This window comes from Paenibacillus sp. NMA1017, assembly GCF_058895805.1.
The window spans coordinates 173,015-263,611 of record NZ_JBZXYR010000007.1 but is presented as its reverse complement, the minus strand read 5'-3'; the positions used below and the strand labels follow the sequence as shown (position 1 = coordinate 263,611).

The window sequence follows — 90,597 nt, the reverse complement described above, 5'->3', positions numbered from 1 at the left end:
GCACGTGGTAAATATAATTTCCAATAATATTCCATCAATATTCGCCTCCTGTGAACTTCATAAAACTCTTTTTTTAAATACTTTATAATGGACATTTAAAATGTGTTTAAAAAAATCATAACGAGTTGGTCACATTCTTATCTATGATCTCTCGCTACAGAACAAGATTAAAATATGTAACTGGTTTCATGTCAATAAATTAATTTCAGTACATTTTTCCAAGTTACCAAGCCACAATTGCAACAATGTTTTTTTATTGCTAGAAATTTTCTTACTTTTATCTCCCAGTAATTATGTTGTTTTTTGAAAATAACTCGTTACACTAATCACTTTTTCTTTATAACGACAATTCTCAATAAAATGTGGGAGCTTGTGCCTAACTTCTTCAAGCGTCTCTCGCATTTTACTTACGACAACTCCTTTAACGCGTTCTTCATAACGTTTCCATATTCTTGATTCTTGGACAGACAAAGGAGGTCTAAGAACAATAATCTTATCAGCAGCTGAAAAGCTCGGCTCCGAGATTCATCACGTTGACTTATCAACGACTCCCCTTTATAATTCTGACATCGAGAGCCAAGGCGATCCCCAGTCGGTTGTCGAAGAAAGCATTCGAAAAGCGGACGGTGTACTGATTGTCACCCTGAATACAACATGGGAATTCTAAGCGTTTTGAAAAACACCTTAGACCAGGCTTCGCGTCCGAGTAAAAACTCAGTGCTGTTTCAAAAACCTTTTGCGATTGCAGGTGCTACTCCGGGCAGTGGAGGGACAGCGCAGTCACAAGACCAGGTGAGACAGACACTGCTTGCCATGAATGCCTATACCAATGCCGGGTCCGAAGGTTCTCATCGGCAGCAATCACGAAAAACCGAATGAAACCACCGGAAAATTGGACGACGAATCAACGCTTCGCCATTTGGAAAGATTTCTGACAGCTTTCGAAGAATGAATCTTGGTCTTTAAACAAACTCATAAGTGAAAGATGTGAAGGAATTATGACTAATCAGAAAGTATACTACGGTAAAGATATCGAGGTAATGTTTAATTCGGAGGTATGCATTCATTCCGGTATTTGCGTAAAAGGCCTCCCTGGTGTTTTTAATTTAAGCAAGCGTCCTTGGGTTAATCCCGATGCTGACACTACGGAGGCAATTGCCCGACATATTGGCACCTGTCCAAGCGGAGCACTGACGTATAGACGTCTGGACGGTGAATATTCAACAAAGAAAGAGGGGTGAACATGCATATTGTAGATCATGATACCGCTAATAAAAGATTTCTTATTCGAGATAACGACGGCATTGCTGCGGTGATGACGTATGTAATCTCAAGTCCGGAGCTTTACATTATTGATCACACTTTGGTCGAAAATGCTTACCGAGGACAAGGGCTTGGCGATAAGCTGGTCAAAGCTATGGTGGAATACGCGCGGGAAAACGGTATTAAGATTTTACCCTTATGCCCGTTTGCCAAGGGACGATTCGAACGTCTCTCCGAATACGCGGATGTTCTCCATAAATAATCACTAATAATATAATTATGACAATAATAAGAGAAGAGCCTGAGGGTACGAGATTTCTTCGTCCCTCTCAGGCTCTTCTCTTATCTGTCAATCGATCCCCGTACTGTCAGAAGAAAATAAAGTCTTAGACTCTCGCTGTTTTCATTGAATCCATATCAATCACGAAATCTGACCTTACCCCCTCCTCATACGTGAGCACAGTCGCTCAAAGTAAAAAAGCCTACAAAAGACTTCTGTAAACAATAATTGAAACAAATTTCAATACGGGGCAGCGCCCGGCGAAGTTGACACCACTTGGTAGACTCGTAATTCCCAAAGAATTCCTTGTACAAATAAACAGGGTTTTTACAACCAAAAGAGATTATGGCCCAAATGCTCTTAGATTTACATGAAAAGCATCCGACTGCTACACAACAGGAATATGCTGATATGTTAGGGATATCAAAGTTGATTAGGAGATGAAAGGTGGTATAAAAAAGGCCTGAGCAGGTAGAGCATGAGCACTCACTACCTATTCAGACCTTTTTAATTAAACTATACAAGCTCTATACTGGATCAGCCTTGAATTGTCATTTGAGTTCTTCTTCTATTTTCAGTCTGGTTTCTCCCAGCAACCCTCCATCTGCTGACGCTTGAAGCAACAACTCACCAGCCACATAACCGGATTGTACAACAACGAGACACCTTCCTCTGTGTGTTCGTCTCTCATTCCCCTTAAAGGATTCATCGCTGGTGAGATCCCCATTGTCTATTCCAAGGATACGACCATCACCCTGTAGTTTAAAGGTTAATTCAAAATCCTGGTCAGGTACAACGATCCCATTTTGGTCTATGACGGTTACTTCCACATGAGATATCTCATGCCCATTAGCAGGTAGAATTACACGATCAGCCTCCAACTTTAGAGCATAAGGAAGCCCGGCAGTAGTCAATACATGCTCACAAACCTTCTCGTTTCCATTGCGACCCACAGCCCGGATTTTGCCCGGTGTATAGGGAAGCTCCCATAGGATTAAATGATTAGGGTAATCCACCAGCTTCCGCTCACCGTATGATTCATCATTCAAGATCAATTCCACGCTCTCACAATTGGTGAAGGTAACCAACCGTATCAATTTTCCACCGTATTCAGGAAATGTCCAATGATCTTCCATGGCCGGAGATTTCCAGTGCATCGTCCATGTCGGATTAAATTCCGATTTCATATGTTCGTTAAATGTGGCTATGTGCACAACAGGCTGATTAGACCATAAACTTTGTTGGAGATAAGATACTGGTTTGCGGAATCCGCAAGTATCAATCAGGCCCGAAGACCACCCTTTGGAGGGATAGCTCGTTTCTCCTAAATAGTCAATTCCACTCCAAACAAATTGACCGATTACATAATCATGATTAGCGACATCAAACCAGGGATTCATAGGCAAATAACCTTTAACCCGGCTATCCTTTCCCCGATAGTAGGGGAACGTTTCGGTTCCAAGGATAAGCGTATCCGGCATGGCCGCTCTATAGTGCTCATACCACTGTTCCTGATAGTTTAACCCCAGAACATCCACTCGTTGTGCCAGCTGTTTGGTATGCTCCACTTTGGCTTCTATCGAACCATCACGCAAGCTGATCGGTGTATTATGCGGCTCAAGCGCATATGTAACCGATCGGGTTGGGTCTTTTTCATGGCAGAAACCCACGAGTTGCTCCAACATTTTGAGCATGGATGGCTGACCTTGATTCTCCACTTCATTCCCAACGCTCCACATGAAAACACTGGGATGGTTCCTGTCTCTGAGCAACATTGCTTCCAGATCTTTTTCCCACCACTCATCATATAAATGCTCATAGAAAAGAGATTTCCATTTGTCAAAAGCTTCATCAACCACCAAGAACCCCATCTGATCACATAAATCTAATAATTCGGGCGCCATCGGGTTATGAGCAAAACGGATTGAGTTACAGCCCATTTCCTTCAGCTTTTGCAGCCTTCTTTTCATGGCTGTATCATGGTAAGCCGCCCCCAGACAGCCTAAATCATGGTGAATGCACACTCCCTTTAGCTTTAAGCTGTCCCCATTCAAAAATAAACCTTTTTGTGTATCCAGCTTCACTTCTCTTATGCCAAAAGGGGTACAATAACGATCCACCTCTGTATTGTCGCAATAGATCGTCGTCTGGGCTTCGTAGAGCACTGGGTTGTCCGGTGACCATAGTTCTGGCTCGAAAACTCGCGTTTTTTGCTCTATTTCCCCCGTTTCACAGCCCGAAAGAGTTACTCGGGCTTCAACTTTTCCTTTGGTCTGTCCCTGTGGGTCCAGCATTTCAGTCATAATAGTACATTCTACGGCATGCGCGTGATGATTAGTGACCTGGATTCTGGCACTTACCTTGGCTTCATCTGGCGAAATTTCAGGTGTGGTAATGTAAGTCCCCCATTCGGCTATATGAATGTAATCCGTACAAATCAGCCAGACATTACGATAAATACCGGCCCCCGAATACCATCTATCAGGTGAAAGAATCGTATTGTCCACTTTGACGGCAATCACGTTATCCTCATCCCACCGAATATATGGAGTCAAATCATATTGAAAGCTAACATATCCATAGGGCCGCTTACCTACAAAATGTCCATTGATCCAAACCTCACTGTTACTGTGAATGCCATCAAATTGTATGTATACGCGCTGTTTTGGAGAGGAGGGCTTTACATTAAAGTGCTTTCTGTACCATCCGACAGACCATCTCGGCAAATAGGCTTGATTGCCACCATACAGCATATGTGGATCAAAGGACTTTTCAATGCTCCAATCATGAGGGACTTGAAGGAGCCGCCATTGCTCATCGTTGTAGTCCATTTTCTCAGCACCTGCGTAATTACCTTCTATAAATTTCCAATCTGTTTTGAACGGCATAATCACTCTGCTTCCCATCATCTTGCCTCCATTTCATAAAGTGGATGAACGGATTTACAACAGTGCGGGATGACCATCACAAAAGACATGTTCTCATTACAATATTTGAAACACCGGGCGATCTTCAATAAAGTGTACGGGGAGCATCGGAAATTGGGCGGAAAGTACATCTGCGAGATACTTCATCCCAGGCGCTTCACTTTCAGCATGTCCCAGCATGATAAGTGCTCTACTTTGTCCTTGATAGACAGCATCTTTAACATATTCTGGTGTTTCCCATTCTGGGCCTTCACCGGCAATGACTAAATCCACATTTTCATTTAGAAATAATGGAATGGCTAGTTCACCACCTCCCCTGTATCCTACTGAGATTCCCACTCGTTCACATGGCATGGAAACCTCGCCAGCCACCCGTACATAACGAATATGTAGTTTGGCTTTGATATATTCAGCGATCTCCTTAACTTCCATAACCGGAATAGTCAAAATGGCGGCCGTCGGCTGCTGTTTCACAATGTAGTTGTGCCAGCCAAGCGCCTGAAGAAGCCCAACCATCACTCCATCCGGTCGATAACGATGTATGGCGTCATGAAACCGATAAATGCCTATACCTGCATCGGCAATGAGGCGAGATTTTTGCAAAAAAACAGGATCATGGAGTAAACATTCATGCATTCTCTGATGACTATAAAAGATGCCTTCATGCGTAATGATAAAATTTGCACCTAGAGAAATAGCTTGTTCTATCACATACTGCGAAGCGGAAAAAGCGGTTACAATTCCTTGTACCTCAGTATCTACAGATCCTGGGTCCAGCAGATCTACGGTGGTGTGGGGTATGCTTATTCCCTTGGTCAGATGATTCACAATCAGACCCATAGTCATGGTCATACACGTTCCCTCCTCATGGATAATGCATATCAATTGTACCATTTTATTTCAGCCATAGGCGCTATTCTTTCTAGCAAAACAGCCAGTTCCAAAGGAGCCAGCTGTTTTACGAATGGTTCTATTATTTATACAGAACTCCTAAAATGGAGTCGATTCGTTCTTTTGCTCCTTGCCAGGATGTCATGACGGGGAACTCATATTGCTCTCTTGCTCTCAGATTCCATGGATGAGGAATACAAAGCACCTTTTTCCCCTCCTCTAACGCAGGCACTAAATTATGAGGACCATCATCAATTAGGAGATCATAGTTAATCAGGTTCTTTCGTTTACATGGGAAAAAGTTTTCAATCGGAATGAATGGCATATGTCTTTGAAGCCAGTTCCATTTCTCTACGACGGTCTTGGGTTCTGCCGCTGTCACAATAATGACATCAAAAGCATTGCAAAGTCTCTCCATTTCCTCTACGACATACTCGTCATACAGTTCAAGTTCCTCAAACAAACCCGGTCGCCCATAAAATACATCATGCGTGCTTTTGGGATGCCGCAGATGATCAGTATTCCAATCTAACATTTCTTCATACCGAAGCGGATGAGTGGGAAATTCACTATTGTTATGGTATATGGCTCGTTTGACGAGATGGCAGATGGTATCGTCCATATCGACTGCAATGATTGGTTTTCTCATCAGCTTGCCCCTATTCACTCTGGTAAAATTTTTCACAAGAATATCATACTATAATTTAATATTGCGGTGAAGCTTGGGTATTGGTGTCCGATAAGATCTCGCCTTTGTTCAAGATCATTAGCCAAGTATAACGTTAGGTTTATCTACATAAAACAGGCATATTAAATCAAAAAAGTTAGGTTATATTCATTTAAACAAACTAAATTTCAAACAAATATAAGCAATAAACACAATGAAATCATAGAAAATCACACTTAAATAATAAATCTATGCATTTATATTTCAAAAAACGAAAAAACAACTAAAAAAATCAATTGAATAACAAAAACACAAATGATAGAATAACAAAAATAACTTTCACTCATTTTGAAAGCGCTTAATTTCGTATTTAGCTTACTGCTATTTACAAACTTACATACCTACTTCATCTCTATATAGCAGGAAGTTGAATAATATATTTAGGGAGGAATTAAAATGAAGGTATTGTTAAGAAAAACATTATTGTCTGGACTCGTCGGTGTGCTTATCATGATTGGTTTGGGGGGATTCTTCTCCAAGGTAGAAGCTGCTTCAGGATTTTATGTAAGCGGTACCAAATTGTATGATTCTACAGGCAAGCCATTCGTTATGAGAGGCGTCAATCATGCTCACACTTGGTACAAAAACGATCTTTATACAGCTATCCCGGCAATTGCCCAGACAGGTGCTAATACCGTCCGAATTGTCCTTTCTGACGGAAACCAATACACCAAGGATGATATTAATTCCGTAAAAAATATTATTTCTCTCGTCTCCAACCATAAAATGATTGCTGTACTTGAAGTTCATGACGCTACGGGCAAAGACGACTACGCGTCTTTGGATGCAGCTGTGAACTACTGGATTAGCATAAAGGATGCTCTGATCGGCAAGGAAGACCGGGTTATCGTAAACATTGCGAACGAATGGTATGGCTCTTGGAATGGAAGCGGTTGGGCTGATGGATACAAGCAAGCGATTCCCAAGCTGAGAAACGCAGGTATCAAAAATACACTCATTGTCGATTGTGCCGGATGGGGGCAATATCCTCAATCTATCAATGACTTTGGTAAATCTGTATTCGCAGCTGATTCTTTGAAAAATACGGTATTCTCCATCCATATGTATGAGTTCGCGGGTAAAGATGCTCAAACCGTTCGAACCAATATCGATAACGTTCTGAATCAAGGACTTCCTCTGATTATTGGTGAATTTGGCGGTTACCACCAGGGAGCAGATGTCGACGAGACAGAAATCATGAGATACGGCCAATCCAAAGGGATAGGATGGTTAGCATGGTCCTGGTATGGTAATAGTTCCAACCTTTCCTACCTCGATCTTGTAACAGGACCTAATGGCAATCTGACGGATTGGGGGAAAACTGTAGTTAACGGAAGCAACGGGATCAAAGAAACATCGAAAAAGGCCGGTATCTACTAAACGTACTATTAAAAAGTAAAAAAGGCTCATGGTTGAACGACCATGAGCTTTTACATTTTTATACTTTGTACTAAAAGTACCCGCTGTGCGTCTCTGAACCTACACTTCCTGGGTTATACAGTGATTCGGATTTCATACACAGGCACGATGCTGACTGCGCCAATATCTACGATACGTTCCTTTGCCGTCTCTTTCCAGCCAGCCATAGTCGTATTGCTGTTGAGAACCTTACCTTTTCGTATTGGGGAGACATATACGTACAACCCTTGCTCGATGAGCTGATGCTCAAATGCTTTCAAGCCTATTTCCCAGGTCGTATGGTTGCAGAAATTATCGTTGATCAGTTCGCCATCCATAAAGGCATAACCGATATCTCCCGTATAATCGATACGCAGCAGAGCTTCCTTGATTCCGTGAAAGGCATCTTTTTCGAAATCAATAGTAAGTTTATCGTTATTTATCCTTTTCAAATTGAAATGGATTTCTTTCTTAGAAGCCTTTAAACGATACGTTTTGAATATATTGTTTTCTGATATTTCAAGCAGCTCTCCACCGGAAATAGATGTGAATGAGGCGTCAAAACCCGGGAATATACTCAGAGTTACCATTTCTTGGCCCGTTGATTCCAGCCTTAGATCGCCCTCAGATACAAGTACATTGGCATTGGTCAAAATGACTCTGTCCCGGCCTTGCATGTTTACCTTCCAAAATGTAAGACTTTGCTCATCAGTCATCGTGTAAATGGTAACTTTTTTGCCACTTTCTGATACCAGATGGATGAGACTATCCTCCTCTTCAGCAACCTTAATGATCGTGTTCCCATCCAATTGCTCTATCGAGCCTTTGTCGATTGTGGCACTGATTATATCTTTTGACTCCATTTCATACCTTCCTTTCATGCCCTCCGGTACAAAGAAAAAATAATATGCTTCGCCGTCCTCTTCTATCCTTGTTATCAGCTGTGCCGTAGCATATTTGAGCTTCATTCCATCTAAATTAAAGTTAAATGGTACTATGGCATAGCTATCACGTCCTAACGTCAGTTCACCTTGACTAGGGATTACAATCGTTTCCTCGGGCAGCTCAATGCTCACATTAAAATCGCACAGATCGTAATTTTCGACATGGTCTTGGAAATTATTTAGAAACAGATAACCCGATCCGTTACTGGATCGCACTGCATATCGTAACGTATCCACATCATAAGGGTCCATCTGGGACGTATCCCCTGGCAGAGTAGTCTTGGTTAGTGAGAATTGCTTTTGGAACGTTGAAAAAAAGTAATGCTGCAGTCTTGTTCTTTGGTATGATTCCCTTACTTGACCGAATTCGCCGATCATGGCGTTGAAATCATAGGATATTTTAGGAGTGGCTAGATCATTGGTGAACGGGTTAACCTTACCTCGTGGATTGGAACCCCCATGATACATGTAGTATCCGATCAGGTTACAGCCTTCTGCAACCTTCATGACAGTCATCGCTGGAACACTGCGGTAGGGAAATGCGAACCGATATTTATAAAACTGAACCATGCCGCCACCCATTTCACAGCAAGCGTATGGATAGTCTTCAGGCGCGTATTGAGGCTCAAAATTGTAGCTCTCTGGAATCTTGTTATTATGTTTGTCTCGGAAAATGTATTCCGGTGTTGCAGGATGCTCGTCCATCCTCTCCAAACGTCCCTCTTCGTAGTAGATCCATGGCCAATAAGCATACCCGCCCCATAACGGCAGCATATCAGGTACAGGAGTTGTTGCTCCTCCCCATCCTGTGCACGTATAGATCGGAGTATCAATCCCCGCCTCCAGAGCTATTTCTTTAAGTTTTAACATATGCGAGTTACCGTCACTTCCGCTGTTTAGCCACATATCATTAATTCCCACAGTCAATGCCCACTGGGCAGATGAATGATTATGCTCGTTTTCGATTTGGGTGCCGATAATCGGCCCCCCTTCCTTATATAACAGCCCTTTAACCTGGGCACCGATTTCGTTATACAATCTTCTCGTATAGAACAGATACCCCTCATCATTAGAACGAACCTCAAAGGGTCGACCAAATAACCAATCCGGCATACCGCCGTTTCGAATTTCCCCATGATCAAAGGGTCCGATCCGAATGATGGAATATACCTGATGTTTGCCGCACAACTCGATGAAACGACGAAGATTCTTGTTTCCACTCCAATTAAAAATACCTTCAACTTCTTCATGTAGGTTCCAAAAAATATAAGTGGCAATGATGTTTACGCCGCCCATTTTTATTTTAATAATTTCGTCTTCCCAATAGCGTTCATCATAACGGGCATAATGGAATTCACCACAAATACCGAAAAAGGGCTCTCCGTCCTTCTCCATAAAATAGTTGGTGAATCCGATTTCCTCTCCTTTTGGATTGGTGCCGCCAAGTTTGATATGTCCTTTAACAATATGCTTTTGATCGTCTTTGACTGTAACTCGATAGTTTCTCATGGAGCACACTCCCCTCACTCGTTAATCTGAATTCAGGATAAATTGATTCCACTTGCGCTGCCAAGCGATATCATTCCAGAATGGATGATGGGGAGCACAGTTAGAGCAGAGGGTCATTCCCCAGAACCCAAGTGCCATTCCCTTTCGCAACACATATTCAGCGATAAATTTGCCGACTGGGCCTTCTTCAAATTGGGCATACAACGGCGTGTAGCCTACATAACCTTCTCCTATGACAATTGGAATGCCGGAATGACGAGTCCATTCATGAATCTCTTCCAATCGGGTGTCAGCCTTCTGCAACATGGCCATTTTATGGTCTCCATACCGATCGTACAAAAATAAATCCCATTGATCGGGATCTACCCAGTCGTGCAAATAAATAAGCCTCATACCGACTGGATTGCCTTCCATCCGCCAATTCTGCCCCGGAGGCAGGGTCCATTTTGCAAATGGAGGAGCGTCTTCTCTTAATAGGGATTGTACGAATGGATTGGGGAACGGCGCCAACTCATCATCAAGCCCTGCCGCTTCCATAAGCTCATTGAGTACCCCTTTAATATAAAGATGAAAATGGGCAACCTGCATATTGCGCGCGACGTAAGCTTTGGGGTAGGCTTCATTTAACGTATAGCTTGCCGTCATCATAATATCAGGATGACATTGGCGAAGATATTCTATCGCTTCTTCTACGTAGGGCTGCATGGCTTCAATAAGCGCGGGTACATTCGTTTCGGCTATGCCTTCAGACGTTCCGACGGCGTTTAACTGCCCAAATTCCACTTCGTTATGCAATTCTGTATAGATAATCTGGTTCCTATAGCCTTCTGCTGTGACGAAACGGATCAACTGATCCATTGATTTTGCAATGGTCATAAATCTCTCCTTAGGAGGAATTGCAGCTAATTCATCTCTAAGCTCAGCATGAGCCAGAAAGCTGGGACTCTGCTGATATTCCCAAGAGGATAACATAATGTAACAGTTATGAGCCTTTGCTTGTTTAAACAGTTCAAGTAAATGAGCATGCCCGTCCAGCACTGCGCCTCCACGACAGTTATACCAACGCGTACGCTGGCCTACTTCCCCAAGGTTAGCAAACTCCAAGGGTCCGGGGCGTTTGCCATCCGCTGTAAACAGCATGAATGGCATAGCACATATTCGGATCGTATTGTATCCTCTTTCGACCGCTTCTTTAAAACGGGCTTCAAGATCGTTGTAGGGCTCTCCTTCCTGTGTCATTGTATACCAAGAGAAGTCCCACATGGTGATTGTCAATTTGCGCGGCAACCTTTTCATGAGATTACTCATTTGATTCTCCCTCCGTTCCAGTCCCAGTCCATATGGTTTAATGCCCCTTGATGGTTAGCTTCCAGCTTAAGCACCAACTCAAAATGCAAGATAGCTTCGTCCTGTCGTCCTAAACCAAGCAAACCAAGTGCTTTCATATAAGTACAATGCACCTGATTACGAATATTCAGGTCATCTTCAAAGATGAGAAAGTCGGGTAACGAGACCGCGAAATAATCCATTTTCACAGGTTCGAACAAGTGTCTCTCGGCGTAATCAATGAGCTTATGGAATCGGCGATTGCCTTCCTTCACATTACCAAGTTTCTGCCAGGCCAATCCTTGGTAAAAGATCATATCCGGCTGTTGATCGTTATAATACATGGCATTAATGGGTTCCCCCAGCCCTTGAGAGGCTGTGGAAAAGGCCTGCCTTGCCTCATCTGTTAATTTCAATAGCTCATACGCGCAGCCCAAATAATAGTAGATATCGTTATCTTGGGAACCCTCTAGCTTGCCTTCGCCAAGATTCTCTGGATACACTAAAGCCTCCCGTAGCCCTTGTACAGCCTGTTCAATCTGTCCAGACCTCAGGTCGGACTTCGCAAGCTCTACCTTGGCATGCCTATACTGTCCAATTACCTTCCCCTCTCCGCCTTCCCAGGGATGAAATATTCGCCCTGTCAGCAAGGACAACGCTATCTTATGCTGCTTCATCATATTGTGAACGGTTACATATTCCAAAAACAGATCATCGCGAAGCTTTATGATTCCTGGATAACTCTCCATTAGATTCAATCTGTCGTTGGGCTTGATGTTCAGCTTCTTATACAGCTGGTCAAGCTCATAAAGAACACGCGCGTCTGAAGTATTGCACGCAAAGGCCTGCTCTAACGACTGGCGAGCCTTCTCTACTCGGCCTTGTTTGTTAAAATATCCAAGAGCAAGATTACGGTGAACAACGGGGTAAGTATCGTCAATGGAACGGGATGTTTCCCAACTGGAAATGGCATCCATATAACGTTTCTTATCATAGAGTAAATTACCTAAGTAATAATGCGCCTTGTCATCCTCCGGTCTTGTTCGAATTGCAAATTGTAACACATCCAACTCCAACAGACTGTTAGGAAAGCAGTAATCGGGTACTGCATCTGCGGCCTGAGCAAGAGCATTGTTCGCCTGCTTATGCTTGCCGATTTTAGCATGGCAGAAGGCCTGAACGTAATACAGCATAGGGTATGTTTTCGCCTGCTCTGGAGCTTCTTCCAGCATACATGCTGCATCCTCATAGAGTCCTGCCGCCGCATAGTCCGATGCTACCGCTATATAATTATGCACATCTCCACGCATCCATTTTTCCAACTCTTCAAAGACCGTTTTAGCGTCATCTCGTAACCCGAGAGCATCTAAAGATAATGTTTGCTCACGGTAAGCTCCAAAATCGGCGATATCGAGCTTCATCGTTTCCTTGGAAAAGGCTATTGCCGCTTCGTAGCTGCCAAGCTTACGAAGAATAGCCGACTTGAGGTTGCGTGCTTTGTAATTGTGAGCATTGCGGATGATTGAGCGCTCCACGAGTTCCAAGGCTTCTTCATAGCTCCCTTTTTCTGTCGCAATCTGTGCCAGTGAAAAATACCCGCTGTCTTGCCATGCCGCACTCCATACTGATTTATAAAAAGCAGCGAACGCCTCATCCATCCGCTCTTGGTGCTTTAGCGACAAACCAAGCTGGTAGTAGGCCTCACCATCATAGGGATTAGAGTTACGCCAGGTTACTCGCGAGATAGCTTTACGAAAGCACTCTTCACTTTCTGAATACAATCCTCTACGAAAAAGCAGTGTACCATATGCCACATTTATGCGGGCGTCATTTTTATCTCTTTTCAGGCCCTCAAGATAATACGCCTCGGGTTCAAAGGTAGCATGACGGTATTGCTCCAAGTGTTGTCCTGCTAAATACAATTCTTCGTTCGTTCTTAATTCCTCCGGTTTCGGCAAGGGGGCGGCAGCAGCCGGCATCTGTTCAACTTCCTTTTTCTTCGGCTGGTAGCTAATCAGCTCCTTTCCGGTCGCGTCTTTGACGGTTAAGCATAGTTCATAATCCTCATCCTCAGCCAAAATAACTGTCTTCTGTATCAAGGCCTTATTAGGTGTCAGATCTAAGGTTTCTTTCATATAAACATTCCGCTGACTGCTTAATTCCACAACAGCCTCAGGAAATGACGAAGTTACATAGACTCCAATCTGTGCTGTCCCTTCGCTGCGATTTAATTCCAAATTAACGGCTGCGTCAATTGAAGCGTTTTTGACCATACCAATATGTTTGTAAGGCATAAAACACTGCGAGAACGATTTTTCTTCATACGGCTGAAGCCAAGTGAAATCTGGTTGGTTATCGGTAAATACCCCCGTCATCAACTCAATGTAGGGACCGTCTTCGTCTGTTAGATTCCGGTCCCATGCCTGACCGAATTCGCCATTTCCCCATGTCCATTGCTTTTTTCCAGGAGAGATGTGATGGTTAGCCACATGCAAAAGCCCGGCTTGTTTCATATGGTCATAGCCACCTATGAAATTGTAATCCGATTTATAGGCCATATATGAAGTGGGAACAGGAATATTTTTGTATCGTGAGATATCAACACCTTCAGAATAATCCATTTTATAATAAGTGCCTGTAGCGATTGGGAAGCGGGATACATCACGCTTTCCATGGTCAAACACAGCTGATACGTCTGGAGGAAAAACAGATTGTGTGTGCTCATGTACCGCTACGGCTGGATTGGCCCACCATAAAAACGTTTGCGGCTCGGCAGTCCGGTTGTATAGCTGGGCCCCAACTTTAAGGTATGCTTTATCCGGTTGAAGTGTAAAACCAGCTGTTACTTTCGTGCCGAACATACGATCAATTTCGCTCACCCATACCGTTGCGCTTCCGTCCTCATGTTCTTCCAACTTGTATTCGACGGGTCCGTAAGTGTTGGGACGGTGATGCTGTGGCCAATTGAATTCAATGCCTCCAGATATCCACGGCCCTAATAAGCCCACAAGCGCTGGTTTGATGACCCTGTTATAATAAACAAAATCGTAACCGTTGGTCTTGTCGACCGCACGATAAATGCGGCCTCCCAGCTCTGGCATGATCTCAATGCGCAAATATTTATTTTCCAGAAAAACCATTTGGTAATTTTCAAGCTTCTTCACATCCTCAATTTTATCAATGACCGGATGCGGGTACACTCGACCGGAACTTCCCTGGTAGACACGTTTATCCAGAAACATTGGATTTTTGTCGGGTTTGCCAATTCCATACGTGGGGATCTGCACAGTTTCCTCCCACACGCGTGCCTTAGCGTCGAAGATGCTCAATTCCATCACTCCCTCATAGTCGCTCTTATATTCAGAGCTTACAAGTAAGCGACATTACAGACAATTGACAATCCACTGTTTATGATGGACTATATACGTATTTCATCATTAGAGCCGCCTAAGGCTAGGAGATGGATAGATTATGAATAAGAAAGCTGATGGCTTTGAGGGTGAAAAGTTGTATGTCCTTCCACCCTATTTGCTGAATAAATTAAATATGAATCCGCTTACAAAAAATCTATATATTACGGATATAGGCTGCTTCAGCCATGCCCGCCATCATTTTCGCGAAAGAACGCACGGCTGTGACTCTCATATATTCATCTACTGTGCCAGCGGAACAGGTTGGATTCGAACAAAGGATGGCCTAATGATTGACATGACGGAGCGAAGCTTTGCGTACATTCCCAGGGACATGCCGCATGCTTATGGGGCTGACGATGGAGATCCTTGGACGATTTACTGGTTTCATCTTAACGGGGACCAAATGGATGATTTTATGACACTATTTGAACCTTTTAAAACGTATGTCTCGATAACCGCCAGTGATGAAGTCAAACTACTGGAGCTATTTCATCAGTGTTACGACCTTTTATTGAACAAATCTTACTCCATTATACATTTAGTTCAAGTGTCGCAAACTATCGGTTATCTGCTAGGTTTTGTTTTATCCGTTGCATTTCGCAAGGAAGATTGTACCTACCAGAGTCATGTGGATAAGGCAACACGCTATATGAGTGAACAATTGGAATCCACCGTTTCGCTTGAGGAGCTTAGTCGGCATGTTCAGGTATCCAAGCAGCATTTAAACTTGATATTCAAGCAATCCACCGGCTACTCTCCTATCGATTACTATTTAAGAATGAAGATACAGAGGGCCAGTCAGCTTTTGGATTTAACGAATGCATCTATTAAAGAAATTAGCATACAACTCGGTTTTAGGGACCCTTACTACTTCTCTAGACTATTCAAAAAAATAATGGGCTGCTCTCCTTTGGAATATCGAAATAATTTGAAGGGTTAATCTATATTCATCAGAAGCGTTCAAATTTGCTTCTATCGGGCTATCGCAAGGTCACAGATCATTTACGAATCGGGGGTGCAAGGTCTATACTTAAGGTTAAAAAAGGAAGTTTTGTATGCTCCTCACGTTGAATCGTAGACTAAATGCAGCTATGCCGCTAATTACACCCATCAGCATTCTAATTGGCGTCCTAATCGGTACGCCGTTGTCACAATATACCGAACTCTCTCCCTGGCTGTTTGCATTCATGACCTTCGCGGGCAGCATCAGTATGGGGTTTAAGGATTTTGTCCATGTGATAAAACATCCTGGTCCGCTGATCGCCTGTCTGTTTATTCTTCACCTGGCCATGCCGCTTCTCGCCATGATGTTGGGGCATCTGGCCTTCAGTGATGATCCTTACACGATTACTGGACTTATTCTTGGTGCAGCTATCCCTACGGGCATTTCCAGCTTCGTGTGGGTCAACATTTATAAAGGCAACACGGCGCTGACATTGGCGATCATTCTAATTGATACGATTTTGGCCCCATTCGCCGTGCCGGGCATCATGTCCCTATTGATCGGAGCGGATGTGCAGCTTGATACCTGGGCGATGATGCAGAGCCTGTTCTGGATGATTGTCGTTCCTTCGCTAATCGGCATGGTGTTGAACGAATGGACCAAAGGGAAGATCAAGCAGGTATGGGGACCTCGGCTGGGCCCGTTCTCCAAGCTGGCTATGGCTCTTGTCGTCATGATTAACGGATCTGTCATCGCGCCTTATCTAGTCGATTTTAATCTCAAGCTCGTCGGAGTATGCCTATCCATAATCGTCCTTGCTTCCACTGGATATGCAATCGGCTATCTGATATCAGGGCTGATGCGGTGGAATAATGCAGATCGTACGGCGCTTGTCTTTAACGGCGGCATGCGCAATATTAGCGCGGGAGCCGTGCTTGCCATCACCTATTTCCCGGCCCCGGTAGCACTGCCTGTTGTACTCGGGATGATTTTCCAGCAATCCACAGCATCTCTGGTCGGGTTTCTGCTGAGTCGTCGCGACCGCGGCAACGCCAAGGAAAAGCGCAATACGGCCTCTGTTTCTTAATCAAAAGAGTAGCGACGGTTCCAGATGATAAAACTCCTCCTTATGAGGAGGAGTTTCGGAAGGGCGTTTCTATACGTACATGGTTGGAAGTTTAATTAAAACATGCATGCACATTCATATAAAAACTCACTTTCCAATCATAATATTTTTATTGAATCGTGTAGGGTAATAAACTAAGCCCCTGCAAAGAGCCCTTCGTGGCACAACGTATACTCCACATATTACCCTAAGGAAACTAAAAACGAGTTATACAGGTTGCAAAGTCTAAAACAGCTCTTGCGTAAGATTTTGAAATTGTGACTTCACTCCATCTTTCTGAAGCTCTGATTGTAAAACCTGATTAAAAGTTTGAAGTGCACGCTGGAATTTATTTTCACCAAATTCCGTAATCCGAGTATAAACACCTCGTCGATCATCCTCGCATGTATATCTTTGTAAAGCCCCGCAGTTTTTGGCTTCCATTCTAACTACGAGTCTCGATGTCGCACTTTGACTTAATCCCACCAATTCTTGAAGTTGCTGCAGTCGTAATTTTTTTTCCTCGGAATTGGATATAAAACCTAAAACATAAAACTCCTTCAAAGATAAATCATAATTTTGTAGCAGAGCTTGTTCTAGCTTATCATTTAAAGTGGAATGGATGTGAGACAAAGACAACCAGACATCCAAAAGTTCATTTTCATGTTGCAAGTTTAGACCACACCATTCTATATTGAAGTATTTCCACTAAGTTTACCCTATTGTAACAAGCTTAAATGGAATGGTCAAAACCCATACAATAATAACAATATGAAAGTGATTTTGTTTACAGAAAGAACCATAACTGTACTCAATGGAAAATGGGTGGGTTCACAATTGAACCCACCCTTTCGGAGAAATTAAGTATTAATATTTTCTATTATTTTCATTATTAGTTTCTCTTTTTCGATTCTGTTCAATGATCATCTTATAGATGAATACCGAAAATCGGACTGTATTCTCTTTATCTGGCATCCTGTTTGATCAGTCCGTTTAAATTATTATAACCCGGCGTTTTCTATGACAATAAATATATAGTATCAAGAAGGCTTTCTACTTTACTGTTTGTGAGATTGGTTGGGTAGGACTGAATACTCGGTCAAAACGGCGCATCAGTCCTTCAAGCGGGCCGCCAGGAAGCCGTGCAATCAGCCAGCCCAGCAGTAGTGCCGCCACTGCAATAATCAGGTCGCCGAACGGAACGCCTTCGAGACTATGCCCGATTCCTGTCAGATCAAGAATCCAGACCACCACAAACTGAATGGCATACATGGTCAGCGCCACGCGTCCGACTGCCGCAAAAGGCATTAATACAGCGGAAAATTTCTTCGCCACGAAGCATGCCAGTCCCAATACAAGAAACGAGATTCCCAGGCCTATAATCGTCTGGAATGTCGAAGCGGTGTGCGGAGCCGACTGCAAAAGCATATGCCACATCGGTGGTTCCGTGTTAAGCGGCCAAATTGCGTATTCATCTGGCTGCATAGGAGCAATTCCCTGTACGCTGATCAGCCATTGTTCAAAACGAAGGCTCCAATCTGGAAGCACAAAAGTGGCCAGCGTTTTGCCTATCACAAGCATAACAATACCGCTGCCTGCGAGTATGAGGGCTGTGCGTATCCTGGTGAGGTCCAAACGGCCAATGGCCATACCGGCGACAAATGCAGGAGTCAAGGCGAGAGCAGACATCGGACCTCCCGCGATATCACTAAGAAGATAAGCCTTCGAGAGAATGCTTGATCCAAGAATCATTAGCGGCGGGGCCGTCACGAGCAAAACTGCTGCTGTTGTAACAATTGTGCGGGTCGAACGGCGAAATAACATGAGTGCCAACACAAACATAGCTGCATAGGCAGGCAAAATGACACCATATGAAGTGTTCAGCATAATAAGCAAATACCCGATAATATCAACAAATACGGCGCGTGCCAGCATTCGCGCACGGAAAGCGGCCGTATCCGCTCCCCGTTCCATCATGCGCTGTGCCATAATGGAATAAGATATACCCCCGCACAATACGAATAATAGTGTTGTGTTTCCGGAAACAATCGCAGAAATGTTTGGGTTCGATCCGAAGTGCTGCAAGTACATTCCCAGCACCGCCAGTCCTCGTGCTGCATCAAGTGCTACAAGACGCCCGGTGCCCCGCTTTCTCCTCGACTCTTCTACAGAGCTTCGAGAAGGAATATCGCTTTGTGTACCGTGGTAGGATGTATTGGATATACCTGCTGTATCTACTGCTTTTTCATCCAATTTATTAGCAACCGTCTTTTCATTCAGCCGATTGCTTTCGGTAGAAACTGGATCCTCAATATCTGTATCCCCTTCATATTCTCTGACAGATCTGCTTGTCAGTTTGATGCTGCTTAGCAACTTGCATTCCTCCCTGAAAATACTGAACTCACATTTTTATCAACCTGGTTATGCAGAGTATTGATGTCACGCTATAGTCCAATATATCCTGCAGATGTCGCTAAAGTTTGATCAAGTTGTAAACAAAATGTCACAGTAGGCGAAACCGTTTTATCGCAAAAACAACCTTATTCGCAGTTGATCACTGGAATAAGGTTGTTTGCAATATCATTAAAAGTCACTCAGTATTTTCCGGCGACGGCATTAAAAATCGAATTGGCCAGTAGTCGGAATTGCTGCTGCGGATGAGCGCCATTGGTTAGATCATTGGAGAAGACTGTAAGATTCTTTTTGTTTTCCTTATAGGTGAAGGCCATGATTTTTCCTCTTGCAGCATCGTGACCTGGCCACCAGCCCGCTTTGAAGAAGTTTTCTTTATTACTAATGGTTGCAAGAATTTTTGCAGCTTTAGGTAGTTTCGTAATGTAAGAACCTGTAACGGTGTAGAAATATTCTTCGTTATCGTAAGGGGCTGTAATCACATGATCCTGTTTGACATTCGCCAGGAAGACCCCTTCGTATCTTTCCCATGTTGGTCCAGCAAACGCAAATTGAGGAATCCAGTTCTTTACGTTATCCATCCCCATATTTCCATAAGCAATGTATGGCTTTCCTTTCTCGACAAGTTTGTCGGAATCGAATGTATTCACGAGCACATCGGCATGCTGCTGATCATCGGTTACTTTAAAGCCGAGATTTTTGAGCACATAAGCCGGTTCGCCGAGAGCGGCTACCGTAGAAGGTTTAAGAACTTTGCCAACGGGTTTGTTATTCCCGAATGCCGTGACATCAAGATAGTATTTCGAGGCCAGCGGGTGCAGATCATCATAGGCGACTGCAAAGTCACCCGCTTCATATCCTGTTCCGCTTTTGGATAGCATCGTAACCACTTTGCCGGATTTAAGCAATTCATTAACCGTTTTGATGGCATCGTTATTGGTGTTTCGGATTAGAACATAGGCAGAATCATTCGGCATTCGTGTGGCCGGAATCGATACGGAAGTCACCGGAGAAGTTTTGCCCGCAAACACTCCGGCTTCTCTAACCACATCACGTTCAAATCCTCGCAGGACAGGAAAATCCTGCACAATCTCGCCAGCTACGAAAGCATAATCTGAGACGTTAATACCGTCATATAAAACCATGTTTGCAATGCCGTGTGTGGCCTGGTGCATATTTATGATAAATGAACCCGCAGGGTAGGTCTTGCCAGCAGTACTTACAGCTTCTGTCGAGCGTTCAACCGTTACTCCATTGCGGATAAGATATTCAATCATCCGATAGGCTTCCAGCGGATTTTTTTGAAGACTCTTATCGATCGGCAAAACGTAATACTCAGGGAAAAAATTTTCATTACCGTGACGGGGGCGGCCAATAACTTGATTTTTTGCATTGACTAGATACCGATCTACGGCATGATCATCGATATTATTCATTCCACGTTCATATACTTTTAGCTGGTTCAAAAATAACTTTTCTTTCTTTTGCATAACAAAATCGGTTGCTGCAGCGATACTATAATACAATGCCTTGGTCGACTCTTCATTCGATTCAGGTGTTTCCAGCGTATGTCCCATTGCACCATGGTGCATGGCGAAGACGGCTGTATAGGCCGGAGACGCATCGTCCCATCCCGAAGCAGTTCCCTTGGAAACATATTTAGGATTTTCGACCGTTTTACGATGTTCTTCATAAGGAATATGGTAGTAATCATACTTCGTGTTTGCTATCCCTGCTTCACCCATCATTTTTGCCTGTTCTACCATATTATCAATAAGCAGATCGTATTCAATATTCGGATCGTGAGGCGGTGTGGTAGGCTCAATCAGAAAATTCTTATCAAAGCCATGCAGATCCAGGAAAGAAATCGGCGACCACTTGGCGATTTGCTCTGTTATACTGCGTGTTTCAGGCTGGGTTTGATATGAATTATCCCGATTCAAGTCAAAATATTCAGCATTCAAACGTTCGGTATGAACCCTTCCATCCGGATTTTCCGTATACAGGAACAGAAAAAATACATGATCAAGTGCATCATCCATATTCAGAGTTACCGTACTCGATTTTCCATTGGACGAGGTCGTTTTGTACGTAACATTTTTATCGAGTGCCATGGTCTTAAAATAATTGATAATTGCATCAAAGCCCGGCGCTTCATTTGGATGAATATTGTTGATCCAGATGGGCACTTGATAATCTCCGAATGCACCGGATTTAATATCGTTCTCCAGCTTTGCAGGATGATTCAGCATATCAGGATGAGTTACATTCTGATATTTGTCAATCGTTGCTTGATCTTTAGCAAGCACAGTCATATAAATATCGCGGCCTTCCACGGATTTGCCGATCGACATCGTTTTAATGTATCTGTTGTTTTTTTGAGCTGCTTGTGCGGTAATCGCATCAATCTCCGGCTTCAGTTCACCATAGGTACGGAAGCTGTCGTACGGAACCAATTTAATGGGGGCCTGGGCAACGGTTTTGCCGTTGACTGCTGCAGCCAGTTCATAGGTTCCCATCAATGATGCGTACAGTGGACGCTGCAGACTCGGTTCGGCAAGATTCTCCGTACCGTAAGTAAGACCGAAATTGATATTGGCAGTGACTTCTCCGTTTTCTGCTTTGACCTGAGTAACGGCGATAAAGGGAGCGCCATTATAATCGCGATTCTTGTACGATTTCCATTCCGATAATGGCTTTCCACCGTATGTCCAGCGTATTTTCTTTATATCGGCACCCTTCGGAAGCTTAAATCTAGCTTTAATGGTTCTTTTCTTCGTCATGGATGCCACATTGTTATCCAATTTCAGTGTCGGGGTATTTTCACCTTGTGTTGAAATTGTTTTTGTTGGTTGACTCTGTTTGTCGTTCAACAACGTGCTTTTTGCAGGTTGTGCAGCATCAGCCATAGCCATGTGCGGAGCAGTGAACTCCAGAAGCATGGTGGCGGATATGATTAACGCCAAGCAGAACCTTACTATCGGTTTTGTACCCATTTTTCCCCCTATAGATAACCGGAAGACCATGTTGTGCTCTTCTTTATTCACAAAGAGCATTTAACAGACTATTGTCCGGCAAATTACGATTTTATATATTGTCCAATCCTATTCAAGATCTGTTTTATGCTTCTGCCCGGAAGGATTGTCTGTAATCGAATGAGAAGCGTCGGAGTTTATGATGCTTTGCACAAATTGCTTCAAATCAGTTCGACTTTTTACATCCAGAACAGCCGCTTTGCCCACATATGTTTCTTTTAATAGCTTCATTGGCGGTATTTGTTCATTTCCCTGTAATGTACTTTGATACCCTACCGAAGCCAAATTCCACATATCAGAGACTGACAAATTGGTATCGATATACGGACTGATTTCCTCTAGAATGGAAGGGAGCTTCATAATTGAAGTCGTTGTTTTTACCTTCTCGGCTAATGCCGTAATAAATTGGCGTTGCCTTTCTGTTCTGGAATAATCGGACATGGCATCATGACGAAAACGAACATATTGAAGCGCCGTTTTGCCGTCGAAATGCTGCTGTCCCTGCTTTAAATTAATATCGTACTCATGCTGATCGGCTTTGCTCTCATAGTACATATCCTTTTCGACATAAAAATCGAGTCCGCCTACAGCATCCACGAGTTTAATAAACCCCTGGAAATCCGTATATACATAAAAATGAACAGGTACCCCCAGCAATTCGCTGACTGCTTTCATCGCCGTATCTGGCCCATGCGTAACAGCGGTATTAATTCGATTTTTACCGTATCCGGGAATATCCGTATACGTGTCACGCAGAATCGAAAACACATGGATATGCTTATCGGCAGGATTCAACGAAACGACCATCATGCTGTCGGATCTGGGTACCTCGCCCTTGTCGCTTCCACGGGCATCCACACCCATCAGCAGAATGTTGACAGGCCCGCTTCCCTCCCACTCTGGAGCTTCCAGAGCTTCAGTATTATCGGTGCTTACTTTAATGAACGGGGAGTTTGCCGGAGCCTTATTAAATCCTTCCAGCCCTTTGTAGATCGAAAAGAAATAATAAAAGATAAAGCTTACAGCGGCGACCACAAGTAACAATGTTACAATCAATATCCTCTTTTTCCTCTGTGTCATATCATTCTTCCTTTCCGGATTATGAACGCGCCTGTCCCTTCTGTATTTAAGATTTTTGCAAGGCTGCTACGAGGAGTGAAGTGTAATACCGGCTACCATCTGGTTTTAAATGGACGCCATCTCTATAAAAGTATTCATCTTTGCCTACACTGGCCGAATACCAGTCCACCACGCTGACGTTGCTAAACTCATCGGCGACCTGTGCAATCGTGTCATTTACCGTGTTTTGCCATCCTTTCGGAACCCGAGTGGTGACCAAGATTACCTGTCTGGCTCCAGAAAGGGATTGCAGTACGTCGTGCAGTTGGTCTTTGCTAAACGGACCGTTGGTGCCGAGTTCGATAATGACCTGGTCTCCCAGTTTGCCTTGGGCGGCTAATTCATTAATGACTTTTACAGCTTGAGACATCTGCCGGCCAACCTTGCCGTCTACCGTCATATTCGGAAGCTGCTCTTTTAAATAAGGCTCAATTCCGACCGTAACCGAATCTCCAATCATCGTGACGCCCTCGCCGTTTAAGGACGCGGAGGGTTGAGCTTGTTCTCCGCTGGTACTGGAAGCCCCAGGCTTTTGTGCAGCAGGCTGCATCGCATCAAGATTGTATAGAGGAGAATCCTTGCCGTGTGGTTCGTTATCATCTGAATTTTGCTTTGCGTGCATATGGAGACCTATGGCTCCTATGACGATAAGGAGAATCATAAAACCCCATAATGCCCTCACTATCCCGACATTTTTTTTGTTCATACCTGGTTCATCCTTTCCTTTAACATGCTAGTAGGTTTTATCCTGTTTGATAGCATCAATCAAAAACGAGGCATAATACTGAGCTCCTTCCGGTTTCAGATGAACACCATCGCCATAAAATAGATCGTTACGGTTTTCGCTGGCCGAATACCAGTCGATAAGCCGGACATTTTGAAATTCACCGGCAATTTCACGCAGATTGTCATTTACAGTATTCTGCCACCCTCTCGGTACTCTGGTCGTTATCAGATAAATTTGCCTGGAATCCTGCAGTGAAGCCAGCAAGGACTTCAGTTGACTCTGGTTAAACACGCCGTTGGTGCCGAGTTCAATAATAATTTTATGGCCAAGCTTGCCCTGTGCCCGCAGGTCATCAAGCACATCCCCGGCCTGCGACATTTGCCGACCCACCTTGCCGTCAATGATAATACCGGGGAGCTGTTTTTCCAGAAACGGGGCAGCATCCAAAATGACGGAATCTCCGATCGCCGTGACCCCCTCTCCTTCTACGGAATGGCCTGTACTTTCAGCAGAAGGATTTCCATCAGAATGGCCGAATTGCAGCTCTTCCGTCTGGACGGGTTCCTGGCTTACAGCTGCTGTCTCATCAGGTACAGGCTCGTGATCTGGTGAATCCGTCCTCCATAATGCCAGAATCAGAACGATGGCGATAACAATTACGACAAGGCCTGACTGGCTGCCAGCGCCTGACCTGCGGAGGGATTTTAGGCCGGTCCAAAAAGTCCCGCGGCGGATGGGCTCTTCGATGCATTTGTAGGAAAGACCCGCCATTATGAAACTGGCCGTGACCTGCAGAGCAATGCGCATATAGCTGGCATCTTCGGTACTTACCGCGGGACTTGATAAAATAATGACCGGATAATGCCATATATACAGACTGTAAGATCGCTTACCGATCCAGCTTAGAGGCCGGCAGCCGAGCAATCGTTCCAATCGATTGGCCGGATGAACCAGTACAGCAATAACAACTGCAGTAATGAGTGATAAATAAAGAAAACCGCCGCGATATAGCGAATCATCAAACTGATCGGTCTGACCAATCAGGATAAACAGCATTACAATGCCCAGCACGCCAGTCATATCCAGCATGATCCGGGCCGAAAAAGATACATTTTCGCTCAGTCTCCAGCTAGGCCAGATCACCGCCAGTGCCGCTCCGATCAAAATAGCAGACGCCCGTGTGTCCGTCCCGTAATACACCCTGCTCGGATCTGTTCCGGGCTCGTATATAACGGCCATTGCTATGGCGGATACGACGGCGCAACCCAGAATGTATAACATCAATCTTCCTCGTCGCGGTGCAAGGCACAGACCGATTAACAGAACAAGCGGCCAGATTACGTAAAACTGTTCCTCAATGGAAAGCGACCAGAGGTGCCCGATTGGAGAAGGCGGGCCAAAGCTCTCAAAATATGAAACATGATGAAAAATGAGATACCAGTTGTTTACGTAAAAAAGCGAGGATACAAAATGGCCTTCTAATGCCTGCAGTCTGGAAAAATCGGTAATTAAAAGCCACAATGCCACTGCAGTCAGCATAAAGATCATTGCCGGCAGTAGTCTGCGCATTCGTCTTATCCAGAACCGCACAATGGAAAAACCGTTGCGTGTCCTCCATTCATAAAGGATCTGATCCGTAATCAGATATCCTGACAGGACGAAGAAAATCTCCACCCCCAGCAGCCCACCCTCTGCCCATCTGAAATGAAGATGATAAGCAATAACAGCAAGCACGGAGATGGCCCTTAGCCCATCCAGACCGGTCATATAACGTTTTATGGGTTGATTCAGATGCAGATTCCGGTTTCCATTCACTATGGTCCATTCCTTGTCCTTATAGGTTAATGATCTTGCTTCATTTACTATAGAAAAAAGATGTCGCGAAAGTTTGATCAACATGTAAACAAATTGTCACAACGGTTGCAAAAAGAAAAACCTTATTCCGGCTGACAACCGAAATAAGGTTTTTGACATATACAAATAGGGCGAGCACCATCGCTATTTCAATTCAATGATCAATGACTCCTCGCTAGGAGAATCTGTTGGTGCAGTCTGCGAGGAATCCAACTGTTTTTGTCCTTGAAGCAGTACACTTTTATTGTTCGGATTCCAGTACATATGCGTCGGCACCATTCCGCGATACACCGGTTCGTTGTACAGTATATTTCTTCCTTGCACCTTGCCTACGTAAGTGACATTTTGATCATACACCGTGTATGCGATATTTTTCCTGTCAGGCGAGAATTCAAAATCAAATACTTTTTCCAGAATGACGGAGAGTTCGCCGTTTCGCTGATCATATTCGTACAATGAACTATCCGTTCCGAGAAACACAAACTGGTCGTTATTCATCCAGGCTACTGAATCTCCGCCAATCTGACGCTCGTATTGAAATTCAATATCCTTCCCGGAAACCTTCCCCATGGTTAGCACCTTTTTCAGACCTTGTTTTGTACGAAATAACTGCAGCAGTACGCTGCGGCCATCATTAGCAATGTTAACACTCAAAAGCGAGTCTTCTTTTATGATGCCTTTTAACTGATATTTTCCAGAAGTTTGAGACCCCATATCGTAGATGTACAGGCTATCAGCTTCATTATCAAGCGGGTTTTCTACCAGGTAGCCGATATACGAACTGTTGGCCGACCAGGAAACATATTGTACATAAGACTCGTTCCTGGTGCTGATCCTGGCTATATCCTTTTCCTTGCCATCCTGCAAGGAAATAAGCTTTAAGGTTGTCTCCGAGGAAGAAGGGGAAACTTCGCAAATATATTTCCCATCGGGAGAAAGTATAGTATTGGAAGTTACCTTGCCGATTCCGGGTATGGCCTTGCTCTGCTCATACGGATAAGTTAAACGTTCCAGCGTGCCTCGCTTCAGTATGGTCATGGCTCCGAACGAAGCGATGACGGCATCTCCAGACGACCAGCCCAGCAGCTGACCCGTATTCGCAAAACGATCCGGAAGCCGATATATTTTTTGGACCTGAAACGGACGAGAGCTTTGATCGGTACTGGAAACTTCATTGCTGTCGGAGAGGACGATGGTCTCTGTTTTTGGTTCGGAACCGCATGCAGGCAGCAGTAATACCACGAGAGATACGACCAGCAGCATTACAAAATATTTATATTTATTGCCATTATTCATTCTCCGTTCCCCACGTTTCCAGAGCTTTAAATTCCACCGTAACAATGGTTTCATTATGCTCGTTTGTAATCAAGATGGAACCCGCAAATTCTTCAACGATGGATTTCACAATGCTGAGTCCCAATCCTACACTGCCTTCTTCCGCGCGGTCGGAATGAGCAGGATAAAATGGCTGTAACAGGCGCGACAGATGTCCTGCCTCAATCGGATCGCTTGGATTGCTAAAGATCAAGCGAATCTTTTCTTCTGCCCGCACCGCTTTTACCGATACTGCCGAAAACGGCAAACTGTATTTTATCGCATTATCAATCAAATTGATGAACAGCTGTCTGATTCTGTCCCCATCGGCCAACATGATCAATTCCTCACTCATCTCATATTCAATGGTCTTTTTATAGCGCTGTGCCCGGATCGTCATCGATTCACATACATCCCGCAGGATCAGCCCGATATCTACCCTCTCAAACTCATTGATCATGATATTTTTGCGTGAAACTTCCAGCAGTTTTAGCACCATCGCATGCAGGCGCCTACTCTCCTCGATAATATGATTCATTCCTTTATCAAAAAAAACACGATCTTTCTCACCGTTCATTCTGATCAGCTCTGCATATCCCAGAATGGAGGTTAACGGCGTTTTCAGTTCGTGAGTAATATTGTCAAAAAAGCGCTTTTCCTGCTGGTGAAGCTCTTTCAAATGGTCCCGGTCCTTCTCAATAATATGAATCTGTCTACTAATTTGATCAATCATATCGTTAAAATTCTCAGCCAATCGGCCAATTTCATCCCTGCGTTTAAAATGAAGGCGGATATCCAAATTCCCGTTTTTTACCTCAGTGGATGCTTGCGTCAGTCTGGTCAGCGGGATGGTAATATGCCTGGAAAGAATATAGGAAAACAGAAAGGCTGCCGCAAAAATCGCCAGGGCAATATAGAGGGTAATCTGCCGAATCTGTCCGGTTTGTTCGTAGAGTGAGCTGAAATCTTTGTAAAAACGCAGGATGCCCACCTTTGAACCGTCTATAACAACCGGATAGGAGAAAAGGACAGTCGTCTTATTACGATCATAAGTAATGCTGTACGCTGTATTGCCACCAATCGCCTGCTGCAGATCGCTTTGCATTTGCTGCTGAAATATGGAGCTGTCTGGGGCATAAAGCAATTTGCCTTCTACCGTATACACGCCAATACTGCTGTCCGTGGTATGGTTCAGATTAGTTGCTATCTCCCTCGCAATTTCTCCAAAATACAGCTCATTGCTGCTGAAATGGTTAATCAGGAAAGCCTGACGCACATACACATTGCTGTTATTTTTCAGCCCGACCAGTTCGGAGGTAACCAGATTCTGATTGCTTGTCCTGATAAATTCCTTGACTGTCTGATTAAGCACGACAAAAGAAAACGAAAAAATCAGAAAAAAACCGATCAGAAATTTGATGCTGATTTTGCGTATCATGCTTATCCACCCATTTTTTTAAATTTGTATCCGATTCCGAAGACGGTAGTAATGCATTCGGTGGCGTCCAGCTTTTTGCGGAGTCTCTGGATATGCGTATCAACCGTACGGGTATCTCCGGCAAAATGATAACCCCATACCAGATCAAGCAGTTCGGAACGTGTAAAGGTTTTGCCCTGATGTTTAACCAGCATCATAAGCAGGTCGAATTCCTTGGGGGTCAATTCAACGGGACGGCCTTCTTTTTGGACAAGCCGTTCTTCTTCGATCACTTCAATATTTTCAAACCGAATGACGGCTTTCGTGACTTCTTCCCTGTCCGGGCTGCTCGCCTGCTCCACTCTACGCAAAATGGTTCGAATGCGCGCAACAACTTCGCGCAGATCAAAAGGCTTGGTAATATAATCATCGGCACCGAATTCAAGGCCTAGAATTTTATCGGTAATATCCGATTTGGCCGTAATCATGCAGATCGGTATGTTATAGTCCATAGTCACCTTTTTGCAAATGTCTAGGCCGCTCTGGTCAGGCAGCATCCAATCCAGCAGCAGCAAATCGGGCTGAAACGACTGCAGCTCCTGCATTCCCGCTGCTCCGCTGGCCGCTGTGCGTGTCTGGAACCCCTCCATAGAAAGCCCGTACGAAAGCAAGTCGGCAATCGGGGCATCATCTTCGATAATAAGAATCTTTGCTTTATTCATCGTAATCCTCATCTCTTTTTTTGGTACGGCAGGTTTATGACATTGTCCATTATATTAATCATTCAGGGGAAAACAAGCAAATGTATATTGTAAATGTTTTTACGTAAAAAACCACACGCAAATGACTGCGCATGGTTTAGCCGGTTTACCCAATGCCTTCGCATATTTTTCTACAAGTTTTTCAATAGACCTCGGTGTTAAACGTCTGCTTTTTCCTTTTCGACCAATTGGGGCTGCCATAAAAAGATAATTTTCTGACTTTTCTGGTACATATCTAATGTCCCTGATATTAAGTAACTCTCCAGATCTAACAAAGCTTGCTGGCTAAAATATACGTACTCGCGTTTTATGTAATGAGTTTCCAGTCCCCAGCACTGAAACCTCCTTATCAAAAGGGATTTCAGCTCTTTTCCCATTCAACGAATTACTGCTGTTACATCAAAATGCTTTGGCTGCCAATATGGCTTGCCGGATTGATTGCTCCTTTATGCTCTGTGCTTGGTCCGGCTGCTCACTGATACCTTCAACAAAAATAGCCTGCACTTTGTCAATCCCCAGCAAATTCATAATAGCTTTTACATAACTGTGGCTGTACTCCACATCTTCAAACTTCCCGTGGGAGAGAACCGTGCCGGAAGCCTGAATGTGCATCACTTTTTTGCCTTGCTGAGTCCCCGCATGATAAATCCACTCCTTTGTTATGATTGAAAATTTTCGCTTTCATGTCCGTGTCTATTTAAAACATACTAATATTTTCCATACCACTCGCTACCTAATTGGGCAAATACATTTTGGGAACTTCTTCTATCCGATATAAGTGCCGGCATATGGAAAACCGGCCGCTTCCGTCCACGCTGCATCTTCAGCTAAATAGGACTGATACTTCTTGCCATTCTCCTCGGAATTTCCCTACATAGATGCTCTTAATGATTTCCAGAATCAGTTCCAAAACGGCTTGAATATTTGCACCGACCTGACAATCAGGATTCGGCTGTTCATGGATATGAAAGAGTTCTCCCTCTTCCACGACTTCCACCGCCTGGTAAATACCCAACAGCGTAACCTCTTTAAGCCCTTTAAGCGCAAAAAAAGCACCGCCTGTACCGGCTCGTACGCCTACCAATCCTGCCTTCTTTGGCAATCCATTCCGACGTGCAGTGTGCATCCTTGGCGGTAGCAAGCAAGGAAAGATTGTGAACTGCAATTGAGAATCTGCTGCTTATTTTTGTTACAATAATAGTTACAATTAAAAACACATGTCAAGAGGAATATCAAAAAATGCATACCCATTTTTCGGTAAATTGGAATCCGTCCTTTACGAAGGAACGGTTTCTTTGTGCAGGATGATCGAGAAAAAAGGGTGAAGTTTGAACATTGCAGTATCGAAAGCAGCTAAACCGAAGCAAACGACCATCGGTATCCCAAGCCTAGGTTTCTAGCGAATATGCAAGAATCTGATCTTTCGTTAGACTTTTGCCCTTGTTCCAAATATCATGCATTTCTTGTTCATTTAAAACATGTTGAAGATCAAGAAGCACTACATTATGCTCCACGGGAAAATTCGGAACGGCAGCACCTCCGAAGCTTTCGCGACATTTCTCAGCAGCACTCAGAAGGATGGCCGCTTCTGGATAAGCCTTCTTTGCCCAAAACGCTATAGCTAACCCTTCTATTCCGCGAGAGAGAATCCATGTCCCTTTGTAAATTTGACTGATCGCAATGCTTTTTTTGAAGCATTCAATGGATTGATCGATCTGCCCAAGTTTCAAGGCAGCATAACCGAGGCTTTCGTACGGACCGGATACTTCCCATTTATCCTGAACCGATTCGAAGAAGTACACGCTCTCTTTTAGAAGCATGGATGCATCATGATACTCCTTTTGTTCCAGTTTTAGCTTTCCGTAAGCATGCAACGAAGCTGCTAAATTCCACATGTCCTTCGTTTTCCTGGCAATATCAACGCTCTCCTTAACGAGAGGCTCGGCATCTTTCAAAAGTAGCTGGTTGATATAAATAAATGCCATGAGACGAAGAGAAGAGGCTAATTGTGCAGAATGATTCAGATCACGGGCGAGCTCAACGCTGCGTGCAGCTGCAACCCTGGCTTCTTCAACGTTTCCTTGGACGAATTGAATGACGCCCCGCCCATGCAATGCTTTGGCAAAATCTCCATCAGGCAGTTCTTCATGAAAGGTACTTTCCAAAAAACGATTAAGCCAAAACACCCCCTCCTTTAATCTGCCTTCATGAAGCCAGAACCAATAAAGGTTCGAAACCATATGAAGGCCAATCGGGTTGGCATGCGCGTTTTGATAAGACCATTGCATAGCTGAGCGCAGATTAGCATATTCCCTCCTCACTTCCTCAAGGCAGACATCACGCTCGCGAGTCCTGAATTTAACCTCCGCGCGAATCAAAATTTGGCTGTAATATTGAGCATGACATTCAAGAAGAACATATCTGTTCGTTTCTTCTCGCATCTTCTCGCCAGCATATTCCCTAATGGCCTCGAGCATGGAATAACGGATGTAGCGGTAATCATCACTGGTTTCGATGGAGACGAGTGACTTGTTGGCCAGTCCGGATAACAAATCAAGCATATCTTCCCGGACAAGTTTATCATCACGGATGGGCAATGCGGGTTCGCAGCTACAGATCCGTTCCACTGCCTCCAACGTAAACCCTCCCGAAAATACACTGAGCCTCCTCAGGAGCAGTCGCTCCTTGCCGGTTAGTAGATCGTAGCTCCAATCGATTGTAGATTTCAGCGTTTTTTGCCGCGGCACAGCATTTCGTTTTCCAGCAGTCAATAATGTCAGCAGATTCGCCAGACGTTCTTCCATCTGTTCCAATGTCAACATGCCCATTCTGGAAGCGGCAAGCTCAATGGCTAACGGAATCCCTTCTAATCTTCTGCAAATGGCACCGACAAGCTTCAAGTTTGGCAGCGTGGGTTGAAGCTCAGGAGCCACCATTCGCGCACATTCCAAAAAAAGTTGCACGGCTTCAAATTCCTGGATTTCTTCTTCGGGGAGCTCGTCCAGTGAATACTCCTCCCTTGGAAAGGATAACGGGGAGAGCCGATAGACGTATTCCCCGGAGATGCTTAAGGATTCCCGGCTCGTGACCAGGATGCTTAGCGCCGGCGCATCCATCAGGAGTGATTCGACTAAAGCCGCGCATGCATCAATGACGTGTTCGCAGTTGTCAAAAATAAACATCATTCTCTTATCGGACACAACATCTAATATGGTTTGGAGATCCGTTCGATTTACTTGATTTTGCAGTCCCATAGTGGATAAAAGAAACTGACTCAAAAAATGATGATCAATCACCGTCCCGAATTCAAACATCCAAATACCGTCTGGGTATTCTTCTGCAAGCGTTGAAGCGACTCGAACAGCAAGAGATGTTTTTCCTATCCCCCCGGGACCAACGATTGAAACCAGAGAATGGGTCTTCAGCCGCTCTTTCAGGTCAGCCATGGATTGGCTTCTTCCTACAAAGAGAGAAGGAGGCTTCCGTAACTGACTTTGCCTTGCAAGTGAAACGGCTTGCGTGGCAACCCGACCTTCCTGCGCGGAACCTTCGAACGAAGCAACGGTTTCAAACCAGGTGACATCAAAATCCGGAAACTCCCGTTTTGTTGCAGAGCGCACTTCCGAAAAGCGTTTTACTGCAAGCCAAAGCTCCTCAGCCTCTTTCCGCTGGGTCCCCTCCAGAAAGAGCCCTTCCTCCAAAAAGACTTGAATCAAACGTTTGAGGCTGCCAACGCTGGGAAGACGATCTCCGCTCTCCCACTGTTGAACGGTTCGTGGATCGACGCCAACTTGCCTTGCCAAATCAACTTGTCGCATTCGTTTGGAAAGGCGATGTCTAGCGGGCCTGGAACGAATTTTTTTTATCCAATCATGGGGCCAATCTTTCGAAGATTTTTCATCTTCCATCTGATCACCTGGTTTCAATAGTTTGGACATCTCTGACACGAACATACACGAACTCATGTACATTCGTGTTCAGGATTTTAACAGATAAAATAAAGCATATCAACAACAAAAGAGGAGGTAGTCTACATGCCTTTAACGCGTATCATCACGTTGGAAGGACGTTCGAGCGAAGCTAAGGCCCATATTAAAGAGGTCGTCTCCCAAACGATCGTCGATAAACTGCACGTGCCTGAAAATGATCGTTTTCTGATTATCGAGGAACACAACCGAGAGAACTTCAGCTTTGATCCAAACTGTCTGGACATTGAAAGAAGCGATGGATTTCTCATCGTTCAAATCATCCTGAATGCCGGCAGATCGTCCGAAGTAAAAAAAGAGTTCTATGCGGAATTAGCTGAACAACTGCATCAGCAGTGCAACATTAGAACGGAAGATGTTTTCATCAATTTAATTGAAGTCACGAAAGACAACTGGTCTTATGGCAATGGCATCGCCCCATTTATTGTTTAAATCGTAATTTTATATAAGAAGGAGAGAAAATATAATTATGTCGACTATTCTTTATATCACTGCGCATCCTGGTAATCCAGAAGCATCTTACAGCCTTTCCGTTGGCGAGCAATTTGTACAAGCTTATCAAGAAAGCCACCCGGAAGATAAGGTTGTGCACGTAGACCTGTATCAACGAAGCATTCCGCATATCGACGCAGATGTGTTGGAGGCATGGAGCAAGCTTCAAACGGGAGCATCGTTTGATCAATTGACTGCCGCGCAGCAAGAAAAAATAACCCAACTGAATCATTTGCTCGAAGAGTTTGTTGCTGCGGACAAGTACGTGTTCGTTACACCCATGTGGAACTTCTCTTACCCTCCGGTATTGAAGGCATACATTGATTCCTTTTGCGTCAGAGCCAAAACATTCAAATACACGGAGAATGGCCCCGTTGGACTGCTGCATAACAAAAAAGCATTCCACATTCAAGCTAGCGGCGGCATCTATTCGGAAGGTCCTGTGGCGGAACGCGAGAATGGAAGCCGTCATTTGAAGACTGTTTTGAATTTTGTCGGCGTAACAGACTTTGATAGCCTGTTTGTGGAAGGTCTGTCCACGGCGGGAGACCGCGTTCCCCAAATCAAAGCCGATGCCATCGAAAAAGCGCGTAACGTTGCTAAGAATTTCTAAGAGTATGATTCGCTAGCGATTTGAGCATGCCTCATTACATTCATATAGAAATAAAACTCTCATAAGACTATGAGAGTTTTATTTCCATCTCCATTGAGGATTTGATGAGCATTAAAAATTGACAACTCATTCGGGATGTCCGAGAGGATGAAAAATATGACAAATACACAGGCAGGGGTCACGCTGACTTGGAGAAGACGTGCTGCAGTGGCCGTTATTTTGGGAGCATTGGCAGCTCTCGCTCCGTTTTCCCTGGACATGTATTTGCCCACGCTACCGACATTGGCCAAGGATTTACAAGCTGCACCTTCCATTGCCCAACTCAGCCTGACCTCCTGTATGCTGGGGCTTTCGTTCGGACAATTGGCAGCGGGGCCTCTCAGCGATATTCATGGTCGTCGAAGGCCGTTACTTGCGGGGTTGATTCTGTACGTCATCGTATCCGCGTGGTGTGCTTTAAGCGGATCGATATGGGCATTTATTGCGCTGCGGTTTGTTCAGGGTCTGGCAGGAAGCTTTGGGATCGTGATTTCCCGGGCGATTGCGAGGGACCTCTTTTCAGGTCCGGAACTAACCCGTTTTTTCTCACTGCTTATGCTGGTGAACGGGGCTGGACCGATCTTTGCACCAATCGCTGGTGGCCAGCTTATGCGCGTTTCTTCCTGGCAAGGCATATTCTTTGTGTTAAGTCTGATCGCCGTGGCTTTATTTTTTGCCGTGTTCTATAGCCTGGAAGAAACGTTGTCTTCGGAGGGAAGGGCTACGGGCGGATTGAAACAAACGCTCTCCACATTCCGTACCCTGATCAAAGACCGGACATTCATGGGCTACGCATTATCGCAAGGCTTTGTCCTTGCTGCGATGTTTGCGTATATATCAGGTTCAACGTTTGTGATTCAGGATATATTCGGAGCTTCTCCGCAACTGTTTAGTGTAATATTTGGTCTGAATGGATTTGGTTTGATTGTAGCTGGGCAAATTACAGGGAGACTATCTGGTAAGGTTAGTGAGCATAAGCTATTCGTTAGCGGAATTTCCCTGGCTACGCTTAGTGGTGTGGCATTGTTAGTCGTATTATTATCCGGCGGTGGACTATATGCTGTGCTGGTACCATTATTCATTGTGGTATCCAGTGTCGGGATCGTAACAACAACGGGATTTTCTCTAGCTATGCAAAATTATGGAACTACTGCAGGAAGCGCTTCTGCCCTGCTTGGTTTGATTTCGTTCATATTAGGGGGGCTTGCAGCTCCTGTAACCGGTATTGGTGGAGGGCAATCTGCAATTCCGATGGGACTGGTTATTGCATTTGCCAATATTGCAGCAATAGTTTGTTATATCACATTAATTCGAATGAATTCCACATCGTCGATTGAATCAAAGGAGGAAAAAAAATGAGAGTATCTTATCATGGACATTCAGTTGTAAAAATCGAAACCAATGGTACAACCATTCTTATTGATCCATTTATTTCAGGGAACTCCAACACTGATTTGGAAGCAGCCAACGTACAGGCGGATGTGATCCTTCTAACTCATGGCCATGGGGATCACGTCGGAGATACTGTGGAAATTGCAATGCGAAATAATGCGCTGGTTATTGCATCGGCAGAACTTTCGGATCTGCTAAGTTGGGAAGGTGTACGAACCCATGCCATGAGCATTGGGGGAGCCTACCAATTCGAATTTGGAAAAGTGAAATTAACCCAGGCTTTTCATAGCTCAAGCCATGTTAATCCGGAGACCAAAACAATCATCTATACGGGAATGCCTACAGGGATTCTGTTCACGGCAGAGGGCAAAACGATTTACCACGCAGGAGACACAGGTTTGTTCTACGACATGAAGGTGATTGGAGAACGCAACAATATCGATTTGGCATTTCTGCCGATCGGAGACAACCATACCATGGGACCAGAGGATGCTGCGCTGGCAACTGAATGGCTTCAAGCCAAACAAGTCGTACCGATCCATTTCAATACGTTCCCTCATATCAAACAAGACCCTTACTACTTCGCTTCGCTTCTAAAGGAAGGGGTAGGGAAAGTGCTAGAACCGGGAGAAGGGCTGGAGCTGATTCCCTGAACTCATTCATAAGGCCATCTTGTATAAGTATAAGTCGCCGTCCAAGACCCGCTATCGGTGGCAAAAATCCTCCCTAGCAAATCCCGAGCATCAGAGGGCGTTTTCCATGAGCTGCATTTGCAAGTCACTGAGGATGAAGCATACAGATAGTCTCACTCTAGTCAACAATAAGGCTAAAAACAACTACTGTTTATACGAGGGACCATAGTGAAAATTCAATGAAATCCACGTAGGCATCCCAGGTTCCGTCATCGCTCGTCAAGGTGAGTTTGACGTCCTGATCTCCGGTAGCGTGAGTAATGTTGGATAAGGTTTGGACAGTCGGCGTTTTGCCCACTTTGGCCGTACTAGCATTGCTTGAAGCCCCCCGTACTGAGATATTATGCGTAGGGTTGGCAAAATACTGTGAGTATGATACATAGTCAGCAGTGGCATACAAAGCGCCCCCGTCAAACGGTGTACTGATCTTGCCTGCATAAGTGACGCCAATGTTCATGTTCTCAGGGTAAACTGTGCGAGTAACTATACCGTTTGACTCCAGACGATCGCGTAGACGGAGTTGTGGATACCATTTGTGCAGAGCCGGCAAGTAGGTCATAAAATGTTCTTGTGCTTTTCGGCAAAGGAAGAAAATATTGTCCTACAACAAAAAAGTCGTTGATTTTAAATACCAATCAACGACTTTATCTATGAATTTTCTAAATTAACTCTATTCTGTGGACTTATTATTCTATAATTTCGAATAGAGAAGTTCACCAATCTCAATCCGTTTTTTTAAATAGAATCGGCATGAAAGTACATTAGACCTATTCATTACCTCCTTTCAGCTTCGCCAGCGTTTCTTGCTGCGCTGGCGTCAAATGCTTCGGATTCTTCAGCCACATATAACGGGTACCTTCTCAGTTCAACTCACGTAGACTTGAAGTTGTGGATCTTTGTAATTTGGTTTTCCATCCCGTCCACCATCACTTCATCTAGAATATACTCATCGTATGCATACTCCCCGATTTTCAATCCATTTTTTTAAATAAATTGAATAATCCTATCATATGCTGCTTCAACTTCATTTCCTTTTTGGTAACCGACAGCATACAACCCTTTTGGTTTCACATGATCATCTAAATTCTCAACTTCATTTGGTATCTTGAGATATAAATGTGGATAATTATAGAAGTCTTTTTCTAGTATTTGTTCCTTCGCCAACATTCCGCTTACAGGATGCCCCAGATTCAATTCATGTGATTGAACATAATGAATAAGATTTGAGACAAAAGTAATGTATTGCCGTTCCGATAAGCCTAATAAATTTGGAGTAATCATGATTCACTCTTCCTCTAAATACTGAATAGAAACCGAAGAAAGGTCTGTTTCTATTGCTTGTTCAGCAAGTTTCACTTTTGTCTCTATGATTGTTTTTAAATGTTCGAGTTTTTTAATTTTCTCCTCTATTTCATTGTTCGACGTCACTTTGATCGGATGCAATTTTGGCGCATATCGATTTCAAACACTGAAGCTGTAACTTGGGGTATTGTAGATATTATGATATCGGTGAACGGGTAGCCGAAAAAATTGAAACAGATAATCCTGAATAAAAAGTGAGTAAACTGCTTAAATCTTTTCCGTGCTTGTGAGCATGAGTAGATAACTTGAACTGAAGAAAAACACCTTTTATAAGATGACAGAGGAGAGATATTTTGGGGAAATTTGAAGAAATTGAAATTGTTGAAATGACACTTGATAACAAAGATGATTACGAACGCAAAGAACATCCTTTCACGGTTATAATTCCCAAGGAAAATGTTTGGGACATATAAGATTAAGCACAAGTGACGAAATTAAATTTGCTTCCATTGACAGACTTATTGTATTAGAAAGCAGCAGAGGAAAAGGAATAGGAACCGCCTTACTCAACAAGGCAAAGGAATGGGCATTACAAAAAGGAATGAAGGGATTTACACTTGAAACACAGGATGTTAATTTACTCGCTTGCCGATTTTATTTGAAGAATGGGTTTGAAATTGGTGCTGTGGATACTTTGCTTTATTCAAACTCAAAATACAAAGATGAGAATGCAGTATTTTTCTATTTAAAATTCTAATATGTTCAGAAGCTAAGCAGAGCGCCTAAGCCGGGAACGACCAGGCCAAGGCGCTCTAACTTCCTATGGGTTAAGTTCACATTAGGTTCTAACGTTCTCCATTAAATCAAAACGTAAAGTGAAGTCATTGAGCTAAGGAAGAATATTAGTTCAATAAAACAGCGGCAGTCTAGGACTTTATTTCTCATCCAAGGCATACCGCTTTTACTATTGTTAGAGGGGTTGGCAACTTTCTTTGTTCAACATATATTATGAATCTATTTTTTCTCGCTTATCTATCTTTCATCTAATGCTCATTAACTAATTGTTCTTTTAATATGTCGTAGCTTTCGTTAACGATAGCTCCAGGAGTATACAGAGGAAAAAGCAGCACAAACTGGTGGACGTCAGTTCTAAGAATCGGCCTAAACATATTGATTCCCTCTATATAAGATGCAGCATTCTATATTCGGGTGCACGATTAATTCACAAGATTTTATGAAGCTAGACTGCATCAGCGAAATTTGGTGCTAAGAAGGATGCTCCTTCTTGGAGATCTTGGTCAAATCTATGGTGAGCCCTGAGCAATATGTCATATAAGGGGACTCTTACACACACACTTTGGAAATTCTGAACATTACCGCCTTTCAGGGTCTGCATTTTATAGCTCAATCATTCATGAGAAACACCCTAAATTTGAGGTATTAAAATGACCTGATCGGCTGGAAAGCAGCATGGTAATTTAATATCACTCTGTTAATCGATTTTCTCCCTTAACTAGTCCTCGCTCTAGCGCATATCTTGTAAGCTGGACACGATTTTGAAGATGCAACTTTTGCAATATATTTTTTAAATGGTTTTTAACTGTATGCTCTGAGATGGTAAGGCTGTTGGCCACTTCCTTATTAGTATAGCCCGAAGCTACTCCATTCAATATTTCCTTTTCTCTGGATGTCAGAACCTCTACATTGTTTTTTTGAGGAGCCATTGAAAAATCTTTCAATATTTGAAAAGCAAGTTCTCTGCTGAGTGGGGCTTCTTCATTGACGATCGTCTCCAGATATTCAATCCAAGTCGAAGGATGTAAATTTTTCAACAGATAGCCCTGGGCCCCTCTTTTTAGAGCTTCAAGTAGGTCGTACATATCATCAGACACCGTAATCATTACAATCTTCACATAAGGAAATTTAAGTTTGATGCGTTGAGTCGTTTCCAGACCGTCCATGCCCGGCATACGTATATCCATCAAAATTAAATCTGGCATCCATTGGGTAGTAAATTCGATAGCTTGTTGACCGCTACTAACGGCTCCAACCACTTCAAATTTACTACTCATGGAAATGATATCACATACAGCTTCTCTTGCATGATCATGATCATCAACGACAAGTACACGTGTAAGCATATCATTCTTCCCCTTTTCTTAAGATCACTTTCGTATGCTTATCCGAATGCAACGTCAATTTCCAGCCCATATCTGCCGCTCGTTCTTTCATAATAGCAATCCCGTATGAATTTTTAATATCCTCTGTCTGCTCAGGAAGTCCCCTTCCGTTGTCTTCAATTTTCACGGTCCATCCCTTTGAGTCTGCCCACCCGTAAATCCAGCCTGTCGTAGCAAAGGCGTGCTTTTGGATATTGACAACTGCTTCACGTATACAAGCCAACAGTTCCGCCTTTTCCTTGGTGCTCAGGATGTGATCCTGAATGCTCCAATCCACCTTCATTTCAATAAGTACCTCGTTGGCGATCTGCTTGATATGTTCTTCTAAGGACTCATTCACTGAAATAGTTCCCTCGTCAGACGAGGTGTATTTTAAATTAGCTATGGACTGCCGGACATAATGATTCACTTCATGCACAGCTTTGCGAATTTTATATAATTCTTTATCATATATTTCTTGATTTTGATCGAATTCCAAACGGTCTACTTTAACGGATAACAGAAAGAGAGTTTGCGCAATGCCATCATGCAGTTCCTTGGCTAGCTGCTCCCTTGCCTCCAAAGCTACCTTTGCAGTCCGTTCACGTTCCAACTCACGTTGAATTTTTTCCAACATGGAAAACAGTTGGCTCAAGAGTGTAATACTTACCAGGAATACGAGTACAGGAGTCAGATAATTACCAACACTCATAGAAATATACGGGAGTAAAAATTGATGTCTGATATACTCCCAAATCCCTACTGTAATCGTAGGTACAATTAAAATAAACCACTTGATTTGTCTATAGTTCACGATCTTCTCCTTTAGCCCAATCAATCATACCATTTGGCTAATTGCTGTGTATATGGATGCCTCTTTGTGTCAAACAATTCTTCTTTCATATATTCATCCACTATTTGGCCCTTTCGCATCACTAGAATTCTATCACACATTTGCTGAACTACAGGGAGATCGTGAGAAATAAACAAATAAGAAAAATCCAACCTTTTCTGCAGAGTCCTCAACAAATCGAGGATTTCTGACTGGATTAAAGCATCAAGATTGGAGGTTGGTTCATCCATAATAATTAGATTGGGTTCAACGCTTATAGCTCTAGCAATGCACAGTCGCTGTTTTTGCCCCCCACTTAGTTCATGGGGATATCTGTTCATGAGGTCAGGGCTTAGACCCACGAGTTCAAGCAAGTGGGCAGCTACTTCCTTTCTTTGATGTTGGTTTTTCTTAATATAAAACCATCCCCTTCTATGCAAATGGTCTAGGGGCTCCATGAGCGAATTTAGCAAGCGAATTCGTGGGTTAAGCGCGCCCGTGGGATTCTGGAATACTGCCTGTACACTTCCTTTATATTTCTTGAATGAACTGCGATCAGTCGCTCGTACAGGAGTACCTTGGTACATAATAGAACCGGAATCAATATTTTGTGTAAGTAGCAGACAACGTGCTAGTGTGCTTTTACCGCATCCACTTTCTCCAATGAGACCTACACTTTCTCCAGAACGAATTGTTATGGATATTTGATGAAGTACTTTTTCTTTGCTCGAATAATACTTTTCAATGTTCTGAGCCACCAAAATATTGTTCATGATAGGTGTCACCGCCTTTTGCACAACATGTTTAAGAGGGCCTTATCCTTAGAGAAGGAACGGCTGCTAGCAGTCGCTTGGTATAGGTTTGTGCCGGGGCGCTTAATATTCGCTGAGTCGGTCCAGACTCTACGATCTGGCCCTCTTTGATCACAGTCACGTCATCCGCATACCGTTTTACGTTTCTCAGGTCATGAGAAATCAATAAGATACCGCAATTGGTTTGTTCTTTTAGATTGGATATGATACGTAAAATTTCAATTGCATTTGTCCGATCTAATGCGGTCGTAGGCTCATCCATTATGAATAATTTCGGTTTCAGCATGAGGGCTGCCGCAAGAGATACCCTTTGCATTTGCCCCCCACTAAGTTGAAATGGATAGCGGTCATACATACGATCGGGTAAGCGTGTGTATTCGAGAGCCTGTAGAATACATTCTTTTCGAAGTTTACGATCTAACACACTATGAGCTCTCAACGTCTCGTCCAATTGCTTACCAATAGGGATAAAAGGAGTTAAAGCCCCTGCATATTCCTGCAATATATAAGCGATATCTTTGCCCCGAAGGCGTTCTCTTTGCACTGTAGATAAGGACAACAATGAACGACCTAAGAATCGTATATCCCCCGCTGAGATACGTACCGATGAAGGAAGAAGATCCCCTATAGCCAGTGATGTCATGCTTTTTCCACTGCCGCTTTCTCCAATCAGGGCATGACACATTCCTACACCCACAGAAAGCTCAAAATCCCGCACAATATAGCCTTGTTTGGATGCTAAAGTTAGTCCTTTTATTTCAAGAATGGTCATGATTTTGTTCCCCCTTTTGTCCCCGCTGCAGGCCGTCCTGTAGTTCGTCCCCCATTAAATTGGATAAGAGGACGAATACCATAATCGCAACACCAGGAATAACCATCGCTAATGGAGCGTTGTGAAAATAGGCTCTACCCTCATTTAGCATCGCTCCCCATTCGGGAGTTGGTGGTTGCAGTCCTAAGCCTATATAAGAGAGAGCAGCAATCATCAAAATGATTTTACCAATATCCAAAGTTGCCACGACGATCAGTTGACTCAAGGCTGCAGGCATCAAATGCTTAACCACCAAATGTACAGACGGTACCCCGCTTAATCGAGCGCTGTGAATATAATCTTTGTCTTTTTCGGCCATCAAGCTAGCCCTCACTAACCTTGCATAGGCAATCCATTTCACTGCAACAATGGCAATCATCAGGTTGATCACACCTGGACCCAGTAATCCTGTTAATACAATAGCTGTAATATAGTCAGGAAAAGCGAGAAAAGAATCAGAGACGCGCATAAAAATGCGATCTATAACTCCACCAGCATAACCCGCAAATATTCCAACTGGGATACCGACTCCTAGCGATAGTATTAAAATTACTAAACTCGTTCCGACCGTATTTCTACCCCCGTATACCAAACGAGACATCAGATCTCTCCCAAGACCATCCGTACCCAGCAGATGATCAACACTTGGAGGCTGTAGTTTTTGTTTCAAATTAACCATTAACGGATCTTGATGCATAAATTCAGGGAGAACAACAAGCACCATTAACATCCCAAAGAAGAAGACAACCAGAAATCGGGCTTTGTTCATGGTCTTCCCTCCCGCAATCGAATTTCAGGATTAATGTACCCCACCATGACATCCGTTAGCATATGGATGAGCATAATAATGGCGCCCATAAACACAATATATCCTTGAATCACCGGATAGTCTCGATTGTGAATTGCTTCAATCACGAATTTCCCTAACCCCGGATAGGCGAATATGGTTTCAACAACTACGCTCCCCCCAAGCAGACTTCCTACACTGATCCCAAACATCGTAATGATGGGAGTGAGACTATGTCGACATACGTGAAAGAAAAAGATGCGTGCTCTAGAAACACCTCTGGAGCGCGCACCTAGGACAAAATCCTGCGTTAAACTTTGCAGTAAGCTGGAGCGAATTAGACGAACATACACCGCAGCCATGGTCAGTCCCAGCGTCAGCGAGGGCAGGACAAGATGCCAGAACGTGCCCGTGCCCATAGAAGGAAACAATGGCCACCGCACGGAAAAGCCCTCAATGAGCAAAAGCCCCAACCAGAAACTAGGAACTGAGGCACCCATAATCGCCAATACTCGACTTACTCGGTCAATCCATTGCTGCGGATGCAGAGCTGAATACATTCCAAGAGGTAAGGCAACTCCCATTAAAACGAATATGGATGTACAGGTAAGAAGGAACGTGGCCGGCATCCTCGTCAATATTTCTTGGGTTACAGGCTGGTGAGTCATATAGGAATTTCCGAAATCCAAACGAATGAATCTGGAGAGCCAGTCTACATATTGAATCATAACAGGCTTATCCAAACCCATGAGTTCCCTTTGTATTTCTAATTGCTCGTTTGTAACAGCCACATCATCGACTCGGAGCAGTTGTCTTACCGCGTCTCCAGGAGCCAGCTTAATTCCGCAGAAGCTGATGAGAGACAACAGAAATATAAACAAAATAAACTCAAAAAGCCTTCTTCCTAGCTTAGTCATCATTTTGATTCTACATCCAGTTGATTGGTAAGCATATAATATTCACTTTTGCTAGTAACCCAGTTTTTCACACTATTTTTGTACACAACCAGATTGTTTGGATGTACCAGATAAGCGTAGTACGTTTGCTGATTGATTCTGTTGAGTGCTTGAGAAATCAACTCATTTCGTTTAGAAGAATCCACAGTCTGATCTAACTGATCAATCATTTTCTCCAGAGTCTTATCCTTAATTTTCCCATAGTTAAGCGAGCCGTCCAGTAAAAATGAAACATTCAGAAAGTAGCTGGCATCACCACGCGGCGCTATCAGTGGACTGTACATTCCCAAATCCCAATCCGAGTTTTTCATGAGGTAATCTTCATAATTTTCAATTTGTTCAATTTGAATATTGATACCCAACTGACTGGCTTCTGATTGAAGAGCTTGTGAGAAGATCGGGAACTCAGCTCTTGATGCATACGTGACCAGCTTTAGGGTTAGCGGTTTCCCTGCCTGTGTCACTTTTCCATTCTCTACTTGAAGCCCTGCCTTCTGAAACAACTTGAGCGCCTCTGCTGTTCCCGTCACTCGTGTCGGGTAGTTTGGCACGAATGGGAAATTAGGTAAAAAGGGGCCGCTAGCAAGTGTTGCTTGCCCTCCCATAATGGAATCCTTCAATTCCTCACGGTTCACCATGGCATCAAAAGCCTTACGGAAATATATGTTCTGGTATAGTGGTTTCTCCGTGTTGAAAATCAACTCATGTGTGCGTAAGCTCACTACAGAATCTAATGCAAGCTGAGGGTTACTTTTCATTTTGTCCATACTTTCAACAGGAGGCCTGTATACGATATCAGCGTCCCCGGACAAAATAGCCGATAATCTCGCATTGGCATCCTCATTAAAAGCAAAAACAGCTTGGTCTAGCTTGGCAGGTCCATTCCAGTAGCCATTGTACCGAACAAGACTCAGCGATGTCCCTGCTGTGAAAGACTCCACCTGAAAAGGGCCTGTACCGATTGGCTTTTGATCTAGTTCTTTTGTCGTGGGATCTGAGATCGCAGTATTGGGATGAACGAGTTCAGATGGAAACTGAGGAAACGGTTCTTCTGTTACTACACGCAGAGTTTGGCCCGATGCTTCCATTGATTTGATTTTCAATACCTGTCGGACTCCTGGATTCAGCTTCATGGAACGCATCAAGGATTCTTTCACAGTTTCGCCCGTTAATGGTTTTCCATTTTGAAAGGTTACACCTTCTCGAATTTGAAAATTCCAGTTCTGACCGTCATTACTGGACCATTTTGTGGCAAGCCAAGGCTTAATTTGAAGACTTTCATCCAACTTAACCAACGTCTCGACGACACCTGCACGAAGTGGGGTATAATCCAGACTGGGATCTATGGTCTGACTAGCAAAGTTAAAAAGAAAGGTCAACTTCTTCTTTGGAGCAGTCTGGTCCTCTTGGGGACTTGAACATGCAGCTAGTAATAGAAAGACCAGCAACATACATAGTGTTTGAACTGCTTTGTGTTTATTCATACTTCCCCCTCTATTTATCGTAATTATTTTATTTACTATGACATCGTTCTCTTGCTACGCAGTAAGTACAAAAAGATGGGTGCCCCCATAATTCCCATCACAAGCAATCATTCCAGTAATTGTATGTCTATTTTTTAATTTTTGTCGCTTGGTATCTGATCTTCGTAGGTTCCCCCATCCCCTATAGATCCCAGAGATGATAAGAAATATGGCCCAACATGCAGCCAATTCCACTAGGTAATTCACGACAGTCCCACCGACCATCAGTGAACTGTGCAGATTTCGAGTCACATTGGCAAAATGAACATTTGCATCCTGGCTACCAACTATTTGGTTTCGTCGATCGAGATAAACGTACCTTTCCCCATCAGAATCAGCATTGTACATGGTAAGACGTGTATTACGGTCAGAACCTGCAAAATAGCTAATTTAAGTCGTCTTATAACCGCTAAGTGTAGTTTCAGCATTACGAACTGCTTCCGATCGGGTTAACTGTTGTGTCTGATTAGTTTGGGCGAAATAAAGATCTTTGTATATAACGTCTTCAATTTCGCCTTTGAAAAGATAGGCTATTCCACTTATGGATAAAGTAATAATCAGTGGAGCAACAAAAAGGCCAGCATAAAAATGCCAGCGCCAAAACATACGGCTAAGTATCTGATTTCTTACCATCTGTCAGCTCCTTTAATAACATTGTTCGATCTTGTTATTTTCCGTGATTTTCGTGGTTCTCGTAGTTATTGTGATTTTCTTGTTGATCGCTATTTCCATTAGATCCACATCCCATCATTACAGAAAGCAAGCAGGTTACCAAAGTAAAATACAACAATTTTTTCATCGTATCCCTCCTCTTATGATGTTAACTATAAAAGTTAATGAACCTAAACAAACAGGCTCAATAGGGCTATATTTAGACATCATTCGTGAACATTATGTGATTAAAGTCATATTTTTATCGGTTAACCTCCTTCCTTATTGATGTAAAGCAAGGGATAAAAACTAACGAAAAATAGCAGATGAAACGTATAAATTAGGGGGACTAAAAGAGGAAACCGAGGCTTTAATTAAAGGAAATTGCATATTATTCATATCTTCTAACAAAAAAAGGCTTCTGAGAACGATCTCGGCAGCCTTTACTATGGTTGTTCGGCATTCATCCTTTAAAAAGACGAAAATCGTAGACGGAGATCGCTTCGCTTTCGGAAGAAACCTTTATTTCGGCATCGACGTTAAAGACATCGCGCAGCATTTTCTGCGTAATGACATTCCGGGGAAGGCCGCAGTCATACAGTCGTCCGGATTGAAGCACGATGATTTGATCTGAAATCATTGCGGCTTGATTAATATCATGCAGGACCAGAACGATTGTGATGCCCCGTTCGACATTTAACCGTTTAATCAGTTCAATGATTTCAAGCTGATGGTGGATATCCAGATAGGAGGTCGGTTCATCCAGCAACAAAATCCCAGGCTGTTGAGCCAGTGCCATTGCGATCCAAGCCCTCTGGCGCTCTCCTCCCGACAAGCTATCTACCGTTCTCTCCGTTAGATCCGCTAAATGAGTAAGCGTGATGGCTTGATCCACGATTGCTTGATCTTCTTGATTCAATCGTTCAAATTTCTTTTTATGCGGGAAACGGCCATATTCGATTAATTGTCTGACCGTAACCTCGGGATTGCTCTCGTGTACCTGCATCAAAAAGGCGAGCTCTCTGGCGAAAGCTTTCCTGCTCCATTTATTGATGTCGCTATTCTTAAATAAAATCGTTCCGTAGGCAGCCTGAATTTGCTTTCCTAGCGCCTTTAAGAGCGTACTTTTACCGCAGCCGTTCGGTCCGAGAATACTGTGAATCTTTCCCGCTTCAAACTGAAGAGTCAAAGCCGAAACGACCTTATGATCGCGATATCCAATATGAACGTCCCTTGCCTCCAGTGTCATGTCGTCCTCTTCTTTCGCAGTAAATATAAGAAAAACGGAGCGCCTATAACACCCATGATAATACCGACAGGCAGCTCGATCGGCGCAAAGACGACGCGGCCGATGGTGTCGGATAAACACAGCACCGCCACTCCCAACAGCGCTGAAGCCGGCAGCAGTATTCTATAATCGTTTCCTACGATAAGCCTGGCAGCATGAGGGACAATCAATCCGACAAAACCGAGAAGACCGACAATGCTTATTGCACAGGCAGCAAGCAGCGCGCTTATGGCGATAAACCACAAACGATAACCTTCCGCGTTCAGTCCAAGCGATTTCGACTCGGCGTCGCCCAGCAGTAGCACATTCATCCGTTGGGCGCTCAGCAAGGCCAAGATTACTCCGATAATACTGTAAGGAACGATGATTTCTACATGTCCCCAACTTTTTGCGGACAAGTTTCCGACCATAAAGGAAACAGCCCCTTGTATGCGATCGCTATAAAATGTATACAGGGCCGAGACTCCGGAGTTTAAAAAAGCAGAAGCTGCAACGCCAGCAAGTATGATCCTCATAGGAGAAACTCCCTTGTCCCAGGCCAGCATATAAATGAGCAAGGCTGAAGCCAGTGCTCCAATAAAGGCAACTGGAACCAGCAAATGCGAAAAAGCGGGAAAAACCAGCAGCATGCCCGTTCCGAATAGACCTGCACCCGAAGAAACGCCGATAATATGGGGGTCAGCCATAGGGTTGCGCATAACTCCTTGCAATAATGCACCCGAAAGGGCTAAATTTATTCCCACGAATACTGCCACCAGCGTACGTGGCAGCCTGATATTCCATATGATCGAATAATAATCGGAGGATGCGTTACCGAATAAAATGCTTAAAATCGACCTGACGTCCACGGAAACCGCTCCAAAACCTAAACTAATCACGACACTGAGCAAAGCCAGAATCAAAAAAAGTCCAATAATGGAGAATTTCCAGCTTATCCTTGTCCTAAAGTCTTTGATCTTATTCATATATTTTACTATTTCGATTGATCTGGATAAACCAAATCTGCCATATATTTATAGGAATCGACTACATCGACGCCGGGTGCCATTACAAATTTATCTTTGGGAAGAAAGTACATCTGGCCGTTTGAAATAGCCGAAAGTGAACTCCAAGCCGGATTCGATTTAAAATTGCTGTCAATCATCTTTTCAGCGGCCTCATCCGTCGTATGAGAAAGAATAAACAGATAATCAGGATCAATCATCGCCATTTCTTCCAGGCTAAACGGGATATACCCGGCCATGACTTCTCCGTCTAACGACTCCGTTACATTACGAAGCTTCAACTGATCGGCAATATCTACCGCTATCGTAGAACCCTGCTCAACAAACGCGGCATCGCCCATAACCGTCACTATGGCATAAGTAGGCCTCTCTTTTTCTTCCGGAATTCGATCGATCAATTGATTGATTTCCGAGTCCATCTCTTTGATAAGATCTTCGGCTTTTTTCTCGTTGCCCGTAATCTTTCCCATCAAAATCGTATTCTGCCTCATGTCTTCAATGGATTGAGTGTTAAGGTCGGCGAAAGGAACGTTGGCGTCTTTAAAAATTTCTCTTAATTCGCCGTGGGTGAAACGCTGGCCGATCACCAAATCAGGCTTCAATGCCAATACCTTTTCGATATTAACCTCGTGCATGAATCCTACTTTCGGTACATTGGCCGCTTCCTCGGGCGGATCGATGGTAAAAGCATTCGTTATGCCGACTGCTGTGCCCCCGACTTGATAGAAGGAGTGAAGAACTTGATCGTTTAAAATAACGATATTTTGAGGTTTGTTCTGAAGCATAACGAGCTGCCCGTCAAAGTCTGTGAAAGATAGATAAGGTTTGGCCGATTGGTCGGTATCCGCGCTCATTTTTGCTGCCTCCTGCTGCGGTGGAGCGTTTTGACAACCGCTGACAATGACTATCATCATTAGAATAAGGATAATGTGCTTAAATAGATGCTTCATCGTTTTTCTCCCCTTTTTTGATAGATTTTCTTCATTAACAATTGCAAGCACAAGTGTATGATAATGAAACTTATAAACATATGCCCCAAACGAGCTATTCTCATTCATATCTCAAGAAAAGATTAAAATTTTGTGAATAAGAAGGATGGACGTAAAATGATTTGTTTGAATCATCGTGGAAGAAAAAGTACACGGATCGGGGAATACGAAAGATTCTGGCCAAATATTCGGAGGAAGCCGATCTTGTGCAAAACCTGTCTCCGCACAAGCTGCAACATTTTCTCTTAACGTGGCTTAAAAAGCAGGGCATCGATGACGCGCTTATACAACCGTATTCCGGTCACGAAAGCCTCAAGTCGTTGAAAGTTTATTCAAAGCTTGCAATCACAGATGCCCAGCTGGAGTACAATGAGGTTATTAATAAATTTCCTATTTAATTACATCTACTTCGCGGGTGGTGTCAGCTTCGCTGGTACTACCCGAACAAGGGCTACAAAAAGGAGAAAGCCTTGCCTGTCTGTATTACTACCACATTCGCCATCAATGACAGGAAAACGGCAAGAATCACACCCTTCTCAGTCCATGTACGCTAACACGATGAAGGAAAACATGAATTCTAAATATACAATCATCACGGAAGAAGAAATAAAGGAATTGTGATTACGAAAATTTTAGCGAAATATCTCGGAAGAGGCTAGTTATAGCCAAAGCCTATCGTAGTGCAAACTACGATATTATATTGATCTGGCTCATGAAGCAAGGCACCGACGGCTTACTTATACAACATATTCCAGTTGCTAAAAGTCTGAAGTTATAGGAAATCTAGTGAAAGCTTGTAGTCATCGATGCTTAGCAGGAATGTAAGAGGTTATCCATGAAATCCACATTTAATTACATTTACTTTAGCTTAGTGAAAACTAACACTGGTGCTACTCGAAATGGAAAGTGTTCGGTGAAAATAAAGTATTAGACTGGAGTCATTGATTCAACGCGGTTTTTGAATTAAAGAATCTTTAGCTTTTGAAAAATAAGTTTTAGACTGATCCATAAATAAAAGCAGCAGCGAATCCAGACTTGATAAATAAAGTCTTAGACTGCTGCTGTTGTCGTTGAACTAACGTTTCCCGTTAGCTTAATCGCCCTTACTTTTAAAACTTCGATCGTAATCTGCACTACATCAACATCCGCTGTGATTAGGATTTATATTTAGCATTATTCCGCAACAGGATACTACTATTAATAACGACCACCAAACGCATTTGGACTAACAGCATCAATACGGGCAAAATCATCAGACGTAAGATGAATATCAAGTGCCTTGATATTATCCTCCAAATATTTACGGCGTTTCGTACCAGGAATCGGCAATGTGCCTCTTTCTACTGTCCATGCTATTGCTAGTTGAGGTACCGTACAGTTTTTTTCTTTGGCGATCTCCGCTAGTTTATCAACGATGTTAATATTCTTTTGGAAGTTCTCACCTTTGTAACGTGTAAAAAGATTGCGCATATCATCAGCTTGGAAGTTCTCATTCATATGACGTTCCCCCGTAATAAAGCCTCTGCTTAGAGGACTGTAAGCTACAAGTGTGATTCCTAATTCTTTTACGGTAGGTAGAGCTTCTTCTTCAATTTCCCGACTCCAAATGGAGTATTCCGATTGGACTGCGGAAATAGGGTGTACTTCATGCGCTTTACGAAGTGTAGATGCACTAATAACTGATCCATTTAGGCCATTAGAAAGACCAAGATAACGTACTTTACCTGCTTTAACTAAGTCAGCCATAGCACCAACTGTCTCCTCAATTGGAACATTAGGATCTACCGCATGTTGATAATACAGGTCGATATAATCGAGACCAAGACGTCGAAGGCTTTCATCAATAGCTTTCTTTACATAGTCCGGGTGTCCTCCGATGAATTCCCAATTTGGACCATACGAAAACTTGGTAGCGACAATTGCCTGTTCTCTTCGTCCCTTCAACGCTTTTCCTAATAGCTCCTCATTATGGCCGTTGCCATATGTATCAGCAGTATCAAGCAAAGTTACCCCGAGATCAAGCGCCCGATGAATGGTTTTAATGGACTCCTCATCATCAATGGCGCCATATATGCCGGGGGACATTCCCATCATACCCAATCCGATAGAAGAAACGACGATATCGCTGTGACCGAGTTTTTGCGTTTTCATTTTAGTTACCTCGCTTTTTATATGTTTTAGCTTCGAGTTACATCTTAGCATAAAGGCATTTACACAGTAAACACTTTTAATCATTTCTGTATATTCTGCAAAATATGTTTGTGCCGAAAGCGAAATTCCGGTTATAATAAAAGTAAGGGGGGCTTTATGTGAATAGCCAGATATCAGATAAAAAAAACGAAACACGAGCTAAGCTTATGAATAAGCTGCTTCCTTATTTACGAAAAAATGGCCTTCAGTCCGTTCGGATGGACGAAATTTCTAGAGTAATGGAAATAAGCCGAGCGACTTTATATAAGTATTTCTCAACCAAGGAAGAAATTGTCGAGTTCATCGTAGATGGTTTTATTGAATACATGAAGGAACTGACTCACAACCCTTTGGATTCGGTTCAAAGTTTCGGTACTCGTTTTTTGCAAATATTTGAACAAACCATATCTCTAGTCGTTTATTTCTCGGATATTATCCTTCAGGACCTCGAAACCAGTTACCCGGATTTATTTGATCGCTTTAATGAAGCTATGAAGGAGCGAGAAGAGAAGATACTGGCTTTCTTTGAGGAAGGTAAACAAAAAGGGATTTTCAATCAACTTAACGGCAGGCTATTAATAAAGCAGGATGAAATTCTAAGAGGGATGTTCGATGTTAAATTTCTGATGACCAATCAATTCACGGTTCAACAAGTTTTATATGATTATTTTCAATTAAAGAGGATTCAGTTGTTTAAGCCCGAAAAGCTGACAGCAATTGATGATGAAGTGTTGATGCCGAAAATAGAACATTTAACTCAAAAAGTGACCAAAAACCTTTTTTAACATTTACTAACGCGATACCACAATGATAAGAGGCCCACCAAATTAAATTAATGGGGGTTCTTCACTAACCTGCCCGTTAGCTTAATGAGGTCGCCCGATTGGTCTGCGGCGGCCTCATTATATGTTTTCTGCGCTAACGTTTCCCGTTAGTTGAACGTTATATAATGATCTTCTCTGCTGAAGCATTAGTTAAATTCTCGATAGTAACTTTCATACAGCTTTCCACTGTATCTGTTAATGAATTTGTAGAGTAGAGAACTCCCCAAAAGCCCTTCTCCCCTATTATCTCGCTTATTTCTTCATCATGTTCAATCCATTTGAAGACCTGTGAGGTAAATAAACCATCCTTAGAGCGTCCCAAGAATCCCCGATTATAGACGTCGGTGTGCCCATGGCATCAATTACATCTTGAATGGAAGATCCTATTGTAAATGGAGCGGTCCCCTTCTTCTTTGAGCCAATAAATACTTTCAAATTATGGTTGATATTATTCCACCCAATGACATGATCATTAGAGTCCAATTCCACAATTGAATTCCCATAAGTCCATGAGTTTCCAATGATCGATGTCGAGTTTCCCATAACATCAATCACTTTTTGCTTCGGAGATCCTATAGTAAAAAAATTAGGACTTTCTTCTTTAGTAAACATGTCTTTTTCGGTAAGAGCTATCAACTCCGTCTCATTGCTTCCCGCTTCTGAACTCTTACTACTATCACTATAGACAGCTTGAGAATCGTTAGCAGAAATCGGAGAATCATGCCCACTGTTTCCTTCATTTCCGAATCCGGCTTGACTGGATTCGTCGATTACTTGTGGCATATCTGAAACTGAATTTTCATCGGGGTTACCTACACTTGTACTTTCATCCACCTTAAAAACAGGCATATTTCCTGATGAAGAATGGTTCCCTCTTGAAAACCCAGACTGTGGAGTTGTAGGAGATGTGTGGTGTCATATTTAATGAGAAAATCAACCGATAAACACCTTATTTAATAAGGTGTTTTTTCATAATTAATGAGAATAGTATCACCATCAGATCTTTATAGGTTCCAATGATCATAATTAATGAAAATATCCACATTGCTTAAAATGCATAAATATAAAAGTCGTTGACTGGAATACCAATCAACGACTTTTTCTTATACTCGTTACTAATAAGTTATCCATCACAATAAGCACCATTCTGAGGTATTTATTGACCAGACTGATTACCATCCCGAAAAGGGACAATTATAATTTTTCTAGAAACTCGAATAGAAAAACAGTGCCTTCTCATCTTTATATTTTGAGTTTGAATATAGCAAAGTGTCTACTGCGCCAAGTTCAAACCCGTTTTTCAAATAAAATCGGCAAGCAAGTAAATTAATATCTTGTGTCTCGAGTGTAAACCCCTTCATACCCTTTGTTACTGCCCATTCCTTTGCTTTGTTTAGCAACGCACTTCCTATACCATTTCCCCTATACCGCTCAATGACGATAAGCCTATCAATAGACACAAATTTAGTTTCGCCATTCGTGCTTAATCGTATATGCCCTAAGCATTTTTCTCCAGAATAATATAAGAAAGAGATGCTATCGTCACTGTTGATATACTCATCAAGGTTTTCATGTTCTGGATATGTTGACTGATAAGACTGATCATAAAGTTCTTCAAGATAGCTCCACTCGTTATTTTTATATTCGGGGATAAGTTTTCCTAAGACTGTGAAAGAATAATTTCTGCGTTCATAATCTTTCTCATTATCAAATGTCATCTCAACTATTCTGAAACCATTTAATTTCTCCAATCAAACTCTCCTCTAATCTTCTGTTAATTGAACTATAAAACTCTAAGCATTACCTTTTTGTTGATCTATTCTCATGTATTAAGTACACCACTCCTCTCACATTTTTTATTAATTTGTAATGTTGAACACCGACCATTACATTTAGTTTTAATTCTTAAAACGATCTTTCTTATTAGATAACCGGGTAATGGCCACATTTTCGCCTGTCTGTCTACATAACAGAAGAATGACAATGGCCGCTTTAGGTTATTAATGATTGGCTGTTACATCCCTCATAGCATTTCGATCATGTTTATATTTGAAGCTTACGGCAAAAACAATTGCTAGTACAAGCGTATATGCTCCAAAAACTAACCAGATATTCTGCCAATCCTTCACGCCGTCTACTGTGAAATAATCAACAAACTTTCCACTTGCGATAGCGCCTACATACGCTCCGATTCCATCAACCATGGCTAGAAATAAGCCTTGTGCACTTGCACGAATACGAGGATCGACTTCTTTTTCTACAAAATAGCTCCAGAGACGTTAAAGAAATCAAATGCACAGCCATACACAATCATGGATAACAGGAGGAGAGTGAATCCAAAACAAGATGGCTCACCCATATGCGAAAAACACAAAACGTAATGTCCAAGCCACCATACTAATGAGCATAACCTTTTTAATTCCAAAGTTACGTAAGAAGAATGGAATGGCAAGAATAAACATACTTCAGCAATCTGTGAAACCACGTTTTTAACTAATTATGTAATTCTATATATACAATAAAGTTGTATACCAAAATCCAATATTTGCGATTTAGATTATTTATTAATATTATAAAAATAAGTACGTTAAATCCTCATAAATATGTTCTCCTGCCTTTAACTTTTCTAATATTTCTTTACCATAATACCGCTCTATTTAAACCAAAGCAGCCGCCCCTTGATTTTAACAAAAGCCTGATGACACTTGTTCATCAGGCTTTTGTTTTTACTAATACAAATGTTGTTATGTTTCATTAATACTTAGTACACAAGTTTATTGTACGTAGACACATGAATGGTTTTGAGCTGATATTTTGATCATGCTTTACTTCAAGAACTAAAAACCAGTCGTCACACTCTATATAAATGCATAAATATTCAATTTCCATCAATTGTGAAATTTTTTTCTCATTTAATCTGAAAATTTTATCACTAATTATGACACCACACATCCACACACTAACAACGCCTCTTAAATCTTGTAAGCCTTCATAGCTTTTCTTAACTCTTTGAATGAAGGACGTTTGCCATACATTAAGACACCCGTACGGTAGATCTTGGCGGCCAGCCAACCGAACAACAAAATGGAGGCGACCAGAATACCAAGTGACAGCCAGATTTCCAGCAGGCTCGCCCGCTCCAAACCAATCCGCAGTAGCATAACGGTTGGCGAGAAAAATGGGATGTACCCGGCAACCTTAACGAAAATCGTATCAGGTGCGGCGATATTGAAGATACCGATATAAAAGGCTGCTAGTGACAGCACGGTAATCGGCATGATCGCCTGACCCAACTCCTCGGTACGGCTAACAATGGAACCCACCGCAGCGAACAATACTGCGTACAGAAAGTAACCGAGGATGTAGAATACCAGACCATAACCCAACACCGCGATATTCAGTTGCGACAGATCCAGCCCGGCTGAGCTAAGAATGACATTATTATGCGGCAGCATAAGGTTGGCGCACATAACGGCTGCAAAGACAGCAATTTGCAACAGGCCGACCAGGAAGATGCCGATAATCTTTCCGAACATCTGGGTCAACGGTGAGACGCTTGTGATGAGGATCTCCATGATACGTGAGCTTTTTTCCGATGTCACCTCTGCAGCAATCATATTCCCCGTCATCATGGAGGAGGTGAAGAATAAAATCATCAGTACATAGACCAAACCATAGTTAATCATAGAGGTCTCTTTTTTTTCTGTCCCCACAGCCCCCCCTGCCTCAGACGGACCGTCTACTTCCCTGCTATTCACCAATACAGGTGTGCTAATTTCACGAATTTGATCGCTGGTCAATGCATTTCCGCCCATAATGGCTTTGACCTTAGCTTCCTGAAGTCCCGTCTGCAACAATGTAATTACAGCAGGAGATGGCTCTTTTTCTATAGAGACGTACTCCACTTTAGGAAACGCATCTCCCTTGGTGGCCGGCTCCGTGAACTGCACGTAACCTTGCAGCTTCCCGTTTTTCAAAGCTTGCTGCATGGCTGGCGTTTGTACGCTGTCATAACGCACCCAGATGGCTGCCGGGTTGGATTGATCTTTTGTAAATTGCTCCAGCTGATTCGCCACTTCTATCCGGCTCCCGGCAATCAGTCCCAAGCGATGATGCTCGGCTGCCGTTGTGCCCGAACCTCCTGCCCCATCTCCTTTAAACAAAGAAATCAAATACGGCAGATTCATACCAAGCGTAATGAGCAGGGCCAGTACCAGCGTCGTAATGATAAAAGATTTGGTTCTCGCCTTCTGACGAAATGTAAAACCGATCACCGTACCCAGTCTATTCATGGGAATCACCCACCTCTCTTATGAAAATCTCGTTCAGCGTAGGTTCCTTGATCTCAAAATGCTCTACGTCCGTTTGCTCCAACGCCGTCTGTAAAATCAACTTCGCCGCATCCGGCTGCTCAATATGCAGCATCCAGCCGCGATCCATAGGCTCTGCACGGCGCACGCCGGGTAGCTGCTCCAGTCCGTTCACTTCACCTGTAGTGATGAGACGAACTTTTTCACGTGGGTAACGGCCCTTAATCTCCTGCACACTTCCCTGCACAACTGTATTGGAGCGATGCAAAATCGTAATATGGCGGCACAGTTCCTCCACATGCTCCATTCGGTGGGTCGAGAATAAAATCGCAGCCCCATCGTCGCGCAGCTCTTTCACCGTATCCTTAAGCAATTCAACGTTCACCGGGTCAAGCCCACTAAAGGCCTCGTCCAAAATGAGCAGCGTCGGGCGATGCACTACAGCGGCAATAAAGCCCATTTTCTGCTGATTCCCCTTGGATAGCTCCTCAATCCGCTTGTCGTAGTATTCCGGCACTCCAAAACGCTCCAGCCAGTAGCGTAGACTTTTGTCCGCCTCCTTGGCCGACATTCCGCGCAGCCTGCCTAAATAGTTAATTTGTTCGCTCACCTTCACCTTGGGATACAACCCTCGCTCCTCGGGCAAATAGCCCATCGTCCGCTGAAGCTCCTTGCTGTAGGGCTTGCCCTCATATTGAATGTTTCCTCCATCAGGGTAAATTAGGCCGAGCACCATGCGCATCGTTGTCGTTTTGCCTGCTCCATTGCCTCCCAGTAGTCCGTAAATCTCCCCGCCGTTCACATTCAGCGAAATTCCGTTCACCGCCGTGTGGTTCCCATATTGCTTCACGACCTCTTTCAATTGCAGCATGCTCATGATTACTCCGCTCCTTTTTTCTGCGTGTATGTCTCCGCATCTTCTGATAGTTGTCCCGCAGACCAGTGTACTAAAATATCATCCAGCTCCAAACGCCGCACACGGATGGGGCGAATGCCCGCTTGTTCCAATATGGCGCTGGTCTCTCCGGCTGCCAACGTTACAATTCGCTGCAATCCGCCTTCGCTCTCCGTCTCTACCACTCCCGGAAGCTCCGATGCCTCCTCTGGCGTGCCTTCAAACCACATTTCCTTGCTATTTTCTAGCAAATGGTCTTTTTCCAGCTTGCCGAGCAGCCTGCCATCATGCATCAGGACAATATAATCCGCCAAACGCTTGATCTCATCTATAATATGAGTAGCGATAATGACCGTCGTTTTGCCGTTCTCCATACAATCCCGCAGTTCTTCCAGCATGATTTTCCAGGCAAAAGGGTCTAAACCCGACGAAGGCTCATCCAGCAGTAACAAACGAGGGTGAGGCGCCAAGGCAGCAGCCAGCTCAAACTTACGGCGCTCTCCCTTGGACATGCGCGATAATTTCGTCTGCCGTGGAACCTGAAATCGTTCCATCAGACGCTGAAAACGTGTTTCATCCCAACCGGGATACCACAAGGCTCGAAAAGCCGCTGCTGCTTCTGCTGTAAGTCGATCTTCCTCACGGGTTGGCTGCTCTGACATATACCCAACCCATTGTCGTGTATCTGCCGGCATACCGTCTGGATACGCTTGACCGAACCAACGGATTTCACCAGAATCCGGGTGGATAAGCTGAGTCAGTAGGTGAATCAATGTACTTTTGCCCGATCCGTTATGTCCAGCCAAAGCGACTACATATCCCGGTTCAATAGTTAGATTTATCGGTCCAATTTCCCGGTTACCTCGGGTTTTATAGACTTGGCTCATCTCAATAATGGGTGTTTTTATCTGTATCCCCATAGGAACTTCTACATGATGGTTTACATCGTTCTTCACGGGCGTCACTCCTTCACTTGGACTTCATACCTTCTCTTCACCATTCCTGCGAAAAGCTCCAACAATTCCTGTTCTGTCATCTGTACAGCGATGCCTGTGTCAATCGCCGTTTCCAACGCCTCGGTCACTGCTTTAAGGCGGTAACCTGAGCGCTTATCGTCTTCGACCAGAGCTACGAAGGTGCCCGTTCCCTGCCGGGTACGAAGCAAGCCTTCGTTCTCCAAATCCTGATAGACCCGCCGGACGGTGATGACGCTGCAACGGAGCGTCCCAGCAAACTCACGTATGGAGGGAAGCAGCGTTCCCGCTGCAATCTGTCCGGTTACGATGAGTGAACGAAGTTGCTTTTCAATCTGCGCATACAGCGGTTCCGCGCTATTCTCATCAATTTGCACTGGTATATTCACCTGCTTCTCCCCCCTTTTTCTCTATCTTTGTACACATACCGCTAAGTTAAGTCTCGTTTCATAAGCTTACGCTGTGTCACCCTGTAGGACATCCACATACCCAGAGCTCCTGCCAGCAGCGCTCCCCACATCACCGGAGACAACAGCTGCCATTCCTTGCTGTAAAATGCCGTTAGCGATACCAGATTGGTCCCACAAACTCGAACTATAATTGATACCATCCCGCAAATTAACATGATGACAATGGATAGCCAGAAGTAGGACTTTCCTTTTTTAAGAAATTCTAAATGAATAAAAATGGCTTGAATCAGCATTCCGTAGCCTATCCAGGTAAGTGCAAACGATACAAAGAAACCTGTACTGGCATATACCCGAAACGTAGCTGACAACGTAAACAAGAGAGTAAAAAATATCACACTATTCACAACAAACGCCAAAAGCGCCTGTTGAATTCGACTCATAATCACCGCATTCATCGGTATAGGCAAGGTGCGGAAAAAGGCTAGCATATGCGTATAGGAATCTTCTTGAAGATATTTAAATGAACGGCGGTTATAAATGAATCCGAGAAACGGAATCAACACCAGCATGATAAAATCGGCTACTGGACTCAAGTTTCCACGTTCATCCCAATGCACACTTACAGCAAAACTCATGGTAAATCCCAAATACGCAATAAACAGCAATGTCCACAGCATGACATATGGATTGTTGCGAAAATCCTGCCGGGTAATCTTCCATGCCTGCTTGATGATTGTCATTTTCTTATCCTGATCCCTTCTGCACTGCCTGTAATGAAGGCCATATTCTCTCTTCATACGAAGTTATTATTACAGTAATCAGTGTTATTACTGTATATATCCTTATACACAGTATATAAACCATGAATTACAACTGTCAACACCTGAATGTAAATTGTGCGTACAATCACAATAGCTCGTCAGGACCTATGCTACTCTGTAAATGATAAACGTTCTCAATCAAGGGGATGAACAAATGGATAAGATACTGCACTGGGATGAGCCGATATTTAATCTTGTTAGCCGTTATCCCGAAGTAAAGGACATTATGGTAGAGCTGGGTTTTCACGATATCGCCAAGCCTGGTATGTTACAAACCGCAGGACGTTTTATGACACTGTCCAAAGGTATTGCATTGAAAAAAGTAGCTATGGAAACCGTGGAACGCACGTTTTTGCAACATGGTTTTACCATTCAAAAATAAAGGAGCTAACAATCATGAGCGAGCTAATTAACAACCGTGAACATACAGCACAGGAATTAACGGAACGCCAACAAACGCTAAAGGAAATTATAAAAGAATTACATGCCGGGAAAAGCGTGGAGGAAGTCAAAGCGCGTTTCGCAGAGGCTGTTGGCGGAGTAAGTGTGGCGGAAATTTCAGCTATGGAGCACGCACTGATGACCGAGGAGGGAATTCCCGTATCGGAAGTGCAGCGTCTTTGTTCCGTGCATACTTCGATCTTCAAGGGCTCCATCGAGGATATTCACCGTCCTTCAGGACCGGAGGAACAACCGGGACATCCTGTCCACACATTCAAGCTGGAAAATCGTGAGATCGAACGACTGGTCAACTTTAAGCTGGCATTGCATGCAGAGCAATTTCAAAAGGAGGACAGTCCCAAGGTTATTTACAAGCTGCTTGAGGATTTAAGTCTGCTAATGGATCTCGACAAGCACTACAGTCGCAAAGAAAATTTGGTCTTTCCTTATCTAGAACGCTATGGAATTTTTGGCCCAACCAAAGTCATGTGGGGTGTGGACGACGGCATTCGTGCCGCGATTAAGGAGGCGAAGAGTCTGCTCGCCGATTATAACGGGGATCGTGAACAGATTGGGAAGGCGCTTGCCCATATCATGAGCGAAGTGAATGAAATGATATTTAAGGAAGAGAATATTTTGCTGCCGATGGCACTCAGTAAGCTGACAGAGGATGAGTGGCTGAAAATAGCTCGAGAAAGCGAGGAAATTGGATTCTGCCTGACCGCCCCCGAACGCGAATGGATACCTGAACGGGCAGAGGAACCTGCAGAAGCCCTTGAGCAAACGGAAGGCACATCTGGAACACCGCAAGGCTTCGTGCGATTTGAGACGGGGATTATATCTGTACAACAATTGGAACTACTATTGAATCATCTACCCGTTGACCTGACCTTTATCGATGAAAATGATGTTGTTCGCTATTTTTCCCATGGTAAAGAACGAATCTTCGCGCGCACGAAAGCCGTCATTGGTCGTACCGTACAGAATTGCCACCCACCCCAAAGCGTGCATGTCGTTGAGAAGCTGCTGGAAGATTTTAAGGCAGGCCGCAAAGATGTTGAAGATTTTTGGATTCCAATCAAGGATAAATTTGTATACATTCGTTATTTTGCCATCCGTGATGCAGAGGGCCGCTATCTGGGAACGTTGGAATTTACGCAAAATATCGCACCCATTCGTGCCTTGGAAGGACAAAAGCGTATTCTATCCGAATAGTATCCAACCGTAAGCCACCATGTTCAGGTTTTTGCCACCCAAACTTATAGTATGTCGTTCTACTATAAGTTTGGCCCCCAGCTTTTCATAAAAGGTACATGCTGGATTATCTGCTAGCACCCATACGATTACAGAGTGAATATCGATACTATTAAAATGTTGAAGCAGACGTAAAAATAATCTCTTCCCCAAGCCTAAACTATGGTATTCACTCAAAACGTAAATAGCCGTTATTTCTCCCCCATACGGGGGATATTCACCTGACTTTTCCGGACCCCCACTCACAAATCCGATGATTTCCCCCTTCTCATTTTCAGCAACATATACCTGATGACCGTCTTCACTGGATAGATTCGCATTCCACAGTTCTGTTCTTTGCTCATAGGAAAGCTGTTCCAGAACCTGGGCAGGCATTATATCTTTATACGTCGTCCTCCAGCAATCTACGTGCACCTTGGCGATGCCCTCGGCATCTGATATCGTTGCTTCCCTGATGTTCATGTGAGTTCCACTCCTAGTTTCCAATATTATGCTTTTTATTATACCGACAATCTAAATCTTGATCTTGATCGCAAGTCCGTTCATTCTATTGGTATTTTATGTACGTTCGTGGCGGTGGTAGTATTGATCATAGGCTGGAGTATCGGGTTGACGCCCGTAGGAATCTGGTCTTTCACTTACTTTACTATACATATTAGTAGCTGTCCGTAACATATATCAGGGACTTATTATTAACAAGCACCGAACGGCATGGATGACATTCAGCTCGTCCATACGTATACCTTCCTTTGCTATATTCGGCGCTAGTGCTGGTTATCTTGAATCCTTCCATCCAAGCTGCGCTGAACAATACAACTGATCCACTTTTGACCGTGGCATCCTTTTCTGTAGCACTGCAAATCCTAAATCTATTTGTCTGGTTTTGCAGCTCTTTGCATCAAATTGTCATTCAATTTTATACGTCCAAGCGTCGGGAAGTGCTGATATTTTTGAGCGAGCTTTTTGTCTATCCTGTCGCCGCTGCTACTACTGTTACTTTCCTTTGGATTTGCTGGCGATCCTGTGTTACAGAGTGTATTGGGATTGGAAGGAGAACTATTGTTAGAAACCAGAGGATTGCTTCGCATACTGGCTGTCTATGTCGCATTTTATCCTTGGGTGGAATATTTTATTGGACGGTCGATATTAATCGGTAATACCAAACCTATCTTTATCGGTAGGCTGTTTTCTGTGAGCTTTGCGATTCTCGCGCTTATTCTGTGTGAAAAAAACTTACCTAGAGAGCCTTATGCAAACGACCCGCACATTGACTCCCTATGGCATAACTCTCTTTTATGAGGTCAAAATATAAGGGCCATTCTTTGTAATCGCAATCGTGTGCTCGTATTGAGCCCCCCAACTGCCATCTGCTGTGCTGATGGTCCAGCCATCATCCCCCCAGAGCACGGCCCCCTCGGTTCCGAGGGTAAATACCGGCTCAATGGTAATCACCATCCCTTCGCGCAGCGGTAATCCCGTTTTGGGACGACCGTAGTGCAGAACATCCGGCGGCTCATGCATTTGGCGACCAATGCCATGCCCGATCAGAGGCTTGACGTTGCCGAACCGCCGCCAGCCTGCCGTTTTTTCCACAGCATGCCCGATATCCCCCAACGTCCTCCCCGGGCGGGCAACCTCGATACCGCGTACCAATGCCTTATGGGTCTGCCGCAACAGTCGTGCTACCGGGCGGCTAATGTTACCTACCGCATAGGTCCATCCTCGGTCAGCCAGCCAACCATCCTTGTTAACCACAATGTCGATGGTCACAATATCCCCATCATGAAGCACTCGCTCCGATGGAAAACCGTGACACACCACCTCGTTGACCGAAGCACAGGTGGCATAAGGGAAACCTTTATAGCCCTTTTGTTCAGGCGTGGCTCCGCGCTTGCTTAAAAACTGCTCCACCCAAGCATCGATTTCAAGCGTTGTAATTCCCGGAAGAATACGACTTTCCAGCGCACGATGGCAATCTGCCAAAATACGTCCGGCCTCCCTCATATAGCCGATTTCCTCCGGTGTTCGTATCGCTATCTCTATTGGAATCCGCCTCCTTTGAGCATACAAATTCACTAAACCTATCCCATTGTATGCAGGGCGGACACAAAAAAACCGTCTCCTCTGTGGATAGACGGTTTATAAAAGTCGTATTTCTAGTTTTTTGGGTAATCGAACCCTTTAAGATACTGAAGAATTTATGCGACCGAGTTCGTTTTCCACCACCATGGTCAACTCTTCCTCATACCCTCCTGTAATCCGGTATTTTCGCACATATTCCTTTACAAATTTTTTGGGATCCTTAGGCCGGAAAATTCGAGTCATTTCCCGCAGACTTTCCTTAACTTCATTGTGACCTTTCGTTGCCATGTAACTCCCTCCCAAAACGTTGAAAATAAGTGCTCCGTTGAAGAGAATGCCGAAAAGTATTGATGTCCTTATGCAGTGAAGTAGTATGTCTAATTGCAGCTTAGGTCGGGAACGCCTTAGGCAAGGCATGTACCTGACACTATTATTAACCGATTTTCTTTTGGCTGAATCACTACCCCATTATAACATATTCAGATACAGCTTTCAGCTTTCCAGTAAATTTACATTGATTTTACCTATCTTTTACGCATCATGTCATTTGGGGTATCCATCAGCTGTTGCACAGGGGGTATACCTTATTTATCGGTTTTTGGAGTGTATGTGTTTGGGGTAAAATAAATAAACATAACAAGGAGGGAAAAGGATGAGCCGCTATGCTCCACTGTTCACTGCACCTGTTGCCCGTATGTCTGTCCTGAACATAGGAACTTGTGAGGAGGAGGGCATCAATGTCTCCCTACTTGATCAGGCAGACCGTGAAATTCAAGCCAAGTTTCCTAAAATGCACAGCTTCCTGCTGCTGCGCCACGGCAAACTGATCTGGGAACGCTATTACAACGGTCATGAAGCAAGCTCTCTGAACGATTTGCGATCCGCGACCAAAAGCTTCACTTCCACGCTCATCGGCATAGCTATGGCTCGCGGTGATATGCCCGGCCCAGAGACGGCTGTGCATAAGCTGTTGCCTGAGTATTTACCTAGGCGGAAGGAAACACTGCTAGAGCAGATTACGATTCGCCATCTGTTGACCATGACATCCGGCTTGTATTGGCAGACGGGCAAAAAGCTCGGAGAAGCTTTTATCCACCGTTTTCATCGCAGCAAAAGCTGGCCGTCCTTTGCCCTCCGCTTACCTGTACAGGAGGATCAACTCGGTGTATTCCAATATCGCAGTGTTGATTCTCACCTGTTGTCCGTGCTGCTGACCCAATGCTGTGGGATTGACGCCTATACGTACGCTCTCCAGCATCTGTTCGAACCCTTAGGTTTCGGGAGGAGTGGTTGGGCACAAGATCCAGAGGGCTACACCATGGGACACATCGGGCTATATCTGACATCGCGTGACATGGCTAAATTCGGCGATTGCTGCCTTCATCAAGGCAGCTGGAACGGAAAAGAATTGATTCCGGCCGATTGGCTACATCAGGCGACACAGCGACAGGTTGAAGGCTATCCAGAATTCGGGGATTACGGATTCCAATGGTGGACAGGACGACTCCACGGCATCAACTACGCGTGTGCGCACGGACATGGAGGACAGCAAATTTATCTTGTGCCAGAAGCGAACGCAGTCGCGGTATTTACAGCAGACAGCAAGGTGAGCCGTTGGAAAAATCCGCGAACACTGCTGGAGCGTTACGTTTTGCCAGCCGTATCCTCCCTCAACTTGGAACGTTCCTGAAATGAGCTTCAATGTGCTTATTGAATATAGGGGGCTAAACAATCATGGAAGTCTCACCACCAAAAATTCTAATATTGTACGCCAGTTACGGGGAAGGCCATGTACAGGCCGCCCGGGCAATTAAGGACAGTTTGCGAAGACTCGGACGCTGCGAGGTACAACTACTTGACCTAATGGCTGAATCTCATCCCTGGTTGAACGGTCTGACCAAATTTGTATATATGCAAAGCTTCAAAACCATTCCACAGCTTTATGGATGGGTCTATAACATCACGCGCGGTATGCAGGCTACATCGGCCTTCGGCCATGTGTTGCATTCATTCGGAATGCGTCAACTTACGCTCACACTGAAAAAGGAGTTGCCCGACCTCGTAGTACATACATTCCCGCAGCTCGCTCTTCCGGCGTTACGCCGCAAAATGGGAATGAATCTGCCTATTGTCAACGTGGTTACGGATTTCGATCTGCATGGGCGCTGGCTGCATCCCGATATTGACCGCTACTATGTAGCCACTGAGGATATGCAGCAGGAAGCCGCCCAGCGGGGAATACCGATCGAACGCATTGCCGCGACAGGCATTCCGATCCACGCTTCTTTTTATAACACGTCTGCCGACGAAGCTCCTGTTCAGGAACAGGTAATTCCATCGCTACAGCCTGAGACTACTACGCTGCTCATTATGGCAGGTGCCTATGGTGTACTATCCGGCATACTGGATATCTGTCGGCAATTAAGCCAGCTTCCTCAGTTGCGGCTACTGATCGTCTGCGGACGTAACCAGCAACTGAAAGTAGAATTAGATGCGTTGTATGCAGACCATCCCGACATTTACACCTATGGATTCGTGGACTTTGTTCCAGCACTTATGCGTGCGAGCAATCTGGTGATTACGAAGCCCGGCGGCATCACACTTTCGGAAAGCATCGCATCCGGTTTGCCTATTCTTGTGTTCAAGCCCGTACCCGGTCAGGAGCTAAATAATGCTCTGTATTTAGAGCAAAAAGGAGCTGCCCGTATCGCTCGCACTACGGAGGAGCTGGTTCAGCATTGTCTCGACCTGATTTCCACCCCCTTTCTCGCCGAGGAAATGACACAGGCGATTGAGCTGCTTCGCAAACCTCATCCGGCCGACCAAATTGCCGAGGATATTTTGCATCAGCTTGTGGATAAAAGAACCTCCGTTCGGACAAATTAACGAAGAATAAGCCAGACGGAGGGGATACCAATGGAACGCAAAGGAAAGGATTTACTCCCACTAACGGGAGAAAAGGTAGAAGTGGACGGTGTTTATATTGATGAGGATGGACATGAGCAGCATTTACACAGGGGGCAGCATTTTCCCGCTGATGTTGTTCTGGGTACTTCCGAGTGGAAAATGACCGAATACGCCTTTGATAATCATCATGAAGGACGTACGGATGAACGACTTATCCCCAAAGAGGATGACAAGAATAAAATGGGTAAAATCACACACCCACGCCGCCATTTAAAAACTGGTGACCGATAATTACGGAAGTATATCCACAATTACTCCCAATATGTTGATAGTTTGTGGACAAACTGTGTGCAAATTATGAATTATCAATATATTGTCTACAGCTTGTGCACAATTTGTGCATAAATCATGTTGTTTTTGTGGATAAACATTAATATGCGGTGGATAAAGTGTATACAACATGTGAAAAACATGTGCATAACCGTTTAAAAGGCTGAACGAATCCCTTTCGTTCAGCCCTTTTCGTATTTTTATACACATTCTCTAATTAATTTTTTTTACCGAGATCGGGTATGTCCGAACGAGAACATCGCTTCCGGAATGATGAGTTGCCCAAAAAGGACTCTATCACATTAACGGAGACTAATCGAAAATTCGCAAATAGCGCATAGAGGAGTGTAAAATGGAAACGGGGACGAACAGAGTCAAAAGAGAAATTACCGAAATGTAAAAAGGCGTAGTCATCATAGAAATCTCGCTTCAGGCAGGCGAACGAATGCAGGAACGCGGTATATAGAAGCATCTAGAAAAACTCGTTGACCAAAATTTGGAGTGGGGTGATCCGAATGGCATCTATTAAAATCCTTTCACTTAATGTCGGCATGCCCAAGCAGATCCAGTTTAATCAGAAGGACGTTTCTACGGGGATATTCAAGTCGGCCACAGATGAATATTTGTATTTATCTTATCTAAACTTCGAAGGGGATGGGCAGGGCGATCTAGTTCATCACGGGGGTAAAGAGAAAGCTGTATGCGTCTATCCCTACGAGCACTATCCGTTCTGGGAAAATGAATTGCGGAGACCGCTCGATTACGGCTCGTTCGGGGAAAATTTAACGATAAAGGGTTTGCTAGAATCCGACGTTTGCATTGGAGACGTCTTTAAGCTTGGCAAAGCTATCGTTCAAGTTAGCCAGCCGAGACAGCCTTGCTACAAGTTGTCCATCAAGTATGGCGTACCGGACATGCCCTTGAAGGTACAGCAAACAGGCTACACGGGATTCTACTTCCGCGTTCTGGAAGAGGGAGTTGCCTCTAAAGCCGACGGACTATCCCTCCTTCATCGCCATCCGAAAGCAATTACGGTTTCATTTGCCAATCGAATTATGCATCAAGAGAAGGATCATATCGAGGGTATTAAACAAATTCTCGAAGTGGAAGAATTGTCCGTAAACTGGAGAAATACGTTTCTAAAACGTTTGGCGGGAAACGAAACGGATTCTCGGGAAAGACTATCAGGCAATTCGTAAGGTGGAAGTGGTTCATGAGTCTGCAAGCTCGTCTGCCTGCAGTCGAACATCGAATCTGCGAAGCTTGTGGGCGATGCGACAGAAGCGCAGTCCAAAGGTTATCGCCAAATTCGAGTATATCCATTCGCTTGACCGCTTATCCTTGGTGTAGAGTCAACTTTTTTACCGAGATCGGGCATATCCTTCAATCCTGTCCTCATAGCTTGTATAGTACGGAGACTTAGCTTGAATCTTTTATAAAGGAGGATATGCCTGACATGTCAGTCTATAAGTCTTCAACGGGATTGGATGAAAATATAGCAGCTGTCCTGTGCTATCTATTCGCATTTATTGGCGCACTGGCCTTTGTCATGCTGGAAAAGAAAAGTCGATTCGTATTATTTCACGCGCTGCAATCCGTATTTTTGTTTGTCACCCTCATGATTGGGCATGTGCTGGTTGGATTCATTCCGCTGCTCGGTCCTCTGCTCGCTTCCCTGCTAACGCTGGCAGTTCTTGTATTGTGGGTCATCCTGTTAATTCGCGCGGGTCAAGGCAGGTGGCTCAAGCTTCCCTGGATAGGTGATCTGGCTCTTCACCAAGCCCGGCAGTTGTGAAAACAACAAAAAACCTTGATCCTTAGCAGGATTCAAGGTTTTTGCTGTTTTGATGATTACCTTTTATTGCATGTTCGCTTCTTCTGTCAGATATGAATGTATCCCAGCTTATCTGGGTTGACCATTAAATAAAAATTCTGAATATGCTCCCCGTCCGGTGTCAGTCTGAGACATAAGGTTTCTCTCACTTTTCCGTCTTCCAGAAATGCCAGCTGAACCTCGCCATTGATGACGGTGTAGAACACATCTCTTTCTCGTAAAACGGTTAATACCCGACGAGAAGTCAACAGGGCAAGAACGCCTTTGCGTACAACCATCGGCCTCATCACCGTATGCACCTTACCTCCGCCATCTGATACGAATACAGGTTGTTCAGCCAGTAGTTCCAGCATAGCAGTCACATCGTAGGCGAGAAAAGCGGTTGTAAAACGTTCTAGCAGTTTTATACGGGAAGAGTTATTCACATTGCGACTGGACTGAGCCTCAAGAGCAGATTCTCCAGAAGATAGAATACGACGGGAGCGACTGAACAACTGACGACAGTTGCTCTCAGTCTTCCCTAGCAATTCCGCAATATCTTTGTAATCATATTGAAAAGCTTCCCTCAGCACAAAAACAGCCCGCTCTATCGGCTTTAGCTGCTCCAGTAACACCAGAAAAGCGTAAGATATCATATCTTTACGCTCTAACCAATCCGCAGGGAGATCTGCACTTTCACCCAACGGCTCCGGCAGCCACTGTCCTACATAGGTCTCTCTTTGCTTGCGTGCAGAGTTCAGCAGATTCAGACACCGATTCATCGTCATTTTGGCTACATAGGCTTTGGGATTGTGTATATCATCCAGGGGCTTATTCTTCAGCTCGACAAAGCAGTCTTGAACGACATCCTCGGCATCCGTAACCGTTCCAAGCATACGATAAGCAATGGCAAAAGAATATTTGCGATATCTTTGATACAGCTCCTCCAGATTTAAATCCACCGATTCTTGTTCAATTCTGTTTTCTTTGCCAGTCAAAGCATAGCCCCCTGTTCATTAAAGAATGCCCGGATACATCCCTGTTGCAATCGCAATCCGGTTCCAACTGTTAATCACGTTAACTGCAGTTATCAAATCTACGTATTCTTCCTCGGTAAAATGCTCTCTGACCCGATTATACAAATCTGTAGGTACCCCTTGTTCTGAGATACGAGTAACCGCTTCGGCTAATTCAAGCATAACACGTTCTTTTTCCGTGAACAAAGGAACCTCCCGCCATAAGGCTAGCTGCAAAATGTGGTCAGCATAATCCCCCAGCTTGAGCAAATCCTTCGCATGCATGTCCAGACAATAGGAACATCCATTGATTTGGGATACTCTAATTTTCAGTAATTCGTACAATACTTTGTCTGCAAAACGACCGGAAATATATTTTTCCATCTCCATCATCGTCTTGAATGTACTAGGACTCACTGCTCTGTAATTGAATCTTAAACTCACGATACATCGCCTCCATTATTGGTTTACATATAGAAGACAAATGAGCATGTGATTTTGTGACAAAGTGTAATACATCAATTTGGAATTGCCCTCCATTGACATAGCATGTATTATAGATAAATGATTTTATGTAAAGAAGGTGAGCACTCACATGAGCGGAAAAGGTATTATAAAAGAATTTAAAGAATTCGCTGTACGGGGTAACGTGATTGATCTCGCGGTCGGTGTTATCATCGGTGGAGCGTTTGGCAAGATTGTCACTTCTGTGGTAAACGATATTATCATGCCTCCGATTGGTAAACTTCTGGGCGGCATGAATTTTCCAGACTTGTATGTAGCTTTACAAGCTGCCGATCCTTTAAATGGTGACGGTACACGCAAGACTTTGGCACAGGCTAAAGAAGCAGGGATTGCGGTCCTCGCCTATGGTCAGTTCATTAACGTCCTGCTGGACTTTCTGATCGTGGCCTTCTGTGTGTTCATGCTGGTCAAAGGGATTAACATGCTGAAACGCAAAGAGGAAGAAAAACCTCCTCAGGAAAAAACGATCAAGGAATGTCCACATTGCCTATCCGAAATTCCTGTAGCCGCTACCCGTTGCGCACATTGCACTTCCAAGCTGGAAGGGTACGTGGAAGCACGCTGACTCAACCCACTTATACGACTACAATAAACGGCTTAAGACGGTGTATCGTCTTAAGCCGTTTTGGCATGGTATAAAAAATCCAATTAGTTGAAATTGGTGATAATGCCACGGGGTCTGACGGGCAAGCCCTCAGCGTACAGATGGGAAACATCACCGAAGCCGATGCAACGGGGAACTGCCCATTCCTGGGAGCGCTCATCAAACAAGATCGTGGTTACGGAGCTAGGCGGCATCCAAAAACCGGACCAGACCAAGGCCAATGGCAGTTCCAACAGATGAGCAAGCCAGGTCAACCCAAAGCCGCCATGACAAAATACGGCCACCTGATCTTCGGTGTGCTTCAGAATCCGATACCTGCCCTCCACCCGCTCAAAGCCTTGCCGCTTCAGAAATTCATCAGAATGAAGCTTCAGCCGCTCGAAGGTTTCAGGGCTTTGCGTTCCCTGATAATAGGAAATCTCCTGCCAAGAGTCATGGGTCGGCAGGGGCAACTCGGAACGGATCACTTCACCGGGCAAATCCCAATGAGAAAGACGGCCATATGGAGTTTCCTCCAGCTTTAGAGCCAGCTCCTGCGTCCAGTGTTCCACTTCATGAGTCATACCTAGAGACTCGGCGGTGTAGCGCATCGTATCCAAAGCCCGCCCCAAAGGAGAGGCATAAATTCGATCCAGTCCGTGACTGGAAAGCCGCTTGGCCAGTGCCTGGGCTTCCAAATGCCCCTCCGGCGTGATGGTGTTGTTGGGGTAATCGGGGTCTGCGTGTCGGATAATATACAATCTCATCATTGTTCTCCGTTCCTATGAATGGCGACAGGATCGCTTTATCTCATTACATCGATTAGTTTTCCTGATCTTAACGTTTATTCAGCAAAGTTTCCAAAATCGCGCGCAAATCCCTGTCTTCCTGGTAGACTTCCTCACCCGTATCCAGCTCAATAACCCGGATATATGTATAATTGGCTCTGACATCGACTGGTTTAAAAATCAATTCCTCCGGATTGTCTGGGCGGACATCATAGCCCATATTTTTGAACATATCCGTGATTTGATCAATCCCCGGCTTGCCCCCGCTTTCCAGCATAATCAATCCGCGGAGTTCCTTGGGTTCCTCCGGATGCATGACTCGAAAATGTACTATACATTCCATGTAAAATCGCTCCTTTCAATCATAAACCTGTGTGATGTTGCAAATCCTTATGTTCCCAGCATACCCCAAATGCCACTCCACATTCCACACCCGCCTTCATATCGTCAGGACAGAAAACACGTTATACTGTAAAGTAGACCTTTGATTTCTGCTTACTATAGGAGGAACCACGATGACTAGCGAGCTTCTCGATATCTACGATGATGAAGACAACCCCCTTGGCACAGCTTCCCGACAAGACGCACATGCCAAGGGATACTGGCACCATACCTTTCACTGCTGGCTAGCACGAGACGCTTCGACAGGCCGTCGCTTGCTATTCCAACAGCGTCAGGATACGAAGGATACCTTCCCCGGATGCTACGATATTACAGCAGCCGGTCATTTGACAGCAGGCGAAAATATGTCTCAGGCGGCTCGCGAGCTGGAGGAAGAACTGGGCATTCATGTTCCCTTTACCTCATTAACACCGCTGATGACCGTTCGGTATGAAAGCAAAGGTACCGCCCAGGGCACCTCTTTTTGGGATCGGGAGATTAGCTCGGTGTTTGGACTGCTATCGAACCAGCCATTGGAAGCTTATCATCTCCAGCAAGAAGAAGTAGCCGGACTGTACGAAGCAGATCTTGACCAAGCACTGGCCCTTTTTGAAGGCCATATTCCCTTTATCGAAGCCCAAGGCATTACGTCAGGGCCGAACCCAGAAAAAACTCGCCGCCTGATCACATCGGATCAATTCGTGCCTCATAAGACGGGCTATATTACATCTATATGCCGGGCACTGATGGAACTTCCTACCCGGTAATCTTTAGCTATTCTCCAGCTGACATATATTTGCCGATAATGCCTTCATACCGCCAGCCATACCGGGTCGACAGCTCTCTGCCCATATCATGCTCCAGCTCATACAGAATAAGATCCTGAGCAAAATGATTAAGCAGCAGGCCTGTCATTACCGGATGCTCGGTAATAAGCGCCTGTGTCGGGCAATTCTCTCCCCGCATACCCAGCATGCACCAACGCCGATCAATAACAAAAGAAAACTTGCGCCCTGCTGGTTCCTGTCCGTCTGTACCAGACCTAAGCGGTAACCACGGTCCCATCATGCTTTCCCCGTTATCGCAGGACCAGAGCAGACGCACACCTCGACTCTCGGCTTTCTCCAACTCTGTCCGCAGCAGTTCGGCTTCCTCGCGCCACAAATCCAACACAATCTCATGCTCTGCCCGTTCCAATTCACGTGTCAGACTTTCCAGTACCTTCCGATCGCCTTCCGCATTATAAAAGGTCGGCTTGGTTGGTTCTGTTCGTGGCATTTCCTTCTCCACTGCGCGTAGAGACTCCTGCATTTGTCCTTCGATCATCCGGGTCAATTCAGCCGGTGGCAGCATGCTGTAACGTACAGGCTCTCCCGCACTGGTTCTGAGGTATCCCTGCCCGGCCAAACGCTGTAAAGCCGCGTACACGTTGGAGCGTGATGCACCCAGACGCTTAGCCACTTCATAGCCGGAAGCCGCATTTTGCCTCGAAAGCTCGACCATAACCTTGGCTTCCATTTCCGTAAAACCCAGATTCCGCAGATGATGCAGCAAACGCTCCATATATTCTGTTCCCCCTATGCTGCCCGGCGTTATGTCTGTGTCCTGCAGCAGCCTGTTCGGCTGCGTCAAATCTGTTCAGCTCCGCAACGCGGGCACCACTTGGACCCTTTGGGTAGTTCTGCAGTGCAGATTTGGCATTTTACATTTTCACGTACTTGTGCAGACGGCGTTGCCGGTTTCTCAGCCCCGGAGTTGTTGGCCTTCCAATATCGAATCCGCTCGTCCAGCTCCTCCTGACGCTCCCGCTCGCGTGCCAGTTCTTCAAGACGACGGTGTTCTTTCTCCAGATCTTCCTGACGACGGCGCTCCCACTCAGCGTCGAATGCCGCTTTTTCCTCCGGTGTAAAATCAGACACTGTGTAATCGCGGTCTAGTCCCGCTGGTTCGTGTGTTTCATACCGCTCATCCTGTTCCTGTTCATGCCGATCCACTACTTCATGTTCTGCGTACTCCGTGTATGCAGGCGCAGCATCCTTCACTACCTCTGGCTTGCGCAGATCAAAAGAATAGACGTCCGTTGGCACCTCTTCACGCACAGCAGCTACTTGTTTGGAAGCAGTCTGTCCTTCATTGAGCTTGCGTCCGCATTTAGGGCAAAAGTTCGCATCCAGAGGCACAACCGCTCCACAGGTGCATAAATGAGCGTTCTTCAATTCTGCAATTCTACCGCGCAGCTCGTCAATTTCATCCTGAAGCTCATCACATGCGGTGGATAGCTGTGTCATCTCGGTTTCTGCCACCGACATGTCGGATGCGCGGTAACCTTCGTAAAAGATCTGACCCATTCGTAAGAAATGAACATCCATTTCCTGCTGAATCGTTGTAATTTGTGAATTGATCTTACTAATCTCGACAGCATGCTGCGCCTTTTCTGTTGCGCGATTTGCGCCTTCCTTTATACGTTGAATCAGCTTCATCGTTATTTCCTCCCCATATCCAGCCGGATTTCACTGTACCGTCTGTATATCCCAAAGTTTTTTTCTGTTGGCAAACCTCGAACTCCTGTATAATGGAATGCGGTCATATCGCCTGTTTGAAGGCTATAGGCATTGGCGTCAACGTATTGACGTTCTGTCGCTCCGGCAAGATCCGCATGAATTTCAGCATTATTTTAGTCCATCGCCTTGTTCTTATCGTCAGCTAAAGCTGACTAGAACTCTATCATACCAAAAACTACCCCCATTTGTGAAAATGGAAGATTTTAAGAACGAAAGGGGTTTCAGGATTATGGACCCAAATCCTTCTTTTTACCCCCGACCCATCGGGGTTCCTTATTCAACGTCGAGCCCTCAGGCACGTCGTGCTTCCATGGATACCAGTATGACGCTGGTGCCCGACACCGACCAAGACTCGGCCTATTTTCGTGCTTTAGAGAACGCCGGCATTCACCTGAACCGCCCGCAGATCCAGGCCGTCCGCCACGGCAAAGGCCCCCTTCTGACCCTTGCAGGGGCTGGCTGCGGCAAAACCACAGTGCTGGCTGCCCGCGCAGGCTACCTGATGGCGATGCGGGATGTCCCTGCATCGTCCATTCTGCTGGTGACCTTCACCAGCAAGGCAGCTGCCGAGATGAAACTGCGTATCGCGGGATTGCCCGGTGTGCGCCCTGCCGCTGCACGTGCAGTTCAGGCACGCACGTTCCACTCATTCGCTTTGGCGATGCTCCGGCATCGCGGCGTGCAAGATGAAGTGTTCGGTGAAACGCAGGCCCAGCATACCGTCATGAAAATGATGCTGCGGCAGCTTGGACTCAGCGAGGCTTTCCAGCCGGAAAGCCTGCTGTCTGCCCTCTCCGCCTGGAAAGCGGAAGGCCGCAGCGCGGACGAGCTGCCGGAAACCGTGCGCGAGGAATCGGATGCAAAGCGTGCCATGCTCGCCTATGAAGCGTGGAAACAGGAGCGCAATAAAATGGATTTTGACGATATTCTGCTGCGTGCATCCGCACTACTGCGTGACCCGGATGTGCTTCAGCCGCTTCAGCGACGTTTTTCGCATATCATGGTCGATGAATTTCAGGATACGAATGCCCTACAATATGAGATGGTGCAGCGGTTGGCTGCCCGACATCGCAATCTGATGGTTGTGGGGGATGATGATCAGACGATCTATACCTTTAATGGGGCACGCCAGGAATCCATTCTGGAGTTTGACAAGGTCTATAAGGATGCAAAGGTCATTACTCTGGATATTAACTATCGCAGTGATGCGCGGATTTTGGGGCTGGGCTCTAACATTGTCGCCAAAAATGTTCATCGACGCTCCAAACGTCTTTCGGCTGCCGGGCGTGAAGGCTTGCCACCGCAGTTTGCCACCCCATCCGGACCTGAGGAGGAAGCGGGGCATATTGTTACCCATCTACTCGGGCAGGTAGAGGAAGGTCGGCTGCGCTACCGGGATATCGCTATTTTGCACCGGACAGCCAGTGGAAGCCGATCTATTTTTGAGCAATTAATTATGCGGGATGTCCCATTTATTCAGTACGGAGCAGGGGCTGTATTTTACGATCAGTCTCTGATTCGTCCCTTAATGGATCACCTGCGCTTGTCGCTAAATCCCCGGCGTATGGAATCCATTCCGAGCACCCTTGGGCCGCTGTACGTCTCCCGTGAGGCAGGTATGGAATGGATTATGCGAGAGGAGAAACAGCAGGCTAAAAAATACCCGCTGATTCATCTCAGCCGCTGGGATCGACTACGTGATTTTCAGCGCGAGCAGGTGAAAGAGCGTATTCGTCTGATTCGCAGTCTCACTACCATGAAACCTGCCTATGCCATTCAAGAAATGCGGCGCGTCTTTTATGACAAATATTTGGAAAGTGGAGATACGGGCGCGTGGACTCATTATAAGGAAACGATGCAAGAAAGTCTGGAGGAGCTCGAAACGGCAGCCAAGCGGTTTGACACCGTGGAGGCGTTCGTCAGCTTTGCGGACGAGCTTTCCGAACGTCACCGCCAAATGGAATCGCTGCGCAGAGAAGAAGACAGCGATGCTGTTCGGCTCATGACGATCCACCGCGCCAAGGGGCTGGAGTTCCCTTGCGTATATTGGATCGGAGCCAGCGAAGGCATTCTGCCGCACAGCTCGGCGCTGCACAGCGAGCTGCCGGAGGATCGGCGGGCAGGCGCCGCCCCCACAACGGCTGTGGATAACGACGCAGCGCTTGAAGAAGAGCGCCGCCTCGCTTACGTGGCCGTTACCCGGGCGAAGGAGTTGCTGTACATCACCTCCCCCGCCTCTAATCATGGCAAGCCTGCCGCCGTGTCACGCTTCCTGCTGGAAGCCTATGGGGTCACCCCTGAGGCTTCCAAGCCGGACACGCGCCGCAGTAGCTTCGGCCAAGCGAAAGGTGCTTCCGGGTATAGCAGCCGTGCTGGCGCTGGATCGCCAGCGTCTGGCACAGCGACCCGCGTGAGCAGCAGGCCGGGACCAGGCAGCGCTACGGCACGGACAACCTCGTCGGTGCCAGGATCTCAAGCGGAACCACGCATCAACGTGCCTGTGTGGAAATGCTCCGACGGTGCCTGCAAAGCGTGGATGCGGCGCGATACAACAAGCGGACGCCGTACAAGCGCGGCTAGCACAGGCACGCCGCCAGTGTGCCCGCTCTGCGCCTCCCCAATGACAGAGGGGACACGCAGCATCCCAGCCAGATAGGCATAAGGCGTATAGATGGTATGGAGAATTGTGCAGACCTATAATGAATCAAATAAAGCTTTGGACAGACCAAATAAAAGAAAGAGCGGTAGGCTAGGACGTGAAAAATAAAGTCCTAGTCTGCCGCTTTCTGTTTCAACTCGTTATTGAACGTTCGTTTTCCGTTAGTTCAATGCCTTGCTCTTTGTGATCACCCAATAGGTGTTCCATCAGGTAGTTTGATATCTGGTTTCAATAGAACCACATCCCCCTTTTCGGGTATTCCTCCAAGAACCAATACCTCTGAGTTAAAGCCTGCTATCCGTCGAGGTGGAAAGTTGACTACACCTATTATTTGTTTCCCTATAATATCTTCAGCCACATATCTTTTAGTAATTTGTGCACTCGAAGTTTTTACACCAATATCTTGTCCAAAATCAATTTCAAGTTTAATAGCAGGTATTTTTGCTTCTGCAAAAAACTCAGCTTTAATGATGGTTCCAACTCGAATATCTAGTTTCAAAAAATCATCAATCGTTGCCATCTAAACATTCTCCTCATTGATTGTTTTCTTAAATTTCACGATAATCAGTTACAAATTTAATATTTTGCAACTGTATACTTTAATGATTTTGTCCAAAAATACATCCCCATACCGAATAAAGTCATCATTCCACCTGTGAATTGAAATGCAGAGATTATTTCTCCCAAGAATAAGTAGGCGAGAATTATGGCAAGAACAGGCTCTCCAATAATACCAACTGAGACCGTAGTTGCACCCATTGATTTCAACAACAGATTGAAAATATATTGTCCAAAAATAGTTGGGATTACTGCAAGTAACAAGAAATACATCCAATCCGACGAGTCATATTCAATCAAGGAATAATGGTTCAACAAATTGTAGACCAGCATGACGCTGCCACCAATAAAAAAAACAATAACACTATATAAATTCGCATTTATTTTGTGACTTACTTTCTGTCCTGCCAACATATATGCTGAAACCAAAATTGTTCCTAATAAAGATAATCCATCTCCGATCAATGCCTCTCTCGAAATCCCTATGTCTCCCCAAGCAATAATGATTGAACCGACGAGAGCGGCGATCAAACAAAGAATGGTTAATATGTTGGCTCGGTCTCTGAACATAAAGTATGAACCTATCATTACAAATAAAGGCTGTAAGGATAAGATGACCATGGAGCTCGCAACTGAGGTATATACTAAAGATTCCATCCAGAATAAGAAATGTAACCCGAGAAAAAGACCGGCTATGAAAACGGTAATCCAATCTTTTTTGTTCATTTCTAAGGTACGGAACATTTTCCAAGGTACAAAAGGAAGCATTATTAGTACTGACATATACAATCTGTACATCCCAGCCACAGAGGTTGGAGTATCTGAGGATTTGATCATGATGGATGAGATAGAGACAGACAGTATGCTGATTAAAAGCAAAATATACGGATGAAACGGTAACGACGATTGATTTATTTTCACATGTACGCCTCCAAGAGGTCTTATCCAATCGCCTGTGCACAGGATTGTGATGATAAGCCGAAGATCTGGTATAATAATATCACCACTTTTATTTATTTTGTGTAACTATATCTTTAATTTATATAGAAATATCGTCATTAGAAAGGACCTCGCTAAAATGGAAAAACAATTACATGAGACCATTCTATATCCCGATGTTTCATTTCCGTACATCATGTACACCCATACGATTCATGCAAGTAATCCTGAAGGTAGAGGATTCAACGATTTACATTGGCATGAGGAGCTACAAATCACTTTGGTTACCAAAGGGAAGCTAGTGATACAAGTTAACGGGATTGATCATGAATTAGAAACAGGTCAGGCCATTTTAATTAATAAAGGTGTTCTTCACGTGACTACACACCTTACACATAACGGCCAATATGTCAGTTTTAATTTCCCGGAGAAACTGCTGGCCTTTTATGCAGATAGTGCGATGGAAAAAAACTATGTACTGCCTTTTACAAACTCTCTCTTATTGTCATTAGTAATCAAAGGAGATGTTGAATGGCAAATTCAAATACTGCAAATGCTTTGGGATATGAAAGAGAAATTTGATATGAAAAAAAACTGGGGGTGGGAATATGAGGTTTCTATTAAAACAGTACAATTATGGTTCATCATAATTTCTAACATTTCGCTTTCTTCGGAGGAAGCACCTAAATACATGAAACTACAACAGGAAAGACTTCAATTGATGCTCAGCTTTATCCATCAAAACTATTCAGACAATATAACACTGCAAGAAATTGCCGAAGTAGCACATTTAAGTATTTCGGAATGCACTCGTAGTTTTAAAAGAACCATTCATATGACACCTTACGACTACTTAATTAAGTACCGTATCAAGAAAAGCAGCGAGTTATTAATTTCAACAGATTCTACAATAACTGAAATAGCCCACAAAGTGGGGTTCAATCATGTAAATCACTTCATTCAGTCTTTTAAGAAACATCATAAAAAAACGCCTAAAGAATTCCGAAAATTTAGAAATGAATTCATTAATTAAGGAATGAAGCAGCCGTCAGCGTAACGACTTACTCTGTTGATGATCCTGTTTTCAATCAACATTCAAATGTAACTCCTACATCTTCCTCAGTTTCATGTCATTCATCATTCGTATAAAAAACAAGGCTTCCCCCTCTCCGATCAGTACGGCTGCTACGCGCAAAATGCCCCTTTTCATACAAAAAGGGGCATAACTTAAATAATTGTTTTTTCTCTTTTGGCAGTTTACTGTTGTACTGATCCTTTAAGCCTTGCCGGACCTTATTGCCCGGAGCCTGAACCATCCACTTTCATAGTCTTTCTGTCTGTAGATAAGAGGGAGCCCCAACTTCATAAGCCTATCCCCCCCATAGATAGACTTTTGCCCGCTATTTCCTGACTGAACTTCATATTCGAGTTCTGGATTAAGTCCGTCAAGGCGGAGAACTCGCCAAGGCGCGTTCGGGACAGCCATGACTTGGAAATAGTAGACGATGGCATCCTCTTGGTCTTCAGAAACAAACATCCAAGCCGATTCGTTATCCTCAAACGGACTCTTTAGACGATACAAGTCACCTTTCTGTACTAAGCCACGAATCTGCTTGTAGACTGCGATTTGGCGTTTGACCGTCTCTTTTTCCTCATCGGTGAATTTCGTAAGATCAAGCTCATATCCGAAATTTCCGGACATGGCGACATCACCTCGGAAATCAAGGGGCGTTATCCGTCCAACTTGATGGTTCGGAACTGCCGACACATGCGCTCCGATTGCGCTTACAGGATAGACAAGGCTAGTTCCATATTGAATCTTCAGGCGTTCCACCGCATCGGTATTATCACTAGTCCAGACTTGAGGCATGTAGTAAAGCATTCCTGGATCAAAGCGTCCTCCGCCACTTGAACAGCTCTCGAAAAGAATATGTGGAAATTCGGTGGTGATGCGCTCCAACAGCTCATACAATCCAAGAACATAGCGATGAGCAGTCTCGGATTGTCGTTCTGGCGGCAGAGCAGCGGAACCGATTTCCGTCAGACAGCGGTTCATATCCCATTTCACATAAGAGACTGGCACGCTGGAGAAAATGGCCGAAAGCGAATCGTAGATGAAATCGCGCACTTCCTTGCGAGTATAGTCCAACACCAGCTGCCATCTGGCTTCGCTCCGCCTCCGTCCCGGAACGTGAAGACACCAGTCTGGATGCTTCCGGTACAACTCGCTGTCTGGAGAGATCATCTCTGGCTCAAACCAAAGCCCGAATTTAAGCCCCAGCCGATTGATACGGTTCGCGACATCCGCAAGTCCGTCTGGCAGCTTCCGACGATCCTCGTACCAATCGCCGAGAGACGAATTGTCGGAATCCCGTTTTCCGAACCAACCGTCATCTAAGACAAATAGTTCGATGCCTAGCTCAGCCCCCTCTTTCGCTATCGATACCAACTTATCTGCATTGAAGTCAAAATAGGTAGCTTCCCAGTTATTGACCAGAATAGGTCGTTCTTCGTCCCGATATTTCCCTCGGCAAAGTCGGGTCCGATACAAGCGATGATACGTCCGCGACATATCTCCCAGTCCCTGACCGGAGTAAACCATAACTACTTCTGGCGTTTGGAAGCTCTCCTCTGGGCTCAGTAACCACGAAAAGTCAAAGGAGTTCACGCCGATGCTAAACCGTGTAGAGCCAAATGCATCTATTTCCGCTCCCGCCTCAAAGCCCCCGCTGTAGACGAGGCTAAAGCCGAATGCCTCACCATAGCATTCCGTTGTCTCCCGAGTGACCAATGCTGTAAAAGGATTGAGTTGATGGCTGCTCATGCCCCTTTTACTATCAATTCGGGTTTCACCTTGAAGAATCGGTTTGCGGGTAATATTTCCCTCCCGACCCCATGCTCCCGAAAGATACATGAACTCTAAATCGCTTTTACCCGAAAAATCGACACAAGCACTTAGAGCACGGAGAAGTCGAAGATTCTTTTCTCCCGCATTACTCAAACGAGCCGAACGAGCGATTACGTTTCGATCTGCGAAGACGGTGTAAAGAAGAACCACTTTAAGGCCTGAAAAGTCATCTTTTAACTCCAGTTCCAACGTATCCGCTTCGTCTTCATTCTCGATATATACAGCCGGAAGCCCGGTTAATGATGGCTTTCCCTTCATGATCCGGTAACTATCGTATTTTAACTCCGTGATACGAGTTCCATCCTCAAGTTCTACTTGATACGCAGGGTTACGGAAGTCTCCGCTCCCATACTGCGGGTATTCTTGCGGCAACCGATCCAATCCAGCCGTCGCAGGAGTGTGAAGCAATAGATCAGCCATTGATTCACGGTGCTTCAGCCTGCCTCCCCAATATACATGTACAGGAAATCCATCCACAATCTGAATAATATAACTCATGTCCGATGACTGCAGATGAAACAGCCCCGTTTGCTCTTGAACAACGATACCCATTGGAAAAATAACCCCTCCCTCTAGATAATCCCCCTCGGTAATCCGCACCTAAAAAGGTGCATAGAAGAACCTTTTTGTAAAAGCCATCTACTAAGTACACATGGTGTAAAGCTTGATAAGCTCCTCATATTATCGCAATAGGGTCTACAGAAATGATATATTAAACTAAGATATGAAGTACATGGCATGATACTCACTATTCATGTTATAATGCTTGATAATTTACATAAGGAGATTTGCCGTGATAGAATATTTGCCACGCAGTAAGCAGCACTCTGAATTGTATCTAACTCAGTTTGGCATAGAGAAATGTATATCAGGGCACTTTTTTGGACCTGCGATAAGAGATCACTATCTGGTCCATTATATTTTGGACGGAGAAGGTACCTTCGAGGTCGGTGGGTCCAGTTATCGCTTGCGGAAAGGTCAGTGGTTTCTAATCTGCCCCCAGGTCATCACTTATTATCAAGCCGATGAAGTGAATCCTTGGTCTTATTGCTGGTTTGGTTTTAACGGGGCACTGGCAGAAACGCTCCTCAAGCAAGCAGGCCTAACGATGACGCATCCAATCCTCTACTTTGAAGGAGACCATTTGATTTATCAGTATTTGCAGCGAATGAACGAATCAAGTGGGTGCCATAAAGCTCGGGAAACCAGACTGACCGGTCTGCTTTGCTTAATGTTATCGGAGCTTATAGAGTTCGGTCCGGTAACACCTCCTGAACAAAAGGAAAGCCGGGCGGAAATTTACGTGGAAAAAGTGAAGGATTTTATCGAAATGAATTATGCTCAGAAGATTACCATTGAGCACATTGCAAATTTTATCGGACTCAATCGAAGCTATTTATGTTCGTTATTCAAACAACAAGTGAACACAAGCATTCAGGATTATTTGGTTCGCTATAGGATCAACAAAGCATGTGAATTGATGGGAAACGCTGAACTTTCGATCGGTGATATTTCCCGTTCGGTCGGCTATAATGACCCTTTACTCTTCTCGAAAATTTTTAAAAAGGTAAAGGGATTCTCCCCCAAACATTATCGAACCGAAGCCCATGCTCAAATCCAAGCCGACTACTAACAAAAGAGGTCAACCAGAAAAACTGGCTGACCTCATAAGCTTATTTTGAAGTTTGTCCTTCCAAATAAGAAACCGGCTCTTTAACCTCTACTTTGGTGCCGCCAAATTCATCTTTAATGTATTTTTGAGTATCCTCGTTATGATAGAGATCCGCTAACTTTTGCAGCCCTTTGTCATTCGCCTTATCAGATGAAGTCACCAGGACGTTAATATTATTTTTGGTTGCCTGACTGATTTCCTCATGGAACAAGGAATCTTTCAGTACATTCAGACCCCCTTCTAAAGCAATCGTATTCCCAATCAGCACCAAGCCTACATCTTGAATCACTCGTGGTCCTGTTTTGTCATCAATGAGTTCAAATTTTAGGTTTTTAGGATTGCTAGTAATATCATTGACAGTACCCAAGGCATCATTAAAGTCAGCCTTAAGCTTAATCAAACCGGAGGCTTCCAATAACCTTAAACCTCTTGCTGTATTGGCCGGGTTATCTGCCAAAGCTACCAGAGCCCCGTCGGTCACTTCATCGATGCTTTTGAATTTTTGCGAATAAATCCCCATAGGCTCCAGATAGGTTGTGGCTATAGCCTTTAGATCGGCTTTGCTCTCTTTGTTATAGCTAACCAGGTACGCCCACGATTGGAATGCATTCACGTCTACTTCGCCTTCTTTGGTCGCATTGTTCGTTTCAATTCCGCCGTTAATTTCCTTCACTTCAATGTCCAGCTTGGCATCCTTGGCGGCCTGGGACTGGGCAATATGCTTCCAGATCTGGGCGTCAGAGCCCATGGAGCCGATGACTACTTTTTGCGTTTCCGAACCGGAAGCGGCGCTGGAGCCATTGCTGTCTGAACTTTTATTACCGCATCCTGCCGCAACCAATAATAAACTAATCCCTAATAGTAAAACGAACGATTTCCTCATGTTGTTTTCCCCCAGATCATGCTAGTATGCTAGTGCATCGTCATTCCACCTGTAACATTAATCGCTTGTCCTGTCATATATGCAGAGAGCGGACTTGCCAGAAACAGCACCACATTGGCGACATCCTCCACCTCGGCCGTTCTCCCCAAAGGTACCTGCGAGCAATCTTCTTCGTATATTTCTTGAGCGGTCATTCCGCGAATGACGCCCCCTTCAATCCGTTCACGATGCTTCATCGGCGTTTCTACAATGCCGGGGCAGACCGCATTTACCAAAATATTTTGCCGGGCAAGCTCAATGGCCATTACCTTGGTCAAGCCGAGAACCGCATGTTTGGAAGCACAATATCCGCCCATCGCCCGATATCCATTTTTTCCAGCCTGCGAAGCCATTTGAATAATTCGTCCTGATTTACGAGCGGCCACCATTTCTTTGGCAAAACGTTTGGACGTTACATATAATCCGGTTGAATTGATCGAAAATACTTTCTCCCAATCAGCTAACTCACTATCAATAACATAATCCATCGTAGAAGTACCCGCGCAGTTCACCAATATATCAGGAACTCCCGCTTCGCTGATTAGTAGATCGCACCATCTTTCGATATCATCCGGTTTGGATATGTCCAATTGCGTTTCAACCAACTGTGGATTGACCACTCTATACGGCTCTTCATAAGAAATATCAGCAGAAATCACTTTAGCTCCGCTTTGAATGAAAAGTTCTACAATTCCCTTGCCTATGCCTGACTTACCGCCTGTCACTACCGCTGTCTGATGAGATAGGTCAATCGAAATCATAGATTTTAAAATACTCTTTCGAAAGGATCGCGGCTAATGCCCGCTTCCAATACAATCTTCACATATTCCTGCGCTGAAAAAAGAGAGTGGTCCTTGTAGTTCCCGCATTCCAAAGCAGTGACAGCCGGAACCTCTGTCGTTTCCAGAATTCTTTTCAAGGTTTTTTCCAAAGCGAGTGCAATTTCCTCAGGCTCATGTTCATTCCACAAAATCAAGTAGAACCCCGTTCTGCATCCCATAGGAGAGATATCAATAATTCCTTTGATTTCATCTCTCAGATACGTCGCTAATAAGTGCTCCAGCGTATGTACAGCTGCTGTCGGAAGTGCGTCTTCATTAGGTTGTAAAAATCTCAAGTCATACTTTTGTACTGTGCTTCCTTTTTCGTCATGCTCTACTCCAGCTGCTCTTACATAAGGAGCCTTTACAATCGTGTGATCTAATTGAAAACTTTCTACTTTTGCCATTTTTATTTTCCTCTTTTCTGTAATTTATATTTTTAATCTAATGATGGATACTCTACATTTGTGGTTTTTTTAAAAGAATTAAATGCCCCAAATCAGCATTTTTGTAATTATACATCGGATTACTCGGTTTTACCACTATAATTCTTGTCGTATTTCTTTTTTTCTTTGACCGTCTCTCCTTTGCCTGTAGGTTTTGACATAGTGTACAATGTATACGATAATGCATTTTTACGAAAAAGATCGAGGACATCATAAGCCTCATTTAGGAGAATGCTCTGTGAATGAACCGGATTGGAAGCACCTGAATGCTGTCCCATTACCCTTGCAGGAATTTCAGCTACAGCTGGATCAAAACAGTGTTAACGCCAAGCAACTAGAGGAGTGGAGGAAGATTCCCGTCCTTTATCAGCTGGCTCTGGAGGAATTAAAGAATAAAATTAAGCTAATCCAGACGGAATGGAAGCTGTTAGACGGTTTTAGCCCGATTGAGCATATTAAAACCCGGATCAAAGAGCCCCACAGCATCGTGGAAAAGGTTCGGCGCAAAGGGCATGAAGTCACCTTGGACAATATATTGCGTGAAATTCATGATATCGCGGGAATGCGCGTGGTATGCGCTTTCGTGAAAGATATTTATCGTCTGATGGATCATCTTCACACGCGGGAAGACATTCGTATTCTGGAGGTCAAGGACTATATAGCCCATCCTAAGCCCAACGGCTATCAGAGCCTGCATGTCATTGTTGAAATTCCGCTGATCCTGTTTGAGGGCACACGCTGGATCAAGGTTGAAATTCAATTGCGCACATTGGCTATGGATTTCTGGGCCAGTATGGAGCATATTTTGTACTATAAGTTCGATAAGAAAGTGCCTGAACATGTCGTTAATGGATTGACCGAAGCCGCACGTGCAACCTACGAGCTGGATCAGAAAATGCTGAAGTTGCGCGGCGAAATTTTATCGCTTAGCGAGGAACAGGATGCGGAAGAATCCCCGGCGAAACAATCCGAAGAGTCGTCCTTGAAGACACTCTCCCTCCCTGCAGATCACGCCACTTCACGGCCACAAACCTGCTAAGTATTTGTGTACAAGATAACTTAGGAATTCAGGCGAGGCTGCAAAAACGTTGGTTCAGTCTCACGCTGGATTCTTATGTATTGGGCATAAATAAAGAGCCATCAAAACCGCGTTCATCATGGTTTTGATGGCTCTTTTACACATTTTTTTCGATCAAATATTACTGCTTCTCGCGAATCTCTGTGCTGATTTTCTCTACGATGTCCGCAATGCTGAGTGATCCCAGATCGCCTTCGCCGCGTTTACGAACCGCTACAGTACCGGTTGTTTTTTCATTTTCCCCGATAACGAACATATATGGAACCTTCTCCAATTGCGCCTCGCGGATTTTATAACCAAGCTTCTCATTACGAGTATCTACTTCGACGCGCAGACCTGCTTGCAGCAACGCATCCTGTATCTCATTGGCAGTCTCGATATAGTTCTCGGATACTGGCAACAGCTTCGCATGAACAGGAGCCAACCACAATGGGAATGCACCTGTAAAATGCTCAGTCAGGATGCCCATGAAGCGGTCAATCGAACCGTAGATGGCACGGTGAATAACGACTGGACGGTGCTTCTGGTTGTCCTCGCCCACATAAGTGAGGTCAAATTTCTCAGGCATTTGGAAGTCCAATTGGATCGTTCCGCACTGCCAGCTGCGTTTGAGCGCATCGAGAATGTGGAAGTCAATTTTCGGACCGTAAAATGCTCCATCTCCCGCATTAATGCGATAGTTGATGCCCAGGTGATCCAGCACGTTTTGCAGAGCTTGTTCCGCTTGATCCCACAGCGCTGGCTCGCCCATAAAGTCATCTGGACGTGTGGACAATTCCACTGTGAAGTCAAAGCCGAACACACTATACATTTCGTTAATCAGCTTAATTACGTCTGTAATCTCTTGTTCAATCTGACCTGGTGTGACGAAAATATGCGCATCATCCTGACAGAATGTACGAACACGCATCATACCGTTTAACGCGCCGGACAGCTCATGGCGATGCACTTGTCCAAATTCGGCTATACGAATCGGCAGGTCGCGGTAGGAGTGAAGCTCATTTTTAAACACAAGCATGTGTCCTGGGCAGTTCATCGGTTTCAGAGCAAATGTAGTTTCATCCACTTCGGAGAAGTACATGTTTTCCTTGTAATGCTCATAGTGTCCCGATTGTTCCCACAGACGGTTGTTCATCATCAGCGGCGTACGTACTTCCTCATAGCCATGCAGACGTTGAATGTCACGGGAGTAATCTTCCAATGCAGTGCGGACAACCATACCTTTAGGCAGGTAGAACGGCATGCCTGGTGCTTCTTCGGAGAACATGAACAGTTCCAGCTCTTTACCCAGCTTGCGATGGTCGCGTTTTTTCGCTTCCTCCAGCAAATGCAGGTGCTCATCCAGTTGTGCTTTTTTCGGGAATGCTGTTCCGTAGATACGTTGCAGCATCTTGTTGTTGGAATCGCCTCTCCAGTATGCGCCCGCTACACTTAACAGTTTAAAAGCTTTGATGCGACCAGTAGATGGCAAATGCGGGCCACGACACAGGTCAAAAAATTCGCCTTGATCATAAATTGTAATTTCCGCTTCTTCCGGCAAATCACGAATCAGTTCCAGCTTCAGTGGATCTTCCAACTCTCCAAAAATACGAGTGGCTTCCTCACGGCTGACCACACGACGTGTAATCGGCAGATTTTCCTGTGCGATCTTCGTCATTTCCTTCTCGATCTTGGCCAGGTCGTCAACGGACAATGGGTTTTCGATATCAATGTCATAGTAGAAGCCGCTGTCGATAACCGGACCGATACCCAGCTTCACGTTTTTCTCACCATAAATGCGTTTGAGCGCCTGAGCGAGCAAATGCGCTGTACTGTGGCGATAAATTTCCAGACCGTCTGCACCGTCCAGCGTAATGATTTCAAGGTCAACGTTCTGATCCAAAACGGTGTTCAGATCTACAGCCTTCCCGTTCACTTTACCTGCTACTGCGTTCTTTTTCAGCCCAGAGCTGATCGAACCCGCCACGTCGGCGATCGTTACGCCCTGCTCGTACTCGCGTACGGCTCCATCCGGCAATTTCACTTGAATACTCACGATTAAAGCCTCCATTCAAATTGTGTGCTATATCAAAATTGAACGCAAAAAAACGCCTCTCTCCCTCAAGGGACGAGTGCGTTCAGCTCGTGGTTCCACCCTAGTTCGGCCCGCTCCTGTGCGTACATTCATGTTCATCGGAACATGCTCATGCACGACATGCGTGACCCTCCATTGGTATCCGTTAACGGGGATAAAGCGGTAGGCGCTTACTGATGTCACTGCCAGATTGCAGAGCTACATGTTCAACGTCACGGCTACAAAGGGGTAACTTCACATGCGGTTGCCGGAAAAGCTCTCAGCCTCGTCTTTTCTCTCTGAACGGCCCTTCAAGGAAATCATGTCTTTGGTCAATGCCTTGAATATCACTATATGCTACAGCATTATAGATCAAATTCGCAGGTATTTCAAGTGGGCGTTTATGTAATTTCATGCCTCCTATGCATCAGCTGGCTAAGGGAGCTAATGTGCCCATATTTACACAGCTCTAAAAACACTGTATTATAATGCTCATCTAGACGATACCGTACAGAAAGGTAGTGGGAGAGATGCCTAAAATTATTGTCACAGAAGAACAATGGATTCAGAAAGGAATCGAATGTTTTGAACAGGGTGGAATAGATCAACTTGTTGTTGAGAAAATGGCCGTTGCTTTAGGGTGCAGTAAGAGTAGTTTTTATTGGTATTTTAACAATCGCAGCAGCTACATTAGACAGATTGTGGAGACATGGAAGGAACAGACGACACAACAGGTTATTGCAGCGTCCATCATCCATGCTGCCGCAGATGAGCAGATCAGAGCGTTGTTAACCCAGATGTTCGGGAAGACGAAACGAGGAGATTTTCTGTTTTATCTGCGAAAACTGTCATTGAAGGATGATAGTTACTATTCCCTGCTCAATGAAGTCGAACAGATGAGAATGGAGTTTATGAAGCAGCTTTTAATACAGAAGGGAATGCAACCAGAGAAAGCCTTTCAGAGATCATCGATGTTGTACCATTACTACTTAGGATGGTATGAGCGTCACAAGCAAGAGACGTTAAGTGACGAAGCCATTCAGCAACATATTCACATGGTTTGGACAGAGTGGATTTCGAATGAATCCAATTAAGGAGGATGTGAGATGTTGGAATTACTTACATGGGCAGTTGGCGGAATTCTATTTGTACTGAGTGGTATGCATCTATATTGGGTATTTGGCGGACAAAAAGGCGCTAAGGCAGCGATCCCAAGCACGGGTACGGATTTGCTCTTTAAACCCTCCAAAATAGGGACATCGATTGTTGCCATCTTACTAGCTTTAGCCGCTTGGTTCGTCCTAGAACTAGGTGGAGTTACACAATTCCAGTTTTTCAGTTCCTTTCATTCCTATGGTGCAGGCTTATTGTCGTGTGTATTTATTTTACGTTCTATAGGAGATTTCAAATGGGTGGGGTTCTTCAAGAGAAAAAAAGGAACTGTTTTTGCAAAGTGGGACACTATGCTCTACTCGCCCCTTTGTTTTCTCTTGGGAACAGCCATTTTAATCATTATGTTTTTGCATACGGCATAGCTTAAAGCTGACCTCTATCAGGTGGTTTGTTTCTTTCGCACGTCTCCACTCGTTTCTTTCTCAGTTAAAAAGTACAGCAAAGCCAGCACAGGCAGGACGACTCCTATCAGAGCACTGAAATTCCAACCTCCTAACGCATACGACCAACCACCTAATGATGATCCAATTGCTCCGCCTATGAAAAAAATAGACATGAATAATCCATTCA

82 protein-coding genes and 4 pseudogenes (1 of these 86 running past the window's edge) are annotated in these 90,597 nt (G+C 44.5%); 28 read left to right on the top strand and 58 right to left on the bottom strand.

Annotated elements, in window-relative coordinates; genetic code table 11:
* The first annotated feature begins 672 nt into the window (after positions 1-672).
* From AC5ELV_RS18410 to AC5ELV_RS18400, 3 genes are all read left to right on the top strand, one after another.
* On the top strand, positions 673-879 hold the full coding sequence (locus AC5ELV_RS18410) for an NAD(P)H-dependent oxidoreductase (RefSeq protein ID WP_493431327.1): 207 nt from the start codon (positions 673-675) through the stop codon (positions 877-879).
* Positions 880-998: 119 nt separating this feature from the next.
* The gene (locus AC5ELV_RS18405; protein ID WP_493431326.1) at positions 999-1,241 is read left to right on the top strand and encodes a (4Fe-4S)-binding protein; all 243 of its coding nucleotides are present in this window, start codon (positions 999-1,001) and stop codon (positions 1,239-1,241) included.
* Between the two features lie 2 nt (positions 1,242-1,243).
* Positions 1,244-1,525, top strand: a complete 282-nt coding sequence (locus tag AC5ELV_RS18400; protein ID WP_493431325.1) for a GNAT family N-acetyltransferase — start codon at positions 1,244-1,246, stop codon at positions 1,523-1,525.
* A 569-nt stretch (positions 1,526-2,094) separates the two neighbouring features.
* Here AC5ELV_RS18400 and AC5ELV_RS18395 read toward each other — a convergent pair.
* The 3 genes from AC5ELV_RS18395 to AC5ELV_RS18385 all read right to left on the bottom strand — a co-directional run bounded on the left by AC5ELV_RS18395 (position 2,095) and on the right by AC5ELV_RS18385 (position 6,010).
* Positions 2,095-4,449, bottom strand: a complete 2,355-nt coding sequence (locus AC5ELV_RS18395) for a glycoside hydrolase family 2 TIM barrel-domain containing protein (protein ID WP_493431335.1) — start codon at positions 4,447-4,449, stop codon at positions 2,095-2,097.
* Between the two features lie 78 nt (positions 4,450-4,527).
* Positions 4,528-5,322 carry a Nif3-like dinuclear metal center hexameric protein gene (locus tag AC5ELV_RS18390; protein WP_493431324.1) on the bottom strand — a complete coding sequence of 265 codons (795 nt, stop codon included), beginning with the start codon at positions 5,320-5,322 and terminating at the stop codon, positions 4,528-4,530.
* 121 nt (positions 5,323-5,443) lie between these two features.
* Complete coding sequence (locus tag AC5ELV_RS18385) at positions 5,444-6,010, bottom strand: 5' nucleotidase, NT5C type (protein WP_493431323.1); 567 nt, start codon at positions 6,008-6,010, stop codon at positions 5,444-5,446.
* Between the two features lie 474 nt (positions 6,011-6,484).
* Here AC5ELV_RS18385 and AC5ELV_RS18380 point away from each other — a divergent pair, with 474 nt between their 5' ends.
* Complete coding sequence (locus AC5ELV_RS18380; RefSeq protein ID WP_493431322.1) at positions 6,485-7,468, top strand: glycoside hydrolase family 5 protein; 984 nt, start codon at positions 6,485-6,487, stop codon at positions 7,466-7,468.
* Positions 7,469-7,581: 113 nt separating this feature from the next.
* Here the strand turns inward: AC5ELV_RS18380 and AC5ELV_RS18375 are convergent, their stop codons facing one another.
* From AC5ELV_RS18375 to AC5ELV_RS18365, 3 genes are read right to left on the bottom strand one after another with little or no spacing between them, the layout of a single operon-like run.
* Positions 7,582-9,939 (bottom strand): beta-galactosidase, encoded by a 2,358-nt coding sequence (locus AC5ELV_RS18375; RefSeq protein ID WP_493431321.1) that lies wholly within the window; start codon positions 9,937-9,939, stop codon positions 7,582-7,584.
* A gap of 21 nt (positions 9,940-9,960) precedes the next feature.
* Positions 9,961-11,247, bottom strand: a complete 1,287-nt coding sequence (locus tag AC5ELV_RS18370; RefSeq protein WP_493431320.1) for a cellulase-like family protein — start codon at positions 11,245-11,247, stop codon at positions 9,961-9,963.
* Positions 11,244-14,600, bottom strand: coding sequence for a DUF5107 domain-containing protein (locus AC5ELV_RS18365; RefSeq protein WP_493431319.1), 3,357 nt, complete (start codon positions 14,598-14,600; stop codon positions 11,244-11,246). Before AC5ELV_RS18365 ends, AC5ELV_RS18370 begins: the two co-directional genes overlap by 4 nt.
* Before the next feature lie 136 nt (positions 14,601-14,736).
* On the opposite strand from AC5ELV_RS18365, the gene AC5ELV_RS18360 reads away from it, so the two are divergent.
* Both AC5ELV_RS18360 and AC5ELV_RS18355 read left to right on the top strand, forming a co-directional pair.
* Positions 14,737-15,618: a helix-turn-helix domain-containing protein gene (locus AC5ELV_RS18360; protein WP_493431318.1), complete on the top strand. Its 882-nt coding sequence runs from the start codon at positions 14,737-14,739 to the stop codon at positions 15,616-15,618.
* Positions 15,619-15,733: 115 nt separating this feature from the next.
* Positions 15,734-16,708, top strand: coding sequence for a bile acid:sodium symporter family protein (locus tag AC5ELV_RS18355; protein WP_493431317.1), 975 nt, complete (start codon positions 15,734-15,736; stop codon positions 16,706-16,708).
* Between the two features lie 264 nt (positions 16,709-16,972).
* Here AC5ELV_RS18355 and AC5ELV_RS18350 read toward each other — a convergent pair whose 3' ends face one another.
* From AC5ELV_RS18350 to AC5ELV_RS18295, 12 genes and pseudogenes are all read right to left on the bottom strand, one after another.
* The gene (locus AC5ELV_RS18350) at positions 16,973-17,398 is read right to left on the bottom strand and encodes a MarR family winged helix-turn-helix transcriptional regulator (RefSeq protein ID WP_493431316.1); all 426 of its coding nucleotides are present in this window, start codon (positions 17,396-17,398) and stop codon (positions 16,973-16,975) included.
* A 381-nt stretch (positions 17,399-17,779) separates the two neighbouring features.
* The gene (locus tag AC5ELV_RS18345; protein ID WP_493431315.1) at positions 17,780-19,099 is read right to left on the bottom strand and encodes a DUF418 domain-containing protein; all 1,320 of its coding nucleotides are present in this window, start codon (positions 19,097-19,099) and stop codon (positions 17,780-17,782) included.
* 221 nt (positions 19,100-19,320) lie between these two features.
* The gene (locus AC5ELV_RS18340) at positions 19,321-22,134 is read right to left on the bottom strand and encodes a M14 family metallopeptidase (RefSeq protein ID WP_493431314.1); all 2,814 of its coding nucleotides are present in this window, start codon (positions 22,132-22,134) and stop codon (positions 19,321-19,323) included.
* A gap of 108 nt (positions 22,135-22,242) precedes the next feature.
* Positions 22,243-23,253, bottom strand: coding sequence for an LCP family protein (locus tag AC5ELV_RS18335; protein WP_493431313.1), 1,011 nt, complete (start codon positions 23,251-23,253; stop codon positions 22,243-22,245).
* Positions 23,254-23,299: 46 nt separating this feature from the next.
* A complete protein-coding gene (locus AC5ELV_RS18330; RefSeq protein WP_493431312.1) occupies positions 23,300-23,998 on the bottom strand; it encodes an SGNH/GDSL hydrolase family protein in 699 nt (232 codons plus the stop codon).
* Positions 23,999-24,025: 27 nt separating this feature from the next.
* Complete coding sequence (locus tag AC5ELV_RS18325) at positions 24,026-25,834, bottom strand: acyltransferase family protein (RefSeq protein ID WP_493431311.1); 1,809 nt, start codon at positions 25,832-25,834, stop codon at positions 24,026-24,028.
* A 183-nt stretch (positions 25,835-26,017) separates the two neighbouring features.
* Positions 26,018-27,169 (bottom strand): hypothetical protein, encoded by a 1,152-nt coding sequence (locus tag AC5ELV_RS18320; protein ID WP_493431310.1) that lies wholly within the window; start codon positions 27,167-27,169, stop codon positions 26,018-26,020.
* Positions 27,162-28,625: a sensor histidine kinase gene (locus AC5ELV_RS18315; RefSeq protein WP_493431309.1), complete on the bottom strand. Its 1,464-nt coding sequence runs from the start codon at positions 28,623-28,625 to the stop codon at positions 27,162-27,164. Before AC5ELV_RS18315 ends, AC5ELV_RS18320 begins: the two co-directional genes overlap by 8 nt.
* Positions 28,626-28,627: 2 nt before the next feature.
* Entirely contained in the window at positions 28,628-29,326 is a 699-nt protein-coding gene (locus tag AC5ELV_RS18310) for a response regulator transcription factor (protein ID WP_264218001.1), read from the bottom strand.
* Between the two features lie 438 nt (positions 29,327-29,764).
* Positions 29,765-30,013: an NAD(P)H-dependent oxidoreductase gene (locus AC5ELV_RS18305; protein ID WP_493431334.1), complete on the bottom strand. Its 249-nt coding sequence runs from the start codon at positions 30,011-30,013 to the stop codon at positions 29,765-29,767.
* A 247-nt stretch (positions 30,014-30,260) separates the two neighbouring features.
* Positions 30,261-30,561, bottom strand: a pseudogene (locus AC5ELV_RS18300) (Rrf2 family transcriptional regulator); the annotation flags it as partial.
* Positions 30,562-30,753: 192 nt separating this feature from the next.
* Entirely contained in the window at positions 30,754-33,318 is a 2,565-nt protein-coding gene (locus tag AC5ELV_RS18295) for a helix-turn-helix domain-containing protein (RefSeq protein WP_493431308.1), read from the bottom strand.
* A gap of 81 nt (positions 33,319-33,399) precedes the next feature.
* On the opposite strand from AC5ELV_RS18295, the gene AC5ELV_RS18290 reads away from it, so the two are divergent.
* From AC5ELV_RS18290 to AC5ELV_RS18275, 4 genes are all read left to right on the top strand, one after another.
* Complete coding sequence (locus AC5ELV_RS18290) at positions 33,400-33,783, top strand: tautomerase family protein (protein ID WP_493431307.1); 384 nt, start codon at positions 33,400-33,402, stop codon at positions 33,781-33,783.
* Positions 33,784-33,820: 37 nt separating this feature from the next.
* The gene (locus AC5ELV_RS18285) at positions 33,821-34,456 is read left to right on the top strand and encodes an FMN-dependent NADH-azoreductase (RefSeq protein WP_493431306.1); all 636 of its coding nucleotides are present in this window, start codon (positions 33,821-33,823) and stop codon (positions 34,454-34,456) included.
* Positions 34,457-34,603: 147 nt separating this feature from the next.
* Positions 34,604-35,854: a multidrug effflux MFS transporter gene (locus AC5ELV_RS18280; RefSeq protein WP_493431305.1), complete on the top strand. Its 1,251-nt coding sequence runs from the start codon at positions 34,604-34,606 to the stop codon at positions 35,852-35,854.
* Entirely contained in the window at positions 35,851-36,540 is a 690-nt protein-coding gene (locus AC5ELV_RS18275; RefSeq protein WP_493431304.1) for a metal-dependent hydrolase, read from the top strand. Before AC5ELV_RS18280 ends, AC5ELV_RS18275 begins: the two co-directional genes overlap by 4 nt.
* Positions 36,541-36,730: 190 nt before the next feature.
* Here AC5ELV_RS18275 and AC5ELV_RS18270 read toward each other — a convergent pair.
* Positions 36,731-37,051, bottom strand: a pseudogene (locus tag AC5ELV_RS18270) (carbohydrate-binding protein); the annotation flags it as partial.
* A gap of 398 nt (positions 37,052-37,449) precedes the next feature.
* Positions 37,450-37,998, bottom strand: a pseudogene (locus AC5ELV_RS18265) (GyrI-like domain-containing protein); the annotation flags it as partial.
* Positions 37,999-38,341: 343 nt separating this feature from the next.
* Between AC5ELV_RS18265 and AC5ELV_RS18260 the strand changes: the two are divergent.
* Positions 38,342-38,638: a GNAT family N-acetyltransferase gene (locus tag AC5ELV_RS18260; RefSeq protein ID WP_493431303.1), complete on the top strand. Its 297-nt coding sequence runs from the start codon at positions 38,342-38,344 to the stop codon at positions 38,636-38,638.
* 727 nt (positions 38,639-39,365) lie between these two features.
* On the opposite strand, the gene AC5ELV_RS18255 is transcribed toward AC5ELV_RS18260, so the two are convergent.
* The 12 genes and pseudogenes from AC5ELV_RS18255 to AC5ELV_RS18200 form a co-directional block, all read right to left on the bottom strand.
* Positions 39,366-40,022, bottom strand: a complete 657-nt coding sequence (locus tag AC5ELV_RS18255) for a response regulator (protein ID WP_493431302.1) — start codon at positions 40,020-40,022, stop codon at positions 39,366-39,368.
* A 1-nt stretch (position 40,023) separates the two neighbouring features.
* Entirely contained in the window at positions 40,024-40,854 is an 831-nt protein-coding gene (locus tag AC5ELV_RS18250; protein WP_493431301.1) for a sensor histidine kinase, read from the bottom strand.
* A 20-nt stretch (positions 40,855-40,874) separates the two neighbouring features.
* Positions 40,875-41,645: an ABC transporter ATP-binding protein gene (locus AC5ELV_RS18245; RefSeq protein ID WP_493431300.1), complete on the bottom strand. Its 771-nt coding sequence runs from the start codon at positions 41,643-41,645 to the stop codon at positions 40,875-40,877.
* 31 nt (positions 41,646-41,676) lie between these two features.
* Entirely contained in the window at positions 41,677-42,456 is a 780-nt protein-coding gene (locus AC5ELV_RS18240) for an ATP-binding cassette domain-containing protein (protein WP_493431299.1), read from the bottom strand.
* Positions 42,443-43,264, bottom strand: a complete 822-nt coding sequence (gene nikC, locus AC5ELV_RS18235) for a nickel transporter permease (RefSeq protein WP_493431298.1) — start codon at positions 43,262-43,264, stop codon at positions 42,443-42,445. The genes AC5ELV_RS18240 and nikC overlap by 14 nt, the downstream gene beginning before the upstream one ends.
* Entirely contained in the window at positions 43,261-44,202 is a 942-nt protein-coding gene (nikB, locus tag AC5ELV_RS18230) for a nickel ABC transporter permease (RefSeq protein WP_493431297.1), read from the bottom strand. Before nikB ends, nikC begins: the two co-directional genes overlap by 4 nt.
* Complete coding sequence (gene nikA, locus AC5ELV_RS18225) at positions 44,199-45,722, bottom strand: nickel ABC transporter substrate-binding protein (RefSeq protein WP_493431296.1); 1,524 nt, start codon at positions 45,720-45,722, stop codon at positions 44,199-44,201. Before nikA ends, nikB begins: the two co-directional genes overlap by 4 nt.
* Before the next feature lie 54 nt (positions 45,723-45,776).
* Positions 45,777-46,367 (bottom strand): annotated as a pseudogene (locus AC5ELV_RS18220) (PepSY-associated TM helix domain-containing protein).
* A gap of 61 nt (positions 46,368-46,428) precedes the next feature.
* Positions 46,429-46,560: a hypothetical protein gene (locus AC5ELV_RS18215; RefSeq protein ID WP_493431295.1), complete on the bottom strand. Its 132-nt coding sequence runs from the start codon at positions 46,558-46,560 to the stop codon at positions 46,429-46,431.
* Positions 46,561-46,875: 315 nt separating this feature from the next.
* On the bottom strand, positions 46,876-47,661 hold the full coding sequence (locus AC5ELV_RS18210) for an ABC transporter ATP-binding protein (RefSeq protein ID WP_493431294.1): 786 nt from the start codon (positions 47,659-47,661) through the stop codon (positions 46,876-46,878).
* Entirely contained in the window at positions 47,658-48,665 is a 1,008-nt protein-coding gene (locus AC5ELV_RS18205; RefSeq protein ID WP_493431293.1) for a FecCD family ABC transporter permease, read from the bottom strand. Before AC5ELV_RS18205 ends, AC5ELV_RS18210 begins: the two co-directional genes overlap by 4 nt.
* A gap of 8 nt (positions 48,666-48,673) precedes the next feature.
* Positions 48,674-49,654, bottom strand: coding sequence for an ABC transporter substrate-binding protein (locus tag AC5ELV_RS18200; RefSeq protein ID WP_493431292.1), 981 nt, complete (start codon positions 49,652-49,654; stop codon positions 48,674-48,676).
* 161 nt (positions 49,655-49,815) lie between these two features.
* Here AC5ELV_RS18200 and AC5ELV_RS18195 point away from each other — a divergent pair, with 161 nt between their 5' ends.
* The gene (locus AC5ELV_RS18195) at positions 49,816-50,091 is read left to right on the top strand and encodes a tyrosine-type recombinase/integrase (protein WP_493431291.1); all 276 of its coding nucleotides are present in this window, start codon (positions 49,816-49,818) and stop codon (positions 50,089-50,091) included.
* A gap of 799 nt (positions 50,092-50,890) precedes the next feature.
* On the opposite strand, the gene AC5ELV_RS18190 is transcribed toward AC5ELV_RS18195, so the two are convergent.
* Entirely contained in the window at positions 50,891-51,844 is a 954-nt protein-coding gene (locus AC5ELV_RS18190; RefSeq protein WP_307353512.1) for an aldo/keto reductase, read from the bottom strand.
* Between the two features lie 158 nt (positions 51,845-52,002).
* Here AC5ELV_RS18190 and AC5ELV_RS18185 point away from each other — a divergent pair, with 158 nt between their 5' ends.
* The gene (locus AC5ELV_RS18185) at positions 52,003-52,668 is read left to right on the top strand and encodes a TetR/AcrR family transcriptional regulator (RefSeq protein ID WP_114495293.1); all 666 of its coding nucleotides are present in this window, start codon (positions 52,003-52,005) and stop codon (positions 52,666-52,668) included.
* A 291-nt stretch (positions 52,669-52,959) separates the two neighbouring features.
* Here AC5ELV_RS18185 and AC5ELV_RS18180 read toward each other — a convergent pair whose 3' ends face one another.
* The 8 genes from AC5ELV_RS18180 to AC5ELV_RS18145 all read right to left on the bottom strand — a co-directional run bounded on the left by AC5ELV_RS18180 (position 52,960) and on the right by AC5ELV_RS18145 (position 60,036).
* Positions 52,960-53,556, bottom strand: coding sequence for a hypothetical protein (locus AC5ELV_RS18180; RefSeq protein WP_493431290.1), 597 nt, complete (start codon positions 53,554-53,556; stop codon positions 52,960-52,962).
* Between the two features lie 356 nt (positions 53,557-53,912).
* On the bottom strand, positions 53,913-54,458 hold the full coding sequence (locus AC5ELV_RS18175) for a GNAT family N-acetyltransferase (RefSeq protein WP_493431289.1): 546 nt from the start codon (positions 54,456-54,458) through the stop codon (positions 53,913-53,915).
* 600 nt (positions 54,459-55,058) lie between these two features.
* Positions 55,059-55,169, bottom strand: coding sequence for a hypothetical protein (locus AC5ELV_RS18170; protein ID WP_493431288.1), 111 nt, complete (start codon positions 55,167-55,169; stop codon positions 55,059-55,061).
* Positions 55,170-55,679: 510 nt separating this feature from the next.
* On the bottom strand, positions 55,680-56,999 hold the full coding sequence (locus tag AC5ELV_RS18165) for an ABC transporter permease (protein WP_493431287.1): 1,320 nt from the start codon (positions 56,997-56,999) through the stop codon (positions 55,680-55,682).
* Positions 56,992-57,894 carry an ABC transporter ATP-binding protein gene (locus AC5ELV_RS18160; protein ID WP_023986841.1) on the bottom strand — a complete coding sequence of 301 codons (903 nt, stop codon included), beginning with the start codon at positions 57,892-57,894 and terminating at the stop codon, positions 56,992-56,994. Before AC5ELV_RS18160 ends, AC5ELV_RS18165 begins: the two co-directional genes overlap by 8 nt.
* Before the next feature lie 2 nt (positions 57,895-57,896).
* The gene (locus tag AC5ELV_RS18155; protein WP_493431333.1) at positions 57,897-58,832 is read right to left on the bottom strand and encodes an ATP-binding cassette domain-containing protein; all 936 of its coding nucleotides are present in this window, start codon (positions 58,830-58,832) and stop codon (positions 57,897-57,899) included.
* Positions 58,833-58,873: 41 nt separating this feature from the next.
* Positions 58,874-59,275 carry a GntR family transcriptional regulator gene (locus AC5ELV_RS18150; protein WP_493431286.1) on the bottom strand — a complete coding sequence of 134 codons (402 nt, stop codon included), beginning with the start codon at positions 59,273-59,275 and terminating at the stop codon, positions 58,874-58,876.
* 41 nt (positions 59,276-59,316) lie between these two features.
* The gene (locus tag AC5ELV_RS18145; protein WP_493431285.1) at positions 59,317-60,036 is read right to left on the bottom strand and encodes a hypothetical protein; all 720 of its coding nucleotides are present in this window, start codon (positions 60,034-60,036) and stop codon (positions 59,317-59,319) included.
* Between the two features lie 235 nt (positions 60,037-60,271).
* Between AC5ELV_RS18145 and AC5ELV_RS18140 the strand changes: the two genes are divergently transcribed.
* Both AC5ELV_RS18140 and AC5ELV_RS18135 read left to right on the top strand, forming a co-directional pair.
* Positions 60,272-60,499 (top strand): DUF1858 domain-containing protein, encoded by a 228-nt coding sequence (locus tag AC5ELV_RS18140; protein ID WP_493431284.1) that lies wholly within the window; start codon positions 60,272-60,274, stop codon positions 60,497-60,499.
* Between the two features lie 14 nt (positions 60,500-60,513).
* On the top strand, positions 60,514-61,773 hold the full coding sequence (locus AC5ELV_RS18135; RefSeq protein ID WP_493431283.1) for a DUF438 domain-containing protein: 1,260 nt from the start codon (positions 60,514-60,516) through the stop codon (positions 61,771-61,773).
* Here AC5ELV_RS18135 and AC5ELV_RS18130 read toward each other — a convergent pair.
* The 3 genes from AC5ELV_RS18130 to AC5ELV_RS18120 all read right to left on the bottom strand — a co-directional run bounded on the left by AC5ELV_RS18130 (position 61,762) and on the right by AC5ELV_RS18120 (position 64,182).
* Complete coding sequence (locus tag AC5ELV_RS18130; RefSeq protein WP_493431282.1) at positions 61,762-62,274, bottom strand: GNAT family N-acetyltransferase; 513 nt, start codon at positions 62,272-62,274, stop codon at positions 61,762-61,764. The genes AC5ELV_RS18135 and AC5ELV_RS18130 overlap by 12 nt on opposite strands.
* Positions 62,275-63,105: 831 nt before the next feature.
* Positions 63,106-63,888, bottom strand: coding sequence for a type I methionyl aminopeptidase (gene map, locus AC5ELV_RS18125; RefSeq protein ID WP_493431281.1), 783 nt, complete (start codon positions 63,886-63,888; stop codon positions 63,106-63,108).
* A gap of 105 nt (positions 63,889-63,993) precedes the next feature.
* On the bottom strand, positions 63,994-64,182 hold the full coding sequence (locus AC5ELV_RS18120; protein ID WP_007428354.1) for a hypothetical protein: 189 nt from the start codon (positions 64,180-64,182) through the stop codon (positions 63,994-63,996).
* A gap of 364 nt (positions 64,183-64,546) precedes the next feature.
* Here AC5ELV_RS18120 and AC5ELV_RS18115 point away from each other — a divergent pair, with 364 nt between their 5' ends.
* From AC5ELV_RS18115 to AC5ELV_RS18095, 5 genes are all read left to right on the top strand, one after another.
* Positions 64,547-65,584 (top strand): serine hydrolase domain-containing protein, encoded by a 1,038-nt coding sequence (locus AC5ELV_RS18115; RefSeq protein ID WP_493431280.1) that lies wholly within the window; start codon positions 64,547-64,549, stop codon positions 65,582-65,584.
* A 44-nt stretch (positions 65,585-65,628) separates the two neighbouring features.
* Positions 65,629-66,780 carry an MGDG synthase family glycosyltransferase gene (locus tag AC5ELV_RS18110; protein ID WP_493431279.1) on the top strand — a complete coding sequence of 384 codons (1,152 nt, stop codon included), beginning with the start codon at positions 65,629-65,631 and terminating at the stop codon, positions 66,778-66,780.
* A 30-nt stretch (positions 66,781-66,810) separates the two neighbouring features.
* The gene (locus AC5ELV_RS18105) at positions 66,811-67,092 is read left to right on the top strand and encodes a transposase (RefSeq protein WP_134904816.1); all 282 of its coding nucleotides are present in this window, start codon (positions 66,811-66,813) and stop codon (positions 67,090-67,092) included.
* 554 nt (positions 67,093-67,646) lie between these two features.
* Positions 67,647-68,330, top strand: coding sequence for an MOSC domain-containing protein (locus AC5ELV_RS18100; protein ID WP_493431278.1), 684 nt, complete (start codon positions 67,647-67,649; stop codon positions 68,328-68,330).
* 257 nt (positions 68,331-68,587) lie between these two features.
* A complete protein-coding gene (locus tag AC5ELV_RS18095) occupies positions 68,588-68,926 on the top strand; it encodes a DUF4870 domain-containing protein (RefSeq protein WP_307352104.1) in 339 nt (112 codons plus the stop codon).
* A gap of 86 nt (positions 68,927-69,012) precedes the next feature.
* Here AC5ELV_RS18095 and AC5ELV_RS18090 read toward each other — a convergent pair whose 3' ends face one another.
* Together AC5ELV_RS18090 and AC5ELV_RS18085 are read right to left on the bottom strand one after the other, a co-directional pair.
* On the bottom strand, positions 69,013-69,942 hold the full coding sequence (locus AC5ELV_RS18090) for a sigma-70 family RNA polymerase sigma factor (protein WP_493431277.1): 930 nt from the start codon (positions 69,940-69,942) through the stop codon (positions 69,013-69,015).
* 18 nt (positions 69,943-69,960) lie between these two features.
* On the bottom strand, positions 69,961-70,404 hold the full coding sequence (locus tag AC5ELV_RS18085) for a carboxymuconolactone decarboxylase family protein (RefSeq protein WP_493431276.1): 444 nt from the start codon (positions 70,402-70,404) through the stop codon (positions 69,961-69,963).
* 151 nt (positions 70,405-70,555) lie between these two features.
* Between AC5ELV_RS18085 and mscL the strand changes: the two genes are divergently transcribed.
* Positions 70,556-71,050, top strand: a complete 495-nt coding sequence (gene mscL / locus AC5ELV_RS18080) for a large conductance mechanosensitive channel protein MscL (RefSeq protein WP_029515947.1) — start codon at positions 70,556-70,558, stop codon at positions 71,048-71,050.
* A gap of 83 nt (positions 71,051-71,133) precedes the next feature.
* On the opposite strand, the gene AC5ELV_RS18075 is transcribed toward mscL, so the two are convergent.
* Positions 71,134-71,835, bottom strand: a complete 702-nt coding sequence (locus AC5ELV_RS18075; RefSeq protein WP_493431332.1) for a histidine phosphatase family protein — start codon at positions 71,833-71,835, stop codon at positions 71,134-71,136.
* 70 nt (positions 71,836-71,905) lie between these two features.
* Positions 71,906-72,199, bottom strand: a complete 294-nt coding sequence (locus AC5ELV_RS18070) for a hypothetical protein (protein WP_029515949.1) — start codon at positions 72,197-72,199, stop codon at positions 71,906-71,908.
* A 172-nt stretch (positions 72,200-72,371) separates the two neighbouring features.
* Here AC5ELV_RS18070 and AC5ELV_RS18065 point away from each other — a divergent pair, with 172 nt between their 5' ends.
* Positions 72,372-73,004: an NUDIX hydrolase gene (locus AC5ELV_RS18065; RefSeq protein WP_493431275.1), complete on the top strand. Its 633-nt coding sequence runs from the start codon at positions 72,372-72,374 to the stop codon at positions 73,002-73,004.
* 7 nt (positions 73,005-73,011) lie between these two features.
* Here the strand turns inward: AC5ELV_RS18065 and AC5ELV_RS18060 are convergent, their stop codons facing one another.
* Together AC5ELV_RS18060 and AC5ELV_RS18055 are read right to left on the bottom strand one after the other, a co-directional pair.
* Positions 73,012-73,800, bottom strand: a complete 789-nt coding sequence (locus tag AC5ELV_RS18060) for a TrmB family transcriptional regulator (RefSeq protein WP_029515951.1) — start codon at positions 73,798-73,800, stop codon at positions 73,012-73,014.
* Between the two features lie 65 nt (positions 73,801-73,865).
* A complete protein-coding gene (locus tag AC5ELV_RS18055; protein WP_493431274.1) occupies positions 73,866-74,717 on the bottom strand; it encodes a zinc ribbon domain-containing protein in 852 nt (283 codons plus the stop codon).
* A 310-nt stretch (positions 74,718-75,027) separates the two neighbouring features.
* On the opposite strand from AC5ELV_RS18055, the gene AC5ELV_RS18050 reads away from it, so the two are divergent.
* On the top strand, positions 75,028-77,454 hold the full coding sequence (locus tag AC5ELV_RS18050) for a UvrD-helicase domain-containing protein (protein WP_493431273.1): 2,427 nt from the start codon (positions 75,028-75,030) through the stop codon (positions 77,452-77,454).
* A gap of 190 nt (positions 77,455-77,644) precedes the next feature.
* On the opposite strand, the gene csaA is transcribed toward AC5ELV_RS18050, so the two are convergent.
* Both csaA and AC5ELV_RS18040 read right to left on the bottom strand, forming a co-directional pair.
* Positions 77,645-77,977, bottom strand: coding sequence for a chaperone CsaA (csaA, locus tag AC5ELV_RS18045; protein ID WP_493431272.1), 333 nt, complete (start codon positions 77,975-77,977; stop codon positions 77,645-77,647).
* Positions 77,978-78,033: 56 nt separating this feature from the next.
* The gene (locus tag AC5ELV_RS18040; protein WP_493431271.1) at positions 78,034-78,936 is read right to left on the bottom strand and encodes a DMT family transporter; all 903 of its coding nucleotides are present in this window, start codon (positions 78,934-78,936) and stop codon (positions 78,034-78,036) included.
* A gap of 157 nt (positions 78,937-79,093) precedes the next feature.
* On the opposite strand from AC5ELV_RS18040, the gene AC5ELV_RS18035 reads away from it, so the two are divergent.
* Positions 79,094-79,987 (top strand): AraC family transcriptional regulator, encoded by an 894-nt coding sequence (locus AC5ELV_RS18035; protein ID WP_493431270.1) that lies wholly within the window; start codon positions 79,094-79,096, stop codon positions 79,985-79,987.
* Between the two features lie 243 nt (positions 79,988-80,230).
* Here the strand turns inward: AC5ELV_RS18035 and AC5ELV_RS18030 are convergent, their stop codons facing one another.
* Positions 80,231-82,414: an alpha-galactosidase gene (locus tag AC5ELV_RS18030; protein WP_493431269.1), complete on the bottom strand. Its 2,184-nt coding sequence runs from the start codon at positions 82,412-82,414 to the stop codon at positions 80,231-80,233.
* A 241-nt stretch (positions 82,415-82,655) separates the two neighbouring features.
* Between AC5ELV_RS18030 and AC5ELV_RS18025 the strand changes: the two genes are divergently transcribed.
* Positions 82,656-83,495, top strand: a complete 840-nt coding sequence (locus tag AC5ELV_RS18025; protein WP_493431268.1) for an AraC family transcriptional regulator — start codon at positions 82,656-82,658, stop codon at positions 83,493-83,495.
* A gap of 40 nt (positions 83,496-83,535) precedes the next feature.
* Here the strand turns inward: AC5ELV_RS18025 and AC5ELV_RS18020 are convergent, their stop codons facing one another.
* Genes AC5ELV_RS18020 through AC5ELV_RS18010 form a run of 3 tightly spaced genes read right to left on the bottom strand, consistent with a single transcriptional unit; the run spans position 83,536 to position 85,684 of the window.
* A complete protein-coding gene (locus tag AC5ELV_RS18020) occupies positions 83,536-84,417 on the bottom strand; it encodes a MetQ/NlpA family ABC transporter substrate-binding protein (protein ID WP_493431267.1) in 882 nt (293 codons plus the stop codon).
* Between the two features lie 29 nt (positions 84,418-84,446).
* Entirely contained in the window at positions 84,447-85,217 is a 771-nt protein-coding gene (locus AC5ELV_RS18015) for an SDR family NAD(P)-dependent oxidoreductase (protein WP_250273228.1), read from the bottom strand.
* 5 nt (positions 85,218-85,222) lie between these two features.
* On the bottom strand, positions 85,223-85,684 hold the full coding sequence (locus AC5ELV_RS18010; protein WP_007428584.1) for an S-ribosylhomocysteine lyase: 462 nt from the start codon (positions 85,682-85,684) through the stop codon (positions 85,223-85,225).
* Positions 85,685-85,961: 277 nt separating this feature from the next.
* On the opposite strand from AC5ELV_RS18010, the gene AC5ELV_RS18005 reads away from it, so the two are divergent.
* Positions 85,962-86,762 carry a GTP pyrophosphokinase gene (locus AC5ELV_RS18005; RefSeq protein ID WP_023986812.1) on the top strand — a complete coding sequence of 267 codons (801 nt, stop codon included), beginning with the start codon at positions 85,962-85,964 and terminating at the stop codon, positions 86,760-86,762.
* Positions 86,763-86,922: 160 nt separating this feature from the next.
* On the opposite strand, the gene thrS is transcribed toward AC5ELV_RS18005, so the two are convergent.
* Positions 86,923-88,836, bottom strand: a complete 1,914-nt coding sequence (gene thrS / locus AC5ELV_RS18000) for a threonine--tRNA ligase (RefSeq protein WP_493431266.1) — start codon at positions 88,834-88,836, stop codon at positions 86,923-86,925.
* Positions 88,837-89,384: 548 nt separating this feature from the next.
* On the opposite strand from thrS, the gene AC5ELV_RS17995 reads away from it, so the two are divergent.
* Positions 89,385-89,948 carry a TetR/AcrR family transcriptional regulator gene (locus tag AC5ELV_RS17995; RefSeq protein ID WP_493431265.1) on the top strand — a complete coding sequence of 188 codons (564 nt, stop codon included), beginning with the start codon at positions 89,385-89,387 and terminating at the stop codon, positions 89,946-89,948.
* 12 nt (positions 89,949-89,960) lie between these two features.
* On the top strand, positions 89,961-90,389 hold the full coding sequence (locus tag AC5ELV_RS17990; protein WP_493431264.1) for a DUF3995 domain-containing protein: 429 nt from the start codon (positions 89,961-89,963) through the stop codon (positions 90,387-90,389).
* A gap of 17 nt (positions 90,390-90,406) precedes the next feature.
* Here AC5ELV_RS17990 and AC5ELV_RS17985 read toward each other — a convergent pair whose 3' ends face one another.
* Positions 90,407-90,597: the end of an MFS transporter gene (locus AC5ELV_RS17985; protein WP_493431263.1), read on the bottom strand. Its footprint extends 1,033 nt past the window's final position; only the last 191 of its 1,224 coding nucleotides appear in the window; its start codon lies beyond the right edge, outside the window; the stop codon is at positions 90,407-90,409.

Excerpts from the sequence above, each read along its gene's own strand:
- AC5ELV_RS18140 (WP_493431284.1), top strand. The coding sequence starts at position 60,272 with ATGGATAAGATACTGCACTGGGATGAGCCGATATTTAATCTTGTTAGC.
- AC5ELV_RS18165 (WP_493431287.1), bottom strand. The coding sequence starts at position 56,999 with ATGAATAGACTGGGTACGGTGATCGGTTTTACATTTCGTCAGAAGGCG.
- AC5ELV_RS18355 (WP_493431317.1), top strand. The coding sequence starts at position 15,734 with ATGCTCCTCACGTTGAATCGTAGACTAAATGCAGCTATGCCGCTAATT.
- nikB (WP_493431297.1), bottom strand. The coding sequence starts at position 44,202 with ATGATGACTAAGCTAGGAAGAAGGCTTTTTGAGTTTATTTTGTTTATA.
- AC5ELV_RS18365 (WP_493431319.1), bottom strand. The coding sequence starts at position 14,600 with ATGGAATTGAGCATCTTCGACGCTAAGGCACGCGTGTGGGAGGAAACT.
- AC5ELV_RS18070 (WP_029515949.1), bottom strand. The coding sequence starts at position 72,199 with ATGGAATGTATAGTACATTTTCGAGTCATGCATCCGGAGGAACCCAAG.
- AC5ELV_RS18110 (WP_493431279.1), top strand. The coding sequence starts at position 65,629 with ATGGAAGTCTCACCACCAAAAATTCTAATATTGTACGCCAGTTACGGG.
- AC5ELV_RS18380 (WP_493431322.1), top strand. The coding sequence starts at position 6,485 with ATGAAGGTATTGTTAAGAAAAACATTATTGTCTGGACTCGTCGGTGTG.
- AC5ELV_RS18135 (WP_493431283.1), top strand. The coding sequence starts at position 60,514 with ATGAGCGAGCTAATTAACAACCGTGAACATACAGCACAGGAATTAACG.
- nikC (WP_493431298.1), bottom strand. The coding sequence starts at position 43,264 with ATGAACAAAGCCCGATTTCTGGTTGTCTTCTTCTTTGGGATGTTAATG.
- AC5ELV_RS18295 (WP_493431308.1), bottom strand. The coding sequence starts at position 33,318 with ATGTTCGTGTCAGAGATGTCCAAACTATTGAAACCAGGTGATCAGATG.
- AC5ELV_RS17995 (WP_493431265.1), top strand. The coding sequence starts at position 89,385 with ATGCCTAAAATTATTGTCACAGAAGAACAATGGATTCAGAAAGGAATC.
- AC5ELV_RS18155 (WP_493431333.1), bottom strand. The coding sequence starts at position 58,832 with ATGGGGATACAGATAAAAACACCCATTATTGAGATGAGCCAAGTCTAT.
- AC5ELV_RS18010 (WP_007428584.1), bottom strand. The coding sequence starts at position 85,684 with ATGGCAAAAGTAGAAAGTTTTCAATTAGATCACACGATTGTAAAGGCT.
- AC5ELV_RS18310 (WP_264218001.1), bottom strand. The coding sequence starts at position 29,326 with ATGAATAAAGCAAAGATTCTTATTATCGAAGATGATGCCCCGATTGCC.
- AC5ELV_RS18370 (WP_493431320.1), bottom strand. The coding sequence starts at position 11,247 with ATGAGTAATCTCATGAAAAGGTTGCCGCGCAAATTGACAATCACCATG.
- AC5ELV_RS18375 (WP_493431321.1), bottom strand. The coding sequence starts at position 9,939 with ATGAGAAACTATCGAGTTACAGTCAAAGACGATCAAAAGCATATTGTT.
- AC5ELV_RS18330 (WP_493431312.1), bottom strand. The coding sequence starts at position 23,998 with ATGAACAAAAAAAATGTCGGGATAGTGAGGGCATTATGGGGTTTTATG.
- csaA (WP_493431272.1), bottom strand. The coding sequence starts at position 77,977 with ATGGCAACGATTGATGATTTTTTGAAACTAGATATTCGAGTTGGAACC.
- AC5ELV_RS18405 (WP_493431326.1), top strand. The coding sequence starts at position 999 with ATGACTAATCAGAAAGTATACTACGGTAAAGATATCGAGGTAATGTTT.
- AC5ELV_RS18130 (WP_493431282.1), bottom strand. The coding sequence starts at position 62,274 with ATGAACATCAGGGAAGCAACGATATCAGATGCCGAGGGCATCGCCAAG.
- AC5ELV_RS18030 (WP_493431269.1), bottom strand. The coding sequence starts at position 82,414 with ATGGGTATCGTTGTTCAAGAGCAAACGGGGCTGTTTCATCTGCAGTCA.
- AC5ELV_RS18360 (WP_493431318.1), top strand. The coding sequence starts at position 14,737 with ATGAATAAGAAAGCTGATGGCTTTGAGGGTGAAAAGTTGTATGTCCTT.
- AC5ELV_RS18400 (WP_493431325.1), top strand. The coding sequence starts at position 1,244 with ATGCATATTGTAGATCATGATACCGCTAATAAAAGATTTCTTATTCGA.
- AC5ELV_RS17990 (WP_493431264.1), top strand. The coding sequence starts at position 89,961 with ATGTTGGAATTACTTACATGGGCAGTTGGCGGAATTCTATTTGTACTG.
- AC5ELV_RS18015 (WP_250273228.1), bottom strand. The coding sequence starts at position 85,217 with ATGATTTCGATTGACCTATCTCATCAGACAGCGGTAGTGACAGGCGGT.
- AC5ELV_RS18385 (WP_493431323.1), bottom strand. The coding sequence starts at position 6,010 with ATGAGAAAACCAATCATTGCAGTCGATATGGACGATACCATCTGCCAT.
- AC5ELV_RS18095 (WP_307352104.1), top strand. The coding sequence starts at position 68,588 with ATGTCAGTCTATAAGTCTTCAACGGGATTGGATGAAAATATAGCAGCT.
- AC5ELV_RS18275 (WP_493431304.1), top strand. The coding sequence starts at position 35,851 with ATGAGAGTATCTTATCATGGACATTCAGTTGTAAAAATCGAAACCAAT.
- AC5ELV_RS18180 (WP_493431290.1), bottom strand. The coding sequence starts at position 53,556 with ATGCCTGTTTTTAAGGTGGATGAAAGTACAAGTGTAGGTAACCCCGAT.
- mscL (WP_029515947.1), top strand. The coding sequence starts at position 70,556 with ATGAGCGGAAAAGGTATTATAAAAGAATTTAAAGAATTCGCTGTACGG.
- AC5ELV_RS18200 (WP_493431292.1), bottom strand. The coding sequence starts at position 49,654 with ATGAAGCATCTATTTAAGCACATTATCCTTATTCTAATGATGATAGTC.
- AC5ELV_RS18290 (WP_493431307.1), top strand. The coding sequence starts at position 33,400 with ATGCCTTTAACGCGTATCATCACGTTGGAAGGACGTTCGAGCGAAGCT.
- AC5ELV_RS18075 (WP_493431332.1), bottom strand. The coding sequence starts at position 71,835 with ATGAGATTGTATATTATCCGACACGCAGACCCCGATTACCCCAACAAC.
- AC5ELV_RS18395 (WP_493431335.1), bottom strand. The coding sequence starts at position 4,449 with ATGGGAAGCAGAGTGATTATGCCGTTCAAAACAGATTGGAAATTTATA.
- AC5ELV_RS18315 (WP_493431309.1), bottom strand. The coding sequence starts at position 28,625 with ATGATACGCAAAATCAGCATCAAATTTCTGATCGGTTTTTTTCTGATT.
- AC5ELV_RS18050 (WP_493431273.1), top strand. The coding sequence starts at position 75,028 with ATGGACCCAAATCCTTCTTTTTACCCCCGACCCATCGGGGTTCCTTAT.
- AC5ELV_RS18120 (WP_007428354.1), bottom strand. The coding sequence starts at position 64,182 with ATGGCAACGAAAGGTCACAATGAAGTTAAGGAAAGTCTGCGGGAAATG.
- nikA (WP_493431296.1), bottom strand. The coding sequence starts at position 45,722 with ATGAATAAACACAAAGCAGTTCAAACACTATGTATGTTGCTGGTCTTT.
- AC5ELV_RS18215 (WP_493431295.1), bottom strand. The coding sequence starts at position 46,560 with ATGAAAAAATTGTTGTATTTTACTTTGGTAACCTGCTTGCTTTCTGTA.
- AC5ELV_RS18105 (WP_134904816.1), top strand. The coding sequence starts at position 66,811 with ATGGAACGCAAAGGAAAGGATTTACTCCCACTAACGGGAGAAAAGGTA.
- AC5ELV_RS18100 (WP_493431278.1), top strand. The coding sequence starts at position 67,647 with ATGGCATCTATTAAAATCCTTTCACTTAATGTCGGCATGCCCAAGCAG.
- AC5ELV_RS18340 (WP_493431314.1), bottom strand. The coding sequence starts at position 22,134 with ATGGGTACAAAACCGATAGTAAGGTTCTGCTTGGCGTTAATCATATCC.
- AC5ELV_RS18060 (WP_029515951.1), bottom strand. The coding sequence starts at position 73,800 with ATGGAGCGTTTGCTGCATCATCTGCGGAATCTGGGTTTTACGGAAATG.
- AC5ELV_RS18170 (WP_493431288.1), bottom strand. The coding sequence starts at position 55,169 with ATGTTTATTCTTGCCATTCCATTCTTCTTACGTAACTTTGGAATTAAA.
- AC5ELV_RS18280 (WP_493431305.1), top strand. The coding sequence starts at position 34,604 with ATGAAAAATATGACAAATACACAGGCAGGGGTCACGCTGACTTGGAGA.
- AC5ELV_RS18245 (WP_493431300.1), bottom strand. The coding sequence starts at position 41,645 with ATGAACAATATTTTGGTGGCTCAGAACATTGAAAAGTATTATTCGAGC.
- AC5ELV_RS18160 (WP_023986841.1), bottom strand. The coding sequence starts at position 57,894 with ATGAGCATGCTGCAATTGAAAGAGGTCGTGAAGCAATATGGGAACCAC.
- AC5ELV_RS18285 (WP_493431306.1), top strand. The coding sequence starts at position 33,821 with ATGTCGACTATTCTTTATATCACTGCGCATCCTGGTAATCCAGAAGCA.
- AC5ELV_RS18390 (WP_493431324.1), bottom strand. The coding sequence starts at position 5,322 with ATGACCATGACTATGGGTCTGATTGTGAATCATCTGACCAAGGGAATA.
- AC5ELV_RS18115 (WP_493431280.1), top strand. The coding sequence starts at position 64,547 with ATGAGCCGCTATGCTCCACTGTTCACTGCACCTGTTGCCCGTATGTCT.
- AC5ELV_RS18145 (WP_493431285.1), bottom strand. The coding sequence starts at position 60,036 with ATGACAATCATCAAGCAGGCATGGAAGATTACCCGGCAGGATTTTCGC.
- AC5ELV_RS18190 (WP_307353512.1), bottom strand. The coding sequence starts at position 51,844 with ATGAAAACGCAAAAACTCGGTCACAGCGATATCGTCGTTTCTTCTATC.
- AC5ELV_RS18210 (WP_493431294.1), bottom strand. The coding sequence starts at position 47,661 with ATGACACTGGAGGCAAGGGACGTTCATATTGGATATCGCGATCATAAG.
- AC5ELV_RS18065 (WP_493431275.1), top strand. The coding sequence starts at position 72,372 with ATGACTAGCGAGCTTCTCGATATCTACGATGATGAAGACAACCCCCTT.
- AC5ELV_RS18335 (WP_493431313.1), bottom strand. The coding sequence starts at position 23,253 with ATGACACAGAGGAAAAAGAGGATATTGATTGTAACATTGTTACTTGTG.
- AC5ELV_RS18035 (WP_493431270.1), top strand. The coding sequence starts at position 79,094 with ATGGAAAAACAATTACATGAGACCATTCTATATCCCGATGTTTCATTT.
- AC5ELV_RS18255 (WP_493431302.1), bottom strand. The coding sequence starts at position 40,022 with ATGCTTACACGTGTACTTGTCGTTGATGATCATGATCATGCAAGAGAA.
- AC5ELV_RS18020 (WP_493431267.1), bottom strand. The coding sequence starts at position 84,417 with ATGAGGAAATCGTTCGTTTTACTATTAGGGATTAGTTTATTATTGGTT.
- AC5ELV_RS18240 (WP_493431299.1), bottom strand. The coding sequence starts at position 42,456 with ATGACCATTCTTGAAATAAAAGGACTAACTTTAGCATCCAAACAAGGC.
- AC5ELV_RS18055 (WP_493431274.1), bottom strand. The coding sequence starts at position 74,717 with ATGAAGCTGATTCAACGTATAAAGGAAGGCGCAAATCGCGCAACAGAA.
- AC5ELV_RS18320 (WP_493431310.1), bottom strand. The coding sequence starts at position 27,169 with ATGAATAATGGCAATAAATATAAATATTTTGTAATGCTGCTGGTCGTA.
- AC5ELV_RS18205 (WP_493431293.1), bottom strand. The coding sequence starts at position 48,665 with ATGAATAAGATCAAAGACTTTAGGACAAGGATAAGCTGGAAATTCTCC.